This window comes from Paenibacillus sp. CAU 1782 (genome assembly GCF_054551715.1).
In genome coordinates this window covers 1,800,845-1,916,187 of sequence record NZ_JBTOLL010000001.1, presented here as the reverse complement: position 1 = coordinate 1,916,187, position 115,343 = coordinate 1,800,845, and the positions used below count along the sequence as shown (strand labels likewise).

99 protein-coding genes, 2 pseudogenes and 1 riboswitch (2 of these 102 running past the window's edge) are annotated in these 115,343 nt (G+C 51.2%); of the genes and pseudogenes, 81 read left to right on the top strand and 20 right to left on the bottom strand.

Features of this window, described 5'->3' with window-relative positions:
• A protein-coding gene (locus ACX93W_RS09005) for a TetR/AcrR family transcriptional regulator (RefSeq protein ID WP_459391958.1) crosses the window boundary here: on the top strand, positions 1-159 show its 3' portion. The gene continues 429 nt to the left of window position 1, outside the view; the window shows 159 of its 588 coding nt (coding positions 430-588); the start codon falls outside the window, past its left edge; it ends in the stop codon at positions 157-159.
• Between the two features lie 141 nt (positions 160-300).
• Here the strand turns inward: ACX93W_RS09005 and ACX93W_RS09000 are convergent, their stop codons facing one another.
• On the bottom strand, positions 301-1,200 hold the full coding sequence (locus tag ACX93W_RS09000; RefSeq protein WP_459391957.1) for a LysR family transcriptional regulator: 900 nt from the start codon (positions 1,198-1,200) through the stop codon (positions 301-303).
• A 122-nt stretch (positions 1,201-1,322) separates the two neighbouring features.
• Here ACX93W_RS09000 and ACX93W_RS08995 point away from each other — a divergent pair, with 122 nt between their 5' ends.
• The 23 genes from ACX93W_RS08995 (at position 1,323) to ACX93W_RS08885 (ending at position 25,954) form a co-directional block, all read left to right on the top strand.
• Entirely contained in the window at positions 1,323-2,477 is a 1,155-nt protein-coding gene (locus ACX93W_RS08995; RefSeq protein ID WP_459391956.1) for an MFS transporter, read from the top strand.
• A 534-nt stretch (positions 2,478-3,011) separates the two neighbouring features.
• Positions 3,012-4,196 (top strand): IS110 family RNA-guided transposase, encoded by a 1,185-nt coding sequence (locus ACX93W_RS08990; RefSeq protein WP_459391955.1) that lies wholly within the window; start codon positions 3,012-3,014, stop codon positions 4,194-4,196.
• Positions 4,197-4,434: 238 nt separating this feature from the next.
• Positions 4,435-5,436 carry a beta-ketoacyl-ACP synthase III gene (locus ACX93W_RS08985; RefSeq protein ID WP_459391954.1) on the top strand — a complete coding sequence of 334 codons (1,002 nt, stop codon included), beginning with the start codon at positions 4,435-4,437 and terminating at the stop codon, positions 5,434-5,436.
• Positions 5,426-6,649 carry an ATP-grasp domain-containing protein gene (locus ACX93W_RS08980; RefSeq protein WP_459391953.1) on the top strand — a complete coding sequence of 408 codons (1,224 nt, stop codon included), beginning with the start codon at positions 5,426-5,428 and terminating at the stop codon, positions 6,647-6,649. Before ACX93W_RS08985 ends, ACX93W_RS08980 begins: the two co-directional genes overlap by 11 nt.
• Positions 6,646-7,680 carry an NAD-dependent epimerase/dehydratase family protein gene (locus ACX93W_RS08975; protein WP_459391952.1) on the top strand — a complete coding sequence of 345 codons (1,035 nt, stop codon included), beginning with the start codon at positions 6,646-6,648 and terminating at the stop codon, positions 7,678-7,680. Before ACX93W_RS08980 ends, ACX93W_RS08975 begins: the two co-directional genes overlap by 4 nt.
• Position 7,681: 1 nt before the next feature.
• Positions 7,682-8,647 (top strand): MBL fold metallo-hydrolase, encoded by a 966-nt coding sequence (locus tag ACX93W_RS08970; protein ID WP_459391951.1) that lies wholly within the window; start codon positions 7,682-7,684, stop codon positions 8,645-8,647.
• Entirely contained in the window at positions 8,644-10,008 is a 1,365-nt protein-coding gene (locus ACX93W_RS08965; RefSeq protein WP_459391950.1) for a F390 synthetase-related protein, read from the top strand. Before ACX93W_RS08970 ends, ACX93W_RS08965 begins: the two co-directional genes overlap by 4 nt.
• Positions 9,998-11,152 carry a GNAT family N-acetyltransferase gene (locus ACX93W_RS08960; protein ID WP_459391949.1) on the top strand — a complete coding sequence of 385 codons (1,155 nt, stop codon included), beginning with the start codon at positions 9,998-10,000 and terminating at the stop codon, positions 11,150-11,152. Before ACX93W_RS08965 ends, ACX93W_RS08960 begins: the two co-directional genes overlap by 11 nt.
• Positions 11,153-11,170: 18 nt before the next feature.
• Complete coding sequence (locus tag ACX93W_RS08955; protein ID WP_459391948.1) at positions 11,171-12,061, top strand: SDR family oxidoreductase; 891 nt, start codon at positions 11,171-11,173, stop codon at positions 12,059-12,061.
• 28 nt (positions 12,062-12,089) lie between these two features.
• Positions 12,090-13,034, top strand: a complete 945-nt coding sequence (locus tag ACX93W_RS08950; protein WP_459391947.1) for a DUF368 domain-containing protein — start codon at positions 12,090-12,092, stop codon at positions 13,032-13,034.
• Between the two features lie 284 nt (positions 13,035-13,318).
• A riboswitch (cyclic di-GMP riboswitch) is annotated at positions 13,319-13,403 on the top strand.
• 168 nt (positions 13,404-13,571) lie between these two features.
• Positions 13,572-15,308: a methyl-accepting chemotaxis protein gene (locus ACX93W_RS08945; protein ID WP_459391946.1), complete on the top strand. Its 1,737-nt coding sequence runs from the start codon at positions 13,572-13,574 to the stop codon at positions 15,306-15,308.
• A gap of 333 nt (positions 15,309-15,641) precedes the next feature.
• Entirely contained in the window at positions 15,642-16,541 is a 900-nt protein-coding gene (locus tag ACX93W_RS08940; RefSeq protein ID WP_459391945.1) for a LysR family transcriptional regulator, read from the top strand.
• 142 nt (positions 16,542-16,683) lie between these two features.
• The gene (locus tag ACX93W_RS08935) at positions 16,684-17,511 is read left to right on the top strand and encodes a transporter substrate-binding domain-containing protein (RefSeq protein ID WP_459391944.1); all 828 of its coding nucleotides are present in this window, start codon (positions 16,684-16,686) and stop codon (positions 17,509-17,511) included.
• A gap of 27 nt (positions 17,512-17,538) precedes the next feature.
• On the top strand, positions 17,539-18,234 hold the full coding sequence (locus ACX93W_RS08930; RefSeq protein ID WP_459391943.1) for an amino acid ABC transporter permease: 696 nt from the start codon (positions 17,539-17,541) through the stop codon (positions 18,232-18,234).
• Positions 18,231-18,941 (top strand): amino acid ABC transporter permease, encoded by a 711-nt coding sequence (locus tag ACX93W_RS08925; protein ID WP_459391942.1) that lies wholly within the window; start codon positions 18,231-18,233, stop codon positions 18,939-18,941. The genes ACX93W_RS08930 and ACX93W_RS08925 overlap by 4 nt, the downstream gene beginning before the upstream one ends.
• The gene (locus ACX93W_RS08920) at positions 18,938-19,690 is read left to right on the top strand and encodes an amino acid ABC transporter ATP-binding protein (protein ID WP_459391941.1); all 753 of its coding nucleotides are present in this window, start codon (positions 18,938-18,940) and stop codon (positions 19,688-19,690) included. Before ACX93W_RS08925 ends, ACX93W_RS08920 begins: the two co-directional genes overlap by 4 nt.
• Before the next feature lie 102 nt (positions 19,691-19,792).
• Entirely contained in the window at positions 19,793-20,803 is a 1,011-nt protein-coding gene (locus ACX93W_RS08915) for an LLM class flavin-dependent oxidoreductase (RefSeq protein WP_459391940.1), read from the top strand.
• Positions 20,800-22,077 (top strand): amidohydrolase, encoded by a 1,278-nt coding sequence (locus tag ACX93W_RS08910; RefSeq protein ID WP_459391939.1) that lies wholly within the window; start codon positions 20,800-20,802, stop codon positions 22,075-22,077. The genes ACX93W_RS08915 and ACX93W_RS08910 overlap by 4 nt, the downstream gene beginning before the upstream one ends.
• A 64-nt stretch (positions 22,078-22,141) precedes the next feature.
• Positions 22,142-22,636 (top strand): DinB family protein, encoded by a 495-nt coding sequence (locus ACX93W_RS08905; RefSeq protein WP_459391938.1) that lies wholly within the window; start codon positions 22,142-22,144, stop codon positions 22,634-22,636.
• 2 nt (positions 22,637-22,638) lie between these two features.
• On the top strand, positions 22,639-23,214 hold the full coding sequence (locus ACX93W_RS08900; RefSeq protein WP_459391937.1) for a GNAT family N-acetyltransferase: 576 nt from the start codon (positions 22,639-22,641) through the stop codon (positions 23,212-23,214).
• Between the two features lie 33 nt (positions 23,215-23,247).
• Positions 23,248-24,594, top strand: coding sequence for an LLM class flavin-dependent oxidoreductase (locus tag ACX93W_RS08895; protein WP_459391936.1), 1,347 nt, complete (start codon positions 23,248-23,250; stop codon positions 24,592-24,594).
• A gap of 151 nt (positions 24,595-24,745) precedes the next feature.
• Positions 24,746-25,465, top strand: a complete 720-nt coding sequence (locus ACX93W_RS08890) for an SDR family NAD(P)-dependent oxidoreductase (protein WP_459391935.1) — start codon at positions 24,746-24,748, stop codon at positions 25,463-25,465.
• Between the two features lie 108 nt (positions 25,466-25,573).
• On the top strand, positions 25,574-25,954 hold the full coding sequence (locus tag ACX93W_RS08885; RefSeq protein ID WP_459391934.1) for a VOC family protein: 381 nt from the start codon (positions 25,574-25,576) through the stop codon (positions 25,952-25,954).
• 107 nt (positions 25,955-26,061) lie between these two features.
• Here ACX93W_RS08885 and ACX93W_RS08880 read toward each other — a convergent pair whose 3' ends face one another.
• Positions 26,062-26,643, bottom strand: a complete 582-nt coding sequence (locus ACX93W_RS08880; RefSeq protein ID WP_459391933.1) for an LOG family protein — start codon at positions 26,641-26,643, stop codon at positions 26,062-26,064.
• Between the two features lie 19 nt (positions 26,644-26,662).
• Positions 26,663-26,983 carry a MazG nucleotide pyrophosphohydrolase domain-containing protein gene (locus ACX93W_RS08875; protein WP_459391932.1) on the bottom strand — a complete coding sequence of 107 codons (321 nt, stop codon included), beginning with the start codon at positions 26,981-26,983 and terminating at the stop codon, positions 26,663-26,665.
• Between the two features lie 536 nt (positions 26,984-27,519).
• Here ACX93W_RS08875 and ACX93W_RS08870 point away from each other — a divergent pair.
• From ACX93W_RS08870 to ACX93W_RS08855, 4 genes are all read left to right on the top strand, one after another.
• Positions 27,520-28,305 (top strand): nucleotidyltransferase domain-containing protein, encoded by a 786-nt coding sequence (locus ACX93W_RS08870; RefSeq protein ID WP_459391931.1) that lies wholly within the window; start codon positions 27,520-27,522, stop codon positions 28,303-28,305.
• 147 nt (positions 28,306-28,452) lie between these two features.
• Entirely contained in the window at positions 28,453-28,836 is a 384-nt protein-coding gene (locus ACX93W_RS08865) for a GntR family transcriptional regulator (RefSeq protein WP_459391930.1), read from the top strand.
• 3 nt (positions 28,837-28,839) lie between these two features.
• Entirely contained in the window at positions 28,840-29,562 is a 723-nt protein-coding gene (locus tag ACX93W_RS08860) for an ATP-binding cassette domain-containing protein (RefSeq protein ID WP_459391929.1), read from the top strand.
• On the top strand, positions 29,559-31,085 hold the full coding sequence (locus ACX93W_RS08855) for a hypothetical protein (RefSeq protein ID WP_459391928.1): 1,527 nt from the start codon (positions 29,559-29,561) through the stop codon (positions 31,083-31,085). The genes ACX93W_RS08860 and ACX93W_RS08855 overlap by 4 nt, the downstream gene beginning before the upstream one ends.
• Positions 31,086-31,141: 56 nt before the next feature.
• Here ACX93W_RS08855 and glf read toward each other — a convergent pair whose 3' ends face one another.
• Positions 31,142-32,245, bottom strand: coding sequence for a UDP-galactopyranose mutase (glf, locus tag ACX93W_RS08850; RefSeq protein ID WP_459391927.1), 1,104 nt, complete (start codon positions 32,243-32,245; stop codon positions 31,142-31,144).
• A gap of 251 nt (positions 32,246-32,496) precedes the next feature.
• Here glf and ACX93W_RS08845 point away from each other — a divergent pair, with 251 nt between their 5' ends.
• The 9 genes from ACX93W_RS08845 to ACX93W_RS08805 all read left to right on the top strand — a co-directional run bounded on the left by ACX93W_RS08845 (position 32,497) and on the right by ACX93W_RS08805 (position 45,536).
• On the top strand, positions 32,497-33,378 hold the full coding sequence (locus ACX93W_RS08845; protein ID WP_459391926.1) for a LysR family transcriptional regulator: 882 nt from the start codon (positions 32,497-32,499) through the stop codon (positions 33,376-33,378).
• Positions 33,379-33,628: 250 nt separating this feature from the next.
• Complete coding sequence (locus tag ACX93W_RS08840; protein ID WP_459391925.1) at positions 33,629-36,052, top strand: glycoside hydrolase family 3 C-terminal domain-containing protein; 2,424 nt, start codon at positions 33,629-33,631, stop codon at positions 36,050-36,052.
• A 69-nt stretch (positions 36,053-36,121) separates the two neighbouring features.
• Complete coding sequence (locus ACX93W_RS08835) at positions 36,122-36,739, top strand: hypothetical protein (protein ID WP_459391924.1); 618 nt, start codon at positions 36,122-36,124, stop codon at positions 36,737-36,739.
• Between the two features lie 2 nt (positions 36,740-36,741).
• Entirely contained in the window at positions 36,742-37,758 is a 1,017-nt protein-coding gene (locus ACX93W_RS08830; protein WP_459391923.1) for a glycosyltransferase family 2 protein, read from the top strand.
• Between the two features lie 143 nt (positions 37,759-37,901).
• Positions 37,902-40,313 (top strand): beta-glucosidase family protein, encoded by a 2,412-nt coding sequence (locus ACX93W_RS08825; protein ID WP_459391922.1) that lies wholly within the window; start codon positions 37,902-37,904, stop codon positions 40,311-40,313.
• 259 nt (positions 40,314-40,572) lie between these two features.
• Positions 40,573-42,930 (top strand): serine hydrolase domain-containing protein, encoded by a 2,358-nt coding sequence (locus ACX93W_RS08820; RefSeq protein ID WP_459391921.1) that lies wholly within the window; start codon positions 40,573-40,575, stop codon positions 42,928-42,930.
• A complete protein-coding gene (locus ACX93W_RS08815) occupies positions 42,927-43,736 on the top strand; it encodes an ABC transporter permease (RefSeq protein ID WP_459391920.1) in 810 nt (269 codons plus the stop codon). The genes ACX93W_RS08820 and ACX93W_RS08815 overlap by 4 nt, the downstream gene beginning before the upstream one ends.
• Entirely contained in the window at positions 43,733-44,515 is a 783-nt protein-coding gene (locus ACX93W_RS08810; RefSeq protein WP_459391919.1) for an ABC transporter permease, read from the top strand. The genes ACX93W_RS08815 and ACX93W_RS08810 overlap by 4 nt, the downstream gene beginning before the upstream one ends.
• A gap of 46 nt (positions 44,516-44,561) precedes the next feature.
• Positions 44,562-45,536 (top strand): ABC transporter ATP-binding protein, encoded by a 975-nt coding sequence (locus ACX93W_RS08805; RefSeq protein ID WP_459391918.1) that lies wholly within the window; start codon positions 44,562-44,564, stop codon positions 45,534-45,536.
• 206 nt (positions 45,537-45,742) lie between these two features.
• Here ACX93W_RS08805 and ACX93W_RS08800 read toward each other — a convergent pair whose 3' ends face one another.
• Complete coding sequence (locus ACX93W_RS08800) at positions 45,743-46,375, bottom strand: hypothetical protein (protein ID WP_459391917.1); 633 nt, start codon at positions 46,373-46,375, stop codon at positions 45,743-45,745.
• Positions 46,376-47,197: 822 nt separating this feature from the next.
• Here ACX93W_RS08800 and bioB point away from each other — a divergent pair.
• Complete coding sequence (gene bioB, locus ACX93W_RS08795) at positions 47,198-48,223, top strand: biotin synthase BioB (protein WP_459392039.1); 1,026 nt, start codon at positions 47,198-47,200, stop codon at positions 48,221-48,223.
• A gap of 251 nt (positions 48,224-48,474) precedes the next feature.
• Here bioB and ACX93W_RS08790 read toward each other — a convergent pair whose 3' ends face one another.
• Complete coding sequence (locus ACX93W_RS08790) at positions 48,475-49,050, bottom strand: hypothetical protein (RefSeq protein ID WP_459391916.1); 576 nt, start codon at positions 49,048-49,050, stop codon at positions 48,475-48,477.
• Between the two features lie 17 nt (positions 49,051-49,067).
• Between ACX93W_RS08790 and ACX93W_RS08785 the strand changes: the two genes are divergently transcribed.
• The 5 genes from ACX93W_RS08785 to ACX93W_RS08765 all read left to right on the top strand — a co-directional run bounded on the left by ACX93W_RS08785 (position 49,068) and on the right by ACX93W_RS08765 (position 52,890).
• Positions 49,068-49,196, top strand: a complete 129-nt coding sequence (locus tag ACX93W_RS08785) for a hypothetical protein (protein ID WP_459391915.1) — start codon at positions 49,068-49,070, stop codon at positions 49,194-49,196.
• Positions 49,197-49,214: 18 nt separating this feature from the next.
• Positions 49,215-49,466, top strand: coding sequence for a helix-turn-helix domain-containing protein (locus tag ACX93W_RS08780; RefSeq protein WP_459391914.1), 252 nt, complete (start codon positions 49,215-49,217; stop codon positions 49,464-49,466).
• Positions 49,467-49,669: 203 nt separating this feature from the next.
• On the top strand, positions 49,670-51,019 hold the full coding sequence (locus ACX93W_RS08775) for an ABC transporter substrate-binding protein (protein WP_459391913.1): 1,350 nt from the start codon (positions 49,670-49,672) through the stop codon (positions 51,017-51,019).
• Between the two features lie 124 nt (positions 51,020-51,143).
• Positions 51,144-52,049 carry a carbohydrate ABC transporter permease gene (locus ACX93W_RS08770; protein WP_459391912.1) on the top strand — a complete coding sequence of 302 codons (906 nt, stop codon included), beginning with the start codon at positions 51,144-51,146 and terminating at the stop codon, positions 52,047-52,049.
• A 1-nt stretch (position 52,050) separates the two neighbouring features.
• Positions 52,051-52,890, top strand: coding sequence for a carbohydrate ABC transporter permease (locus ACX93W_RS08765; RefSeq protein ID WP_459391911.1), 840 nt, complete (start codon positions 52,051-52,053; stop codon positions 52,888-52,890).
• Between the two features lie 397 nt (positions 52,891-53,287).
• On the opposite strand, the gene ACX93W_RS08760 is transcribed toward ACX93W_RS08765, so the two are convergent.
• Positions 53,288-54,175 (bottom strand): helix-turn-helix domain-containing protein, encoded by an 888-nt coding sequence (locus tag ACX93W_RS08760; protein ID WP_459391910.1) that lies wholly within the window; start codon positions 54,173-54,175, stop codon positions 53,288-53,290.
• Positions 54,176-54,323: 148 nt separating this feature from the next.
• On the opposite strand from ACX93W_RS08760, the gene ACX93W_RS08755 reads away from it, so the two are divergent.
• From ACX93W_RS08755 to ACX93W_RS08740, 4 genes are all read left to right on the top strand, one after another.
• On the top strand, positions 54,324-56,228 hold the full coding sequence (locus ACX93W_RS08755) for a beta-L-arabinofuranosidase domain-containing protein (protein ID WP_459391909.1): 1,905 nt from the start codon (positions 54,324-54,326) through the stop codon (positions 56,226-56,228).
• Between the two features lie 11 nt (positions 56,229-56,239).
• Entirely contained in the window at positions 56,240-56,473 is a 234-nt protein-coding gene (locus ACX93W_RS08750; protein WP_459391908.1) for a hypothetical protein, read from the top strand.
• A 34-nt stretch (positions 56,474-56,507) separates the two neighbouring features.
• Positions 56,508-57,065: a DUF3502 domain-containing protein gene (locus tag ACX93W_RS08745; protein ID WP_459391907.1), complete on the top strand. Its 558-nt coding sequence runs from the start codon at positions 56,508-56,510 to the stop codon at positions 57,063-57,065.
• Positions 57,066-57,136: 71 nt separating this feature from the next.
• Positions 57,137-58,165 (top strand): alpha/beta hydrolase family protein, encoded by a 1,029-nt coding sequence (locus tag ACX93W_RS08740; RefSeq protein ID WP_459391906.1) that lies wholly within the window; start codon positions 57,137-57,139, stop codon positions 58,163-58,165.
• A gap of 137 nt (positions 58,166-58,302) precedes the next feature.
• Here ACX93W_RS08740 and ACX93W_RS08735 read toward each other — a convergent pair whose 3' ends face one another.
• Genes ACX93W_RS08735 through ACX93W_RS08725 form a run of 3 tightly spaced genes read right to left on the bottom strand, consistent with a single transcriptional unit; the run spans position 58,303 to position 61,335 of the window.
• Positions 58,303-59,829: a methyl-accepting chemotaxis protein gene (locus ACX93W_RS08735; protein ID WP_459391905.1), complete on the bottom strand. Its 1,527-nt coding sequence runs from the start codon at positions 59,827-59,829 to the stop codon at positions 58,303-58,305.
• Positions 59,830-59,847: 18 nt separating this feature from the next.
• Positions 59,848-60,621, bottom strand: coding sequence for an SDR family NAD(P)-dependent oxidoreductase (locus ACX93W_RS08730; protein WP_459391904.1), 774 nt, complete (start codon positions 60,619-60,621; stop codon positions 59,848-59,850).
• A gap of 60 nt (positions 60,622-60,681) precedes the next feature.
• Positions 60,682-61,335, bottom strand: coding sequence for an acetoacetate decarboxylase family protein (locus tag ACX93W_RS08725; RefSeq protein ID WP_459391903.1), 654 nt, complete (start codon positions 61,333-61,335; stop codon positions 60,682-60,684).
• Between the two features lie 196 nt (positions 61,336-61,531).
• On the opposite strand from ACX93W_RS08725, the gene ACX93W_RS08720 reads away from it, so the two are divergent.
• Positions 61,532-61,963, top strand: a complete 432-nt coding sequence (locus ACX93W_RS08720; RefSeq protein WP_459391902.1) for a DUF4362 domain-containing protein — start codon at positions 61,532-61,534, stop codon at positions 61,961-61,963.
• 143 nt (positions 61,964-62,106) lie between these two features.
• Positions 62,107-62,712: a pentapeptide repeat-containing protein gene (locus ACX93W_RS08715; RefSeq protein WP_459391901.1), complete on the top strand. Its 606-nt coding sequence runs from the start codon at positions 62,107-62,109 to the stop codon at positions 62,710-62,712.
• 3 nt (positions 62,713-62,715) lie between these two features.
• Here the strand turns inward: ACX93W_RS08715 and ACX93W_RS08710 are convergent, their stop codons facing one another.
• Positions 62,716-64,680, bottom strand: coding sequence for a glycoside hydrolase family 127 protein (locus tag ACX93W_RS08710; RefSeq protein ID WP_459391900.1), 1,965 nt, complete (start codon positions 64,678-64,680; stop codon positions 62,716-62,718).
• 157 nt (positions 64,681-64,837) lie between these two features.
• Here ACX93W_RS08710 and ACX93W_RS08705 point away from each other — a divergent pair, with 157 nt between their 5' ends.
• The 14 genes and pseudogenes from ACX93W_RS08705 to rpmG all read left to right on the top strand — a co-directional run.
• Positions 64,838-65,662 (top strand): helix-turn-helix domain-containing protein, encoded by an 825-nt coding sequence (locus tag ACX93W_RS08705; protein ID WP_459391899.1) that lies wholly within the window; start codon positions 64,838-64,840, stop codon positions 65,660-65,662.
• A gap of 73 nt (positions 65,663-65,735) precedes the next feature.
• Complete coding sequence (locus tag ACX93W_RS08700) at positions 65,736-67,490, top strand: sensor histidine kinase (protein WP_459391898.1); 1,755 nt, start codon at positions 65,736-65,738, stop codon at positions 67,488-67,490.
• Entirely contained in the window at positions 67,487-69,052 is a 1,566-nt protein-coding gene (locus tag ACX93W_RS08695) for a response regulator (RefSeq protein ID WP_459391897.1), read from the top strand. The genes ACX93W_RS08700 and ACX93W_RS08695 overlap by 4 nt, the downstream gene beginning before the upstream one ends.
• A 1,012-nt stretch (positions 69,053-70,064) precedes the next feature.
• Positions 70,065-70,985 (top strand): ABC transporter permease, encoded by a 921-nt coding sequence (locus ACX93W_RS08690; protein WP_459391896.1) that lies wholly within the window; start codon positions 70,065-70,067, stop codon positions 70,983-70,985.
• A gap of 21 nt (positions 70,986-71,006) precedes the next feature.
• Positions 71,007-71,915, top strand: coding sequence for a carbohydrate ABC transporter permease (locus ACX93W_RS08685; RefSeq protein WP_459391895.1), 909 nt, complete (start codon positions 71,007-71,009; stop codon positions 71,913-71,915).
• A gap of 52 nt (positions 71,916-71,967) precedes the next feature.
• Positions 71,968-73,506, top strand: a complete 1,539-nt coding sequence (locus ACX93W_RS08680; protein ID WP_459391894.1) for an ABC transporter substrate-binding protein — start codon at positions 71,968-71,970, stop codon at positions 73,504-73,506.
• A gap of 79 nt (positions 73,507-73,585) precedes the next feature.
• Positions 73,586-75,946, top strand: a complete 2,361-nt coding sequence (locus tag ACX93W_RS08675; RefSeq protein WP_459391893.1) for a beta-galactosidase — start codon at positions 73,586-73,588, stop codon at positions 75,944-75,946.
• A gap of 234 nt (positions 75,947-76,180) precedes the next feature.
• Positions 76,181-76,603 (top strand): BlaI/MecI/CopY family transcriptional regulator, encoded by a 423-nt coding sequence (locus ACX93W_RS08670; protein WP_459391892.1) that lies wholly within the window; start codon positions 76,181-76,183, stop codon positions 76,601-76,603.
• A complete protein-coding gene (locus ACX93W_RS08665; RefSeq protein WP_459391891.1) occupies positions 76,600-77,466 on the top strand; it encodes a M56 family metallopeptidase in 867 nt (288 codons plus the stop codon). Before ACX93W_RS08670 ends, ACX93W_RS08665 begins: the two co-directional genes overlap by 4 nt.
• 212 nt (positions 77,467-77,678) lie before the next feature.
• A complete protein-coding gene (locus tag ACX93W_RS08660; RefSeq protein ID WP_459391890.1) occupies positions 77,679-78,065 on the top strand; it encodes a hypothetical protein in 387 nt (128 codons plus the stop codon).
• A gap of 94 nt (positions 78,066-78,159) precedes the next feature.
• Complete coding sequence (locus ACX93W_RS08655; RefSeq protein ID WP_459391889.1) at positions 78,160-79,563, top strand: LysM peptidoglycan-binding domain-containing M23 family metallopeptidase; 1,404 nt, start codon at positions 78,160-78,162, stop codon at positions 79,561-79,563.
• Positions 79,564-79,590: 27 nt separating this feature from the next.
• Positions 79,591-80,127, top strand: a complete 537-nt coding sequence (locus ACX93W_RS08650) for a CueP family metal-binding protein (protein WP_459391888.1) — start codon at positions 79,591-79,593, stop codon at positions 80,125-80,127.
• 212 nt (positions 80,128-80,339) lie between these two features.
• The gene (locus ACX93W_RS08645) at positions 80,340-81,557 is read left to right on the top strand and encodes a GTP-binding protein (protein WP_459391887.1); all 1,218 of its coding nucleotides are present in this window, start codon (positions 80,340-80,342) and stop codon (positions 81,555-81,557) included.
• A 10-nt stretch (positions 81,558-81,567) separates the two neighbouring features.
• Positions 81,568-81,651 (top strand): annotated as a pseudogene (rpmG, locus tag ACX93W_RS08640) (50S ribosomal protein L33); the annotation flags it as partial.
• 211 nt (positions 81,652-81,862) lie between these two features.
• Here rpmG and ACX93W_RS08635 read toward each other — a convergent pair.
• Entirely contained in the window at positions 81,863-82,828 is a 966-nt protein-coding gene (locus ACX93W_RS08635) for a phosphotransferase family protein (protein WP_459391886.1), read from the bottom strand.
• Between the two features lie 333 nt (positions 82,829-83,161).
• Here ACX93W_RS08635 and ACX93W_RS08630 point away from each other — a divergent pair, with 333 nt between their 5' ends.
• Positions 83,162-87,682, top strand: coding sequence for an endo-1,4-beta-xylanase (locus tag ACX93W_RS08630; RefSeq protein WP_459391885.1), 4,521 nt, complete (start codon positions 83,162-83,164; stop codon positions 87,680-87,682).
• A gap of 844 nt (positions 87,683-88,526) precedes the next feature.
• Here ACX93W_RS08630 and ACX93W_RS08625 read toward each other — a convergent pair.
• Entirely contained in the window at positions 88,527-88,661 is a 135-nt protein-coding gene (locus ACX93W_RS08625; protein WP_459391884.1) for a hypothetical protein, read from the bottom strand.
• Positions 88,662-88,969: 308 nt separating this feature from the next.
• Between ACX93W_RS08625 and ACX93W_RS08620 the strand changes: the two genes are divergently transcribed.
• Positions 88,970-89,740: a TspO/MBR family protein gene (locus ACX93W_RS08620; protein ID WP_459391883.1), complete on the top strand. Its 771-nt coding sequence runs from the start codon at positions 88,970-88,972 to the stop codon at positions 89,738-89,740.
• Here the strand turns inward: ACX93W_RS08620 and ACX93W_RS08615 are convergent.
• From ACX93W_RS08615 to ACX93W_RS08590, 6 genes are all read right to left on the bottom strand, one after another.
• Positions 89,692-90,303 (bottom strand): RNA polymerase sigma factor, encoded by a 612-nt coding sequence (locus ACX93W_RS08615; RefSeq protein ID WP_459391882.1) that lies wholly within the window; start codon positions 90,301-90,303, stop codon positions 89,692-89,694. The genes ACX93W_RS08620 and ACX93W_RS08615 overlap by 49 nt on opposite strands.
• A gap of 22 nt (positions 90,304-90,325) precedes the next feature.
• On the bottom strand, positions 90,326-91,498 hold the full coding sequence (locus tag ACX93W_RS08610; RefSeq protein ID WP_459391881.1) for an ABC transporter permease: 1,173 nt from the start codon (positions 91,496-91,498) through the stop codon (positions 90,326-90,328).
• 4 nt (positions 91,499-91,502) lie between these two features.
• On the bottom strand, positions 91,503-92,210 hold the full coding sequence (locus ACX93W_RS08605; protein WP_459391880.1) for an ABC transporter ATP-binding protein: 708 nt from the start codon (positions 92,208-92,210) through the stop codon (positions 91,503-91,505).
• Positions 92,207-93,940 (bottom strand): efflux RND transporter periplasmic adaptor subunit, encoded by a 1,734-nt coding sequence (locus tag ACX93W_RS08600; protein WP_459391879.1) that lies wholly within the window; start codon positions 93,938-93,940, stop codon positions 92,207-92,209. Before ACX93W_RS08600 ends, ACX93W_RS08605 begins: the two co-directional genes overlap by 4 nt.
• A 126-nt stretch (positions 93,941-94,066) precedes the next feature.
• Entirely contained in the window at positions 94,067-95,611 is a 1,545-nt protein-coding gene (locus ACX93W_RS08595; protein WP_459391878.1) for a sensor histidine kinase, read from the bottom strand.
• Complete coding sequence (locus tag ACX93W_RS08590; RefSeq protein ID WP_459391877.1) at positions 95,595-96,296, bottom strand: response regulator transcription factor; 702 nt, start codon at positions 96,294-96,296, stop codon at positions 95,595-95,597. The genes ACX93W_RS08595 and ACX93W_RS08590 overlap by 17 nt, the downstream gene beginning before the upstream one ends.
• A 300-nt stretch (positions 96,297-96,596) precedes the next feature.
• Here ACX93W_RS08590 and ACX93W_RS08585 point away from each other — a divergent pair, with 300 nt between their 5' ends.
• From ACX93W_RS08585 to ACX93W_RS08570, 4 genes are all read left to right on the top strand, one after another.
• Complete coding sequence (locus ACX93W_RS08585) at positions 96,597-97,274, top strand: response regulator transcription factor (RefSeq protein ID WP_459391876.1); 678 nt, start codon at positions 96,597-96,599, stop codon at positions 97,272-97,274.
• A complete protein-coding gene (locus ACX93W_RS08580; RefSeq protein WP_459391875.1) occupies positions 97,271-98,662 on the top strand; it encodes a sensor histidine kinase in 1,392 nt (463 codons plus the stop codon). The genes ACX93W_RS08585 and ACX93W_RS08580 overlap by 4 nt, the downstream gene beginning before the upstream one ends.
• A gap of 87 nt (positions 98,663-98,749) precedes the next feature.
• Positions 98,750-99,862 carry an ABC transporter permease gene (locus ACX93W_RS08575; protein ID WP_459391874.1) on the top strand — a complete coding sequence of 371 codons (1,113 nt, stop codon included), beginning with the start codon at positions 98,750-98,752 and terminating at the stop codon, positions 99,860-99,862.
• Complete coding sequence (locus ACX93W_RS08570; RefSeq protein ID WP_459391873.1) at positions 99,862-100,539, top strand: ABC transporter ATP-binding protein; 678 nt, start codon at positions 99,862-99,864, stop codon at positions 100,537-100,539. Before ACX93W_RS08575 ends, ACX93W_RS08570 begins: the two co-directional genes overlap by 1 nt.
• Positions 100,540-100,575: 36 nt before the next feature.
• Here the strand turns inward: ACX93W_RS08570 and ACX93W_RS08565 are convergent, their stop codons facing one another.
• Positions 100,576-101,646, bottom strand: a complete 1,071-nt coding sequence (locus tag ACX93W_RS08565; RefSeq protein WP_459391872.1) for a helix-turn-helix domain-containing protein — start codon at positions 101,644-101,646, stop codon at positions 100,576-100,578.
• 156 nt (positions 101,647-101,802) lie between these two features.
• Between ACX93W_RS08565 and ACX93W_RS08560 the strand changes: the two genes are divergently transcribed.
• From ACX93W_RS08560 to ACX93W_RS08505, 12 genes and pseudogenes are all read left to right on the top strand, one after another.
• Complete coding sequence (locus tag ACX93W_RS08560; RefSeq protein WP_459391871.1) at positions 101,803-104,793, top strand: family 78 glycoside hydrolase catalytic domain; 2,991 nt, start codon at positions 101,803-101,805, stop codon at positions 104,791-104,793.
• A gap of 160 nt (positions 104,794-104,953) precedes the next feature.
• The gene (locus ACX93W_RS08555) at positions 104,954-105,985 is read left to right on the top strand and encodes an SPFH domain-containing protein (protein ID WP_459391870.1); all 1,032 of its coding nucleotides are present in this window, start codon (positions 104,954-104,956) and stop codon (positions 105,983-105,985) included.
• A 17-nt stretch (positions 105,986-106,002) separates the two neighbouring features.
• On the top strand, positions 106,003-107,052 hold the full coding sequence (locus ACX93W_RS08550) for a diacylglycerol kinase catalytic domain-containing protein (protein WP_459391869.1): 1,050 nt from the start codon (positions 106,003-106,005) through the stop codon (positions 107,050-107,052).
• A 106-nt stretch (positions 107,053-107,158) separates the two neighbouring features.
• Entirely contained in the window at positions 107,159-107,722 is a 564-nt protein-coding gene (locus ACX93W_RS08545) for an NUDIX domain-containing protein (RefSeq protein ID WP_459391868.1), read from the top strand.
• Between the two features lie 76 nt (positions 107,723-107,798).
• Positions 107,799-108,146, top strand: coding sequence for a hypothetical protein (locus ACX93W_RS08540; protein WP_459391867.1), 348 nt, complete (start codon positions 107,799-107,801; stop codon positions 108,144-108,146).
• A 37-nt stretch (positions 108,147-108,183) separates the two neighbouring features.
• Positions 108,184-108,837: pseudogene (locus tag ACX93W_RS08535) on the top strand (DUF2625 family protein).
• A 76-nt stretch (positions 108,838-108,913) separates the two neighbouring features.
• Positions 108,914-109,624, top strand: coding sequence for an SMI1/KNR4 family protein (locus tag ACX93W_RS08530; RefSeq protein WP_459391866.1), 711 nt, complete (start codon positions 108,914-108,916; stop codon positions 109,622-109,624).
• 1,006 nt (positions 109,625-110,630) lie between these two features.
• Positions 110,631-111,521, top strand: a complete 891-nt coding sequence (locus tag ACX93W_RS08525; RefSeq protein ID WP_459391865.1) for a carbohydrate ABC transporter permease — start codon at positions 110,631-110,633, stop codon at positions 111,519-111,521.
• 20 nt (positions 111,522-111,541) lie between these two features.
• Positions 111,542-112,411 carry a carbohydrate ABC transporter permease gene (locus tag ACX93W_RS08520; RefSeq protein ID WP_459391864.1) on the top strand — a complete coding sequence of 290 codons (870 nt, stop codon included), beginning with the start codon at positions 111,542-111,544 and terminating at the stop codon, positions 112,409-112,411.
• A gap of 160 nt (positions 112,412-112,571) precedes the next feature.
• A complete protein-coding gene (locus ACX93W_RS08515; protein WP_459391863.1) occupies positions 112,572-114,371 on the top strand; it encodes a sensor histidine kinase in 1,800 nt (599 codons plus the stop codon).
• Positions 114,364-115,134, top strand: coding sequence for a response regulator transcription factor (locus tag ACX93W_RS08510; protein ID WP_459391862.1), 771 nt, complete (start codon positions 114,364-114,366; stop codon positions 115,132-115,134). Before ACX93W_RS08515 ends, ACX93W_RS08510 begins: the two co-directional genes overlap by 8 nt.
• A 172-nt stretch (positions 115,135-115,306) precedes the next feature.
• Positions 115,307-115,343: the 5' end (the start) of an ABC transporter substrate-binding protein gene (locus tag ACX93W_RS08505; protein WP_459391861.1), read on the top strand. Its footprint extends 1,304 nt past the window's final position; only the first 37 of its 1,341 coding nucleotides appear in the window; it begins with the start codon at positions 115,307-115,309; the stop codon falls past the right edge of the window.

Genomic DNA, 115,343 nt, shown 5'->3' with positions numbered 1-115,343 from the left:
GAGTCAGGGCATATCTCAACTCAGCCTTCGGGCTTGCTTGCCGATATCCTGTTTGGAGCGGTTACGGAAGCGGCTATCGGCATTGCGGAAGCGGATGATCCGGTCGCGGCACGGACGCAAGTCGGAAGCATCCTGGAGACGATGCTGAGATCGTTTTGACGCGGTGCAACATGAAGCGAAAGCGACATGTCGCGCTCAAATATGACGCGGTGCAACATGAAGCGGGTTTACGCAGCAAGCCGGCCTGGGCGATACCGAGCCGGCTTTTTTGTCTTTTTGACAAAATGCCATGGCTTGGCATCAGTGTCCGCCAACGATTTTTTCTTTTAAGAAGTGGATCAGCCACTCCGTTAATTGGCGCTGCGAGCTGCCGATAAAACGGTCGGCATGGTACATCAGCTCCAGTTGGCGAACAGGCGCCGGGTCCGCAATCGGGATCGACGTGATTTGGTAGCGTTCCGGATATTGCCTGAGCAATCCTCTTGGCTGTATGGTTTCCCCAACCCCTGCAGAAACTAGTTGCAGCAATGAATTGGCGGAGCTTGTCTCCATGACGGTAGTCAGCTCGACCCCCGCGTTAACGCATACCTCATCGATCAAGTCCCGCCCCAAAAAACCTTTTGGATACATAACCAAAGCATGCCGCTCCAATTCCGTAAGGGAGATTTCCTTTCTGCCGGCAAGTTCGCTGTCGGAATGGACAAAAAGATGATACGGCTCCGAACCAAGCGGCACCTGAACCAATCGTTTATCAAGCGGGCCTTTCAGTCCGATGCCAATATCCACTTTGTGGCCAAGCACCTCGTCCTGAACCTGGATCGTCGATATAACCTTGAGCGCGATGTCGGGATATTTTTGTTTGAATTGAACGAATAGAGGCACCAGTTGAAAATCCAGATCGGAAGGCAAAACGGCAAGTGAAACGGTGCCTCTTTTTCCTGACAGCAGTTCCTTTATCGCGCTATAGGCATCCCGTTCGGCTTGCAGCATTTTTACCGCATAGTGATGCAGGAGCCTTCCGGCCTCCGTAACCGCCACCTTTTTGCCGATGCGGTCAAAAAGAGGCGTGCCCAGCTCCGCTTCAAGCAAGCGGATTTGCTGGCTTAAGGTCGGCTGGGAAATGCCCAGACTTTCGGCTGCTTTTGTAAAATGAAGCTGCTCGTAAACGGCCATAAAGTAGCCTATGTTTCGAGTATCCATGCAACGGCTCCCCTCCAATGAACGATAGTATATTACTATTATAATGATACAAACTATAAGATTGATCAATGGAAAAGGATTGACTATACTTGATAAGACATCTGGAGAAGGAGGCAGCATTCATGAAAAAGTATTATTTATTGCTGGCTATTTTTATCGCGTCACTAAACCTGAGACCCCTAATTACCTCTGTTGCCCCTTTGCTTGAAACGCTCCAGGATCAACTGCACATGAACGGCTTGACGGCTAGCCTGCTCACCACATTGCCCGTCATCTGCATGGGCTTTTTTGCTCCAGTGGCGACGGTTTTGCGCAATCGTATCGGACTTGAACGCACCATTTTTATGGCGTTGCTGTTCATTACAGCGGCAACCGCGCTGCGCGGCATTGTCAGCTCGGTGTTTATATTGATAATCAGCGCTTTGATAGGCGGTATCGGAATCAGCATAGCGGGGCCGTTGTTATCGGGTTTTATTAAAAAGTATTTTCCGACCAAACCCGGCATCGTCAGCATTTATTCCGCGTCCATGATTGTCGGAGCGGCATTGGCCTCCGCCTTTACGATACCCCTTTACCATGCCAGTCAAAACAACATGACCATGGCATTGGCATTTTGGGCCGTATTGGGCGTAGCTGCTTTAATCGTGTGGTCGCTGTTTTTGCGGAACAAGGCGATAAAAGGGGGCCAGGGGCGTTCGCCATTTCCTCTGCGCAATAAAAGGGCCATCCTGCTAACATTGTTTTTTGGATTAATGGCAAGTTTGTTTTATTCCGTAACGGCCTGGATTTCGCCGATCGCGCATAGCTTTGGATATAGCTCGGCAAGCGCGGCCATGCTGCTTACGGTTTTTACCATCATTCAAATTCCCGTATCGTTGACCGTTCCATTCCTAGCGGCAAAATCCGGCAACCGCAGATTTTACCTTGTCCTTTGCAGCGTATTTGAACTGGCGGGCATCGTCATGCTGCTGCTTCATATGCCGATGCTGCCTGCGGTCATCTGCCTGGGCATCGGCGCGGGCGGATTATTCCCGCTGGCGCTTATGCTGCCGATCGTCGAAACCAGCACTTCGGAGGAAGCGGGAACATGGTCCGCCATGTCCCAATGCGGAGGTTATATCATCGGAGCGATGGGCCCGCTGCTTATCGGCGTCATTTACGACAACAGCGGCAGCTTTTTTGCCGCGCTGCTTGCCATGCTGGTCCTTGCGGTTGTGATGATTGTTGTTCAGCTGCTCATAACGGGCACCAAAAACGAAGTTCAGGGAAATGGCTGAAGCAGGACACATTTGTATGGTTTTTCGTACAACGCGAATTTTTTTCCGTAGCCAAACTCCGCTCCATTTTAAAGGGGCTGTCCAAAAAGTCAAACGCTCTAACGGACACGGAAGTCCGTTAGACGCGTAAAACGCAGATTTTGAAATTCTAACGGACATCCTTGTCCGTTAGAGCCCCAAAATGGGTAATTATTGGATAATTTTCACTGTAACGGACATCAATGTCCGTTACAAACGCAAAAAGTTAAAAAATAAGCGCTAACGGACACGGATGTCCATTAGCGTTTTTAATTGAATCAGATACGCGGATCGGCTTTTTGGACAGCCCCATTCTTTATGGTCATTCTATGATGGCGGTAGCCGGGAGAACGTGACAGCCCCTGGGGACAACCCCGTACACAAAAACGGTTCTCCCCCTACCACCGACCATCACGATTGAGCTGGTTGAGGCGTTGACCTCGTATCACAAGCGAAGCTGTGAAGTTGGAACCATTGTGGGGAGTAGACCGGTCATTTTTTTGAAGGGAGAACGGAATGAAACCTGTTATTGGCATTGATGTTGCAAAGGGAAAGTCGGTTATCCAGTGTTTTCTTAAACGTAACTGTCCTTTGGGACAAGCGGAAACCATTCTTCATACCCGGAAAGGCTTTGATCGGCTGAAGGCGTTGCTTGTCGATCTGGAGCAGCAGACAGGGGAAAAACCACCGATTATTTTAGAGCCTACAGGACACTATCATCGTGTGCTTGTCCCGTTTTTACAGCAGGAAGAATTTCAAGTGATCTTGGTTAACCCCTTGCAAGCACAAAGGGCAAGAAGAGTAGGCTTACGCAAGGTGAAAACGGATGAATCCGATGCTTGGCACCTGGGCGATTTGTATTATCAGAATGAAGATTGGCTGGCTCATCCCATACGGAAGGAGGCTTTTACAGACCTTCAGTTCTTAACTCGCCAACAGGAGTTCGTGACAAGCTTGTATGTGCAAGCCCGGCTTCATATGCGCGCCTTACTTGATCAATTCCTTCCAGGATACGATTTTACGGATTTGTTCTCAAAGACATCTTTAAACCTACTAGAAGTTTGTCTGGTGTCTGATGATCCACAGGAAGAGAACGGGTATGAGTCGATAAAAAAGGCATCCAGAGCTTGCCGCTCAGATGCATGGGTGAAGCGGAAGGCTCAGTCGATGCATACCGTAAGTCAGATGAATCCGGTGACCGCTATTGGTTTTGGGTTGAGACAATCCCTTCTGACGATGCTGAAGGTGATCCGTGAGCTTCAGGAGCAGCTTGCCCATGTAGAACAAGTCATTTATGAAGTGTCCCAAACGATCCCACAGGAGCAATTGCTTGAATCCATTCCAGGAGTCAGCACGAAACTAGCCACTGCAATCGTAGCGGAGATAGGGGATGGATCGCAGTTCAGTCATCCCAAGCAAGTCGTGGCCATGGCGGGACTAGATCCAAGTGTATTTAGCTCAGGAAAGTTTACGGCTAGTGAGAACCGAATCACAAAACGTGGTTCTAAACGCTTGAGACGAGCCGCGTATCTGGCGGTTATATGCGGATTAAGGAAGGATTATAATCCACGCCTACGAGTGTACTATGACAAGAAAAGAAGCGAAGGGAAGCCCCATAAAGTAGCCGTGATCGCTTGCGCCAACAAGGTATTACATCACGTCTACGCCATGCTTAAAAAAGGGCAACCATTCGCTACTTAAATCTCTTTATTCCATAAACTTCCATGTATTGGAGGTTTATTTGTCATACGCAAAATTCAGTATACCAAAACCCGCTGTCCAATAAAACAGCCTATTGACAAAGTATTAGCTGTTTTTTTTGCGCTGCCAGAAATTTGCCCCGGTAAAAGGGGGAAACGCGGTCTTTGTCGAATTTAGGGAGAGTGCAGTTATAGCACGCCAACTAAGACTTACGGATAAAATGCGGAGGTATTTATAGATGAAGACGAGGCGCGTCAAAATTATGGGAACCGGAAAATATATGCCGAGTCGAATAGTGACTAATGAAGAAATGGACGGGCTGTTAAACACGCCAAAGGGTTGGGTCCTCAAAACAACGGATGTAACTGTCCGCCATTTTGCAAGTCAGCACGAAACTGCGTCCTATATGGGCGCACGAGCAGCCGAGGATGCCTTGAAGGCGGCAGGCCTAACCCTTGCGGACATCGATTGTTTGGTTTGCGCAAGCGGGACGCGGGAGCAGGTATTGCCAAGTACGGCCTCGCTGATTCAGCTGCAGCTGGGGGAAGCCATGTCCGGCGTTCCGGCATTTGATATCGATGCGACCTGCATCAGCTTTCTTGCGGGGCTCGACATGATGTCTTATTTGGTCGACGCGGGACGTTATCGGCATGTGCTGCTGGTCTCAAGCGAAATTGCTTCGGTCGGCTTGAACTGGAAGGAAAGGGAAAGCGCCGCTTTGTTTGGAGACGGAGCGGCCGCGGTTATTATCGGCCCATCCCGCGAGGACGAAAACTCTGTCATCGTTGGTTCATCCATAAAAACATACAGCCAAGGCGCAAAGCTATCGGAGGTGCGCGGCGGCGGCACAAAGATGCATCCCCGCGAGCATAACGCCGAAACAGCGGATAATTACCTTTTTCACATGAACGGACAGGCTATTTTCAAAATGGCTTCCAAGCTGCTTCCCGGTTTTGTGGATGAGCTGCTGGCCGTCAGCGGATGGCGGATGGAGGACTTTGCCGCGGTAGTTCCGCATCAGGGCAGCGCCATGGCGATGCGGCTTATGCGGAAGAAGCTGGGCATATCCCGCGAGCAGTTAATCTACATTACGCCAAATCACGGCAACACGATAGCCGCTTCGATTCCGATGGGACTGCACGAAGGCATCCGGCAAGGGAAGATCAAACGGGGAGACCGGGTGTTATTGATTGGAACGGCGGCAGGATTGTCGCTGGGAGGGATCACTTTTGTCTATTGAGGATTATCCGGATAGCCGGGGTTTGACGATTTTGCTCACGGGAGGCAGGGCGCCTTGTACGCTGGAGCTGGCGCGTTCCTTCCATAGCGGGGGCCATCGGGTGCTTGTGGCGGAAAGCGCGCGGTACCATTTATGCCGCGTGTCGCGGGCCGTGGAGCGTTCCTTTTTCGTTCCGGCTCCCAATGCCGATCGCCAGCGTTTTCTGCAAGCGATCGAAGACATTGTGACGGAGCAGCGGGTAGACGTTCTGATCCCGACCTGCGAGGAGATCTTTTTTGTCGCACAAGGATTGGAGAGCCTTTCCCGCCATTGCAACGTGTGGTGTCCGCCGCTGGAGCAGCTGAGAGAGCTGCATGACAAGTGGGAATTTGTGCGGCTGGCGAGCTGTCTTCGTTTGGCGGTTCCGGAATCCCGGCTGATTGGGACGCCGCAGGAAATGCTTGCCTTTGGCAAGGAAGCTCTGGACCGCCATATGGTGCTCAAACCGGTCTATTCCCGGTTTGCGTCGCGGGTAATCTTTTTGGATATGGGGGATTCCGAGGCTAAAAGAGTTGCTTTGTTGCGCAAGGCGGCAGCTTCCGTATCCCCTGAAACGCCGTGGATCGCCCAGCGCCAAGTGGACGGGCGACATATCAGCACGTACAGCATCGCCCATGAAGGGGTGTTGCTTGCGCATGCCGCTTATCCCGGCCGCTACCGGATCGGGGCCGGGGCAACGGTTTATTTTGAACCGCTGGAGCACGCGCCATCTCTGGAGTGGGTATCCCGTCTGGTTTGCGCTATCGGGTTTTCGGGGCAAATCGCCTTTGACTTTATTGAAGAAGAAGGCGGGGAGTTATATGCTCTGGAATGCAATCCCCGGGCAACAAGCGGCATCCATCTGTTTGGCACGGACGGGAGGTTGCGGGAAGCATTTCTTTCTCCAAATGAGCTTAAGGCTTCAGGGTCGTTGATTAGCCCGGAGCGCTCCGTCAGCATGTTGGCTGCTGGCATGCTTGCAGCTGCTCCGGGGAATATCTCAAGCTGGAGCGGCCTGCGGAGCTGGTTTGGAGATTGGCGGTCTGCCCGCGATGTTGTTTTCCGGCGAGGGGACATAAAGCCGTCCATTGAGCAGCTGGGCGTATTGCTGGAGTCTTGGCGGGTCAGCCGCAAGGAAGGTTTAACGCTGAGTCAGGCCACAACAAGGGATATCGAATGGAATGGTGAAGCATGAAAAAGGCATTGGTAACAGGCGCTACCGGATTTTTGGGCCAGCATGCCTGTACGACGCTCCAGTCCCGAGGCTGGGAGGTAACTGGCCTTGGAAGAAATACGGCGGCAGGGTCAAGGCTGGAAGCAAAAGGTATTACGTTTGTCCATGGCGATTTGAGGGATGAGACAGCTGTGGCTTTGGCGTGCGCCGGGCAAGATGCCGTTTTTCACTGCGGCGCTTTGTCGTCCCCATGGGGACGCTACCGGGATTTCCACTCCGTAAATGTGGACGGAACCAAACATGTCGTGCAGGGCTGTCGCAAACACGGCGTACATCGGCTGATCCATATCTCCACGCCCAGCATTTATTTTGACAATAAGAGAGACCGCCTTGACGTTGCCGAAAATGCCGCGTTTCCCCCGAAGCAGGCAAACGCTTATGCGGCGACGAAGCTGCTTGCGGAGAGAGTTGTGTTTGACTCTTTTCAAAGCGGACTGGAGGGAATAATTCTTCGGCCTCGCGCTATCTTCGGGCCGCTTGACAACGCTTTGCTTCCCCGGCTGATGCGTGCCAACGAAACGGGCGGAGTGCCGCTTTTCCGAAATGGAGACGTCCTGCTGGATCTGACCTACGTCGACAATGCGGTGGAAGCCATGCTGCTTGGCTGGGAAGCGCCGCCTGAGGCGTTAGGCCAGGCTTATAATATAACAAACGGCGAACCTGCCAAGCTGGGCGACGTGCTTGCGGAATTGTTCGGCATGCTGGGAGTGACATTGCATACGAGGGATATTCCCTATCCAATCGTTCATGGAGCGGCGGCTCTAATGGAATGGACTCACCGTCTGCTTCCTTTTTTGGGCGAGCCAAAGCTCACCCGCTACTCCGTAGGCGTATTGGCCAAAAGCCAGACGCTGAATATTAAGCGGGCTCGCGAGCAGCTTGGCTATGCCCCCAACGTAAGCCTGTACGAAGGACTGAGGCGTTTTGCACAGTGGTGGAGCGACGGCGGATATACGGACCTGTATGAAAATATAAACAATGGTGGCGTTTAAGATGAAGGCGATAACTGAACAAACCTTATCGGGAGAGCAGTCACAGTGTTTGGATGCAACATCGGGCCGGCAAGCGGCCGGTGCTTACATGCCGGGCGGCGCTTCGGGTCAGACGGTCAACTCAAACATACGTGTGGAACTGGAGCTGTTTGCGGCGGGTTATTGCCGGCATCCCGAATTTTTGACCCTGGCCGGGGGGACGTTCAAGCCGGTTTCGTTTCCTGCCGGCTTTGCTTTGATTACACATCCCGAACGGGGATACATTTTGTTTGACACGGGATATTCGGAGCGCTTTTTTCAAGAGACCAGCAAGCTGCCTGCCCTGTTGTACCGGTGGATTACTCCCGTCATTTTTAAAGAAGAGGACAGCGCGTTGAATCAACTGAAGCGACTCGGCATTGAGGCAGAGGAAATTCGCTATGTCGTATTGTCCCATTTCCATGGCGACCATATAGCGGGGCTGCGGGATTTTCCTAACGCCTCTATCCTGTATAAGGGAGAAGCGTATGATGCGGTAAAGGGGCTCCCGGCGTTTGCCGCGGTAAAAGCCGCTTATTTGCCGGGTTTGCTGCCGGATAATCTTGAGGAACGTTCCTTGCTGATGGAGGATACGGCCCGAATTCCGCTGGGGGAGGATTTTCCTTTTGAATATGGCTATGATTGGTTTGGCGACGGTAGCTTGATTGCGGTGGACGTGCCGGGACATGCAGCGGGGCAAATCGGCCTTTTTCTGGTGACGGAATCCGGTCCATATTTTCTATGCGCCGATGCCGTATGGTCAAGCCGCGCTTTCCGCGAGCGTCGCAAGCCCCATGCTGCCGCCCGGATTATTATGTCGAGTCGGACTCAATATGAAGATTCCTTCCAGCGGCTTTGCTCCCTGCATGAGCGGTTTCCGCAAATTGAAATTGTTCCAAGCCACTGCGCCGAAGCATTGTGGCGGGGGAAATGGAGGGACGGCTCGTGAGTTCTGGCGGCCAAAGGGAAAAACGCGGACTGAAGTGGCTAGCCATCTTTCTTCAGCATTACTTCTTAACCCGCTACAGGCGAAGGTGGCGGGACCGGAAAAGCTTCGAGGCATGGCAGGAGCGCCAGGTGCTGAAACAGCTTGCTTTTGTCAGGGAGCATTCGCCCTTTTACAGGGAGCTGTGGAGCGATACGCCGCTTGCCGAATGGAAGCAATTTCCGGTCATTAACAAAACGATGATGATGGAGCATTTCGACGCGCTGAACACGGCGGGTATTTCCAGGGAAGGCGCGATGGAGGTTGCTCTGGAGGCGGAGCGAACGCGTAATTTTCAACCTGTGATAGGAGAAACAACGGTTGGGTTGTCTTCGGGCACGTCGGGCAATCGGGGGTTGTTTCTGGTGGGCCAAAACGAGCAAGCTGCCTGGGCCGGAGTCATGCTGGCGAAGGTGCTGCCAAAGCCGTTTTGGCGGGGTGAAAAAATCGCGTTTTTCCTTCGGGCAAACAGCAACTTATATCAATCTGTTCAAGGCGGGAAGCTGAAATTTCAATATTTTGACCTGCTGGACGACCTGCAAAACCATGTGGAGAGGCTTAACCCTTACAACCCTGGTATTGTGGCTGCACCGCCATCCATGCTTCGATTACTTGCCATGCAAAGGGAAAAAGGGCTGCTTGACGCGCGCCCTCATACGATCATTTCCGTCGCGGAGGTGCTGGATCCCATTGACGCGGCTATGATCCGGGATACGTTCGGGGTACGGATTCATCAGATTTACCAATGCACGGAGGGGTTTCTGGCGAGCACATGCCGCTTTGGCACGCTGCATCTAAACGAAGATATCGTCCATATCGGGAAGGAATACGTGGCGGGGGACAGCTCCGGCCGCAAATTTGTTCCCATCGTCACAGATTTTTCCCGCTCGACCCAGCCCATTATCCGTTATCGGTTAAATGACGTATTGACTGAGGCGGAAGCCCCGTGTCCATGCGGCTCGTTATTTACCGCCATTCAAACAATCGAAGGCCGCTGCGACGATGTTTTTTATTTGGCTTCGGAGGAGGACGGAAGGCTTATTCCCGTTTTCCCCGACTACTGGTCGCGCGCGATCATCTCCGCCTCCCCGTCCATTTCGGAATACCGGGTGATCCAGCATGGAGCGGCCGATGTTGAGCTTCAGCTTCTTATTGCTCCCGGCGCTGCTCAGAGAGACATTGAAGAGCGGACAGCCGCCGCTATCGCAGACCTGGCGCGGAGAATGAACTGCCGCGTACCAAGCTTGACGTTCAGCAGCTATTCCCGGCAGCCCAAGGAGCAAAAGCTGCGCCGCGTAGAGAGGAGATGGGTCGTTGAAATCTGACGTCTTCTTTTACGATCAAACTAATTTTCATACTCTCGTTTGGCCGGATAGTGAGGATGGACGTTACGGGAGAGCTTATCTGGAACCGCTGATGCGGGACGGTGCGAGGCCGTTCATTGCCAATGTTCATACCAAGTTAGAGGTTGCCGTAATCGACGATCTCATTTTGCCTCTTACCGTTAATGAAGGCGAATACGACAATGCTTACGTGGTGTCGCCCTATACGCATTATGTGGCGTATGCCAAGCAGGAGCTGATGCTTCTGAAATCGCCTCTACTGGAAAAGGGATTGTCAGTGCTGCTGGATGTGTTGGGTTACGGGATGAAAAAGAGCCATTTTAACCGGGTTGTGCATATTAACAACTGGCTGCTGTCGACCAATCTGTTTCCTCGTTTGAGGGGAGAGCAGCTGTTGTCTGTCCTGGAGGCCGTGAAGGACCGTTTTCCGAAGCATGCCGTCGTCATTCGTTCCTTGTGCCCCTCGCTTCACGGGGAGCTGTTGGACCACATGCGGGCAGGGGGCTGCAAGCTTGTGCCAAGCCGGCAAGTTTACTTCTACCACGCCAATGACCCCGGCTTTGGAAATGCGAAGTCGCGCTGGCTGCTGAAGCGGGATTTTGAGCTAATAGACAAAAATGGTTACACTTTCGTATCTGCAAACGAGATGACAGACGCGGATATCCCTAGAATCGTTGAGCTGTACAAGCTGTTGTATTTGGACAAATACTCCATGCATAATCCGCAATTTAACGAGGCCTACATTGCTTTGGCCAAAAAAACGGGCATTCTGAATGTGTACGGCTTGCGCAAAAACGGGCGATTGGACGCGGTCATGGGTTATTTTTGCCGGAACGGGGTTATGACGACTCCCTTGTTTGGATATGATACAACGTTGCCGCAGTCGCTGGGGTTGTATCGAATGTTATCCGCTTGCCTGATCAGCCAGGCCCGTGAAAACGGACATTTGCTCCATGAAAGCGCGGGCGCTGCGCAATTCAAGCGAAACCGCGGCGCAATCGCCGATTTTGAATATTCCGCGGTATATGACGGGCATCTGCCGCTTGGCAGGCGTTGGGCCTGGTCGCTGCTGGAGGGGCTGCTGAACAAAGTTGGCGTGCCTCTGATGCAAAAGCTGAAATTGTAGGACATGGGAGGAATAAGTATGGCGTCACAAGGTGAACCGGGGAAAAGGTCTGTGGGGGATAGGGAAGCAGCATCGGAAAGGGCCGCTGCCCTCATCACGGGAGCATCCAGCGGATTTGGCATGTTGACGGCGGTTAAGCTGGCAGAACAGGGGTATCGGGTTATTGCCACGATGAGGGACCCCGATAAGTCGGCGGAGCTGCTGGAGCGGGCCAGGCGCGCCGGGGTTGCGGACTCAATTGAAATCCGCAGACTGGATGTAACGGATTCAAGCGCGATAGAACGTGTTGTTGCCGAAACGATGCAAAACCATAAGAGAATTGACGTTCTGGTCAACAACGCAGGTTTTGCCGTTGGCGGCTTTGTGGAGGATGTTCCGATGGAGGACTGGCGGCGGCAGATGGAAACCAATTTTTTTGGACTTGTGGAGATGGCTAAAGCGGTTATTCCTATCATGAGAAATCAGCATAGCGGCATGATTATCAACATTAGCAGCATTAGCGGACGTGTCGGGTTTCCCGGTTATGCGCCTTATGCCGCCTCCAAGTTTGCGGTAGAGGGGTTTAGCGAAAGCTTGCGGCATGAACTGAGTCCGTTTGGCGTCAAAGTGGTCCTGGTGGAGCCGGGAGCGTACCGGACCCCGATTTGGGACAAAGGTTTGGGACAAATAAACAACCCTGATCATTCGCCTTATCGGAAAAGGCTTCAGGCCATCATGAGTTATTCGCGCCGGTCGGGAGAGGCGGCGCCTGATCCCCAGCAAGTGGCCGATTTTATCGGCAGGCTGGCTGGCAGCCGCTCGCCTAAACTTCGTTATCCGCTTGGACAAGGCGCCGTGCTAGCGTTGTGGAGCAAAGCGCTGCTGCCGTGGAATTGGTTCGAAGGCATCATCCGCCGCGGCACCCGTTAGGGCGCGTACACACACCCTGGGAGGTTAATTGGAAAATCAACAGGGAATGAAGTACAATAAGCAGGATGTGTTAAGCGAGGGCTTAAAGAGTTTAGTTCTAAGCAACCACTTGAAGTCGGATTTTGCAATAATGGAGGATTATATGTTGAATTGGAAGTCGATTGTAAAAGGAATGGCAATGGGAACGGTCGAAACGGTTCCCGGCGTCAGCAGCAGCACGATAGCTATGTTGATGGGAATCTATGAAAATTTGATTGAAGCGATCGGGAATTTGACCTCCAAGCGGTGGAAGGAAGGGGTCGCATATCTGATTCCGATCGGAATCGGAATGATCGGCGGTTTTCTGGTATCGGTATTGCTGATCAGCTATTTGCTGGAGCATTTCATGCAGCCGACGCATTTCCTGTTTATCGGGCTTGTTATCGGAATGCTGCCATCCCTGTGGAAGACCTCGCGGCAAGAAGCCAAAAGCTCTTTCCGGTTTATCCATGTTGTTCTGATCCTGCTGGCTTTTGCCGGAATTGCCGCAACCCGTTTCCTGGATCAGTCCGGGGTAGCGACGATGAGCAATTTGTCGGCGGGAGACTATCTGTTTCTGTTTGCTTCCGGCTGGCTTGCCAGCACGGCGCTGATATTGCCGGGAATCAGCGGCGCTTTGGTGCTGACCATTCTGGGCGTGTATTACACGGCGATATCCGCCATATCGGAGATGGATATTCCGATTCTGCTCGCGATTAGCGCCGGCATATTAGCAGGCGTGCTTCTGACAAGCAAGCTAGTGCGGTTCCTGTTAAAGCGGTATACGCTAATTATGTATTCGTTAATGATCGGCATGGTGGGTGGTTCCATCATCGTGTTGTATCCCGGTTTTCCTAGCGGCGTTTTGTCCATTGCCGTTTGCATCGCCGCATTGGGGGCAGGCTTCGTGATTGCTCTGTTTGCGGGACGAATTAGCCGGAAACAACAAATATAAATAACGAATTTAACAGCTCTCTCTTGTAAGCCAAGTGTGGCGGTTAGGTGCTTCGGGTCAGAACAGTCGTGTGACTCAAGTCCAACCGACCGATCTTGCTGCTGCCAGGCGGAGGGCTGTTTATTTTTGCTTTCCTTTTTTGGGGAGACAATATGTGTTCACATCACTTTGAAGTTAAATTATGTTAAACGATATTGCCACATCAGAGAAAAACTACTATAATTAGTTCATTGTGCCTATCTAATGTATGTTATTATTTACCTTAGTGCCGCTGAACCGATAATTGAATAGCCCGGCAAACCTATCGAAAGGTAGGGACGCAAAGCTAAAGGGACTAAATCCGCGGGGATAAGTCAGCCAGTTGCATAATCGTAATTGGTGAATGATGGAGGAGTATCCATATTCGCCTTTTTTGTAGTGGCGGATTTGCGGGTAATTTTGGAATAGCAGCCGGGTGAACAGGCAGGTGCTGGCATTAATTTAGAAGAGTTGCAGAAGTAGGAGCAAGGCATCTAAGACTAACGGGAGGGCAATACATTGAGACAACATGAGCAGGCAAACAAGAGAAAGAGATTTTTTGGCCGTATATCCGTAAAAATGACAAGCAGTATTCTAACTCTGGTCCTACTGATATGCGCGGTATTTGCAGGTATGGAAGTTGTAATCAGCCAAAAGCTTGCGAAACAGCTGGAGGATCAGTTTGTGATCCGGCTGGAAACGAATATTTTGGAGCTTCAAAATTATCTGCACTCGATTCCCGAAAACGCCAGTGAGATCGACAGTGTTAATCACCCCGCCTATATCAAAATAAAAGAACGGCTAGAGCAAATTAAACATGACAATTATCTCGAAAACGTCTTTATTCTGGGACGGCTCCAGGGACGGGAACAAATTATTGTTTTGACCGGGGACGAGGATTATTACGGCCAAGATTTCGAGTTTAGCTCAGAGATCAATCATACGATGGAAACCGGGCAATCGACCATCAGCTCGATATACGAAGATGGATTTGGTACCCATAAGTCGATCTTTATTCCACTGTCGGACAGCAACGGTCAAACCTTCGGGATAGCTGGCATCGACATTAATGCATCCGTTGTGCCGCAGGTTAAAAAGGATATTTTCTGGACAACAACCACCATTATGATTGCCGTGGCAGTCATTGGCTCGCTGGTAGCCTATTTGATTAGCCGCAGCATCACAAAGCCGGTTATCGCTCTTATGCACGGCGCGGAAAAAGTGGCGGCAGGCGATTTAACGCAGCAGGTGGAGATCAAACGGAATGATGAGCTTGGCAAGCTGGGCGAAGCTTTTGGCGATATGCGCCGGAATCTGGAGAAATTGATTACGCAAATTTCCCAGTCGTCCACTACCGTGTCAGGGACCAGCGAACAGCTGTATCATGCGGCAAACGACATGAGCGCAAGCTCGCAGCAGGTGGCTACCTCCATGAACAGCATGAACGAAGGAGTTGCCGAAGTTGCAACGTCCATCGCAGACAGCACCGCATCCATTGTGGAAGTCAATTCGGATCTGACGAGAGTGACAGCGGAGGTTAAGATGATGCAGGAGATGGCTAATGCAGTGGCCGGCCAATCCGAGGACGGGCAACAGCTGGTTGAAAAAACGCTTAGCCAGATGAATACGATCCAGCAGGAAATGCAGCAGTCGCAGGAAGCGGCTGCGCAGCTTGGCTCCCGTTCGAAGGAAATCGGCGAAATTATTCATATCATTACCGAAATCGCGGCGCAAACAAATTTGCTTGCGTTGAATGCCTCCATTGAAGCGGCGCGGGTCGGCGAGCAAGGAAGAGGATTTGCCGTTGTAGCGGGCGAGGTGAAGAAGCTGGCGGAGCAATCTTCCGAAGCGGCCAGCTCCATTACGGAGCTGATCTCCAGTACACAGCATGAGAGCGAGCGGGTGCTGCAAAGCATTGCCCAAGGCAATCAGGCCATCGAAACGGGCCAAACCTGGATTCATGAAATGTATGAAAATTTCAAAGTCATTTTCAACGGCGTTTCTTCCTTTTCGGGTCAGATGGAGGGTTTGAAGCAGGCGCTCGAAAAAGCCGACAGTTCCTTTGAGATGATCTCCAACGCCATGCAAAAAATATCCGGTGTTACAGAAGAGCAAACCGCCGGATATGAAGAGGTTGCCGCGGCGGTTGAGGAGCAAAGCGCTACGATGCAGCAAATGACGGCTTCTTTCCGCAATTTATCCCAGATGGCTTCGGAGTTGCAGCAATCCGTTCAATTTTTTACGATCAAGCAATAAGATGAAACGGACAAGGCACCGGCTGGAATCCGGAGGAGTGGAAGGAAGCTCAGCGGACCTTTGTGAAGGAAATGCCGAACAGGGAAATCATTGATGTGGATAGCTCCCACTACGTGCATGATATTCAGTATGAAGCTATTGCTGAGAGGATTAAGGTTTATTTTGAAAAAACGCAAGTTCTCGGGATCGAATAACCCGGAACTTGCGTTTTTTTCTAAAGTTTTAAGAATGGATGAAGCGATGGTGAAAAAAGGAGCGTTGACAGGACTCAGGCAGCATGATTATATTAAATATTATAATTCCAATTGAAATACTATGAATAAAGTGGTGGAGGTGTTTCTGCTGAATATTGAAAACATAGAAGCGTTTGTGTATGTGATTCATTGCGGGAGCTTCAATAAGGCGGCGGAAGCGTTGTTCCTTTCCCAACCGTCGGTTACGGCCAGAATAAAAACGCTGGAGCAGGAATTAAACTGCAAGCTGTTTGATCGAGATGGCAAGCAGGTCAATATTTCAGAGGACGGTAAGCGGTTTTTGCCTTTTGCCCAGCAAATGCTGCATGTGTACAATACCGGGAAGCTGTATCTCAATCAGAAAAAATCGCTGCCTAACGAATACCGGATCGGGTGTACCATTTCAGCAGCAAACTATATTATTTCCGACTTAATCCCTTATTTGAAAGAGCGTTTTCCGGCGGCCAGCTTCAAGGTTGCGACGGGGACCACCGATTATATTGTAAGCAAAACGCTGAATAAGGAAGTGGATATCGGACTTATTCGCAAGTCCCATCATCCCGCGCTGCAGTCGCATCGTCTATATGTCGATCCCATCAGGCTTTATGTATACCGCAACCATCCGTTTTTATTGGAGGAGGACCATATATCCGTCGAAGATGTCGCCAAGGGGCCGCTCGTATTTTTTGAATGCGGGTCGCTGGATTGGCTCCGTATTCATCGCATCTTCGAAAATCTGGAGCAGCCGCCGAACATTGAAATTCAGACGGATAACTCAGAAGCTGCCAGGAAATTGATACTTCGAGGGGCCGGTATCGGCTTTTTGCCCAGTTTGAGCGTGCGCCAGGAAGTGGCGGATGGGCTCCTGTATCCCATTTTGCTGCCGGAAACGGAAGGCATTGCGCTTCAAACCAACGTGGTTGCTTGCCCGGGAGAGCATGCGGAGCTGTTCGAGGCGGTTGTCCAATTCAGCAAGAAAATAGGCGGATTGGATTATTGAATTGCCATATAGAAGTTATCTATAAGGAAACCCATTGACGTCACTCATGCCGGAGTGATACTTTTTATACAACAAATAATTCACACTTATCGGGTATGAATTATATGATTAAACTATCAACGCTTAGCGGGGGGAAATCATTATGAAAAAATGGTCCATTTTAACGGTTACTGCAGTATTGACACTGGCGTTGACGGGGTGCGGAGCCGGAAGCGAAACAAAGTCGACATCAGGATCTGGCGGAGAAGCGGCGCCAATTAAAATTATTGTTGGCACAGGCACGCAGTTTCCCAATGTATGCTTTATTGACGAAAACGGAAATTTGACCGGGTATGACGTTGAGCTGGTGAGAGAAATCGACAAACGTCTGGATGATTATGAGTTTGAATTCCAAACGCTGGAATTTACCAACTTGCTGCTAAGCCTGGAAACGAAAAAAATCGATATGGTTGCCCATGAAATGGAGAAAAATCCGGAACGCGAAGAGAAATACCTGTTTAACAAAGAGCCTTATTCGCACTGGAAAAATAAAGTCGCAGTTGCAAAATCCAATAACGCTGTTCAATCCATTGATGACTTGAAGGGCAAAAAAGTGCTGACAACGGCTACAAGCGCGCAGGCGATCCTGCTTGAAAACTATAACAAAGCCAATAACAACGCGCTGGAAATCGTGTATCAAAACGGCGCCGCAAACGATTCCGTAGCTCAAGTCGTATCCGGTCGCGCAGAAGCATTCCTGGCGGCGGACTTTACTCTTCCGCTCATTGATCCAAACGGCGAATTAAAGCTGGTTGGTTCTCCGCTCAGCGAGTCCAACACCTTGTTTATGTTCCGCAAGGATGATGCCGATCAGCAAAAACTCGCGGACCGCGTAGACGAAGCGCTGAAGGAAATCAAAGCGGACGGCACATTGAAGCAGTTGAGCGAACAATGGCTTGGCGCGGACTACACAACTTCGGAAATCAAATAATACCGTCAGGAAAGGCAGGCCGCAACAATGGGAGCAACTTTTGACTTTAGCTTCGTCATTCAGTACTTCATCAAGCTGCTTCCGACCGTTCAGCTTACGCTGTTAATCGTGGCTAGCGCAATCGTGATCGGACTTGTCGTCGGCTTTCTTGTAGCCCTTCCGCAAATGTACAACATTCCGGTGCTGAAGCGAGTATCCCAGGTATATATCTCCTTTTTTCGCGGCACGCCGATATTGATTCAGTTATTCCTGTTTTATTACGGATTGCCGGAAATGCTGAAGCTGATTGCCGTGGATACCGCCAGGGTGCCCTCCTTGTATTTCGTTATCCTGACCTATGGTTTGCACAGCGGAGCTTTTATGTCGGAAATGATTCGGGCATCCGTTGCCGCTGTGGACCGGGGACAGGTGGAGGCTGCTTATGCGGTTGGCATGACGGGGCCGCAAGCCTTCCTGCGAATCGTGCTGCCCCAGGCGATTGCGACCGCGCTGCCGGTTTTCTCCAATCTGGTCATTGCCAGCTTGAAGGATACATCGCTAGCCTTCAGCGTAGGCGTCATGGAGCTGACGGGCAAAGCGTCTACGCTTGCGGTTGTATCCAGACATCTGATCGAAGCCTATATTTCACTTGCTATCATCTATTTTATCGTAAGCTTTGTGTTGGAAAGGCTGCTCCGGCTGCTTGAGCGGAGAGTGCAGAAGAGGGGGATGGCGCCGATATGAAACTGGATGTTTCCTTTATCTGGACTGCGTTTGTTGAGCTGTTAGGCGCCATTCCGGTTACGCTCGCCATTACGGCTGTATCCGTCATATGCGGTTTTTTGATCGGAACAGTCGTTGCACTTTCCCGGCAGTTCCGGGTGCCGGTGTTAAGCCAACTGGGTTCGGCTTATGTCACCTTCATCCGCGGCACACCGATGATTACCCATCTGCTGTTGATCTACTTCGGCGTACCGATGCTGCTGGACGCTATCGCGGAAGCGCTTGGTCTTGGTTTTCGATCTGCTTCCATCCCGATGATCGGATTTGCTTTTCTATCGTTTTCGATAACGGCAGGGGCTTATGCGTCGGAGGTGGTCAGATCGGGATTGCTTGCCGTGGATCGAGGACAGCTCGAAGCGGCCTATTCCATCGGAATGACGCCTCTGCAGGGACTGCGAAGAATCGTGCTGCCGCAAGCTTTTGCTGCCAGCCTGCCCAATATCTCCAACATGCTGATCGGCATGCTGCATGGTTCATCGCTGGCGTTTACGGTATCGGTGGTCGAAATAAATGCCAAAGCGCAAATTGTGGCAACGACTAACTGGAAGTTTTTTGAGGCTTATCTGGCTGCGGCTCTTATTTATTGGGGCCTGACATTTTTGATTGAAAGGCTGAGCGCGCTGGCGGAAAAGCGGTTCAAAGCGTATAGCCGGGGAGGCGTGTCATGATCGCATTAAAAAAAGTTCGCAAAAGCTTTGGCAAAAACGAGGTGTTGTCGGGAATCGACCTGAAAGTGAAGCGGGGCGAGGTAGTCGCCATTTTGGGTCCAAGCGGCTCCGGCAAAACGACGCTGCTGCGCTGCATCAATTATTTGGAGAAACCGGATTCCGGAGTAATTTCGATAGGAGATTTTGCGCTGGATTGCAAGCATCACGGCAAAAAGGACGTACATGCGCTGAGGCAAAAATCGGCGATGGTGTTCCAGCAATATAATTTGTTCCGCCACAAAACAGCGCTGCAAAATGTGATGGAAGGACTGGTCGTCGTCCGCAAGGTGTCAAAAGCCGAAGCGCGAGAACGCAGCATCGCCCTTCTGGAGAAAGTGGGGCTCGGAAGCAAGCTGAACTCTTACCCCAGCGAGCTTTCGGGCGGACAGCAGCAGCGCGTCGGTATCGCGCGGGCGCTTGCGATCAATCCGGAAGTGATTCTGTTCGACGAACCAACGTCGGCTCTGGACCCCGAACTCGTGGGCGAGGTGCTGTCCGTTATTCGCCAAATCGCGGAGGAAGGCATCACGATGATCATCGTGACCCATGAGATGGGTTTTGCGCAGGAGGTTGCGAATCACGTTGTTTTTATGGATGGCGGCGTAATCGTGGAGGAGGGAGAACCCAAGCAATTGTTCCGATTCCCCAAAGAGGAGCGCACAAAACAGTTTTTAAAGCGAATTACTCCGGAAGCGGGTTATTCCATTTAGACCGCTTTTCAGTATCGAGAAGATGGGAAGAAGCTAGAAATCGAGTAGCGGAGCTTAGTGGGAGCTAAGTGAGAACTACCTATCAAAGGAGGCGATGGTGGGATGTCGTTTACATTGGGAATATTGGATCAAAGCATTGTTTTTCCCGGCTACACGGCCGCGGAAGCGCTGCGCAACACGGTAAAGCTGGCGAAGCTTGCGGAATCGCTGGGATATGAACGCTTCTGGGTTTCGGAGCATCATGACTCCGAAGGTGCCGCCGGTTCCTCGCCGGAGGTACTGGTGTCCTATTTGCTGGCTCAGACAAAAAACATCCGAATTGGTTCGGGCGGCGTCATGCTCCAGCATTATAGCCCGTATAAGGTTGCGGAAAACTTCAACGTATTGGCATCGCTGGCTCCCGGACGGGTTGAGTTGGGCGTCGGCCGTGCGCCAGGCGGACTTCCGCGTTCCACAAAGGCTCTGCAGAAAGGAATCGCGGAACCGGAATCGCTGGAGGATAAGCTGGCTGAGTTGAACGTTTTGCTTCACTCGGCGACAGATGAAACTCACCCGCAGCCAGGCTTGACCGCACATCCTCTGCCCCAGAAGCCGGCGGATGTTTACGTGCTGGGCACAAGCGTCTCCAGCGCGGAGTTGGCGGCAAAGCATGGTCTGCCCTATGCGTTCGCCTTGTTTATTAACAATGATCCCGAGACAGCAAGCACTGCGTTGAAGCTGTACCGCGATCAGTTTAACCGGGGAGCGGGAAGGGAGCCGCAGCCGATTCTGGCTTTGTCCGTCATAGCGGCGGATACGGTGGAGGAGGCCAATGAATTGGCAGGCCAGCACAAAAGCGTACGTGTAACGCTTGACAGCGGAAAGACGATTAATGTACAAACGCTGGAGCAAGCGCAAGAGTTTGCGAGGCAAGCCGGCGAAACCTATACGGCGGTGGAGCGCGAAGCGGATATTACACGCGGCACCAAAGAAACCGTGCGTAAGCGGCTGCTGGAATTGGCGGAGGAATATGCCGTAGACAGCTTTATCTTCACAACGATCGTACCTGACTTCGATAAACGCGTCCGTTCGTTCCAACTGCTCAAAGAAGTCTTTGCGGAGGAATTGGTATGACCCGGGAAAATGGAGCTCAGGCACAGCGGGGAGCTGTACTGGAGCAGAATCATACATCGTCGGACGAGCGGGCGTTTGCCGAAAGGCTGGTCGCGATCAGGCGGCAGCTGCATGAAAGACCGGAGCTTTCCTTTGAGGAATTCGAAACGACCGAAGTCATAAAAAACTGGCTGACGGAAGCCGGAATCACCATAGTAGATTACGGATTGCGAACAGGCGTAATCGCGGAGCTGGGAGGCAAAAACGATGGCGGCGCGAGCGGAAATGACGGCGTGGACGGTAAAGGGAGCTCGAAAGTCCAGGCTGCTTCAAGCCGCGCGCCAATCGTAGCGCTCCGAGCAGATATCGATGCTCTGCCGATCCGGGAGGAAACGGGATTGCCGTATGCTTCCACAATCGACGGCCGGATGCATGCCTGCGGCCATGATTACCATACCGCCGCTTTGCTGGGAGCCGCTTTTTTGCTGAAAGAGCGGGAGAGCGAGCTGCCGGGCGTTGTAAGGCTGCTGTTTCAGCCGGCGGAGGAAAAAGCGAAGGGCGCCCAGCAGCTCATTGCAAAAGGAGTGCTTGACGGAGTGGACGCCGTCTTCGGCATCCACAACAAACCGGATTTGCCGGTAGGCACAATCGGCATTCGCAGCGGTCCGCTCATGGCAGCCGCCGACGGTTTTGTTGTGGAGGTGGACGGAGTTGGCACTCATGCCGCGGTTCCGGAAGCCGGAATCGATCCCATCGTTACGGCTTCGCATATCATTACCGCGCTGCAGTCCATCGTTAGCCGCAATGTCAGCGCTTTGGACAGCGCAGTGATTAGCGTAACCAGGCTGAATGCCGGAAGCTCATGGAATGTCATTTCGGAAAAGGCCGTGTTTGACGGAACCATTCGTACGTTTACAAGCGAGGTTCGGCAAGCGGTTAAAGGAAGATTTGAAGGCGTTGTGGCAGGCGTAGCGTCTGCGTTTGGCACAACGGCCAGAGTGGAATGGCTGGACGGTCCGCCAGCCGTTCATAATGACGAGCGTTGGGCTTCCGTTGCGGCCGAAGCCGCAAGAGGCGAAGGGCTGACGGTAGTGGAGCCGCAAGTGTCTCCTGCCGGTGAAGATTTTTCCTTTTATCTGCAGCAGACGGAAGGGGCTTTCCTCTTTGTCGGCACAAACGGCCCGCATCAGTGGCATCATCCCGCCTTTGATCTGGATGAGTCCGCATTGCCGGGTACCGCCGGTTTGCTTGCGGCAATTGCCGATAAGGCTTTGAAGCAGCTTGCCGGGTTTTGAAAATGACCTCCTTCAGGGAGGTTTTACTAAATAGTTGTCTGAATATTGAGAAAAAGGCGGGGTTATGATGGGAAACACGACAGTGAATGCGGAATCTGCGATTTTAACTTATCTGCATGCCTATAGCGATATTGAAGAGGAAATTGAAGGATTATCGGAAGATCAGCTGAAATGGAAGGCATCTCCTCAATCATGGAGCATTACCGAGGTGTTAGCCCATCTGGTCGATCATAGCATTGTCGTTTCTTTTCGGATTCGCGAAATTTTGGCGGGTTCAAGCGTTCGTCTTCCCGCTTTTGAGCAGGATGCCTGGGTCGCAGGACAAAAGGCGAATGAGGAATCCATCGGAGAATTGCTCGCCGCCGCCCATGCCTTGGTTCGCTACAACACCGGTTTGCTGGGTCGTTTAAACGATGCAGACTGGAAAAAAAGCGGAATCAATGCCAAGGGAGAGCCGGTACAGATTGAAGCTATCATTCCGGCTTTTGTAGCCCATGTTCAAAATCATTTGAACCAGATTCGGAGAGTCAAACAACAATATGCCGGAAAGCAGGTGTAAGGATGGGAGAAGCGCAAGCTGCGGGAAATGATACGGCGGAGCCGGAAAGAGTGAACCGGCGTCTTTCCATTCGGGAAGCGGTACCTGGAGATCGCCAGATACTCCAGATTGTGCTGGTTGACGCGTATAGCGAATATGAGCGGACTTTGCCGGCAGCGCGATGGCTGGAATACAAGGACAGCATCATTCATGCCATTGATTCAGCGCCAACCATTGCGAGACTTGTAGCGGAACTGGATGGCGAAGTGGTGGGAAGCGTATTTATCTTTGATTCCTCCGAGAAGGCGTATGGCAATCCGGTGCTTGGCATCCAATCCCCGATCATCCGGCTGCTGGGAGTGTCCCGTAAGGCGCGCGGAGCTGGCGTCGCCACCGAACTGATTCGGGCAAGCGCAAAAATCGCCAGCGAAAGCGGCGCCTCGACTCTGCATCTCCATACCTCGGACATGATGGATTCTGCCGTTCGCCTCTACGAGCGGCTGGGCTTTGAGCGAGCCTACGATAAAGAATTTATGGCGGGTGAAGTGCTGGTCAAAAGCTATCGGCTGCATCTGGCCGACACCTCGCTCCTGCAATAACGATGCCATTCAACCATATGGGAGGTTTTTGAAATGGGAAAAAGAAAACAGCTTAAACTGGGAACGATTATTCATGGCGTAGGCGGCAACATTTCCGGCTGGCGGCATCCTGAAGTGCCTGCGGATGCCAGCGTAAGCTTCGATTTCTACAAACGCCAGGCGCAAACGGCGGAGCGGGGAAAGTTCGACCTTGCTTTTATCGCGGACGGCCTGTTTATCAATGAAAAATCGATTCCGCATTTTTTGAACCGCTTTGAGCCATTGACGATCTTGTCCGCGCTTGCCGCGGTCACATCCCGTATCGGTCTGGTCGGCACGTTGTCCAGCTCGTATAGCGAACCGTTTAACGTTGCGCGCCAATTCTCTTCGCTGGACCATATCAGCGGCGGGCGCGGCGGCTGGAATTTGGTGACGTCGCCGCTGGAGGGTTCGGCGGGCAATTTTAGCCGAAAAAGCCATCCGACGCACGAAGAGCGTTACGAAATCGCGGAGGAATATCTGGATGTTGTGCGCGGGTTATGGGATTCCTGGGAGGATGACGCATTTGTACGGGACAAAGAATCCGGCGTTTTCTTCGATCCTGAAAAGCTGCATCGCCTTAACCATGAAGGCAAGCATTTTTCCGTCACCGGCCCGTTAAATATCGCGCGCTCCAAGCAGGGCCAGCCGGTTGTATTCCAGGCGGGTTCGTCGGAGGCGGGCAAGCAGCTTGCCGCCAAAGCCGCCGATGCCGTGTTCACCGGCCAAGAAACGATAGAGGAAGCCAGAGCTTTTTACCAGGATGTGAAGGAACGGGCCGTCAGGGAAGGCCGCTCGCCGGATGATATCGCCATTTTGCCCGGAATCGCTCCTATTATCGGAAAAACCGAGGAAGAGGCGGAACGCAAATATCAGGAGCTGGCTGGTCTCGATTCCATTGAAAACGCGCTGAACTTTCTGGGACGATTTTTTGAGCATCATGATTTTAGCCAATACGATCTTGATGCGCCGTTCCCGGAGCTTGGCGATTTAGGCAAAAACTCGTTCCGCAGCGGCACGGACAAAATCAAGAGCAGAGCCAAGGAGCTTGGGCAGACTCTTCGCCAGGTTGCGTTGGAGACAGCAACTCCGCGCAGCGCGTTCAGCGGCACGCCAGAGCAAATAGCGGATACGATTCAGCAGTGGTACGATGCGGAAGCGATCGACGGATTTATCGTCCATACCCATATTCCGAGCGATTTGAATGAGTTTGTGGATCATGTCATTCCGATTCTGCAGGAGCGCGGGATTTTCCGTACGGAGTACGAGTCCGACACGCTTCGCGGCAATTTGGGGTTGTCTTTCCCCGTTAACCGTTATGTGCAAAAATCTTTCCAACAGGAAACCCGATCTGTCCTTTGAGAAACCATTAGACAACCAAGTGAAAACAAAGCGTCAGGGAACAAGCCGCGATAAGGCGGTTATGTTCCCCGGCGCTTTTTTGCCTCCAGAAGGATGGAGTATACTGGTATAGTGTTCTACCGCGAATCTTTGAATAACGAAGGAGATCGGGATGAAAAACTATATCGTTTTTGGTGCTAGCAAAGGTTTGGGAGACGCATTCGTAAAGGGTTTGCCGGAGGCAGGGGATACGGTCTGGATCGTCTCCAGAAGCAAACCGGATAGCATGGGGATTGGGGATGGAGTGGAGCGTAAATGGATTCCGGCGGATTTGTCCCAGCTAAACGCGGCAAGCGTGATTGCGTCCGAGCTGCATGGCCGGAAATTAGATGTATTGATCTATAACGTGGGCATTTGGGAGAAGGAAGGTTTTGAGGACCATTATGATTTCGAGAAGGATGATCCGGCCGATATCGCCAACATCATTCATGTCAATATCACTTCAACCATCGCTTGTATCCAAGCGTTATTGCCAAATATCCGCCAATCCCGCAACGGGAAAATCGTTCTGATCGGCTCAACAGCCGGGCTGGAGAATACCAATAACGGGCAAGTTTCGTTTGTTGCTTCGAAGTATGGCTTGAGAGGCGTGGCGAGCGCCCTGCGCGAACATGTTCGGAAGGACGGAATCGCCGTTACTTGCATCAACCCCGGAGAGCTTGCTGCCGAAATTCCGTTTGAAGAAGGAGGGGACAAGGCGATTCAGGAGTACGGGGGCACGAGGATTCCGGTTCAAGATATCGTTTCCATCGTCAAATGCCTGGTGTCTTTATCTCCCGCAGCTTGCGTCAAAGAAATCCATGTGCCTGCGATGACGGATTCCAATGCTTGATCACGCCTTTTTACGCATCGCGTACAAGCTATTATTGAATGAGAATCCGGTGTGATATACTAACACTTGCAAGCGGTGCAATCCATTCTGACTAAGGGGCTGGCTAACATGATTCAAAAATTGGGACAAGTAATGGTTTACGTCAACGATCAGGATAAGGCTGCTCAGTTTTGGACAGACATGATGGGCTTCCGCATTATAGCGGATATGGACAAGGACAAGGAGTCCAGAGGCATACAAATCGGTCCGGCAGGCGGCGCAGAAACCAGCATTATTCTTTACAACAAGGATTTTGTGGCCAAAATGTCCCCTGGAATCACACTCGGCGCCCCTTCGCTGATGTTTATTAGCGATCAGTTTGACCAGCTTTACAGCAGCTTGAAGGACAAAAATATGAAAGTCGGCGATATTGTTCAATTGCCCGGAGGAAGAGTATTTAACTTTGCGGATTATGAAGACAATTATTTTGCTGTAATGGAGAACAATTAAACCCGCTTTTCAGTAAGGAAAGACGGGATGAATGTAGCTGAAACAAAGGAGCCGTCACCCCCGCGAAAACGCGTGGAAGAAAGGCTCCTTTTTAAGTTGCTGTAATGTTATGTGCGCTGCTCCGTGAGGTAGGTTTTGACCGCAGGAGGCGTATAAGTAGCGAATTGCTCCAAGAGGCCGCTCGCGGAGTTGTCCGCAAGCACCATTGAGCGGTATTTGGACTGCATAAATCCTTCGCGCTCAATCGTATCGAACATAGCAATTAGTGAGTCGAAATAGTGATTGACGTTTAATAGTCCAGACGGTTTTGTATGCAGACCCAATTGTCCCCATGTGAAAATTTCAAAATATTCTTCAAGAGTCCCTGGACCGCCTGGCAATGCAATAAAGGCATCGGCAAGCTCTGCCATTTTGCTCTTCCGTTCATGCATGGATTCTACAAGAATAAGCTCGGTCAATCCTTGATGCGCGATTTCACGATGCTGCAAAAAATGCGGCAAAACGCCGATGACCTTCCCGCCTGCTCCAAGCACGGCATCCGCCACCGCCCCCATTAGACCTACGTTGGCGCCGCCATATATGAGCGTTAAGCCGCGTTTGCCCAGTTCTGTCCCTAGCGCGATGGCGTTTTCCTTATAAACCGGCGATACGCCTTCGCTCGACCCGCAAAAAACCGCTATGCTGTTCATGCTGCGCTCTCCCTTTCCATCATGCTTTAGCATATCGCTTGGCCAGCTTTTCCTGATGGGCCAAAAAGATTTGTTGAAGCGATATATCATACTTATTGGCGATGACAATCAGATTGCCCAAGACATCGCCTAATTCCTCTGTTAGCTGGTTCCGGTTCTCTTCCGTGCTGCCCGCAACTTCGTCCGGCCGGTCTCTGCCAATTTCCAGCGCCCGGATAGCTCGTGCTACTTCTCCGGTTTCTTCTGCAAGAAACCCGATGCGAACAAAGATGTCAAGCTCGGCCCAACCACGCTCTCGATAGTATTGTTTAACCCAGTTCTGAAACTCGTTAATATCCATTTTACTCCTCCGAAAGTTTGATGTACAGAACGAATGTTTGCCAAACAAACTTTAACATATCCTTTAGTAATCTGGTAGTGGAGGTTGAAAGAGATGGTGGAATGGTCGGAATCCCCTCTTCCTGCAGCATGACAAAGCATCCATTGCAGGGGGCTGTCCAAAAAGCCGATCCGCGTATCTGATTCAAATAAAAACGCTAATGGACATCCGTGTCCGTTAGCGCTTATTTTTTAACTTTTTGCGTTTGTAACGGACATTGATGTCCGTTACAGTGAAAATTATCCAATAATTACCCATTTTGGGGCTCTAACGGACAAGGATGTCCGTTAGAATTTCAAAATCTGCGTTTTACGCGTCTAACGGACTTCCGTGTCCGTTAGAGCGTTTGACTTTTTGGACAGCCCCTTTGCCGTGTCGCAAATAGTGAAACATGTAACCAACTATTCCAATTTATTTCAAAATCCAGGCAGGTAATTGCCAGGCGGGAACGAATCCAAATGGTATTGTCAAAATACCTTGATTAAGGGGGAATCAATTTGTTTGCTCACCATCAACAAGCGATAGAAACCGTTACGTTTAAGCTCAAAGAAAGAGAGGAAGTGTTAGGCGTTATCGCCGGAGGTTCGGTAGCTCATGGCTTTGCCAATGAAAGCTCCGATATTGACCTGATGATCGTTGTGTCCAACGATAAATACAAGGAGTTGGTCAATAAAGGCGATCTGCATTACTACGAAAGGGATTCGACTCCCTATGAGGGAGGATATGTCGACGGGAAATACACCTGTGAGTCCTTGATTCGGGAGGTTGCGGAACGTGGAAGCGAGCCGGCCCGTTTTGCGTACAAGGACGGAATCGTTACGTATAGCGAAATTGACGGCCTGCAAGAGTTGGTTCGCAAGGCGGCGTTATATCCCGTGCATGAAAAAGGTGAAAAGCTGGAGAAGTTTTACGCGCAGCTCGAGGCTTGGAAATGGATGTTTGACGAGGGATTAAAACGAAACGAAATTTACTTGATGGACCATGCCGCCGCCCATGTGGTGTTGTTTGCTGGAAGACTGATTTTGGCCCATAACGAGGCGCTGTATCCTTTTCACAAATGGTTTATGCGCGTTCTGGACGGCGTGGAGGGGAAGCCTGACGGCCTGATTCCGCTTATGGAGCAGACCTTGAGGCACAAAACCAAAGAGAACATTGACGCGTTGTTTGATAGCGTTGCCAGCTATCGCGAATGGCCCAAGCCGGAGAAGGGCTGGCCTGTCCGCTTTATGCTGGACAGCGAATTAATGTGGCGGACCGGACACGTGCCGGTTGCTGATATGTAAATCATAAATGCCGAAAGGACTGCTGTGACATGCAGTCCTTTTTTTGTTGCAAGTGTATGGCGGCATGTGGTACACTTCTTTCAACGGTGTATGGTGTGTGGTCATACACTCATTACAATTAAGCCGTTTTTATAGCGAGGTGAAGATATGGATGAAGGATTGCCGCTGCTTTTTGAAGAGTTTGCATTAAATCCCGCGCGTCCGATCTACGAGCAATTTGTTGAACAGATTCGCGCCAGAATTGTTAGCGGCATTATTCAATCTGGCCAGCGCCTGCCCTCTGTAAGGGAGTTTGCCGCAGACAAAAGAGTGAATCCTACAACGGCGGCCAGAACCTATCAGGAGCTGGAGAGGTCGGGACTTATTGTCACTTATAGAGGCCAGGGGACCTTTGTTACCAGCGAACCTGAGGTTATTGAGAACGCTCGCGCCGAGCTGGCAAGAGCGGCGGTGCAGGAGCTGAAGAGGACGGCAAAGGCTTTGGGATTGTCGTTGGAGGAAATGCTTGCGCTTGGAGAAGAGGAGGAGTAAATCATGGAGAGCAACAACGAAGTGAAAGACAGAGAGGTTGCGGTCAGCTGCAGGGGAGCTTCGCTTACCGCTAGAAAAAAGACCATTTTGAATAACATCAGCTTTGAGGTTCCAAAAGGATCGATTACCGGATTGCTTGGGCCTAACGGAGCTGGCAAATCATCGCTGCTGCGGATTATTGCCGGATTGGCGTCTGCCGATAGCGGGACAGTCACTATTTTTGGGGAGCCGGCGGGAGAGGCTGCTTTAGGCAAGCTATCCCTGCTGCCTGACCGGGGAGGACTGCCGGGCTGGCAAACGGCCGCTCAGTGGCTTTCCTTCGCAAAAGGGATTTATCCCGATTGGGATCAGGAGCAATGCGAGCTGCTGGCAGAGGAATTAAAGATTGCGAGCAATACACGTATTTCCTCCATGTCCCGAGGCGAGGAAGCCAGACTTCAATTGCTTACCTGTTTGTCCAGAACCGCGCCGCTTGTTATTCTTGACGAGCCGTTCACCGGAGTCGACATGATATCCCGTGAGCAAATCGCTTCAACCGTCGTTGGCGCTCTTGCGGACGGCAAAAGGACGTTTCTAATTGCAACGCATGACATACGGGAAATGGAGCTGTTATTTGACCATCTAATCCTGATCGGCAGCGGAGAGATTAAAGCTGCCCGGATGGTGGATCAGCTCCGCCAGCAAGGGAAATCGGTAGAAGCTTTTTACAGGGAAGTGTTCTCATGACGACGATGAAGCAGTTGATTGCAATGGAATATCGCTCGATCGGCAAGCCGCTCCATTTGCTAATTGCTTTTTATGCCATAGGTCTGGCCATGATGGGGTATTTCTTTTTTGAACAAACTATTCCGGAATATCTGTTTCTGCTTGGCCCCGTTATCGTCCTGGTGACGATGCTGTTGGCATCGGCAGTACAAGTGATATCGATTCCGGTTTCGCCGTTCAGAGATTGGTGGCTGACGCTTCCTCATTCAAGGCGGCTGCTGGTTTCGGCAAAAATGAGGGCGTTAGTTCGTTTGGGGATAATGGCAGCGCTCGTCATGCTGTTAGTTTGTCTAACCGTATACGCTCTACTGACACAGTTCGGAGCGATGAATGTACTGCCAGGCAACCAACTACTGTTACTGTCTTTTTCCAGTCTGGTGCTTGGAGTAGCGGTTGTTCCACTGTCTGTAAGCTATGGCATGTCGATTGCTTTTATGTATACCGGATGGGTGCGGTTCATCACCCTTGTTCCTTATGCTTGCGGCTTTATTGCTGCTATTGGAAGCATTGGCGTTATTTCGATTTTGGATGGGGATGCTGCGCATTTGTTTACCGGAGTCAGGCTGCTGCTGTATGCAGGAGTTGCTCTATTAGCGGGTATTCCTGCAGCGTTTGGACTGTCGCGCCTGCTTGCAAGCAAAGGAATTCCAATGCTTACAGGTTCGGCTGCCTCCACAAATAGAGGCGGAACCAGAGCAGGCAGACGTACGGACAAGAAGGAGAAAACAGTTGAACTGAAAAGCAAAAGCGCCTTCTCCGCGGTGTTTCAGCTTGAGCTGTCCCGTTTCCGCTATTTTGAAAAAAAGCTGCCATTCGTCCTTATAGCATCCGCGCTTCTTGTCGCATGGTCGTTAACTGCGTTTTTTGCGGGCAAACCTCTGGATGGGGTTGATAATAGCTCCCGATTGTTAATGCTTCCCGTCATGATTACGGTTCTTCAGATGTTATTCTGGGATTTGTTCAACCGGAAAACATTGGTTTGGAAGCTTGGTTTTCCGATCAAGCGAAGCCTTTTTTTAACGGCAAATGTCGCCGCTCATGCGGTATTGGCGATCAAGTGGATGCTTTACCTGACGCTCAGTTACTATATAGGGCTGGGAGCAGCGGTGCTGACAGGCCGGGCGGAGCTGGAGGCATTCGACGCGATTCCATGGACTGCCTATTCCATTTTGCTTCGAGCCGTTGGGTTGATTCTTGTTTTGTCACTGCTGCAGCTAAGATTTGTTCTTCATCGTTTCAGCTTTTTATATATTTTGGCACTTCCCCTGTACTGGTTTGCAAGCACGCACAGCGGCATTCTGGATCGTTACTTCTATCCGGAAGCTGCGTTTGGCGGAGTTGCGCCTGCATGGGGGTTGCTGGGACTGCTGACGCTTGCCGCCCTCCCGATTTCGGCGGTTTGCTTGTGGCTTGGCGGCAAATACGTTCAACATGCTTTGACTCAATTAAGCTACTGGGATGCAGGGAAAAAAGCCGCCAAATAATGCGCTGCAACACAAAAAAACGCCTATTCCTGTAGAAGGAAAGGCGATTTTTTGGTTTAAGAGCCAAATTCCTTGCGTACGGCATGCAGGGACGCCGCGATGACTTGATGCATGTCATAGTAGACATAAGTTGCCAGCCTGCCGCCAAAAATTACATTGGTTTCCTGATCGGCAAGCGCCTTGTATTGACGGTAGATGACGCTGTTTTTGTCATCGTTGATGGGATAATACGGCTCGTCGCCAGGCTGCCACTCCGTGGGATATTCTTCGGTAATGACCGTTTTTTCCTGGGTTCCGAATTCAAAATGCTTGTGCTCGATTATGCGGGTATAAGGTGTTTCCGCATCCGTATAGTTGACTACGGCATTGCCCTGATAGTTGGAGGTGTGGTCCAGCGTTTTGGTCTCGAAGCGCAAGCTTCTGTATTCCAGCACGCCGTGACGGTAATCGAAATATTGGTCGATCATGCCGGTGTATACGACTTTGGCGGCAAGCCCGTCAAAGTCACTGCGGTTGCCAAAATAGTCCACATTCAGCCTGACCTCGACGCCCTCCAGCATCCGCTCGATCATGCCGGTATATCCACCGATGGGAATCCCTTGATAGCGGTCGTTAAAATAGTTGTTGTCATATGTAAAACGAACCGGCAGCCGTTTGATAATAAAGGGAGGCAGCGTGCTTGCCGGACGGCCCCACTGTTTTTCGGTATATCCTTTGATCAGCTTTTCGTAGATGTCCGTGCCAACCAGCGAGATAGCCTGCTCCTCCAGGTTTTGCGGATCGATAATCCCCGATGCTTGCCTCTGTTCTTCAATTTTCAGCCGCGCTTCCTCCGGGGTGATAACGCCCCATAATTGATGAAAGGTATTCATGTTAAACGGGAGGTTGTAGAGCTCCCCTTTGTAGTTGGCGATTGGCGAATTGGTATAGCGGTTGAACTCCGCAAATTGATGTACATAGTCCCAAATGCTTTTATCGTTGGTATGAAAAATGTGCGCGCCGTAGGAATGGATGTTGATGTCTTCCCGTTTTTCGGTATACACGTTGCCGCCGATATGATTTCTGCGGTCGATAACCAGGCATCGTTTGCCCCGTTTGGTTGCTTCATGAGCAAAAACGGCACCGAACAAACCTGCGCCTACAATCAAATAGTCATACATGGCAAATCTCCTTAGTCGGTCGCCGTGTCTGGCCCGATGCTGATTTCTTTTTGGCGATAAAACCTGCCGCTAACCGCGGTTGTTCATCTTCGAGAGGGCTCGATAGAGGTTTTCTCGGGTTCAACTTACATTTTTCCACATCATTAACGTTTTAGCAATATGATTCCGTCGTTGAATGGGAGGGGATTGCACTTTTTGGATTTGTGCTATACTGTTATCATCAGTTGGTCCGACTAGCGAAAGGAAGCCATATGAACACAGAGGCCCTGGAATATTTCCTGAAGGTATACGAGAAAAAAAGCGTAACGGCGGCAGCCAAGGAGCTATATATTACACCGCAAGGCATAAGCAAAACGATCAAGCATCTGGAGCTGGAGCTGGAATCGGAGCTGTTCTCGCGGGGGCCGCGCGGTATGGAGGCAACCCAGGCCGGAGAGCTTTTGTATGCGCGAGCCAAGCATATCCTGTACCTGATGGAGGATATCAAGAAGGAAATCAGCATTATCGGCGGCAAAAAGGGGATTTTGAACGTTGTCCTCACTTATTCAACGTCTGCTCTGCTTCCCGTCGATTATCTATACCGGTTTTCCGAGCTTCATTCCGATATTGGGATAAAATTGCGGGAATTCCCGGATGATTATCCCATGGGCAAGCTGTTCGACGACGATGTCGACGTCGGGTTAGTGATGCAGCCGGACGATCTGGACAGCTGCGATTACGAGCTGATTGCAACGGGCGAGCTGGTTGCGATTGTGCGGAGGAGTCATCCTCTTGCAGACCGGAATGAAATTTCGGTTAACGATCTGGAAAACGAGCCGCTGGTGCTCCATTCCATCGGCAATGACAAGGAAAACAGCTTTTTGGTCAAATGCCTGGAGCATGGCTTTACTCCCAATGTCATCCATGAATTCGGCAATATGATATCGGCCCAGCGCCTGTGCAAATTAAACGGTTCCGTCATCGTTTCCATCGATATCGTGGAGGAAGCGTTCAGGGACGATGAGCTCACAATGATTCGTTTCAACGAAAAGATGGCTCAAAGTTTTTATTTGGCCGTTCGCAAAAGAGGCTCTCAATCCAGAGCCATCGCATTGTTTCAAAGCTATGTAAAGGAAGGACTAAAGCCGGTTTGATGCGCATGTCGATGCGCGTCAGAGCGGCTTTTTGCATGAGTAAACTAAAAGTTACCTCCCCTAACTATTGGTTGATGGTTATTTTGACAGCGATGGTTTAGTCTAAATTTACGATCATGAAAGCACATACAATTTCATGGTTGTTTCTTGCGGCTTATCGGCATACATTTTTGATTTCCCAATTCAATCAGAAGTGCTTTTGGCAATGTCATCAATGCGCATGTTCAAAGGCTGAAAATGAGGTATGAAGATGAAATACAATGACATCATTAAAAAAATGACTTTGGAAGAAAAAGCATCTCTTATGTCGGGCAAAGATTTTTGGCAAACCCAGGATATACAGCGATTGGGTATTCCGAATATATTTCTGGCGGACGGACCTCACGGCATTCGCAAGCAAACGGCGGCCGCGGACCATCTTGGCCTTAATCCCAGCGACCCTGCTACCTGTTTTCCCACAGCGGCAACGATTGCGAACAGCTGGAACGTCGAGCTGGGCGAGCGCATAGGCGAAATGCTGGGCGAAGAAGCTGTTGCCCAGAAGGTAAATGTGCTGCTGGGACCGGGCGTTAACATGAAGCGGAATCCGCTATGCGGCCGCAACTTTGAATATTTTAGCGAAGATCCCTATTTGGCCGGAAAGCTCTCCGCCGCTTATATCAGGGGCATTCAGAGCAAAGGCATATCGGCTTGCGTCAAACACTTTGCGGTCAACAACCAGGAAGAAAAACGGATGTCTGTTGATACGATCGTGGATGAACGCACGCTTAGAGAAATCTATTTAACCGCTTTTGAAATGGCCGTGAAAGAAGGCCAAACCCAATCCGTCATGTCCTCCTATAACATGCTGAACGGCACATACACCAATGAAAACATCCATTTGCTAAGAGAAATTTTGCGTGACGAATGGGGCTTTGACGGAGTTGTCGTAACGGACTGGGGCGGCTGCAACGACCGGGTTGCGGGTCTGATAGCCGGAAACGAACTGGAAATGCCAACAACGGGCGGAGAAACCAACCGCGAAATTATAGCGGCTATTCAAGGCGGCAAGCTGGACGAAGCTGTGCTGGACGAATGCGTGGACCGTTTGCTGCATCTCATTTTTACGACCGAAGCCGTTTATCAGAAGCCGTATAAAAAAGAGTTTAATAAAGAGCTTCATCATCGTGAAGCCCAAAAAGCGGCAGAGGAATCCATCGTGCTGTTGAAAAATGAAGGCAATCTTCTTCCGCTTCGCAAAGGAACAAAAATGGCCGTAATCGGCGACTTTGCCGCAGACTCACGTTATCAGGGAGCGGGTTCCTCCATCGTAAATCCTACGAAGCTGGAGCATGCCCTGGGCGCACTTGAGCAATCCGGGCTGACCGTTGCCGGTTATGAACCGGGCTTCGAGCGTTACGGCAAAAATAACGCCTCCAAAGTAGCGCAAGCCTGTGAGCTTGCCAAAAAAGGCGATGCCGTGTTGCTGTTTTTGGGACTGGACGAGGTGACGGAAGCAGAAGGACTGGATAGACACAGCATGAGCATACCCGAAAACCAGATCCAGCTGCTGCATGCCGTATATGAAAGCAATCCCAATATCATTGTTGTCCTTTCCTGCGGCGCTGCCGTCGACATGCCTTGGATCGGCAAGGTTAAAGGTTTGCTCCACGGCTATTTGAGCGGACAAGCCGGCGCCCCTGCCATCGTTAAGGTTTTGACCGGTGAGGTGAATCCATCCGGCAAGCTGGCGGAAACCTATCCGCTGCGTTACGAGGATACGCCGTCCTTCCGCCATTTTCCGGGCAAAGAGGTCAGCGTGGAATACCGCGAAGGCTTGTATATCGGTTACCGCTACTACGATACGGCGGATGTGAAGGTTCTGTTCCCGTTTGGTTTTGGTCTGAGCTATACGTCTTTCGACTATTCCGATATCGAGGTCCAGGGAGATAAAGTATCCTTTACGCTCACCAACAGCGGGACCGTAGACGGCATGGAAGTGGCCCAATTATATGTAGGGAACGCTGCGGGGCAGGTGTTCAGGCCGAAGAAGGAGCTTAAGGGCTTCATCAAGGTAGCTCTGCAGCCTGGCGAATCCAAACGCGTCAGCATCCCGTTTGACGATAAAACGTTCCGTTATTTCAATGTTGTTACAAATAAATGGGAAGTCGAAGAAGGAACGTATCAAATTATGATCGGAGCTTCCAGCGCGGACATCAAGCTGGAGGGCGAGCATTTTGCAGCGGGCACGGGCGCTCCACTGCCATACAGCCGTGAGAAGCTGACATCGTATTATTCCGGAAAAGCAAGCGCGGTTAGCGATGCCGAGTTTCAACAGCTGCTGGGCAGAAAACCGCCGGTTTCCAAATGGGACCGGAGCCGTCCGCTTGGCTACAATGACACCATTGAGCAGTGTCAATACGCACGCGGCTGGTTTGCCCGCTTTGCGTACAAGCTTCTAACCTTCGCTCATTGGTTCCTGCGGAAAACCGGCAAACGCAGCACGGCCAACCTGATTACGATGTCGGTCTACAATATGCCGTTCAGAGGCGTTGCCAGAATGACCGGGGGCATCATCAATATGCCGATGCTAGACGGACTTCTTATGATCGTCAACGGCCAATTTTTCAAAGGTTTGCGCCACTTCCTCAAGGAAAGAAACATGTTGCAAAAAAGCGCCAAAGCCAACGGGTAACTTTCCGTTACCCAAAGTTGCAGAAGATCCATTTTATAACAGTGGCAAAGTCAACAGGAGAGTGAGAAAATGAGCAGTAAGAGCAGCAAAAAGGGGATATGGGCCAATTTTCAGAAAAAATATCCCGTTGTCGCCCAATTCCTGATATTCTTTATATTAAGCAACGGCATTACAGTGCTTCAGTTTGTGCTGATGCCCTTATTCAAAAGCTGGTTTGGCAAAACATCGCTGGTGGATACCAGCTTTCAAATCCTTCAAATGGGCCAAAACTTCGACGGCAGCTCTTATTATGTGTTTGATTACGCGGCTGGCGCGCTTGCAGCGGGCGGCGGAGGCGGCTTGGCTTATTTCCTGGCCGTGCAGCTTACCATTGCCATCGCCCAGATCATTAACTTTTTTGCCCAGAGAAGCATTACCTTCAAGTCCAACAGCAATATCTGGAAAGCGGCATTCTGGTATGTGATCGCTTATATCCTGATCACGATCGGCGCCGCAGCAGCTCAAGGATTCTATAAAGCCCCTATTTATAACCTTTTGATGAATACATGGGAAATGGGGGCAACAGGGGAAACCTTGGCGGACATTATTACGATGATCATAAACAGCGCCATTTCGTTCTGGGTATTTTTCCCTATCTTCAAGGTTATTTTCAAACAAGAACCTGAAAAACAGGAACAGGTTGGGTGAACATGAAACTGTTAACCGTTGTGATCCCTTGCTACAATTCGCAGGATTATATGCGCTATTGCATCGAATCCCTTCTGCCGGGCGGCGAGGATGTTGAACTGCTGATTGTCAATGACGGCTCCTCCGACGGGACCGCAGCCATTGCAGACGAATACGCAGACAAATACCCCACGATCGTTAAAGCTATCCATCAGGAGAACGGCGGCCATGGCGAGGCTGTTAATACAGGAATTCGCAACGCGTCGGGGACTTATTTCAAAGTTGTGGACAGCGACGATTGGGTCGATATCAGAGCCTATATGAAGGTGCTGGGCGCTTTGCGCGGCTTGACGGAGCAGCGCAAATGCACGGATATGCTGATCAGCAATTTTGTCTACGAAAAAGAAGGCGCAAGCTACAAAAAGGTCATGAAGTACAATAATGTGCTGCCGGAGGATGTGTTGTTTTCCTGGGATGACATCCGGCTTTTCCGCAAGGGACAATATTTGCTGATGCATTCCATTACCTATCGGACCGGGCTGCTCAGGGATTGCGGACTCGTGCTGCCCAAGCATACCTTTTACGTTGACAACCTGTTTGTGTACATTCCGCTCCGGTTTGTCAAAACGATGTATTATGTCAATGCGGACTTTTACAGATACTTTATCGGGCGCGAGGACCAATCCGTTCAGGAGCGCATTATGATTAAAAGAATCGACCAGCAAATCAAGGTGAACAAGCTGATGCTGGATCAGGTGGATCTTAGCCTGATCGACAATGACCAACTGAGGCATTACTTATTCAGGCATCTTGAAATTGTGACGGTGGTTTCGACCATTTTGCTGATCCGTTCGGGGTCCGCGGAAAATTTGCTCAAGAAAAAAGAATTGTGGAGATATATTCGAAATAAAGACGCAAAGCTGTACCGCCATTTGAAATTCGGCTTTTTGGGCGGCTTGACCAGCTTGCCGGGACGCGCCGGACGGAGCATTTCCGTTGGCGCCTATAAATTGTCGCAGCGATTGGTTGGTTTTAACTGACGAGAAGAAGCGGTGGCCTTATACGGCTTCTGCTTCTTTTCTTTTGTTCAACATATATAGTAATATTAATGAATACAATGAGGAGCACTTCCTACCACATAAAAATTAAACCAACTTCTTAAAATGCAGAATGAGGAATCAGAATGAAGTATAAACAGTTGATACAGCAGATGACGTTGGAGGAGAAAGCTTCTCTGATGTCGGGCAAAGACTTCTGGCAAACGCAGGACATCCAGCGTTTGGGGATTCCCAGCATGTTTCTGGCGGACGGGCCTCATGGCATCCGCAGACAGGCGGTTGCTGCAGACAAGCTGGGCTTAAACGCCGGCGTTCCCGCAACCTGTTATCCCACGGTAGCTACCGTGGCCAACAGCTGGAACACGGATCTTGGAGAACGGGTCGGCGAATATTTGGGCGAAGAAGCCGTTTTTCAGAATGTTAACGTGCTGCTTGGTCCCGGCATTAATATGAAGCGTAATCCGCTATGCGGCCGGAACTTTGAATATTTCAGCGAAGATCCCTATTTAGCCGGAAAGATGGCAGCCGGCTATGTTAGAGGCATCCAGTCGCAAGGCGTGTCTGCTTGCATCAAGCATTTTGCGGTGAACAATCAGGAAGAAAGACGGATGTCCATTGATACCGTCCTGGATGAACGGACGCTCAGGGAAATCTACTTGACCGCTTTTGAGATTGCCGTAAAAGAAGGCCATACCAAAGCGCTTATGTCTTCCTACAATAAATTGAATGGAACCTACGCCAACGAAAACATGCATTTAATGCAGGATATTTTACGCGGCGAATGGGGTTATGGCGGTACGGTTATTACGGATTGGGGCGGCAGCAATGACCGGTTGTCCGGCCTTCTCGCCGGCAATGAACTGGAAATGCCAACAACGGCCGGGGAAACGGATAAGGAAATCGTAGAGGCCATCCTGAGCGGCAAACTGGACGAGGCCGTATTGGATGAATGCGTCGACAGGCTGCTTGATTTGATTTATACAACGGGCGAGGCTTATCGCGGCAGCGTCGCCAATTTTAATGTGGAGCGGCATCACCGGGTTTCGCAGAAGGTAGCCGAGGAATCCATCGTGATGCTGAAGAACGAAGGAAACATTTTGCCGCTGAAATTCGGGAAAAAGGTTGCGGTTATTGGCGATTTTGCCAAGGACGCGCGTTATCAGGGAGCGGGCTCCTCCATCGTTAACCCGACCATTCTGGATCATACCTTGAATTGTTTTGAGGAATCCGGCATTATCAGTATCGGTTATGAACAGGGCTTTGAACGTTATGGCAAAAAAAATAGCCAGATGATTCAGAACGCTTGCGCTTTGGCGGGACAAGCGGATGTTGTGCTGCTGTATATGGGACTGGATGAGGTAACGGAAGTGGATGGCGTGGACAGGCAAAGCATGGCCATCCCGGAAAATCAGGTGGATTTGCTAAACGCGTTGTTTGAGGTTAACTCTAATATCGTCGTTATCCTCTCCTGCGGCTCGGCAGTGGAGATGCCCTGGATTGACAAGGTAAAGGGCCTCCTGCACGGTTACCTGGGCGGTCAGGCAGGCGCGCGCGCTATTTTGCGAGTGCTGTCGGGAGACGTTAATCCATCCGGCAAGCTGGCGGAAACGTATCCGCTGCGCTATGAGGATTCGCCGTCGCATCGCTATTTTCCGGGCAAAGAGGTGACCGCGGAATATCGCGAGGGGCTTTATATCGGCTATCGGTATTATGATACGGCCGGGGTTGATGTGTTGTTTCCGTTTGGCTTTGGCCTGAGCTATACAACCTTTGACTATTCCGATATCATGGTTGAGCCGCACCGGGTAACCTTTACAATCACCAATTCGGGCCGAGTGGCGGGCATGGAAATCGCCCAGCTATATGTGGGCTGTGATTCGGGTGAAGTCTTTCGGCCTAAAAAGGAACTGAAGGGCTTTACCAAAGTGTTTATCAATGCGGGCGAGTCCAAAGTCGTAAGCATTCCTTTTGACGATAAAACGTTTCGTTATTTTAATATCATCACCAATAAGTGGGAAGTGGAAGAAGGAAATTACCGGATCATGATCGGAGCCTCCAGTGCGGATATCAGGTTGGAAAACCTGCTGTTTGTGAAGGGGACTGGCGCTCCGGTTCCCTATGATAGGGCAAAGCTGCCAACCTATTATTCCGGCAAGGTAAACGATGTGGACGATATGGAGTTTCAGCAGCTTCTGGGCCGGAGTCTTCCGGTTTCCAGCTGGGATCGCAGCCAGCCGCTAGGCTACAACGATACGATCGCCCAGTGCCAATATGCGCGGGGATGGTTTGGGAGACTGGCGTATTACCTCCTTTTATTCGCGCATTGGTTCCTGCGGAAAACCGGCAGGGGAAGCACGGCCAACCTGCTTATGATGTCCGTTTACCATATGCCGTTCCGGGGCGTATCCAGAATGACCGGTGGCATCGTCAATATGCCGATGCTGGACGGCTTGCTGATGATCGTTAACGGCCGTTTCTTCAAGGGCCTTCGCCACTTCTTCAAGGAAAGAAACAAAATGCTGAAGCAGCGCGCTTAGCTGTCTTATATCAATATTCAAGCTGCCGATCTTGCGCCTGGCAGCTTTTTTTATACAATTAAACAAAACTTAGCGGAAGAACCCTCTGGCCTGCGGCGACTCCTCTGGTTGTCAGTCAGCCAGGCGCTGATTTCGGTATAGTTTCTTCGGCAAAATTGATTATAATGAAAAAATACATTTACGGATTGGGATATTTTTCATAAAATCAGAAAGTAACCCAAAAAACCTTAAAATTGAATGCCGAGGGAGGTCGACAACGATGATTTCCACCCATGAAGGGAGAACAGACGGATTAGCCGGGGAGTTGGGCTATGACAGTCAGGCTCTGGAGGCTTTGCAGACTCATTATGAAGCATTGATCGCAAGCGGAACGTTGCAGGGCGCGAGCTACCTCATTGCCAGAAAAGGACAGGTGATTGCCCGCCGTTCATTAGGCAGCTTGAATCATAGCCCGGACAGCCCGGGGCTTAAGCCGGATTCCATCCGCAAGACGTACTCCATCACTAAAGCGTTTACATCGGTTGCGATCGGACAGCTGATCGACCGTGGATTACTGCATTTGCATCAATCGGCCGGAACCATTTTGCCGGAGATGGATACAAGCAAGCATCGCGAAATTACGATTTTTCAATTGCTGACCCATACTTCGGGATTAAGGGGCGACCCCGGCTTTCATAATGAGCCATATCCATATCCCTGGTTTGAACGTGTCATAAGAGAATATTGCAATGATAAATATGGCGTTAGCTGGATTCAAAGTATTCTGGCGGGGCCGCTTCAAGTGATGCCGGGCAAGGAATGGATTTACTCCACAAGCGCGTATGCTTTGCTTGGAGCCATTATTAGCAAGGTATCGGGCAAAACGTACGAAGCTTATATTCGGGAAGAAATTTTGGAGCCGCTGGGCATGGACAGAAGTTTTTTTGCCGTGCCCGAGGAATTGTGGAGCGACGTTTGCGTTACCTCGGATTGGGAGATAGAGGCGCTGCAATTTTCCATTAAACCAAGGGAAGAAGCGCCGCCTAAATCCGGGAATGGCCTCTATTCCACCTTGGACGACTTGTGGAAGTTTGGGCAGATGATGCTGAACGGCGGCCATCTGGATGGCAAGCGGATTTTGTCCGCAAGAGCGGTTGAAGTGATGACAAGCAACCATTTGACGAGCACTGCTCACAAGGGCTGGGGAAGCCGGCATTCTGACTATCCTTTTGGACTGGGTTGGTCGCTGGAGCATTACGATTTGTGCAGCGAAGGCACATTTTCTCATGAAGGCTTCGGACACTGCGGACTGTTTGTAGATCCCGCCGAGGAAATGGTATTTGCGTTTTTTGTGCCTTCGGTCAAAGGATTCAGCAATGAATCCGTGCTGATGCCACGCGCCATCGTATGGTCGGGGCTGCAGGCAAAAAGTGAAGTTTCGTTGCATGATCCCGATGCGCCGCATCGCGTTACCCCGGAGGATGCCGGCTACGAGGCGGAAAGCATCGTCAGGCTGGAGGCACACTTCGAACGGCTGATTCAGGGTAATCAGGTGCAATGCGCTTCATATTTGCTGTCCCGGGACGGCGAAGTTTTTGCGGCCGGAGCAAACGGGTCGCTGCGGCACGATGACCCGGCGGGTAAACTGGAGTTGAATTCCATTCGCCGCATCGCTTCCATCACAAAACTGTTTACGGCGGTAGCGATTTTTCAATTGGTCGAGCAGGGAAAGTTGTTTCTTCGCCAGCCGGTTACGGAATGGATAGAGGAATTCAAACATCCCATGTACGAAAAAATTAACGTCATGCAGCTGCTCAACCATACGTCCGGCTTGCCGGCGGACGGGGGATATTACCTGGAACCTTATCCGGCCAGCTGGTGGGCAGTATTGTTCTCATACCAGCCGGAAACGGAAGGCCCGTGGGCGGTAACCGATCCCGAGGAGCTGGAGAAGCAGCGCCGTTCGGCATGGATTCGCGCCGTGCTTGGAGGCAAGCCCGTGTCCGAACCTGGAGCGGAGTGGAGCTATTCCACGGCGGGTTACGCCATATTGGGCGAAATCATTGCCCGTGCAAGCGGCAAGACGTACGAGCAATACATGATGGAGCATATTGTAGAACCTCTCGGCATGACCCGGACTTTTTTCGACGTTCCGGAAGGGCTCCGGCATGAGGTTTGCCTCGTAGCCGACTACGAGAAAGAACGATTGACGGAGCAGCGCAGCGACAATGACAAAAAGTATTTCCCGCCGCCTAGCGGAGGGGGCTTGTACTCTACGCTGCCGGACCTGTTTCGTTTTGGGCAGATGCTGTTGAACGGAGGTTCGCTTGGCGGAGTGAAGATTTTGTCCCGCAAATCGGTGGAGAAGATGTCGGCGAATAGTCTGGAGCCGGGTGTGTTCGCCTTTGATTGGGGCGGAAAGTGCGGCAGCAAAAAGTACGGTATCGGCCCAAGCCTTATCGGAGCGGGAGAGTGGCAGCCGGAGGGCTCTTATGGACATGAGGGAGCTGGACGAAGCAAGCTGGTGCTTGACCCTGCCCGAAACTCCGTTATGGCCTATTTCGTTCCTTCAACGAGCGATTGGTCGCCCGAATCCGTCATTGGCACATTAAACATTATGGGAGCGGGTTGGCGTTGAGAAGATATTTGGCGATGATTCGCGCCATCGGCTTTGTTACGTACAAGGAGTGGGCTGCTTTTCGCACGCATATGCTGGCTTCGCTCCTTGTCGGGCCTGTGCTTTTTCTGGTGCAAGTGTTTATCTGGCAGGCTATGTTTGAAGGGAAGGAAATCATTAACGGATTAACCTTTCAGCAAATGCTGACGTATTTCGGAGTGGTAACGCTCATTCATTATATCGCTTTTGATTTTGCGGACTGGAATTTGCAGATGCTTGTCCGCTCCGGCAAATTTGTGACCTTTGCGCTTAGGCCGCTGCCGCATTGGCTGTTTGCGCTGGCCCAGAAAATCGGCCACCGTTCCCTCGCGCTAGGGGTGGAGGTGCTGCCGGTCATGCTTTTGTTTGTTTTTCTGTTTGGGGTGGATTTGAAGCCCGCCTCTCCGGGGTGGGCGGCAATCTCTATTTTGCTCAGCTTCCTTATGAATTTTTTTATTAATTATTGCGTGGGACTGACTGCTTTTTGGTTAGTGAGAGCGGAAGGCATTCGCCGGGTGTTTCTCCTGCTAAAGGATATTAGCGCGGGCGTGTTTCTTCCCTTGTCCTTTTTTCCGGATGTCCTGCAAAAGATATTGTTTTTTCTGCCGTTTCAGTTCATCACGTATTTGCCGACGCGGGTTTACATTGGCGAATATGAGCTTGCGGGCATTTCGTTGACGATGGCAGAAGCGGTTGCATTGCAAGCTGTTGCGGTTGCCGTTACCGCAGGTTTGGCGCTGTGGCTGTACCATCTGGCGATGAGACGATTTACGGGGGTTGGCGTATGAAGGGAATATTTCTATGCTGGGCTGCCGTTTTTCGGGTCAAGTTAGCGGAGCTGATGGCTTATCGGAGTCATTTTGCCCTGAGCGTGCTCCTGTTGATTGCAGGAGACCTTGTCGTGCCGCTTGTTACCCTGCTTGTGTACCGGTCGGGGGCGGCTTTTCCAGGCTGGAGCCTTTATGAGGCTTTGCTGGTGCAGGCTGTTTTTGTATTGGCGAAAGGAATTGCGTTCCCGTTTTTTTTCGGCATGGTAGGAACAACGTTGTCGCAGGTGAGAGAAGGCACTTTCGATTTGCTTTTGTTAAAACCAAGGCCGGTGATGATGATGGCGATGCTGAACGGCTTTGACCCCGACGACTTTGGCCGCCTGGTTAGCGGAAGCGTATTGTTCGGGTATGCCCTTAGCGGCATTGCAGCTCCGGGCGGGGGAGATTGGCTTCGATTTATGCTGCTTTTTTTGGCCTCGATCGCTATTTTGTTCGCGATGTCGCTATTTCTATCCGGCCTGTTGTTCCGTTGGGTCGGCAGCAGCAGGGTTTTTGACATTTTTGACGCAGTTACATCCTTTGGCATGTATCCGGGGAGTATTTATTCCAAAGCTTTGAGCAATTTGCTCACGTACGTGCTTCCCGTAGGTTTGATCGCATTTGTCCCCGCTGCGGCGCTGCTGGGCAGAGAAGGCTGGGGGTCCTTGTGGGCGCTGGCTTCTGCTGCCGGGATCGTTGGCGTGAGCATGCTGTATTGGAATGCCATGCTGAAAAACTATTCAAGCGCGGGCGGCTAGGGTGTGTCTTAAAAGCTCGCTATCCGGGAAGGCGCGGTGTTTTGTTATGATTGAAGTAAAAGAATTAACGCGGACATTTACGATTTATGAACGAGGCCACACGCTGAGGGAAGTAGCCAAATCGCTGGTGCGGCGACCCATGAAGGAGGTCCGGGCCGTTGACAGCATCTCGTTTAACATCTCGCAAGGCGAGCTGGTTGCTTTTCTTGGTCCTAATGGCGCGGGCAAATCTACGACGCTAAAAATGCTTTCCGGCGTGCTTCATCCCACATCCGGCGATATTCGCTGCATGGGGCTTGTTCCGTGGAAGCAGCGACGTGAATATGTAAAGCGAATCGGAGCGGTTTTCGGGCAAAAATCGCAGCTGTTATGGGATATTCCGCCCTCTGACGCCTTTTACATGAACAAGGCGATATACGGGGTGCCGGACAAGGAATACAAGGAAACGCTGGATGAACTGGTGGAGTTACTCCAGGTCGGGGACATTATTAGAAAACCGACACGCCAGCTGTCGCTGGGAGAGCGGATGAGGTGCGAGTTTATTATGGCGATGCTGCACCGCCCCGATCTTGTTTTTCTGGATGAACCAACGATTGGGCTGGATTTGATCGCCAAAGAAAACATTCGCAATTTTATTCGCAGCATGAATCGGAGGAAGGTCACTTTTATTCTGACAACGCATGATTTGGAGGAAGTCGAGCTTCTGGCGGAACGGGTTATGGTCATTAATCATGGCCGGATCATTGTGGACGATGCGTTGAGCGGTTTGCGCAAGAGGCTTGGTGACAAAAAATCGGTGCGCGTCATTACCGAGCTGCCGGTGCCTGATGAATTGCCCGTTGGTTTGCGGATTATGGAGCGCATTCGGCCGTTTGAAGTCGAGTTGGAGGTGGATACTGCGATTCTGCCGCTAAGGCCGTTTATTTCACAGTTCAACGAGCAGTTCGGCATATTGGACATGGCAATCGATGCGCTGCCGATCGAAGCGGTTATGAAAGAGCTGTATGCGGCACAAGCATAATGCAGATAATGCCGACTAGTGCAGATAATGCGGCAGTCTACTGAGTAAATAGCTTTTGATATAATGGCTGGCATGGCAGACGTTTAAAAGCAAAGGAGCATTCAACACCACTGGATAAGTGGATTGAATTGCTCCTTTTGTTCATCCGTCCATTCAAAGAATCCAACATCAATTTCCGGGGCGCGCTCGATAACTCCGGGTCTAGCCTATTCCAATCCGTGTTCTTTGCGTATTTTGTAAAGACCGTTAATAATCGGATCCGCCGGATCGCGGTTAAGCAGATGCATGGTCAGCAGCAGGTGGAATGGCATAGCGCAAACGTTATTGCCTTCCTTGATCGCCGGGAAACCGGCTTCAAGGACAGGGCCGGCTTGTTCATGCATGCTGAGATTCACATAAACCTGCTCCATCGGAAATTCATCACGTGCCGATTTGGCGCAATGCGGAACGATAACTTCGTCAAACAGCTTTTTGCTTTCTTCATTGGTTTTGGGGGGCGCGGGCAGCGGTTTGCCTGCGGGCTCGTTAATCAGATCGATGTAGAAGGAAGCCAGCCACTGCTTGGCCAGTTCGGGATCTCTGTGCTTTTCTAGCAATTCATTTATGAAAAAACCGCAAGCATATTCCTTTCCGGTATCGTTGCTTTTCAGCCGGTATGCAATCATGGGGCCAAGTGTCGCATTGTTCATCATTTGCCCCTCTACCTTGTAAGCGGCAAACTCTGCTTGCAGCATCTGCTGTGTCACCGTATAAATCGCTGTCACCAGCTTTTTCGCTTCTTCCTCCCGGTCCTTCTTGGCCTGCAATTCCTCTTCGGTCTCCTTATTGACTGTTGTCATATAGGACCTCCTTCCCTTTTATCATTTTACCATTTTATGAAGCAAAGGCATAACCTGTTTGTCCGGGAAAAATGCAGCTTGTTCAGAGGGAATGGGCCGCTTGCATTAAAGTCAGCAGAAGTTGGGGACGGGATCACCCAGCCAACTCTGGTTTTATAGCTATGGAGCCGGTATCAGCAGTCAACTCTGGTATAAAAGCGATGGAGCCGGTATTAGCAGCCAACTGAGCCGGTATCACGCGCAGTCAGATTTAATGTTACGGTCATCGATGACCATTAGCCCAGCTTTTTCGAGGAATTTAATTCTCCAATGGACATGCATGGCTCTTAAAATGTGTTTTCCTCCCTATTTGGGCGATTTACTATCGCTAATGGACACCGATGGCCGTTATTATGGTTATTTTGTCGATTTTGATCAGCTAATGGACACCGATGACCGATAGCGAAATAAAAGACAGGAGTTGATTGCTGCTTTAGCTGTACGTTGTTGTTCAATGTTTATTGAGAGGTTACGGGCGGGTATTTTCCTGTATTTACTCTGTTTTCTGAATCTGTTACACTAGTTTTGGTTTATTGTTAACCGATTAATAGTTTTTAATGGTTAACAATTATTCGATGCCAAAGTAATACAACTAGGGATGCGATAGCTGCGCAATAAAACATGGAGGAGACGGAGGATATGATGGATAGAGAAATCGCCACGTACATACAAGTCGCCGAAGACACACAAGGCACGCAACGCACAGAAAGCACAGAAAGCACAGAAAGCACTGAAAGCAAAGAAAGCAAAGAAAGCAAAGAAAGCAAAGAAAGCAAAGAAAGCATGAAAGGCGCACAAACTACGCAAGACAACGTAGACCTGCAAAAAACAATCCGTTGGCATGAGCTGGCTCAAAAAAGCCTTACGGGAGAGATTTTGACGATGGAGGAAGGATTGGCGGTATTGGAGGCTGAGGATAATGAAGTGCTGCCGCTATTGCAAGCAGCCTTTCAAGTGAGGAGTCACTATTATGGGAAAAAAGTGAAGCTGAATATGATCATCAACGCTAAAAGCGGTCTATGTCCGGAGGACTGCGGATATTGCTCCCAATCCATTGTATCGACAGCGCCAGTGAGCAAATATTCGCTGCTCGACAAAGAAACGCTTTTGGCAGGGGCGCGAGAGGCTATGGCGCGAAAAGCTGGCACCTATTGCATCGTTGCTTCCGGCAAAGGGCCAAGCGAGAGGGAGTTGGGCCAAGTGGTTGATGCAGTCAAGGAAATTACAGCAACCATGCCGTTAAAGATATGCGCGTGTCTGGGTATTCTGAAGGAAGGTCAAGCTGAGCGTTTGGCTGAAGCGGGAGTCCATCGTTATAATCATAACCTCAATACCAGCAAAACCAATTACCGCTCCATCACGACCACGCATACCTACGACCAGCGCGTCCAAACCGTGGAAGCGGCCAAAGTCGGGGGCATGTCGCCTTGCTCTGGCGTTATTATCGGTATGGGCGAAGATAATCGCGACATTGTCGAAATGGCATTTGCCTTGAAAAGGCTTGATGCGGATTCGATCCCGATTAACTTTCTCCATGCAATTCCGGGCACTCCGCTTGAAGGCATGGCGAGGACATCGGCCATGAAGGCATTAAAGGTGCTTGCATTGTTCCGTTTTGTTTGTCCATCCAAGGAAATTCGGGTTGCGGGCGGACGCGAGGTGAATCTCCGGCATTTGCAGCCTCTGTCCTTGTATGCGGCAAACTCTATTTTTGTCGGCGATTATTTGACGACATCGGGCCAGGATATAACCGCTGATCACGAGATGATCGAGGATTTGGGGTTCGAAATCGAACAAATTTGTGTCTGATTGTTCCTGAGACATGGTACAAGCATTTTGAAAAACACTGCTAGTCCAAAAATGTCGAAAAGTAGTGTCAACCCTGTTTACATTGCAGGAGGATTATGGAAGCGTGCCGAATAAATTACCGACTGCAAAATAGACATGCTGGGGGGTTGGCGTTGCAATGTATCTCTTTGAGCCAACGCCCCAAATCAATCATTACCGTATAGGGGATTCATTACATTAGTTTGTGCGGGTATGTTCTAAAACACTCCCGGTTACCAGAGTAGTCCCGTATTGAGGAATAGCTTCGATCCGGTGGAACGTTGCAATCTCCACGCCTTCAAACACTTCAATTGATTATAGGAAGATTTCAATCCAATGCTCCAGCTTTGTCCAAAATGGATATTATCCGTAAGCAGCTTGTCACCAAGGAAAGCTTGAGCGACATCGCCATCATAATCAATTTCCAGCCATACATCATCAACATGTGTCGGCCATGCGGAGGAAACCTCCAAAACAGCTGCTTTTTGTTTGGTTTTGGAATAGTCATATCCGGTTTGTACTCGGGAAGCTGTATCGAATATGTGCTGAAAATGCCCTCGCTTAATGCAGCTCCCAGCTGTCCTGCTGTTGCTTTCAGATCCCCCGAAGGAGCAGGGAACATTGAAACGTTGATAGTTTGAACCCCCGGCGAAGTGCAGACCAGTTGATCGTTGCAGGCAGTCAACGAGCAATCGCGGCAATTCCGTTATTTTTCCCGGCTTCAGGCTGAATAATATAAACCTGATCTCCATCACTAACTTGACCGTTTGTTGCTTCAAGACCAGAGACTGACGATTTTTCCACAACATTCTGGAGCCAAGCCTAGATGGGCGTAGAAAAAGACGACATGCTAGTCTTTGGTTTGTACTTCCGTCAACAGTTGAGCCGTGGCGCTGACCAAAGAGACGCCGTGCAAATTAAGATGGAATGGGAAAACAGCGCCTGTACCATTTGACAATAGTGCTTCACCCGCATGCGGAAAGGAAATATGGTTTTCCCATTTGTTCAAGGAGCAGGTTGGAGATACTGTTCTAAATACATTGAACAAATTCAGATTGGAGAGGGCCGCCCAACTGCTTGCGGGCACGCAGCGCAGGTTGCGGAAATTGCCGCGGACGTAGGATTTGACTGTGCTATTCATTTTACGAGAAAGTTCCGGGACATCTTTGGCGAAACGCCTTCCGCATATAGAAAAAGGAAGATGGCGGGGATGCACGTCGAATAAAGCGTAGGCCTATAAAAACGAGTATTGTTTTCACCGGCATTCAGTGGGAACAATACTCGTTATTTTGATTGTTAGATGCAGTTTCTTAAATTCGCCCCACACGAAGCTTAAAAAACTTCATCCAACAATTCAAACGTCAATGGTAATCTTAAATCAAGAAAAAGAGTAAAACGTTTTCAAAACAAAGGGAGGCATAAAAACAGATGGCAAAAAAATCATTTATGCAATTATTCTCCATCCTGCTGGCGGTATCGCTGGTGTTGACGGCATGCGGCGGGAAAAACAACAACTCGCCTGGGGGAACAGCTACCACTGTACCTTCATCGGAAGCTGCCGAATCACCTGGAGATACGCCTAAACCGGTGAACATTTCCATCGGCTACGCGACGGGCGATCCTTCCGGCAAAAAAGCAATTGAAGACATCATCGATGCTTTTACAAAAGTGAATCCTCATATCACCATTAAAAACTTGAGCGAAACAACAAGCGATTCCTATCTGGACTGGCTAAAAACAAAAGATGCGGTAGGCGAATTCCCGGATGTCATTGAAATGCGCGATACGAAAGTGTTTGCAGACGCAGGCAAGCTGGCGGAACTGCCGCAGGAGTTGCACAGCCTGTTCACGCACCTTCCGTCCTATGAAGGAAAATATTATAATGCTCCGATTGCAGGCAATGCGCCAAACGGCATCCTGTACAGCAAAAAGGCATATGCCGACGCAGGCATAACGGAATTGCCGAAAACATACGACGAGTTTCTTGCCATTCAGGAAAAACTTCAGGCATCCGGGATTTCTCCAATCGTGGTAGGCGGCAAGGACCTGTTTCATATGGGATTTTGGGTTAACTACTTCCTGATTACCCAAGTCTATGCCGATGACGCGGATTGGAACTCCAAACGTACGGCTCAAACGGCAAGCTTTACCGACCCGCAGGTGGTTCAAGCCATTACGGATTACAAGGAGTTGTTCGGCAAATACGTAGACAAAGGCTGGCTGAGTACCGCCGACAACCAGACGGCTTCCATCCTTGTGTCAGGCAAAGCGGCTCAATTGTTCTCCGGCCCTTGGATGATCGGCCAAATTAAAGAGGCTGATCCCAGCTTTGAATTCGGATTCTACGCCATCCCGGACCGGAACGGCAAAGTGACGGTTAACGGCTTGCCGACGCTGGCAGGCTGGGCTTTATCCGCTGAAGCGGCAAAGGATGCCGACAAGGTTGCCGCATTTACGTCCTTTATCCAATTTTTCTTTGATGCGGCTCAATATGGCCCGTTCATCGAAACAACCAACAGTATCCCGGCTATCGCAGAAAAGCTGAATATCCAAACAAACGAGCAAATGCAGCAAGTGCTTGATATTGTATCCGACAACGATATTCAAAAATCGATGATGATTAACCAATGGTATGGCGAAAATGCCATTCCGCCGCAATTCCGCAACTGGTTCTACAAGCTGCTGCAGGAGCTTGTCGCCAATAACGGCGATGTTGCAGCTTATATGAAGCAAGCGGATGCCGAATACGACAGCAATGTAAAAGCAAACGCTCAATAAAAGCCATTGATTCGGTCAGGCGGGCCGAAGCGGCAGTACAGCAGCCCCCGTCATTCACGGGGGCTGCTCTGTTATCAGCTCGCAACAGATTGCAACAGTATACATTGGAAGGCAGGAGAAAGCCATGAATGCCACACTGGTAAAGAAAAACAAGAAGAAGTGGTGGCGCAATTACGCAATATGGTTCATATTGCCCTCGTTTGTGCTTTACACCGCATTTGTGATGTGGCCAACCTTCAGCAGTATTAATCTAAGCTTTACTTCTTGGGATGGCATTAATCCTGAGGTCAGATACATTGGCTTGGATAATTTCAAGGAAATTTGGGAAAGCCCGCGGGTGCATAACGCTCTGAAAAATTCGATTATTCTGGCAATTGCGCTTGTTATTTTGGAAAACGTCGTTGCGCTCGGATTAGCCGTATTGGTTGATAAGGTTCGCTGGATGCGCAATATTTTCCGCAGCATCTTCTATTTCCCGGTGCTTATGAGCGGCATCATTATGGGCTTTATCTGGATGATCATCCTGAATTACAATTTTGGCGTTGTCAATCAGCTACTCGACATGATTGGGCTTTCGTCCTGGAAGGTAGACTGGCTGGGCAATCCCAACTTTGCTTTGGCTTCGATTATATTGTCGACGGTATGGAAGGCTTCCGGCTATTATATGATCATTTATTTGGCCGGCTTGCAGGGCATTCCGCAGGAGCTGCTGGAGGCGGCGAGCATCGACGGAGCGGGCAGATGGAAGCAATTTATCCACGTCACGTTTCCGTTGCTGGCAGGCGCAACCACGGTATGCGTCATGTTGTCCATGATCGGTTCGCTTAAGCTATTTGACCAAATTGCCGTCATGACCAACGGCGGTCCCGGCTTTGCGACCGAAACGTTGACTTACATTATATACAGGGTAGCCTTTGGAGAGGGGAGACAAGGCTTCGGCACCGCGCTGGCTATTGTGCTGTTTCTGGTCATTCTCATCATCTCGCTGATCCAAATCAAGCTGCTTCGCAAGAGAGAGGTGCAAATGTAGCATGCGCAAAGCCAAAAAACCGATTAAAACAAGCGATGTTGTCCTGTTTGCCGTCACTCTGGTCATTGCCATTATCTATGCGTTTCCGATCTACTTCAATATAATGTCCGCTTTTAAAACAAACGGCGAAATCTTGCGGGACGCCATTGCGTTCCCCAGCAAATTCTACATGGAAAGCTTCAAGTATTTACTGACGGAAACGGATTATCCAAAAGCGATTTTGAACAGCGCCATTCTGACGGTGGGCTCCATTGTTGCGATGATTTTTATCATCCCGATGGCCGCTTACGCCATCGAGCGCACCAACAGCAAATGGACCAATGGCGTCTACATTTATTTTCTGTTCGGCATGATGGTTCCATTCCAGGTTTATATGATTCCGTTGTTCAGACAGTTGAAAGCGATGGGGCTGTTCGGCAATCCCGCCGGACCGATTATGATTTACATTGCCGGCTCCGTCGGCTTTGGGGTTTTGCTGTATACCAGCTTTCTAAAAGGCATTCCGCGCGAAATCGAGGAATCCGCCGAGATCGACGGTTGTTCAAGAATGGGCATATTCTGGAAAATCGTTTTCCCGCTGCTGGGACCCGTCACGGCCAGCATGGTCGTGCTCCAAGGATTGGGTATCTGGAACGACTTCCTGATGCCGATGCTGGTGCTGCCTTCGGGCCAGCCCAAAACGATGATTGTTGAGTTGTTCTATTACGTCGGCGAGTTTTCGTCCCGCTGGGATATGATTTTTGCCGGCACCACCATGTCTTTAGTACCCGTCCTGATTGCCTTCTTGACGCTTCAGAAATATTTCGTTAAGGGCGTATCTTCGGGAGCGATAAAGGGGTAGCTTCAATAAAGCTGCTTGTATCGTTCAGCTCTCTTTTTATTGGGGCTGTCCAAAAAGTCAAACGCTCTAACGGACACGGAAGTCCGTTAGACGCGTAAAACGCAGATTTTGAAATTCTAACGGACATCCTTGTCCGTTAGAGCCCCAAAATGGGTAATTATTGGATAATTTTCACTGTAACGGACATCAATGTCCGTTACAAACGCAAAAAGCTAAAAAATAAGCGCTAACGGACACGGATGTCCATTAGCGTTTTTAATTGAATCAGATACGCGGATCGGCTTTTTGGACAGCCCCGTTTTTGTCAGCTCATTTCCTAGAAAAGCATACAAGGCAGAGGGGAATTATGCTGCCATTAGGCTTGACATTTATTCAGCAGAGCCCAAACGGCAGGTGTCTACTTGTACAAATGCCTCCAATAAGACGAAGGCGGCTCGCCCATAATTTTTTTGAAAACGCGGCTGAAATAATAGGGATTCTTGTACCCCAGCCGCTCGCTGATCTCGGCCACGTTGAGAGAGGTATGGCGCATGAGGTCAATGGCCTTGTTGATCCTCAGCTTTGCATGCGCCTCGATAATCGTCCCTCCTGTAAGCCGACGGAAGGCGGTCGATATATAGTTGTAGTTCATCTCCAAATGGCGGGCAAGCGCCGCGGCTTGATATTCTCCGTCGGCATGATCGGCCAAATAAGTCATCACCTTGCCGACAAGGGATGCGCCTTTGCCGTATGCCTCGGCTGCTGCGCCAACGGAGACCGAGGCTTCGTGCAAATCCAGAAACAGCTTGCAAACCTCGAGACTTGTCCGGGACATGCCATGCAGCTGAAGGCGTTGATAATCATCGAGCAGTGCGATCAGCCTGTTATCCAAGGAAGGATGAAGCGCGATGCGGCCATGCTTGGGAAGCTCCATTCGGTAGTGATAGCAGCTTGTCGTATAGAAGCCTGCTTCCAGCATCGGCAGCCGCTCGCTGTAGCCTGACAGTCCGCTGCTGCCGGGCTGACCGTCATCCGGAGTGTTAAAGTGAATCCAGTACCAGGAGGTGCCCGCATCGCTTGGCTGCGATCCCCAATGATGCAGCCCTTTTTTCAGAAACAAATGCTCCCCCTGATGCACAGAAAATTCCGTGCCATCTTCCATAACCCGCATACAGCCTTTTAACACATAAAGAAATACATCATACTCCAGCACGCGGTCGGGATGCATATAGGCGGAATCTGTCCGGTTCCACCCTATATCGCGAACCAGAGTCATCCGGTCGGCAGTTAGCCAAACCTTGTTCACGGCGTTCTACTCCCCTTTCCGTACAACGAATGTCATTTTAATTGTATAAGCTGAAAAAAGGATATGCAATCCATGGTTTTAGCCATTTTTATCCCGATTGCAAGCGTTTAGAATGGTGATATATCCTGAAAAAAGTGAGGTTGCTGCTATGAAGGCATGGTTTGATGAATTTGCTCCCGGCGGAGCGAAACTGAGCGAAGGTCCATTAGTAAGCCGGTTTCAGCTAAATAAAAACTATGTAATGAGCTTGACCAACGACAATTTGCTCCGTAGCTTTCGGATGGAAGCGGGATTGTGGAGCTATAGCGGAAACGGCGGCACAACGACCGCTTCCACAACGAACTTGGAAGGGCCGGAGCATTGGCATTGGGGATGGGAATCGGTGACCTGCGAGCTGCGCGGCCATATGATGGGGCACTGGCTCTCGGCCGCTGCCCGCATCTATGCGCAAACCAAGGATATTATGGTGAAAGCAAAGGCTGACACAATCGTGGCGGAGCTGGCCCAATGCCAGGAGGCGCATGGCGGTGAATGGCTGGCAGCTTTTCCGGAGACGTTTATGCATCGGCTGATCGTTGGCAAATGGGTCTGGGCGCCGCATTACACCATCCGCAAGCTGCTGATGGGGCTGCTGGAGATGCATAAGCTGGCCGGGAATGAACAGGCGCTCCACATTCTTAAAGGCATGGCGTCCTGGTTCCACCGGTGGACGGCTGGTTTCTCCCGGGAAGAGATGGACGATCTGCTGGATATGGAAACGGGCGGCATGCTGGAAGCATGGGCGGATTTGTACGGCATAACCGGGGATGAAACCCATCGGGTGCTGATGATGCGTTATGTGAGGCACCGCCTGTTCGACAGGCTTCTGGCAAGCGAGGATGTGCTGACAAACAAACATGCCAATACGCAAATTCCGGAAGCGCTCGGGGCGGCTCGCGTATACGAGGTGACCGGTGACGAAACGTTCCGCCGCATAACGGAGGCATTCTGGGAGTGCGCCGTAGCCAAGCGGGGATTTGTAGCCACCGGCGCGGGCGATGACGGCGAGCTGTGGATGCCGCCGGGAGGCATGGCCGCCAGGCTTGGCGCGGGACAGGAGCATTGCTGCAATTATAACATGATGAGGCTGGCCCATGTTTTGTTGCGCTGGACGGGGGATTGCGCCTACGCGGACTATTGGGAAAGGAGATTTGTCAACGGCGTGTTGTCCCATCAGCATGGCGAAACCGGCATGATTTCTTACTTTCTCGGCGTTGGTCCCGGCAGCCGCAAAACATGGGGATCCGAGACGGGGCATTTCTGGTGCTGCCACGGAACGCTCATTCAAGCGAATTCGGCTTATGAAAGCCAGATTTTTATGAAGGACGATCAAGGCGTTGCCATTATGCAATGGATTCCGTCCAGCCTGAAATTCCAGCATGAGGGTACCGAGATTGGCCTTTCGATAGAGCAGGACGGTCAACATGGCTTGTATCCCCTGAACAAATGGTCGGTGACGGGCATGAGGGCTATTACCGAGGTGGATAAACCGCCGCTTCCCGCCGGGCGGCCGGAGGCTTTCCGCTATAAGGTTAGTGTAACCTGCGGCGGGGAAGCGGAGTTTGAGTTGAAGCTGCGTTTGCCATGGTGGGTAAACGGAAAAGCTGTCATTGCCGTCAACGGCGTGATACGAGAAGATGCGCCGGAAGGAGCGGGTTTTTACGTGCTGCGCCGTCTGTGGAGCAGCGGCGATGTGGTGAGCGTGGAGCTGCCGAAGAAGCTTGTGGCTGAACCCCTTCAAGGAGCGCCTGGCACCTTCGCCTTTGCGGATGGCCCTGTCGTGCTTGCGGGATTAACGGAGGAGGAACGTATTCTGAGCGGTGATGCCGATCGGCCTGAAAGCTTGCTGTCCGTGGACCGCGAACGCAACCATAGCTGGTGGAACGCGGGTTATTACAAGACGCGCGGCCAAGCCTCAGCGATCCGATTTATCCCTCTGTACGAGATCAAGGACGAGCCGTACACGGTATATTTTCCGATAGCTCCGGCTGAATTCCATATTCGACGCCGCTGATGCCGCTAGGCATGCTGCGTAATGGAAAAAACGCGTTTCATTATGCCGCAAGATCCTGGATGTATCTCATCATCATTTTGTTTGCGCTGTTCTGCCTCGTTCCGTTTCTGCTGGTGCTGAGCAGCTCGTTTAGCAATGAGTCCTACATTATAGCGAATGGCTATCAGCTGTTTCCGCGCGCTTTTGATCTGGCGGCCTACAAGGACGATTCTGCAGGAGCTCTACTACTATTATGTAGACAATAATATGTTGTCCTCCGCCTCCGTGAACGGTAAAATTATGGCAGTGCCTTGGACGGAAATCAAATCCTCCAAACCGGTATTCCAGTACCGGAGCGATATTGCCAAAAGTCTTGGCGTCGAACCGGGCGATTTGACGACCATTGAAGGCATTGACGCATTCCTTACCGAAATCGCTTCCAAAAATCCGGGCATGACACCGTACGACATGGCGATGAAGGGCGATGCCGGCGATATTATTACGCTGCTGATGCCTAAATACGGCCTCATTACGCTGGGCGTCAATAATTTGGTCTACGATATCAATGATCCGGACGTCAAAATCAAGGCGCTGAAGACGAAGCAGGACGTCTTGCGACCTAACATTATCGAATCGCCGATTGTTGGTTTTGTTCCTTCCACGGAAATGATCAAAACGGAGCTGGCGCTGCATACGCAGTTGTCGACGGAGCAAGGCAAGCTGCTGCTGTCCGGCGTCGTTAAGAACAGCGTAGATGGCGATATCGCTGATTATGTGAAGAAACAGCAGGAGGCGGGAACCGAAAAAATCATTGCCAATATTCAAGCTCAAATCGACGCGTTCCTGGCGAGCAAATAAACAAAGCGTTGTTAGCGGCAGAACGACGACGGGACGGCTTGCCTGACGGCTGGATGAAAGGATGTCATGATATGGATTGGACGACGGATGCGCTGCTGGATGATCTGCGCAGGCAAGCCGAAGCGGGCAGAATGCGCTTGCCCGGCGCTGGTACGCCGCAACAGCGAAAGCTGGCGCTGCAAGACAAGCTGAAGCGGGCGCTTGGGGAATTCCCCGAGCGCGACCGCCCTCTGAATGCTGAACTGCTGGATCAACGGGATTTGGGCGACGTAACGCTGGAACGGTATGTTTATTCCACGATGGAATACGTGCAGGTTCCGGTTTGGGTGCTGGCGCCGAAGAAAAGGCAGGGCCGGCTTCCCGCTGTATTGGCTTGCCACGGCCACGGTAATGGTCAACGGGATGCGGTTGGATTGGATGCCGAGGGCAAGGAGCTGACGGATGCGGGTATTCATAACCGGTTTGCCCTTTCGCTGGCTCGTCAGGGCATGATTGTAGCTATCCCCGAAATTATGGGGTTTGGCGTACGGCGAATGGCGGGTGAACTAAAGGCCAATCAAACGGGAAGCTCTTGCGGAACGTTATCCTCCCAATTGCTCCTGCATGGGCGCACTTTGGCTGGAATGAGAGTGTTTGAAGCGCTGCGGGGAATCGACTATCTCGGATCGCGTCCAGATGTCGATCCCGAAAAAATCGGTGTTTTCGGATTTTCGGGAGGCGGCCTGATTGCTGCCTATGCCTCCGCGTTGGACGAACGAATCAAGGCAACGGCGTTGTGCGGCTGGACCAATACGTTTGCCGGCAGTATTCTGGCTATGCATCATTGCATCGACAATTATTTGCCCGGCATTCTGCGGGAGGCGGAGCAGCCCGAGCTGATCGGCCTCATTGCGCCTAGAGCGCTTTTTGTGGAATCCGGAGAGAAAGACCGCATTTTCCCTGTGGAGCATGTTCATGGAGCTATCGCGGCGCTTGGGCTGAACTATGCCGACTGGGAAGCGCGAGGCCGCTTCAGCTGGGACATCCATCCCGGCGCTCACGAAATTTGCGGCAGGGAATCGTTTGGCTGGCTTTATCGTACGCTGACGGAAGGACCATAATTTTTCCGCCGTTCCCTACGGCAGAGGGCTTGCCGGAGGACCCGGATGTTTGAGGATGGCGAGCACCAACAGAAAAAGCTTCCAAACCGCGGCTTATGCGGTATTTTGGAAGCTTATCTGTCGTTTTACAACGCAAGTCAGGCTTTTTGCCCGCTTTCCTGATTCAGCGCAACGGCCAGCTGTTCGATTTTGTGAATTTCGCTATCGATGCCTTTCATAACCTCCAGCTGATTTTCAGAGTTTTGATTGATAGCCCCGATTTCTTCATGATTGCTTTTTACGGTGTCCGTCAATACGACGGAAATGTGCCTGATCTGCTGAATGGCCTTCAGCAGATCTTCCGCCTTCACGATTCTTGCATCCAGCGTTTCGTTAATTTGAGCGGTTTCCGTCAAAATATGCTGGAAGGCGGACATGGTGTTTTCCAGCGCTTGTACAGCCTTGGCGATGGCAGCTGCGGTTCCCTGCATATTTTCCTTTGCTTCTCCCGACGACTCTCCGATCCGGCTCATAATATCTCCGATGTAGTGCGCGTTCTCCATGCTTTGACCGGCAAGCTTGCTGACCTCGCCTGCAATGACGGAAAAACCGCCCGAGCCCCCCTCCGAACGGGCCGCCTCGATTTTGGCGTTTAAGCTGAGCAGGCTGGTATTTGAGGCAATATCATTTATCCGCTTCAGCATATCTCCGATCGTTTCGGTATGATCATAAAGCTCTTTGATGACGGAGCCGCTGGATTCAAAGGTAGCTCCAAGCTGATGGATCGCAGTCGAAACCTGATGCAGCGAATCCCGGCAATTGTGAATCATATCGGTTATGGAGCGCGACGTGTTGCGCGTAAATTCATCAAATTTGACGGTTTCTTCAAATATGTTATGTATGACAACCGCGTATTCTCTCGTTTCCTCCGCCGATCCCATTGTTTCTGTAAAGGTTGCGGCAATCTGGTTGGTGCTTGCCGTTATATGCTCGTTCAATTGGAGCGATTCTCTGGATACCCGCGTCAAAGCATCCAATGTATCCACCAGCCGAACGGCTGCCTGGCCATTTTTCTCAAAGGCCTGATTGAGTGATAGGAAAGAGGCTTCCTTTTCTCTGGCGGATTCCTCCATTTGGGATAACAGCTTTTTGGCCCGTAGCGAGAGGAAAATACCGATGAGCACCATGCCGACCAGCTGAATGTTGCGGGCAGCTAGAGTATACATCAAATCGGCCGAAGCGTTTGCCTCCGTCATAGGGAACCATTCAACGCCGGCGACAATAGCTCCGTTAATCAACACAAGGGTTAACGCAGAAGCGAAGATGGCCAACCTCATATTGAAAAAAAGGCAAGCCGCAAACAAAATAAACATCGCGATAATATTGACTTGCGAAACCTCAACAAACTGAATGAGCGAAATATTAACGGACATGATGACAATGTTGACGTATTTTACCCATGCGCCGTATTGCTTGAATACAAGGACAAGCAAACCTCCGCCGGTTGCCAGGACGGCGCCGGTGACGAGCACAATCGTTGCCGCTTGTACATTGCTTTCGTAGATGCCAAGATGGACCAGCGCCAACGCGGCAAGCATCAGGAGCGCGGAACCGGCCAGTGCAAACGCCGTGTACCTGTTGGCTTCGTTTTCATTTTGCTTGAATAAATTGGTGGATGTTGACATGCGCTTCTCCTTAACCTGTTATTTTTTGGCGTCTAGCCACTTCTGGAACTTGGTATTCATATAGGAGGCGTAGATTGTTTTAATAAAAGGAAACACCGATCCAAACACAAGCAGCAAAATAAAGATGAAGGAGGGATAAATGACCTTTTTATCCCGATAGACGCCTTTAATGATGCTATCTGTCACCGCTTCAGCCGTTTGAGCCGGGAAAGGGACGGGCGTTTTATCGCCTGCGTTTTTGAAAAAGGATGTTTTGGTTGCAATGGGGCAAACAATGCTGATTTTTTTGCTGGAATTCAGCTCATACGGATAAGCCTCCGAGAAGGACACCACAGCGGCTTTAGTGGCTGAATAAAGAGAATAACCCGGTAGGGCCAGCTTGCCCATAGCCGAAGCCGTCATCACAACCTTGTAGTCCCGATCCCCGTTTAATTCCTTCATTTTTTCCGCGATATAGATTGGAGCAAACACGTTGATTTTGAAAATCGATTCAATATGAGCATAATCCGGAGCGCCGATCTTCTCATAATAGGCAAACCCGGCATTGGCAAAAAACAGATCGATGCCGTTCATACGCGATAAAGCGAATTGAAACAGCTCGTCAATGCCTTCCGGCCCGGATAAATCGCATGACATGATGTGCAGATTGGGATAGTTGCCGTTTACTTCAATATTGTTGCGGTCGGCGGCAACGACGGTGACGCCTTTAATCTTGAGCAGCCGCTCCAGCAGACATTTTCCTATGCCCGAAGCGGCACCGGTAAGAACGATCTTTTTTCCTTCAATATTCATGGGGCAGGCCTCCAATAATGTTGTTTATTCATGGGGTAAGATAGTCGGAATGCGGCAAGCTTATGGACGAGGAGCGTCCGTTATTACGGCTTCCTTAAATTCAAGGTTAAAGCCGGTTACTTTAATTGCGGCGATCGGCTTTATACCGGTCAGGTCGGGAAAGTAGCGCTCGTCGACGGAGTCGATGCTGATACGCGCTAAGCGCGCGCGCCCCTTGCCTCCCAATTTCGTATAAAAGAGCCGGTTGTCGTAGGATTGGCAGAGCATGAAGTTGATCAGTGAGGTTGAAACCGGAAAGCTTGGGCCAAACGGTTTGGCATTGGCTTTAAAAAAGACATTTTCTCCTGAGGAAATGGAGATGTGTTCGCCTGAAGCGCCTTGATCGGTGAAGGTGAATTGGGCTAATTCTTTGGGGATTCCCCAGTTCCGGCGTCCGTTGTCGACGCTGTCCTGAGAGGAAACGTAAATTTTGGAGATGGAATAGTAGTTTTTGCCGTCCGCTTCAAATTTTCCCGGAGTAAGCAGCAGCTCGCCGTACGGTCCAACATCTGAGCTGTTGTAATCCACAATCATGACGCAGCCGAAGCCGCCTTTGTAGGGGAGACCGGCTGCAAAGTGGCCGTTTTTGTCGCTTGCCGCCAATCCCTTGAATTTGTACAACAGAATATAGCCGTCGCCTGTCAGCAGCCAAGGTGCAGGTGCGTTAATAGTCATATCCATACCCTCCGTATCGTGGTCCTTTTGATCTAGAAACTCTATATCTATATATCGGAAAACCTATACCAATAATGAAATCTATTGGAGCATGTAGTTCGCAGCAATATGCAGCCATAGACTCATAAAACGAAGCATCACAAATGAAAAAAACTTCATCTAATATAGTAAAATACAAACAAAAGGGAGTGTGGTAATGAAGATTAGGTGGTTTCTTTTAATGGGCTTTTGCTTAGTAATCGTAATTGTTCTTTTTTCTAGCGAAAACTATTCTTCAAAGGAGGCAATAAAAAATGGAGATGTTGTTCTTACTCATAAAGGTTCGTATAATGTAGACCATTTTTTTGACTTTTTAGAAAGGAAAAGAAATGCACTGAGAGTAGTGATATATACTGACGAAGGAGACCCAATAATTACTGAACTTACGTACGACCAAAGAGATAAAATATTGTTTGAAATTGACAACTCCAAGGATAAATTTTCAGGAAATAAGAATCGTCAACAAGGTGTATGTAATAATATCATACAACAATCCGTTTTAAATGGTGTAAGATACCAATTGAATGGTTGCTCAGGAAGTGAAGATAGTATTTTTTTATTTACTTTAGAAAGTGAATTCATTACATAAGGTAGTGAAAATATGTGATAAGCTACTTCTATAGAAATGGTGAAAAGGCCGCATGAAAGGAATGGGACAGAAAGCAACTCAACTCCCTTTGTTTTTTGCGGCGGGATAATAACAAATAGTGGGATCGGCGGGAGAGGTCATACATGTACGAATACAAAAATCAGGAATACCAGAAGGTTAGCTTTGACGGGAAGGACTTGCGTTATGGAGAGCTGAAGCAATGTACATTTGTCGACTGCACGTTTGAGCATGCCTCCATGGAGGAAGTGACAACAAGCGGCTGCAGATTCGTGAAGTGCAGCTTCCGGGGAGCCGCCTTAAACGGCTCCGTCCATACCGAAAGCGCTTTTGAAAACTGTTCATTTATCGAGGCGAATTTGTTCGTTTCCCGGTTTGCGGGCTGTAAAATGACAGGCTCCGATTTTGCCGGGGCGCAGTTGGATGGCATAACCATCGCGGAAGGCGATTGGGCGTATACGAACCTGCGCAATGTTCGCCTTGCCAAGCAAAATTTGCGCGGTGTCCGTTTTACGGAAGCCGATTTGACAAACGCCAATCTGGAAAAGGCGGATTTGCGAAAAGCCGATTTAACGATGGCAGCCATGAGCAACGTCAATTTGCTTGGCGCCGACCTGCGTGGCGCAATTCTGGACGGCGTTCCGTTGCGAAGTCTGGATCTAAAAGGCGTCCGCATGGATAGCTTGCAGGCCGTTGCGTTCCTGAAATCATTTGGCGCCATCGTTGATTAAAGCTTATTCCCGGATCCAGACGGTCATTTCGCCGGGATTTCGGTTCCCCCATAACGTGTAAGGTGCGGCGACAAGTTTGACGCTTTCTCGCCTGAATGGGGAGGTCCGGTATAATTGGTCTGGCTTTTCATCATCCAGCAGTACCCGTTGTCCCCGGGCTTCCAGCAGCACTGCGCCGTCCTCCTGACGCCGAACCGGGACGATTTCGGAATCCGGCGGCAGCGACAGGGAAGCAAGGGGAGCTCCGTTGTCCGTTTCCTCCAGGCAATAGACAAGCGGTCCGCGTTGCAGGGAGACTCGCCCCGCATTGGCGCGCAGCAATGGATTGGCGTAGATACGCTGAGGCGTCATATCCAGCGAGATGCCAATTTCATCGCCGGCGCGCCAGTCTCGGGAGATATAGGCATAGCCGCCCGAAACCTCCGGCGAAATGACTTCGCCATTAAGCGTAAAGACGGTTTTCCGCGACCACGCGGGAAACCGCAGCGCGATTGTAAAGACCCCGGAGCCTTCCGCCGCAGAGACTGACAGAATGACGTTTCCGTCCCAAGGCAAATCGCTTTGCAGCTTCAATGTCGTTTTGCGCCCGCCTATCTCTAACGAAGTTTCATTGCCGATATACAAATGCGTATATACGGTGTCGCTGCTGGCCGTGAAGATATAGTGTCCCAGCGAAGAAAGGATGCGCGCCACATTGGGCGGACAGCAGGCGCAGCCATACCACTTCTGGCGCACAGCCTTGACATGATGGCGGCTTGGATTGCGGCGGCTCGCCTCAGGCCATACCTCCATCGGGTTGACGTAGAAATAATGCTTGCCGTCTCCAGCAATGCCTGCGGTGACCGTATTGTACAAAGCGCGTTCCATAACGTCGCCGTATTCGCCAAGCGGCTCCAGTTGAAGCATTCGGCGAGCAAAAAAGATCAGCCCAATCGATGCGCAGGTTTCGGAATAATTGGTATCGTTGGGCAGGTCGTAATCAAAGGTAAACGCTTCGCCGTGATTGGTGGAGCCGATGCCGCCCGTAATATACATCTGCTTATTCACCATGTTGCTCCATAAACGCTTACAAGCATCCAGGAGTTCCCGATCTCCGTTATGCATGGCCAGGTCGGCCATCGCCGTATACATATAGACCGCTCTGACAGAATGGCCGACGGCTTCGCTCTGCTCCCTGACGGGAACTAGCGCCTGCTGATACTCCAGCGCCGGTTTTTTTGTCTGCACAACGCCAGGCGACCAGTAGCTGATTCGCCCGCGTTTCTCCCATTCCTGAAGGAAAAAGCTTGGCTCCTGTCCGCGCTCGTCAATCAAGAAGGAAGCCAGCTTGCGGTATTTGTCTTCGCCTGTGACCTCATACAGCTTGACCAGCGCCAGCTCAATTTCCTGATGGCCGTCATATCCCCGGATTTTGCCCGGCTCTGTCCCAAAACGGCTATCGATATGGTCGGCGAAGCGTTTGGCAACCTCCAGCAGCTTGCTTTTTCCCGTACTCTGGTAATAGGCCACAGCGGCTTCGATTAGATGGCCGGCGGTATACATTTCATGGCAATCCATGAGATTGGTCCATTGCTGTCCAGGCGCCGCAACCGTAAAATACGTGTTCAGGTAGCCGTCGGCTTGTTGGGCGGAAGCGATCAGGTCAATGGCGCCGTCGGCAATCTTCTCCAGCTCTTCATCACGCTTTGCGGCAAGCGCAAAACCTACCGCCTCCAGCCATTTATACAAATCCGTATCCTGAAAAACAAATCCCGAAAACTCGCCTTCCTTGCGTCCGGCAGCGATTTCAAAATTTGAAATGGCCCTGCTTGGCTCCGCATCCGGTATTCTGTCGTTAAGCGCTTCCCATTGATAGGGAATGACGGTGTCCCGAATAAGAGAGATATGCCGAGACCAGTAGCTGTCCGTTACCGTTACGTGCTTCAGGCCGAGCTGGCGGGAATAGGATGACTCTGCTTTGTTGTGCATTAATGACTCACTCCGATCGATTGAGTATGTTGAATTAATGGACACTGCTTTGAATAAATGCCGCTATATATCTATGATAAAACAAAAAAACTTACCTGTCGGCGTCCCATCCTGTATAATAGTTGTCAAAAAATGACCTTATAAATGAGGTGTCAATATGAGCGCCGCAAGCCTCCCGCTTTATTGGAGGGAGCCATATCTGCTGCAAATGGGCGGACGGTTTCAATCCGACTGCCATTGGTCCCATACGGACCGCACAATTAACGATTACGAGCTGATTATCGGTGTTTCGGGCACTGTATTTCTGGAAGCCAATGGACTGATGTACGAGGTGAAGGCCGGCGATGTGCTCATTCTGATGCCTGGAGAGCGCCACCGAGGCTACAGGCTTTCATCGCCAGGGGTATCGTTTTATTGGTTTCATTTTCTGATGCCGGAGACAGAAGGGTTAACGCCCGAAAGTTGTATTCCGCGCTATGCTTCATGCTCTGAGCCAAGCCGGGTTAACATTTTGGCGCGGCAGCTGCTCCATGCGGCGAATGGAGGTTATCGTTTCCGGCGCGCGCCGGATTATTTCCTGACCTGCCTGCTTCTTGAGCTTGCGGAGCAATTGCAGGATTCCGCATCGATGGAGGCAATGGACCCCAGGCTGGCGGAATTGCTGGAGTGGACCCGCCTGCATGCGCTGGAGCCCGATATATCGGTGGAGCGGATTGCGATGGTAATGGGCTACAATAAGGATTATCTTTCGCGGATGTTCAAAAGCCGGTTTGGTTCGGGGCTGTTGTCCTATATTCATCGGATCAGGCTTGATGCGGCCAAGGAAATGCTGGCGACAACGAGCCTTCCCGTCAAGGAGGTTGCGCTCCGCGTTGGTATCCTGGACGAGAAGCAGTTTTCCAAATGGTTCAAACGAATGAACGGCGTAGCGCCAACATCCTATCGCCATGCTTTCTCCCGGACAAGGCTGAACAACGGGTAGAACGATTTATTTCTGGGACGGAACAGGGTATGATAGAGGAAGCATGTCAGGCCTCGGGGGAAAAACAACGATTATGACCGGATCGAAACGTTATATGCCTTTTACGTACAAAATGATGATTCCATACCTTGCGCTTGTGCTGCTGACGGATATTCTGATCGGCTATATTTCCTATGCCATGCTAATCCAATCGCGGACGGAAATGGCTGAAACCAGCGTCCAGACCAGTATGGAGCAAGCCGGCAACAGCATCCGCTACCAGATGGACGAGATGCAGCGGATGACGGAAACGCTGTTTGGCAGCATTTCTTTTCAGAGAGCGCTTCAGAGGGAAGGAAGCCCGCTGGAAATGTATTTGACGATGCTGGACGAAATTGATCCGCAGCTGACCGCGCCGCTGCAATTTTTCGGCAACAACATCCGGATTGTCCTTTTTACGGTTAATGAAAACCAGCAGGTCGTGGAGGACTACGGAATGGTCGGCAAGGTCATCGGCAAAAATTATTATGTTAGACCTCTGCCGGAAATCGCCGGTCAGGAATGGTTCGACCGGATCGATCACAGCCGCGAAAAAAACATTTGGATGCAAGCCGGGGAAGATGCCGAGTTCGGCAATTTGTCGCATTTCAGACGCCTGGTTTCCTATAGCGATTACCGGACCACGATCGGTTATTTGCAGGTGACCGCGTCACTGGAGGAGATGCTGGGCGTGCTGTACAGCTTCCCGGTACAGGAAGGAATTACGCTTCGATTGATCGACCGTGAAACCGGACACATCATGTACCAATACGGATCTGCTATAGGCGATGCGAGAAATGGCGATTTCCTTGTTTTGCAGGAGAGTATTCAGGATACCGGCTTATTTATTGAAACCTTGGTGCCGAACGCTTACTTGACCAAGGATGCGGGAGTGCTGCGCCTCAACATTATTATGATCTGTACGGCCAGCTTTGTCGTCATGGCGATTATCGGCCTGATCGTTGCCAGAGTTTCGGGACGGAAAATGAGCAAAATCGTAGTTATGCTTCGCTCCATCCAGGAGGGCAATTTTCAGAAGCGGATCAGGATTAATGGCAGTGACGAGTTTGTGCAAATCGCCGACGCCTTTAATGAAATGGCCAGGGGCATGCAAAGCTTGATCGACAGCGTATATGAGCAAGGCAAGCAGAAAAAGCAGGCGGAGCTGGAGGCGCTGCAGGCTCAAATTAACCCCCATTTCCTGTATAATACATTGTCCACCATTAGCAGTCTGGCCAATCTCGGCGAAATCGGGAAGGTCACGCATATGGTGCAGGGCTTGTCCCGTTTTTACCGGCTTACCTTGAATGAAGGCAATGTCAATATTCCGCTGGAGCAGGAGCTTGAGCAGGTATCTACTTATCTGGATATCCAGCGTGTGCGCTATGCGGATGCCTTTAAGGTATATCTGGAGATTGAGCCGGAGATTCGGCAGGTGGAGATCATTAAGCTCATTGTTCAACCCTTTGTCGAAAATATATTCAAGCATGCCTGGTTTGGCGAAACGATAGCCATCCGGATTACCGCCCGCAAGGTGGACGACCGCATCGAGCTGAAAATTATCGACAATGGAATCGGGATGAAGCCGGAGAAGGTGCAGGAACTCATGAGCGGCCCTACAAGCTCTGGCGGATATGGAGTCAAAAACGTCTACGAGCGGATCCGGCTCCGATACGGCGACCGGTATGGCGGAGAAATCGCCAGCATTTATGGCGGGGGAACAACCGTCAGGCTTTGGCTCCCGGCGGAGACAACGGGGGGAATTCAAAGTGAACAAAACCGCGCCAACAACAAGGGAGGTACGATGTGAGCATTCCAATTCTACTGGTGGACGACGAAGCAATTGATCTGGAGTGGCTGCGCAGAAGGGTAGTTGGCTGCGGACTGGATCTGGAAGTGGCCGGCACCGCAGGTAGCGGCTTTGCTGCGCTGGACATCATGCGGGAAAAAACGGTGGACATCATTTTGTCGGATATCCGAATGCCCATTATGACCGGTACTGAGTTTGCGCGGAAAGCGCGCGAACTGAACCCGGGGGTCAAAATTGTATTTATTAGCGGACATGAAGACTTCGGTTATGCCAAGGAGGCTATCGAGGTCCATGCGTACAAATATTTGCTCAAGCCCGTTGCAGACGATGATTTGTACCAAACCCTGAAGGAGTTATGCGATGTCATCGGCAGCGAGAGGCAGCAGGAGCAGACAAATTCGGAAACGTTGACGCTGGCTAGCGCGGAGCTGGTCGTAAGATGGGTGGAAGGCGGGGAGGTGCTGCCCGCAGAATCGCCGGTCGTTGGCATGCTGGATCAACTGGTGAAAAACGGCGTGGCCGCATCCGTCATCGAGCTGGATGATCTGGAGTGGAAGCTGAAGGGGATTGGCGAGGAAAAAAGAGGAGAAGTGCTGCGGAACGCCTTCCGTGAAATTCAACGCTATCTGGAATCTCATTCGGCTGGCAAGCTCTTTTATTTGAAGGACAATCGGCTTCTTCTGCTATCGCCTGCAGGGCAAAGGGATAGGCTGCTTGAAAATCTGCTGGATGAAATCAGAACCAATACCGATTTTACGGCTACGATTGGAGCAGGCAATCCCGTGAACAGGATTGAGGATCTCAAGAAGACGTATTGGGAAGCAAAGGCGGCGCTTCAAGCCAAGTGGATTCTGGGCAAAAACCGCTTGATTCCCTATTCGCCCCATCAGACCGGCGGTTTGCGTTCGGCGGACAATATCGAAGAAGTTTTGGAGAAGCTGCTGGAAGAAATAATGGCTTATGATCTCGTAGCAATCGATGATAGCTTGCTGAAGCTGTTTAATGAGCCGGTCCCTTGCTCCGGCAAGCAGGAAGTGTACGACCTTATTATTCGAATTACATCGGGACTTCATGCCCGGTTGCAGAAGCAAAACGAAAATTTGTACGAGGTGCTGAACTGGGAGTCGCAGCAGCCGGAAATGCTGTTCCATTTTGAGACGGTGCACGATATTATGTCCTGGATTCGCCGCCGCTTTTTCGAGCTGTCGGAGCTGTTATATATGAAGCGGCAGCGCCAGAAGCGCAAGCTGATCCAAGAGCTGATGGAATACGTGGAGCAAAATCTGGACAAAAAAATTACGCTGAAGGAAACGGCTTCGCACTTCGGCTTTACGCCGAACTATTTGGGCTTTGTGTTCAAGGAGGACACGGGCGAAGCGTTCAGCGACTACTTGACCAGAGTGAAGCTGGAGCGTGTATGCGAGCTGCTGAAGGACCCGACCCTGAAAATATACGAGATTGCCGACCGTATGGGCTATATCAACATTATTTATTTTAACCGCCAGTTTAAGCAGGCGAAGGGGATTACGCCCGGAGAATACCGAAAAAAACATAAAATTTAGAGGAAGTTCAAAAAGTCCGCTTCCCATTACGGGTCATGCCTGGCGTCATGGCCGGCGGCGAATATGGCATTCAGCCGAAACTTCCGTTGCTCACTTAGCTTCCACTAAGCTCCGCTACTCAGTTTCTAGCTTCTTGCCATCTTCTTGGTACTGGAAAGCGAACTTGTTGAACCCTCATTTGAATGGAAGTTCAAAAAGTCCGCTTCCCATTACGGTGCATGACTAGCGTCATGGCCGGCGGCGAATATGGCATTCAGCCGAAACTTCCGTTGCTCACTTAGCTTCCACTAAGCTCCGCTACTCAGTTTCTAGCTTCTTGCCATCTTCTTGGTACTGGAAAGCGAACTTTTTGAACCTGATTGTATTGGGTCGTTCAAAAGTCCGCTTTTCTCGCAGCGCTCTGAAAAGGGGCGCTTTTTTGACGCGTTTTTTCGTTATAAGCTTTTAGCTCAACTTTATCATCAGTGCTTGATTTCACTGAGCAAGTGCTAAACACGGAAGACGATAACCTTTGTTCAAATTGGACATCGACAGCTGCCTTTTGCCTGTCTAACAGTCACCGATGGCCGCTAGAGCCCCAAATGGAACCATTGGCTTCAGCTAACGGTCACAACTGTCCTTTAGATGTTCAAAAGTCACGTTTTGGGGGTGGTTTTAGGTTTTTACGGTCATGTATGACCTTTAAAAGTGGAAATGGCAACAAAACAAGGCTTTAAAGGTCATGGATGTCCGTTGCATGCAAGGATATCCGTAGCGTGCTGCTAGCCGGCTTCCGGCCCTGGACTTCCACTAAGACGCAGCACAAGCCGAATTCAGTAATTAGAAGCCTGTATTCCCGCGATGCTTGACCTCAGTCGAAGACAAACGCTAATTTTTGTTTTGAGCTGAACTTTATAAACTTTATTACTGTTGTATCGGTGAATTAGTATTATTTTTTGTTGATCCCCTGAATGCCGCCCGTCCATTTGAAAAACTATAATAAAAACAAATAGAGAACGAGGAGTGATGGGAGATGAGCAAAAGCGGGTTTTGGCATGACGTCAAAAAATATCGCGCACTGCTGCTTATGCTGGCTCCGGCAGTATTTTTTTTCCTGCTGTTTGCCTATGTGCCCATGGCCGGCATCGTGCTGGCATTTAAGCAATACAACTACAGCGGCGGCATTTTCGGAAGCCCCTGGAACGGATTGGACAATTTCCGGTTTTTCTTTGAATCCGGAGACGCCTGGCGCGTAACTCGAAATACGGCGCTGTACAATCTGGCCTTCATTATTGTCAATAACCTGCTGCAAATCGTAGCGGCCATCCTGTTGTTTGAGGTGGCGGGCAAGTGGTTCCGCAAAATTACGCAGTCCATTCTGTTTCTGCCTTACTTCATTTCCTGGGTTGTTGTCGGCGCGATTGCATATAACATGTTCAACTACAATGTTGGTACGTTGAACGTAGCTCTGGAATGGCTGGGCTTTGCAAAAGTGGATATTTACAACACGGCTGCCTATTGGCCGTTTATCCTGGTAGCCGTTACCGCTTGGAAAGCGCTTGGTTACGGAACGATCATGTATCTGGCGGCCATTACAAGCATTGATACGGAAATGTACGAAGCCGCTGAAATCGACGGCGCAAACATCTTCCAGCGTATTTTCAAAATTACGATTCCTAACCTGATGCCAACGCTGATCATTCTCGTGCTTTTGGCAATCGGCAATATTTTCCGCGGCGATTTCGGCATGTTCTACAACATGATCGGCAACAACAGTATGTTGTTCTCCGCTACGGATGTTATTGATACCTTCGTATTCCGTTCCTTGACGACAAACAATGAAATCGGCATGTCCGCTGCGGCAGGCTTCTACCAATCCATACTCGGTTTCGCGACCATCCTGCTAGCGAACTACGCGGTACGAAAATACGACAAGGATCGGGCATTGTTTTAGCCTGGAAGGAGGGACAAGGATATGGCTTCACCAACTGCAACAAAAGGCAAGTTCAAGTTTACTGACAAAACGGTTCTTTCCATTATCGGCTACACGATCATGACGCTGCTTGCCATCTTATGCATATTTCCTTTTATTCTCATCATTTCATCGTCACTGACGGATGAAACCGCCATTACGCTTAACGGATATCAAATTATTCCGACGGTATTTTCGACAGAAGCCTACAGCGTTTTGTTCAAATATCCGAAAGATATGATTATGGCATACGCAGTTACGATTGGCGTAACTGCAGCGGGAACGGCGCTTGGCCTGTTCCTGACCGCAATGACAGCTTATGTGCTTTCTCGCCGCGACTTTAAATGGCGCAATAAATTTTCGTTCTTCTTCTTTTTCACGACGCTGTTTAATGGCGGACTGGTGCCATGGTACCTGATGATGAACTCGCTTGGCATGAAGGACAACTATTTGGCGCTTGTGCTGCCGCTTCTGCTGAACGTCTTTTATATCATCGTCATGAAATCCTTTATGAGCAGCATTCCGGATGCTATTACGGAATCCGCAAAAATTGATGGCGCGACGGACTTCGGCATTTTCCTGAAGCTGATTCTTCCGCTGTCCAAACCCGCCTTGGCAACGATTGGTTTGTTCCTGGCGCTGGGTTACTGGAATGACTGGTACAATGCGCTGCTGTTTATAGCAAAGTCCGATATGATGCCGCTTCAGTATTACCTGTACCGGATGTTGGCCAATATGGACGGCTTGCGCAAGGCGATGATGGCCTCCGGGGTTGCGGTTAACTTCGCGATGCCTACGGAAAGCCTCAAGATGGCCATGACGATTGTTGCGACTGGCCCGATTTTCCTGGTATATCCGTTTATCCAGCGTTACTTTGTTAAAGGCCTGACCATTGGCGCAGTAAAAGGGTGACCTCAGGATTAATCCTGGTTATCATAAAAAAATTGATTTGGGGGATGTAAACATGAAGGGATCACGCAAGCTTGCTTCCATGACGTTGGTTCTGGTTCTGGCTCTTACCATGATTTTGTCTGCATGCGGCAGCAAAAACGATAACGCCGGAACTGGCAGCACAGCTGCTCCTGGCGAAACTGCAGGCAGCACGGACAAGGAAGTTACTTTGAAGATGATTATGCTAGGCGGCAAACCGATTGATTACGATCAAGTATTCGGCGAGCTGAACACCAAGCTGAAAGAAAAAGTAAACGCGACTCTTGACGTTGAGTTTCTGGACTGGTCCGACTGGGCTCAGAAATATCCGCTTAAATTTGCGGCACAAGAAAACTTTGATCTGATCTACGCGGCTAACTGGGCGAACTATAACGACCAGGCATCCAAAGGCGGTTTTCTGGAGCTGACGGAAGAATTGCTGAAGGAGCATGCTCCAAAAACATTTGAAGTAATGCCTCAAGCTGCTTGGGATCAAGCCAAAGTAAACGGCAAAGTTTACATGGTTCCGCAAAACAGCGACGAAACAATCGACAAAGTTGTTCTGATTCGTCAAGACCTGCTGGAAAAATACAATCTTGAGCCAGTAACAAGCCCTGAAACGTTTGCAACTTACCTGAAAACAGTTGCAGCCAACGAGCCGGGCGTTACAGCTTACGGCGCTCGCCCTGGCGACGGCTGGAAATGGCATGAGATGGACGACATGCTGCTTGAGCAAAACAATAACTGGACAGTAGCCGACATCAGCGTTCCGCTGGCGTTCAAAACAGACGACCCTAACGGCGAGCTGTTCACTGTATACGAAACTCCTGAGTTCCTGGAACTTTTGAAATACTACAAAGATCTGGCTGACAACGGCGTATGGACGAAAAACGTACTGAGCGAAAAAAGCGACGTATGGCAAGACATGCTGGCTGGCAAAGTTGGCGCTCGCAGCCACAACGTCGGCACGCTTGGTCTGAACATGGTAGAAGGCAACAAAGCCGGCCAATTCAAGTTTGAAGTAGCCGACATCACGCCTGACCGTTACAAGCTGAACGCTTTGTCGACGCAAAACGGCATGGCTGTATCCGCAACAAGCAAAAACGTTGAGCGTTCCCTGATGGTGATCGACTTGCTGCAAAGCGACAAGGAGCTTCATGACCTGATCATGTACGGTATCGAAGGCAAGCATTACACAGCTGTAGGCGACGACAAATATTCACCGGGCGATGCTGCGCCTAACTATACAGGCTTCTCCAACTGGGGCTTCAACTCGCTGCTGAACCGTAAAGACGATTCCATTCCTGATTCCGTTAACGCCATTACGGATGCTTGGAAAGAAAAAGTATACCACTTCCCGCTTGAAACGTTTGTATTCGACAACACCAACGTGAAAAACGAAGTGGCAAACGTAGGCAACGTCATGCTGCGTTACGGTATTCCTTTGGAATACGGTTTGATTGATGACATCGAAAAAGGCCGCGATGAGCTGGTTAAACAGCTGAAAGCTGCCGGCATCGAAAAAATCAAAGAAGAAATGCAAAAACAAATCAACGCTGCTCTTGGCAAATAAGCAATAAACAGTGAGGTGCTCCCGGCTTTTGCGGGGGGCACCTTGCATTGTATTTAACCCATTATCGAGGAGGGCCAACATGGAATATGCCATTTCAGTTCGCAATGCCGCGAAATCCATCTATCCGTCATCTCTCAAAATGAATGGCTCAAACCCGCAAGGAGACAAGATCAGCTTTACGAACTACTACATGGAGTGGAACGGGAAACCGTTTATCGCCATTTGCGGCGAATACCACTATGCCCGATACGATGAAAAAGCCTGGGATCTGGAAATCGGGAAAATGAAAATGTCGGGTATTAATGTTGTCGCGACTTATATATTCTGGAACCATCATGAAGAGACAGAAGGAAACTTCAACTGGTCCGGCAATCGTGATCTGCGGAAGTTCGTGGAATTGTGCGCGCGGCGCGGCCTGCATGTCATTCTTCGCGTTGGACCGTTTTGCCATGGCGAGGTTCGCAACGGAGGTTTGCCGGATTGGTTGTTCGGCCAAACCTTCGAGGTTCGTTCCAATGATGAAGGTTACTTGAACTATGTGCGCCGGCTGTACGGAGAAATCGGCGGGCAGGTGGAAGGCCTGATGTTTAAGGATGGAGGCCCCGTCATCGGCATCCAGCTCGAAAATGAGCTGAACGCTGCATCCGCTCCGTGGGAAATGACTACAAAGCAAGGCGACGAGTACCTTGGCGGAGGAGCAAGCGGCGAAGAGGGCATCCGCCATATGCGGAATCTGAAGACGATGGCCGAGGAAGCGGGACTTGTTACGCCGATCTATACGAGCACGGGCTGGGATAATGCGCCGCTGCTTGAGGATGAGGTGCTTCCGCTATATGGCGGTTATGCCTACACGCCTTGGAGCGTAACGGCCGAGCAGCCGGATCAGCAGCCAACGGGAGAATATGTGTTCCAGGATTATCATAACGACGACGAGAGCAAAAACCGTTTTTCTCCGCCGTATCCACGTGAGAAATATCCTTTTGCTTGCTGCGAGATGGGCGGAGGCATGCAAACCTGGTATTTGGCCCGTTTCCAGGTCGAGCCTGAAAGCGTATCCGCAATGACGATGATGAAGCTGGCCGGCGGCTGTAATTTTGTCGGCTATTATATGTTCCATGGCGGCACAAACCCGATGGGTGAAACGGGTTATCTCAATGAAAATACGACGCCAAGATTTTCATACGATTTTCAAGCGCCGATTGGCGAATTCGGGCAAATACGGCCATCCAACGATCTGCTGCGCCCGCTGCATTATTTTCTGCAAAGCTTTGGCGAACGGCTGGCGCCGCTTGCTACCGTCTTGCCGGATAATGCGCTGGATATCAAGCCGGAAAATGGCGAAGATCTGCGTTATGCCGTAAGATCTGACGGCAATACCGGATTCCTGTTTGTAAACAACTATCAGGATCATGTAGAGATGTCGCGGCATGAAAACATTAGATTTGCTCTTGAGACCGCGAATGGCGGTATCGTATTCCCGCGGCGGAGGCCTCTGACCATCGAGCCGGGAGCGTCGCTGATGCTGCCCTTCCGTTTTGATCTGGGCGGAGCTTTGCTGATTGCGGCAACCTGTCAGCCGGTTACGCAAGTGAAGGGCGAAGATGGCGACACCTACTTCTTCCGCGCGCCGGGCGGTCAAGCTGCCGAACTTCTGCTGGATACGGCGACTTTTAGCGAACTCGCCGTTGAAAACGGCAAAGCGGAGCAGGACAGCGATGGCGTTACTGTCGTCTCTACCGTTCCTGGCAAATCCGCGCTTATTCAATTTAAAGCGCCGAACGGGCGCGTCATCCGTCTTTATGTAATGACAGAGCGTGAAGCAGCAACTATGTGGCAGTCGGAGCTGGGCGGCGAGCGCCGCATTTTCTTCTCCGATGCGGCATGTATTGTGGATGAAGAAGGCATTTCTTTCGTCAGCGAAGGCAAAAGCGAAATCAAGTGCCGGGTTTACGATGCCCCGGGACAACCAAGCCTTAACCTCGCTGCGAAATCCGAAGTAGCTGCGGCGGATGTGGCGAAGCAAGGCTGGTTCAGCGAATACACCTTTAAATTGTCTCCTTGCGGCGTTGAAGTCGAGCTTGAACGTCTCCAAGAGCATAAAGTGGCGCTGCGTTTTCCAAACGGCCTGCCGCAGGAGGCTTATGACGTGCTGCTCCATATCCGCTATACCGGCAACGTAGGTTATGCCTTCTCGGGCGGACAGCTGCTGCATGACCACTTCTACAATGGAAAGTCGTGGGAGCTTGGTTTGTCGCATATCCGCGAAAATGTCCGTGACAATACCATCGTGCTTCAAACGACGCCGCTGCGCAAGGGGAAAGTGACGATTGCGAAGGATGCCGCCATGGCTGTGTCGCGCCAGTTCGAAGGCGAAGCGGTGGCCGCTATTCATGGCGTTAAGGTTGAACCGATTTACCGCCTGGATTGCTCAACGAATTAAGCTTTTTAAGTATCCTCCGGTTGCGGTCGTTCATAAATGAGCGGCTACGCCGGAGGTTTTTTGGCGTAATCAGGTCATGCAATCTAAGATATCGAGTTCCGTGTTTCCATGTGCGGCTGTACTTTGTTATAATAAGCCTATGGGTTTTTAGACTACAGGGGATAGTATAATGGTTTTCCGTTACGGAGAAAGCGACTGCCTTTATGCCATACAGCAAGGGAGAGAACGAAAATCATGAAAATTAAAAAGTTGAATGTTAACGAAGAAGGGTTGCATCGCTTCTTCGGGTCTCTTGAAGCTAAAGTCATGCAAGCGATATGGGAGCATGAGAAATTGACGATCAAGCAAACGCATGAAAAGCTGAATCAGGAGTCGGCGATTTCGTTAAACGCGGTAATGACGGTTATGATTCGTCTTGCGGACAAAGGCGTATTGGTTAAGGAAACGACGGGCGGCGGACGCAACCGCTTAACCTATTTTTACTCGACAAGGACGATGGAGCAATTTATCTCGGAGCAGACCAAGGTGATCGCCGATGGGTTGATTGAAGACTTTGGACCGCTTGTCGTCAACCATTTTATCGACAGGTTGGATGAGTTGGACTCCGAGCTGCTGGATAGGCTGGAAAATCGACTTAATGAGTTGAAAAATAAATGAATACGGGGACAGTGATGCCGAAAAAAGCCAGATATGCGTTGGGGCTGATCATTGTGCTGGCAGCGTGGATATTGCTTCAAATGGTGCAGCAAATCCGCCATCAGCTTGGCGATTTTCCGGAATGGAGGGGTGTGCAGGGGCTGTTGCATGCCATTCTGCTGGATTTAACGGTTAACCATTACCTGGTGAGTTTGCTGTTTAACGGATTGATGATTTATTTGGCATGCGTCGCTTTATGGCATCTGATTGTGCAAGGATATCTTGCGTTCAAGCTGCAGCGGATGCTGGATGCGAAACGCAATATGGAATTGTCGAAGCAATGGAGCAATCGGCTTGGCGGAGGCATTCCGATTGTAGTCATCGACGAGCCGTCATTTGTAGCTTTTGCCTGCGGCCTATTCAAAAGACGCGTCATCTTGTCAAGCGGAGCGCTGGGCCGATTTGGCGACAAGGAAGCCGAAGCCATCGCGCTGCATGAAATATATCATTGCAAAAAGCATCATCCTTTATTGCTCACAATGCTGGTACTGCTCGGAAAAGGCTTTGCTTTTGTTCCCGTCATTGCCGATCTTGGACGGTATTGCGCCGTTTGGATGGAACTGTTGGCCGACCGTTATGCTATCAAGCAAACAGGAAGCCCTTATCCGATCGGGCAGGTGCTGCTGTCATTGGCTAGAAACCGCGAATTCAAGCCGGCAGCGATTTGGCCCCGTTTTGCCGACTCCTCCGTCCCGCATCGGATCAATCAAATTCTGTATCCTTCGGCCGAGCCTAAGTTAGAAATCACAACCCCGGCATCCATTATAATCTCCGGGCTGGTGTTGTTATTTATGTCCCTCTTTCTCTTTGGTTTCTGTTTATAAAGGTTGTTCAAAAAGCCCGCTTTCCATTACGGAGTATGCCTTGCGGCATTACCGGCGTCGAATATGGGATTCAGCCGAAATATCCGGTCCTCACGTAGCTACCACTACGCTCCGGTCCTCTATTTCTAGCTTCATTCCATCTTCTTGGTACTGAAAACCGGTCTTTTTGAACTTACATTTGTAGAAAAATATTTTGAGCAGGCGAGGTGAAAATGTTGAAGGGGAAAATAGGGGGGGTTCAGCGCAAAATCGCAATTGTGGCCATTGCATTGATTTCCAGCGTGCTGCTGCTTACGGCTTGCGGAGGCAATGTGGGCGTATTTGATATGGATATAACGCTATCTTCTTCTGACGGGGAGAAAACGGTTATTTCTGCAGCCGTTAACGAATCTGTAATCGGCAAAGAGTCGTGGGTGCTGTTCGAGCTGCGTACCAGTGAAAACAATGGACCGATTTGGATTAAAACAACCTATAAGGGGAATGGAGTATTTTCCGGGGCAACAACGGAGATGCCAACCAGGAAATATGAGCTTTATGGTCATTATTATGCTGGCGGCGGCATGCATGTTTCGAAGCCCTTCAACAATGAGAAAAATTAATTATCGTCAAACCGTGTTGCATTTTATTCATGAATACTTGATCATATGTTAAGGTAGAATGAGTGTTTACTGAAATGGCTTTAAGGAGGCATACATGCGTTATAAATCAAAAATAGTGTTATACTCGGCCCTTGTTCTGATGGTTGTTTTCTGCAGCGGATTTGTAGTGGCATCGCAAATAAAGACGGTTTATCCCGTCTCTTTTAATGGCGAGTTGATCGGTGAAATATCAAATCCCGAATTATTGGGACAATGGCTTGAGCAGAAGGAAGCTGAATTTGCGGAGCAAAATCCTGGCTTGCGGTTCCAAACGAACAGCGCTAGCTTTTCTTTTGGGGAAACCAGCCGATTAAATGCCATGGCGCAGGATTATAAAGTTCAATCGGAGCTTAATCAGCTTTTTGAAGTAAAAAGCTTTGGCGTCCAGGTGACTGTTGATGGAGAAATTGCAGGCATTGTGAAAAACAAGGACATTGCCGAGCAAATTTTGGACAAGCTGAAGGAGCCTTATATCGTTAATGGCAAGGATGCCAAGGTGGAAACGATGGGCAATGGCAACGTTGAAACTGTCGAGCTGGAGAAAACCAAAACGCCTATCGAGCTTAAATCCGTTGATTTTGTGGAGCAAATCAGCATTTCATCCGTTGAAGCAAGCCCGGCAGAGCTTGACGATGGGGAGGTTTTGCTGCAGAAGCTTCAAGGAAGGGACAAAAATCCGACCACTTACGTTGTTCAGGAGGGTGATTGCATCTCCTGCATTGCCCAAAAGTTTAATGTTTCGCAAAATTCCATTTATGAAAATAACGAATGGATACAAAACGATTTTTTATCGATAGGCGATGAACTGGATTTGACCGTTATGCAGCCCAAAATTTCGGTTAAAACGGAGGAGCTCTATTCCGAAACAGTCAGCATACCGCGCGGAATCGAGGTCGTTTATGATGACTCACTGCGGGTCGGCGTATCGAAGGTGGAGAACCCCGGCAAGGACGGGAAAAAGAAGCTGACCTATCTCGTTACCAAAATAAACGGGGAGCTGGTTGATCAGGCCGTCGTGGAAGAAGAGACGTTAGAGAAGGCGGAGCCTCAAAAGGTGATTCAAGGCTCAAAGGTAATTAAAGGCGTTGGAAGCGGCTCCTTTAAGTGGCCGATTACCGGAGCGCAAATTACAAGCAAATTCGGGCAGCGCTGGGGCAGGCTGCATGCCGGTACGGATGCGGTTTCCTCCGATTTGACGATTTACGCCGCCGATAGCGGAAAGGTGATTACGGCCGAGTATGACTCTAGTTACGGCAATCATATTATAGTCGATCATCAAAATGGCTATAAAACATTATACGCCCATCTCAGCGAGTTGAATGTCAACAATGGCGATCTTGTTGAAAAAGGCGATGGTATGGGTATAATGGGAACAACAGGAAGATCGACAGGCGTACATCTTCATTTTGAAATTCATAAAGGAGAAACGCGCCTGAATCCGATGGAGTATATTGAATAAAGCACGGATAAGGAGTGTTGGACAAGCATGCGTAGATTAGTTGCCATTGCCGGCGGTCTTGCCGCTGTCGTATTGGGCGTGTTGCTGATTGTTAATCTTGGCGGCAAGGAAGAGGCCCAAGTGCTGGGCACAGAGGAGATCAAACAGCTTGTCAGGGAGTATAGCTCGGGAAAAAGCGATGTGAAAAATGCATCCATTTCGTCATCGGAGCTCATTGTAACGGGGAAAAATAATCAATCCACTTCATACCCGTTGCCGAAGGACGAGTTTTTTGTCTCCATTGCCCCTTTTGTAAACGAAACTCATCCTTGCGCGATCCACAGCTTGACGGGCTGCCAAGGGGAGATGAAGGAGCAGGACATCAAGCTTACGATCAAGGATGCCGAAGGAAACACGGTGATCGACGAAACCGTCAGCACGCTGGGCAACGGCTTTGTTGATTTGTGGCTTCCGCGGGACAAGACTTACTCTGTGAAGATTGAACAAAACGGATTGACCTCGGAGTCGCAGATATCCACCTTTGAAGGGGACAATACCTGTATTACAACGATGCGATTAGCATAAGCAAGCGATGAAGCTGAAGCCGGAGAGAACGCTCTCCGGCTTTTTTTATTGGAATGGAACCAGCCATCACCGCAGATTTATAAAAAGAGTTGACAAGTATAATCGTAACAATTACGATTAGTAAATCGAAATGATTACAATTAAGGTTGAAGCGAGGCTTCGAACATCGGAACATCGGGAAGTCTTTGCGGAACCTATGGAGGGACATTGGTATGGCAATTGATAAAAAACTGCCGGTAACCGTGCTTAGCGGTTATCTCGGGGCAGGGAAAACAACGATTCTAAACCATGTATTAAACAACCGCAGCGGCATGAGAGTGGCGGTGATTGTGAACGATTTGAGCGAGGTTAATATTGATGCGGAATTGATTCAAAATGGAGGCGGGTTGTCCCGTACAGAGGAAAAGCTGGTGGAAATGTCTAACGGCTGCATCTGCTGCACGCTCAGGGAGGATTTGCTGCGCGAGGTGGAACGGCTGGCGATGGAAGGTCGGTTTGATTACATATTGATCGAATCGACCGGGGTTGGCGAGCCGGTTCCGGTAGCCCAAACCTTCTCGTACATCGATCAGGAGCAAGGCATCGATTTGACGCAATTTTGCACACTTGACTGCATGGTGACGGTTGTGGACGCTTACCGTTTCTGGAGCGACTTTTCATCCGGCGAATCCTTGATGGACCGCAAGCAGGATGTTGGCGAAGGAGATGTCCGCGAGGTTGTGGATCTTCTAATCGACCAGATCGAATTTTGCGACGTGCTCATTTTGAACAAATGCGACAGAGTGGCCGAAAAGGATCTGGAGGATTTGGAAAAGGTGCTGAAGGCGCTGCAGCCCAAAGCAAAGCTGATTCGCTCCAGTCATGGCCAAGTGGACCCTGCTGCCATTCTGAATACGGGCTTGTTTAACTTCGAGGAGGCAAGCCGTTCGGCGGGATGGATTCAAGAGATGGAGAAGGAATACCATGTTCCGGAAACCGAGGAATACGGCATTTCTTCCTTTGTGTACGAGCGCACTCGCCCCTTCCATCCCGGCAGGCTGATGAAGTGGATGTCCAACTGGCCGGAGCAGGTCGTTCGCGCCAAAGGCATCGTTTGGCTCGCAAGCCGCAACGATATGGCGCAAAACCTCAGCCAGGCCGGTCCTTCCATCCAGTTTGGTCCCGCAGGCAGATGGGTGGCATCGCTGCCGGAAAGCATGCATGCCGACATATTCAGGGACAATCCCGACATTCAAAAAAACTGGAACGACGCTTGCGGCGACCGTATCAACAAAATTGTATTGATCGGCATGTCGCTTGATCGCCCGGCTTTGTCCGGCGAATTGGACCGCTGTCTGCTGACGGAGGATGAAATGGGCTTGGAATGGTCCGCCTTCAGGGACGAATTCCCGGATCAAAGCGATGTCCAGCTTGAAGAAATGCTTCAGTAAGGAATGCTTCAAACGCAATCATCCCGAGCGACTGGAGCTTCGAAAATACAGCCCCAGATTCAAAAAATATACGATCCACAGGGAAACAAGATAAATTCTGTGCGCCTGCCGCGTTAACTCTGCTGCTCTGTCATGCTCTATCACTGTCATGCGGCTAGTTTGTCGCATAAGAAAAGCCGCCTCAGAACTGGGCTGCGCCGCCAAATGTATCCAACAAGTGACGGCGCTACAGCAAAGGGCGGCTTTTGTCCGATTTGAACAGGACTGCGCATCCGATTTTATCGGTAAACGGCTATTTTCGGCGTCTAGACTTCTTGCCTGTTAAAAAACCGTTCCAGTCCGGCGCGCAAATTGTCATGGGCCCACTGAATATGCCCCTGGTCTTCATAGTGGCGGTAGTAGCATTCAATGACCATCAGAAGATCCCGGAACAAATCGTACAGCTCAAGCCGCTTAAGCTCCGACAGTGTTGCGGGTGATCTGCCGTAGCCCCGTTCAAACGCGGCATGCCGGTCAAAATGGCTGAAATAATATTCGTCCAGCGGATCGCCCCATAATGAACGCTCCAGATCGATAATGGCGCTGATCTCCCCGTCACGGACAAATACGTTGCCGTCCCATAAATCCCACAGCACCAGATTGGCTTCGGTTATTTCCTCCATCACCGGCAGCCGCTTTTGAATTTCCTCCTCCAGCGATTCATAGCTTGCGGGCAATTCGACTCCGGCTTTCTTGCCGTCCTCAAGAACCCCAAAGATCAGATCGGAGAAAGCCTCCATCCAGGTTGAGCGTACGCCGTCCTCCGGAAATAACGGTCCGTATACGCTGCCATTAATGGAGTTGATTCTGCGGTTGTAAACGCCAAGCTGATAACGGATGGCGGCCAGCTGTTCCTGGCTTAAGCTGTCCCGCACTTTATTCAGAGGTTGTCCTTCAACAAACTCCATTATAAAATATTCCGCCGGAATCAGCCTGCAAGTCGGGTCGTACACATAGACGTGGGGGACGGGGACGCCGCCGCGTTCCGCGACAAGCCGGAGCGTTTCCACCTCGGTTTGCATATTGTTTCGCTCGCAGCGCATCACGGTTTTGTCCCTGTGGGGAGCAACTTTGAGCACGACGCGGCGGCCGTCCGCCAGCTTGATGGCATAGGCGGTGTTGGCCCAGCCGTCGGATAATTCCACAGCTTCGCTAAAGCTTTGGCCAAATGCCTTTTCGATAATGCGCCGCAGCTCCTCCTGGCCGAGTTTACTTTTATTTAAGCTTTCCATAGGGAATGATTCACCTTCTGTTTTGAATGAATTAAAAGGATGTGTAATAGATAGTTTGGCTCCTTCAAGTTTTCGATGAACAACAGGCAAAAGCCTGCCCATTATTTCGACAAATTTGCGGCTGGAATGCGTAGGAAAGATGTCATTTTGACGAACGGGCCATAAGCGGGTTGGCAGGGGGGTGAAATGATTGAATTTATGTAATAAGACCTATAGTTTGGCAGGTTCAGAAAATGGGGAAGAGGCGATAGAATAGAGATGGGAGGTGTTTGCTTCAACAAAATGTAAGCGCTTTATAACGGACGGTTAACAAAATGACGATGGAGGAGATTCATGACGATGGTTAAAGGTTATGCAAAAGCAATAGCGGCCGTGCTGGCCGTGCTGCTGATTCTGCCAACGGGCGCCGGTGCCGGGAAGGCATCCGCAAGCGCCGCAGATGCAGCGCGGGAGGTTGTCATTGAGCATCTTTTTGAAGATGGCGCGTTGGGATGGTACAAGCGGGGAAGCGAGACGGTTACGCATTCGCTTCATGCTGCCTACGAAGGAAGCGGCAGCTTGCTGACGGAAGGAAGAACCGCAACATGGAACGGCCCGGGATTTAATTTGGCCGCTACCGGATTGCTTCACAAGGAAGCCGTCTACGAAATTAGCGCCTATGTCAAACTGAAGGAAGGCGCGGAAAGCGAAGAATCCCTGCAGTTTGCCGTGAAGCAGACGGGGGCCGATAACGAATACGTCAATTTGGGGTCCGCTGTATCCGTGGGGGATGAAAACTGGGTTCTGGTGAAGGGGCAATATACATACGACAAAAAGGCAACGGTGCTTGAGGTTTATTTGCAGAGCACCTCCAGCGCCACCGCCGCTTATTATATGGACCAGTTTGTCGTTGAGCAAATTCAGGCTGCGCCTGAAGATCCCGGGGAAGAGCCGCCATCGGGTGAAACTATCATTTACGATTTTGAAGATGGTACAACAATGGGGTGGGCAGCAAGAGGCGAGGAGTCGGTGAGCGTATCCGAGGAGGTCGCGCATAGCGGAAGCCGCAGCCTCAAGGCCTACAACCGGACGGCAACATGGAACGGGCCAAGCAGGGATGTGAAGGAGCTGCTTCAGCCCGACACAACCTACCGCATTTCTGCTTTTGTCCGTCTCGAGTCGGTTCCGACCGCTCCAAGCACAATCAGGCTGACGATGGAAAACAAGGCGGAAGGAGCGTCGCAAACGGCGTATACGTCGCTGGCTTCGGCATCGGTTGGCGCAACGGATTGGGTTGAGCTGAAAGGGACATTCAGTTATGCCGGAGCAAGGGATACGCTGAGGCTGTATATCGAATCTTCGAATGTTGAGGACCAATTGTATATCGATGATGTCGTTATTGCCCCGCCAGGCACTATCCAGACCGACATTCCGTCATTGGGCGATGTCTATAGCGATTATTTCGAGATTGGGGCGGCAGTAGAGCCGGTCCATCTGAATGGCGTGCACAAGCAGCTGCTGGAGTATCACTACAATTCCATTGTTGCGGAAAATGCGATGAAACCTTCGTCGATCAATCCGTCGCCAGGCGTTTTCAATTGGACGGGGGCGGATCAGATCAGGGATTATGCCAGGGACAACGATATGAATCTGCGTTTTCACACGCTGGTTTGGCATGAGCAAGGCGCGGATTGGATGCTGAAGGACGAAAACGGCATTGAGCTTGAGGCGACTCCGGAAAACAAGGAGCTTGTTCTGCAGCGTCTGGAGACGTATTTGCGCGAAGTGGTCGGCAGATATAAGGACGATGTGCGCGACTGGGATGTCGTAAACGAGGTGATTGACGAAAACCGTCCCGACGGGATGAGAAACAGCGCCTGGTACCGTCTGACGGGGCTGGATTTTATCCGGACAGCATTTGAGGTAACCCGGGAGGTTGCCGGCGACGACGCCAAACTGTATATCAATGACTACGGCACGCATCAGCCAAGAAAGCGGGATTTTCTATACGATCTGGCTGTGGGGCTAAGAAATGAAGGGGTGCCGATCGACGGGGTGGGCCATCAAACCCATATAAATATTGCCTCGCCGTCTATTGGACTCATTAGCGACTCCATCCGCAAGTTTGGCGAAGCCGGCTTTGATAATCAGCTGACGGAGCTGGATATATCGGTTTATACAAACAATACGGATGCGTACACTGTTGTTCCGGAGGGGGTGCTTGCAGACCAGGGCTACCGATACAAGGAGCTGTTCCAGGAATTGAGATCGCTGGATCTGGAGGGCAAAGCGGCAGGAGCGGAGAACGGCTGGATCAGCAATGTAACGTTATGGGGCATTGCGGATGATCATACCTGGCTGCATAACCGCCCGATCGCCAGACAGGACGCTCCGTTTCCTTTTGACAAAAATTACAGGGCTAAACCCGCTTATTGGGGGATGGTAAATCCGGCGATGCTGCCTCTTTCCCCGCAAACAGCGAGATCCACACAAGGCACCCCGTCAAGCATAGGGGTAAACGACCCTGCATGGGGACCTGTGCCGTACGTAAAAAGTGAAGACAGCAACGAACTTCAAATCTCGTTCAAAACGTTATGGGACAGCGGCCGCCTATATGTGCAGGCAGAAGTAAATGACGGCACGCTCGCGCAAGGCGATAAGGTAGAGCTGTTTCTCTATGACGGAGGAACCGGCTCGCATCTGGAGCTTTCGCGCGGAGGAGCGGGAAGCACGGAAACGGCGGGCGGCTACCGGGTAGAAGGAGCGCTGCCGTTGGCAACGCCGGGGGCACCCGGAGGGCAGGTGTTGTTCGATATTCGCGCAACGGATACGGGGACAGACGGCAGCCCGGAAAATACCGGCGGCGGAGGAATAGTGTCATGGAGCGATCATCGCAACAACCAGCATGCCGACCGGTTGGGCTACGGCACGTTGACCTTTGTTGATGGCATCACATTGGGTCAAGCGTTCAAAGGAACTCCCGTCATTGACGGCGAACCCGATGCCATCTGGCAAACGGCTCCCGAAATGGAAACCGGGATTTGGGTGCAGGGAACAGAGGGATCGACGGCCAAGTTCCGAGCGCTATGGGATGAAAGCCATTTGTATATATACGCGGTCGTCACCGACAGCCTGCTCACCGACAGAAGCTCCAATCCGTGGGAGCAGGATTCTATTGAAATCTTTGTTGATCAGAATAACGGCAAAACATCGGAGTATGAAGGCGACGACGGCCAATATCGGATCAACTTCAGGAATGCACGTTCTGTAGGCGGGTTTGCAAGTCTGGAAAACCTGGCTTCGGAGGTCAAAATCATTAAGGACGCTTCGGGAGCGGAGATTGGTTACGTGGTGGAGGCGGCGATCAAGCTTCCTGCCATTGCGCCGTCTGAAGGGCTGCATATCGGCTTCGACCTGCAAGTGAACAACGATGTAAATGATGACGGCACGCGCGATAGCGTAGCTATTTGGGCCGATGAGAGCGGACAATCTTATGCGGATACGTCCAGATTGGGCGTGCTGCGCTTAAGCCGGCATCCCGCGTCTCCGCCTTCCGGTGCCGGAAGTTTCTACATCCCGCCTGTGACTGAAATCAAAAACGGCGTAATATTCGCGCCTGTCACATTGCTTCAAGGCACAGCCAAAGCTAACGTAACGGAGCAGCAGCTCCGGGAGGTTTTGCGGCAAGCCCAAAAAGAAGGCAGTGATGTTACAGCGATTGGAATTGAACTGAAGGAAGTCAGCGGCGGCACAGCCTATGAGCTTGGTCTGCCTGCGGTAGCTCTGGAGGGTGCTGAAACCATCGCGTTGGATATTGCGACACCAATAGGAAGACTGAAATTGTCAGGCAAGCTGCTGTCGGACGCTTCGGCCGAAGGTCTGCCAGGCGTGACTGTGCTGCTGTCGGACAATACACTGCGGCAGTCGGCAGGCGTGACTGTGCTGCTGTTGGACAATACACTGCGGCAGTCGACAGGCGGATCGGAGGAGGAGAGCGGAAGCTCACAACAGGCTGACTCCAAGTCTCTTAATGATGCGGCAGAATGGCTAGCATCGGTTGGTAATCGTCCAGTCATCAAGGTGAGCTTGTTGACAGGAGGGGACGTATGGAATTACGCCTTGGTTAACGCCACCGTTGTTATACCTTACAAAGCTGCCCAGGAGGAAGCGGAATCTCTTCACCGACTGGTCGTTTTGCGGGTGAACAATGACGGCACGGCTTCTCCCGTAGTGAACAGCCGTTACATCGAAGAGGAAGGCGGGTTAGTGTTCCAGGCCAGTCTTCCCGGAACTTTTGCAATAGCTAATGCGCAACCTAATGCGGAAATAGAGCCGATTGCCGAATGGGCGCGCGAAGCGGCCGAGGCCTTGTTGGCGAGGGGCATAGCCGGGAGTTTTTCCGGCGATACATTGCATGCCTCCTCCGACATGAATAGAGGCGACTTTACAAGGATGCTGGTTGATGTATTGGAGTTGAGCGGGATAAGCGCCAAAGTAGAAGGCTTCGATGATGTTGCTTCGTCAGACAGCCGCTACGAGGCGCTGCGGATAGCGAAGGAGCTTGGCATCGCAACGGGAGTTGGCGGTAACAGCTTCAATCCCGACAGCAAATTGAGCCGTCAGGATATGTTTGTACTGGCGAGCCGCGCCTTGTCCGCCGCCGGCAAGCTTTCCGGCAATGGGGTACTGGAAGATGCAGCCGAGCTTGAGGCGTATTCGGATCATGTTCAGGTAGCGAAGTATGCCCGAGAAAGTACAGCTTTGCTGCTGTCGCTTGGCGTTCTGAACGGCATGGATGGCAAGTTGGCTCCGCTTCGGCAGGTTTCCGCCGGGCAAGCCGCGGTCCTGCTGTACCGCATTTGGCAAATGTCTTAAAGTGTTTAGGTGACTGCCTTGGCGGAAACTTTCACCGAAAGGTTCCGAAGTGTTTGGGTGACTATCTTGGCGGAAACTTTCACCGAAAGGTTTCAAAGTGTTTGGGTGACTACCTTGGCGGAAACTTTCACCGAAAGGTTTCGAAGTGTTTGGGTGACTACCTTGGCGGAAACTTTCACTGAAAGGTTCCGAAGTGTTTGGGTGACTACCTTGGCGGAAACGTAAACCGAAAGGTTCCGGTATGGGCCGGGTTTATACCGTAACGAACGGTTCCTTTTCACATGTAATGGACAGATCTGTCCATTAGCGGCGATTTTTCGCAAAATCCAGTTTGTAACGGACATTTCTGTCCATTAGCCTCTCAAAAAAGATGTTTTTCCGTTTATTTAAGCTATAATGGACGGTTGTGACCGTTACAGGTACTACTGTTAGCTTAAACGGGCTCTAATGGCCACTTTTGTCCATTAAAAGCTTCTGCGAGCAAGACGGTAACCTTTTTCGTTCTGAAAAATCAAAAAAGCTCCCTTTAGCCCGGCGCTTATGCGTCCAAGCCGAAGGGAGCTTTCCTGTGCGCTGGGACTTGCAATAAACCCAATCCTCAGGCATGCAACAAAACACTAAGAAAAAAGTTTCGCAAGTCCGCAACCAGTCTTATCGTCGGTCCTCCTCGCAAGTCTGCAACCAGACGCATCGTCGGTCCTCATCGCCAGTCTGCAACCAGTCGCATCGTCGGTCCTCCTCGCAAGTCCGCAACCAGTCGCATCGTCGGTCCTCCTCGCAAGTCTGCAACCAGACGCATCGTCGGTCCTCATCGCAAGTCCGCAACCAGTCGCATCGTCAGTCCTCATCGCAAGTCCGCAATCAGTCTCATCGTCGGTCCTCCTCGCAAGTCTGCAACCAGTCTCATCGTCGGTTCTCCTCGCAAGTCTGCAACCAGTCTCATCGTCGGTTCTCCTCGCAAGTCTGCAACCAGACGCATCGTCGGTCCTCATCGCAAGTCCGCAACCAGTCGCATCGTCAGTCCTCATCGCAAGTCCGCAACCAGTCTTATCGTCGGTCCTCATCGCAAGTCTGCAACCAGACGCATCGTCAGTCCTCATCGCAAGTCTGCAACCAGTCCCGATTGCCAGGCTCGTGGAAAGGCTTGGCATCAAGCCGATATTACGCCAAGCCAATCAATTTGGCAGCTTCTTGCGGCAGCTTTGGAAATATTTTTTGAAATAAGTCTCTATTCCGGACAAAGCGGGTATATTCATAGTAAACATTGTCCTAAAGGAGGCATGATCTATGACCGCGCCTAATCCCTATCGTTGGCTAAACCTTTTGTTTTATATCGGCGTCCTAGTCGTTAACGCGTTATCCGTTGCGCTGCCGCTAGGGGGGATTACCACAAAAGAGCTCTCCGATCGTTACTACACGCTGCTTACGCCTGCAGGCTACGCATTTTCCATCTGGTCGCTGATCTACGTTTTGCTTGGAGGTTTTATCGTGTACCAGTTCGGGCGGACTGCCGCCGGTTCCGGCTGGTCCCGCGCCATTGGGCTGCCGTTTATCGTCAGCTGCGTCGGCAATATGGCATGGCTGCTGTTGTGGCATGCCCAGCAAATCGAGCTGTCCCTTGCCGCCATGATTGTATTGCTGATTTCTCTTATTTTTATTTACTGGACGGTTATGCATATTTTGTCCCCGTCAGCGGGGGAACGATTGCTGGTTTGCCTGCCCTTCAGCATTTATTTAGGCTGGATTTCGGTCGCCACCATTGTAAACGTCAGCATTGTGCTGAAAAAAAACAACTGGAGCGGCTGGGGGCTGAGCGAGGCCTCCTGGGCCGTTATTATACTTTGCGTCGGTACGCTGCTTGCTGTATTGGCAAGTTACCGGTACCGAAACGTCTGGTATCCGCTTGTATTTGTATGGGCTTATATCGCAATCGGAGTCGAGCATAAAGACACCGCTCCGGTCTATTATAGCGCCTTGGCTTTAGCAGCCCTGCTGCTTCTGTATTGTCTTTATATCCTGCTGGTGGCGCAACTGCACGCCGGGCGGAAGCGGCGATAGGGACGGCTGTAGAGCAGCAGGCGAGACCAATGCTCCAGTTCGCCCGCTGCATGCTTCCGGCCTCCGGCTGCCCTTTTTTTATCATCCCTGTCGGCGCTGTATAACCTGTGCCTGGCCCGATGCAGGCCAGAACGAATAGAAGGGATGCTTTTTCCCGTCATCACCGCAATATCCGGCACGGCGTAACCATAATGATCGGCAAGCAGAACTAGCTCAACCTGTGGCGATGACAGCCGCTCCGCCATCGTTTCTATGATGGAACGGACATGGATATATTCCAGCTCCCGATAGGGAAGATAGGTCAAATCGTCCTCGGTCAAATCGTAATCGCGGCCGCGCCGCCTTCTATGCTTGTCGATCCAGATGTTGCGCGCCGCCCTTTTCAGAAAAGAGGACATATATTGAGGCGGCTGGTCAGAGCGGGCATTCAAATAAATATATACGCGCAGCAGCACCTCCTGCTGCAGATCCTCCGCGTCCCAGCTCGAGTCCGTCAGGCTCCGGCAATATCGCGAGAGACTGGTCATATGCGGCAGAACAAGGTCTTCAAACCACAATTTCATTCACCACCTTGCCCAAACAGGGTCAGTCAAAACGCAGCGCTTCGATCGGCTTTAAGCGAGCTGCTTTATTCGCAGGAAAAATGCCGAATACGATGCCGATGCCAATAGAGAAACCAACTGCAAGCAGCGTAACGTCCAACGAATAAACGACATCCATGCTCATGGTGCGGGATACCAGCTGGGAAACGCCATAACCAAACGCGACGCCTAGCAGCCCGCCGCTTCCGCTTAATACGATGGCTTCAATGAGAAATTGAAACAAGATGTCTCTCTTTTTTGCCCCGATCGCTTTGCGAATCCCGATTTCGCGGGTTCTTTCCGTCACGGACACAAGCATGATATTCATAATGCCGATGCCGCCGACGATTAAGGAAATGGCTGCAATGCCGCCAAGAGCGACCGTTAGCGTATCCGAAACGGAGGTGACGGTGGCGAGCAAATCCTGCTGGCTGAATAGCCGGTAGCTATTGGTGTTGCCTCGGAAATGGCTCGCCAGCTCCTGCTCCAGCAAGCCGCTTACGGTATCGATTTGCTCCTCGCTGTCTACCTGCACATAAATAGTCCTTACGCCCAGAGAGCGAAACACCCGCTCTGCGGTTGTTAGCGGCACAATGACCAGCTCATCGTTAGAGCCTGTGCTGGAGTCCCCTTTTTCGGCGAGAAGCCCCACGATTTTATGGCGGATTCCGTTGATAAGCAGATATTGCCCCACGGGGTCGTCCAGCCCAAACAATTCTTCCGCAGTGGCGGAGCCGATAACGGCAACCTTCTGCTTCAAGTCCAAATCGATTTGACCGATAAAACGTCCCGAAGCAAGGGCATAGCTCTGAACGTCCAGATAGCTGCTGTTTGTGCCGATGACATTAACAGAGGCGCTGTCCCTCCCGAACTTGACGGTTGCGCTCTGAGTATTGACCGGAGCAGCCGAAGCGATGCCCTCCATATCGGTTAACGCCACGGCATCATTGTAATCCAGCGTTGTAGCGGAGCCGCGGCCCGTAATATTGACCGTTAGCAGCGTAGAGCCCAGCCCCTGAACCTGCTCGGTCACTTGTTTGGTTGTGCCTTTGCCCAGCGCAACTAAAGCGATGACGGCCGTCACCCCGATAATAATGCCAAGCATAGTCAATATGGAGCGCATTTTATTGGCCCAAATGCTGCTGAACGCCATTTTGATTCCTTGTCCAACGTTCATTTGATCAAGCCCCCTGTTCCGAAATCCGGCCGTCCTGAATCGTAACGACCCGTCCGGCTTGCTTCGCCACGGCGGGGTCATGCGTAATGAGAATAATGGTATGGCCCGCATTGTTCAGCGATTTGACCATTTCCATCACCTCGGCTCCGGTTTTTGTATCCAAAGCTCCAGTTGGTTCATCCGCAAGCAGGATGGGGGGATCGCCGGCCAATGCGCGGGCGATGGCGACGCGCTGCTGTTGACCGCCGGATAGCTCGGAGGGACGATGTCCGGAACGGTCCCTTAATCCGACCTTGTCCAGGGCGGCCAGCGCCAGTTCCTTCCGTTTGCCGGAAGATATCCCCCGATAAACAAGCGGAAGCTCCACGTTTTGCAGGGCGGTAAGTTTGGGCAATAAATTAAAGTTTTGAAAAATAAATCCGATTTTGCTGTTGCGGATATGAGCCAGGCGGTTGTCGCCGAGCTTGCTGATTTCTTCGCCATCCAGGCGATAGCTGCCTGCGCTTGGGGAGTCCAGGCAGCCCAGCATATTCATAAGCGTTGACTTGCCCGAGCCGGATGGACCGATGATGCAGAGAAATTCTCCGCGACGGATGCGCAACGAAATATCGTTCAGGGCATAAAGCGTTTCGCCGCCCATCTTATACGTTTTGATCAAGCCTTCGATTACGATCAACGGCTGTCCGGCTTGTTGAGTTAATTGGCTGGTCATGGCCGGCCACCGCCGCTTTGCCCTCCGCCTGCTTGTCCGCCACCGCCGCCGCTAAAGCCTCCACCACTAAAACCGCCACCGCCGCCGAAGCCGCCAGTCGCGCCGCCTTGTCCGCCGTTAGCGCCCGGGAACGAAAAGCCGCCTTCTCCCATGCCGCCTGGGAATTGGTTTTGAGAGCTGTTTGATGTTCCGGTCGTTACGGTTGGCACGATGACGACATCGCCTTCTGCCAGCCCGGACACAATTTCAATGTAATCCTCATTGTTAATGCCTGTTTCGATAAACACCATCCGGCTTCCGGAGCCCGTTGCAGATCCGCTCCTTGCTTGACCGGCAGTTCCCTGCATTCCCTGGCGTGTCTCGCGGAAGCCTGAGGAACCGGCTTCGGCTCCTGCTCCGCTTCCCGTCCAGCCTTCGCCCATCGCGCGGGGGTTGCCGTTTATGCCGCCTTGGCTAGCTGAGCCGTCGGAAGGCGCTTCGCCCATTGCGGGGAAGCTGCCGTTTTGGCCAGTCTCTCCGTTTGCGGGTGCCTGCCCCATTGCAGGACGTTCGCTGTCTTGACCTGCTTCGCTGTCTGTTGGCGCTTGCCCCATTGCGGGACGTCCGCCGCTTTGGCCGGCTTCGCCGTCTGTTTGCGCTTGTCCCATTGCGGGACGTTCTCCGCTTTGGCTAGTCCCGGTGGTATCCGGTGATTCGCCTTGAGCGGAAGGAATGCCGCTAGAATCGGCCTGATTATTGTCGCCGCTGCTTTGCGCGGCTCCGTTGCTCCCCGGTCGGCCTTGCTGCTGCGACTCGGAGGCGGCTGCATCGGCAGATTCCGGCACCAGCACGAAGTAGCGGTTATTCACCGATTGAACCGCATCAATCGGCAGGAGAAGCACATCGCTTTTTTGCTGGACCAGAATGCTGGCTTCAGCGGACATGCCCGCTTTGATGCTGCCGGGTTCGTCCAGCGTAATCGTAACATCGAAGGATGCAACGCCGTTGCTTGCGGTGCCCTGATCGGCTATCGCAGTAACCTTCCCGGCAAAAACATCACCGGAAAAAGCCTCCACCATAATCTCAGCCGTTTGGCCGATTTCCACGCTGGAAATATCCAATTCGTCAATCGCTACCTTTAATTGAAGCTGATCGTAATTGACAATTTCGGTCAAGGCGGTTGCCGGTGTCACCGAACTTCCGGCCTCCACGTTAATGGCGCCGACTTTTCCATCGATGGAGGAAATGATAGAAGTTTCCGCTTGAGACTCGCGGAGCTCCTCCAGCTCCTCAACTGCTGTTTGAATGGCAAGCTGCTGTTTTTTCAAATCAACCGTTATGGAAGAACGGCTGTCGTCCTCGGCTTCCTTGTATTTGAGCTGGAGCTCTTCAAGCGTCAGATTTGCCTTTTGCAGATCCAATTCCTTGCTGCGGATCTGATTTGCCACATCGGCTCCTTCCAACGTGAACAATAGATCCCCCTTATGTATGACAGCGCCTTCCTCTGCATATACCGAAGCGATAACTCCGTTTGCCCCCGCTGTAACGGTTTGCTGCTGGGTTGTGCTGATGCTTCCGGTTCCGCTGATTTTTACGGACAACTCGCCTTTTGTTACCGTTGTGGTGGCCTGGGCGGCCATAATAGGGGCATCTTCGGCCGAATAATAGGCGTACCCGTACCAGCCGCCTATTGTCAATGCGGCCAATATAATTCCCGACAAACCAATTTTCAACCATAAACGCCACTTCATAAAGTCCTGTTCACCCTTTCCGATGGTAACGGCGCGCCCGTCTGTCACGATTGTAGCATCGCTGTATGAACGGATGGTGAACGGATACTTAAAGGCATTTAAAAGTGGGTGGATCGAAGAAGATTATTAGTTGAACGTATCCAGTGTAAAAGTAACCGTGGTGCCTTGGCCGGGGCTGCTGATCACTTGGACTTTGCTGCCGTGTTTGTCCAGAATATGCTTGACGATAGAGAGGCCGATCCCCGTTCCTGCGCGCGCCCGTCTCGCTTTGTCGCCCTTGTAGAAGCGGTCCCACATATGCTGTATCTGTTCCGGGGACATGCCGCTGCCCTGATCACAAACGGAAACAACGGCTTCATTGGATGTGTTCAAAAGGCAAGACACACTGATTTCGCCGTTTGGCGGCGAATGGTAGATGGCGTTATGCAGCAAATTGGTCAATACCTGATCGATCCGGTACGAATCGGCAACAACCCAGATATCCTGCTCGGGACTGTCCACCTGCAGCGGTATTTGATAGTGCAGAAGCAGCGGCTCCAGGTGGGCTGCCGTCTGTCGAATCCTCTCATGCAAGTTGAAGGGAGCGGGTTCTACGGGAAACTGGTTGCCCTCGATCCGCGCTACGTCCAGCAAATCCTCGACCAGCTTCATCATGCGCAGGGAGGATTCCCGGATCATGTTCAAATAATGCGGCTTCCGCGCCTCCGGTATGGTTCCGTCGATTAGCGCGGCGGCAAAGCCGTTAATGGAGGCAAGCGGAGCGCGCATGTCATGGGATACATTGGCGAGAAATTCCTGCCGCATCCGGTCAAGCGACGATAGCTCGTCCGCCATATAATTAAGCGTATGGCCAAGCTGGCCGACCTCATCGCGGCCCGGTACGGCGACCCGATCCTGAAAGTCTCCCTTGGCGAATCGAAGCGCGGTCCGGTTCATGGCTTTTAGCGGCTTGGTCAATCGTCTGGAGAAATAGTAGAACATGATGGCGGCAACCGGGAAGGCGAACAGCAGGCTGAGCATCGAAGGCCCCGTAAACAGCATGATGCTGCGTTGGTATCCTCCAAACAGCGTTACGATCACTTTTTCATCTCCATCACCCCCCAGATTGATTGGCGAAGCATACAGAAGAAGGCGATCGCCTCCGCTGCCCGTAACCTCGACGCTTTGGGCATGGCCTCCCAATGCCTCCTGAATGAGAGATTGCTCGACTAGGCCAATATCCTTGTCCGAAATAACAGCCCTTTCCGGCCTGAGGGGGCGGGGTCTTGCCAAGTTGTCTTTTGCAATAACGGAACTGGCGCCCGAGGATGAAAGCGCCGGTTCGCCGCCTGGCCCCCCGGAACTGCCGATCTGGTACAGCAGCTCGCCCTTGGCGTTGTAAACAAGATGAACGGAATCCCGATGGATGGTGGATAAAGCGATGGAAGCCAAAAGCGTGTCGCGATCCCATCCGTAGGCATGGGCATTGTCGATATAACGGATAATATTGCTCTGCATAAACGCAACGTTTCGATAAACGTCGCCTTGCAGCCGCTGTTGAAACATAAAGCTGGAGATAGCGCTGATCAATAGAAATGAAACCAGCGTAATAGCTATATAGAGCAGGATCAGCTTGACGAAAATAGTCGGTCTATAGACGCCGCTCCGAATGCGGTCAGCTAATGACTTCACCGGAGACCTCCTCCAGCTTGTAGCCGATGCCGCGTTTGGTCGTAATGGACCAGTTGGAGCTGCGGGCGCGCAGCTTTTCGCGAATTCTTTTGATATGGACGTCCACGGTTCGGTGATCTCCTTCATATTCATAGCCCCATACCTGCTCCAGCAGCTGCTGGCGCGTAAACAGGCGGTTTGGATAGCGGCAGAAAAAGTAGAGAAGCTCCAGCTCTTTCGGGGGCAGCGTAATGGTGGCATCGGGAAAAAGCACCAGATATTGATTCATGTCTATCGTCAGATTATTCAATTGGACGATATTGAGGTATGGCACATCCGGCGATGCTCTGCGCAATACGGCCATGATGCGGGCCATCAGCTCCTGCGGGTCAAACGGCTTGACGACATAATCGTCGGCTCCCAGCTCAAACCCTTTCATTTTGTCGTAAGGCTCGGTTTTGGCGCTCAAAATAATAACGGGCGTACCTCCATGCTTGCGAACCTCTCTGCAAAGCGACCAGCCCTCCATTTCGGGCAGCATCAAATCCAGAATAATCAGGTCGGGGCTTTCGTCGTAAAATCGGACCAGTCCTTCAATGCCGTCGTAGGCGGCGATCACCTGATGCCCTGCTTTTTCCGCATATAGGGTCACGATTTCGCTTATGTGGAGATCATCCTCGACAATGAGCAGCTTGGCAGCTTTCATTCTTATCAACCTTTCATTGGGCATAATGATTCCAGTATAAACGCCGAACCTAAAATGAACCTGAAAGCTTGCCCAAAGTTTTGCAAACGAAAACGGCAAGGGATGAACCTGGGATATTTGCGGATTTTGCATGAGGAAGCCCTTAGTGCTGAAACGCTCGCTCCCAAAGCAAGGCAGGCTGTCGCCACTGCTTCCCTTGCGCCAACCTGATCCGGTAGTCCATACTGGGGATAATCATGTATGAACTGGTTAGCAATTGAATGCAACTACGCCGCGCGAGGGGCTGAAGGAGGAAGAAACGTGTCCACGATTTTGATCGCCGATGACGACATCCGGCATTTGCAGCTTGTGGAGACTCATTTGCTGGAGAAGGGCTACGGCGTTGCGACGGCCAGGGATGGCGCGGAGGCGCTGCGCGTCCTGCAGAAGAAAAAATGCGATTTGGCTGTTGTGGATGTGATGATGCCTTTTGTCGACGGCTTTTCCCTGACCAGAGAAATAAGGAAGCAATACGATATCCCCGTGCTTCTGCTGACGGCGAAAGACCAGATTGAAGATAAGGCGCAGGGCTATTCGGCGGGCACGGATGATTACCTGGTGAAGCCTTTTGAGCCTCTGGAGCTGCTGTTTCGGGTACAAGCTTTGCTGCGCCGGTATTATGGAGAAAAAACGATAAATACGGCTAGCTTCGGCAACATGCTGATCAATCGGCAAACGTTCGAGGTGGAAATCGAAGGCAAGCTTTTTTTTCTTCCGCCCAAGGAATATGACCTGCTTTGCTGCCTGGCAGACAATGTCAATCAAGTGCTTAGCCGCGAGCAGTTGATTCAGCAGGTTTGGGGCCTGGAGTTTCAGGGAGATGACAGAACAGTGGACGTACATGTCAAAAGGCTGCGCGAGCACTTTAAAGGACTGCTTCGCAATGCTCAAATACGTACGCTTCGCGGCATCGGCTATATGCTGGAGGTGGAGGAATGAGGACTTTATACGCCAAATTTGCGGTTGTTACTGTCCTGATCATGATGGGCAGCTTTCTGCTGTCTTTTATTGGCTCCAATCTTTATTACCAACAGAAGCTGAAGCCGCTGAATGACGGCAAAAATACAGCTGTGGCGCTAGGCATTGCGCAATTTGCAAAGGATCATCCCGAGCTGACTTTGGAGTCTTATTTTGAAAGCGTAGCAGCGCTTGGTTACCAGCTTTATACGGTTAGCGGCGATGGAAGCGGTGCTTATTACGGCTCGCCGTTCCGCGAAGCGCTTTTGCCGGAGGGAGCGCTGGCAACCGTTTTGCAAGGGGAGATTTACCATGGCATGCGGGATTATCCCGAAAGCACGTTTGTGACCGGCTTTTTTGCCAATGAGCTTCGCAATACGATTGGCGTTCCCGTTGAACGCGATGGCGCAACATACGCGTTGTTTATGCGTCCCGACATCAAAAAGCTGTTTAATGAGATGCATGTATTGTTTGCCGTTCTGTTTGGCTGCACCGTTTTTCTTAGCGTTGTGTTTGTGCTGGCGGGCACCAAATATTTGGTCAAGCCGCTGGGCAGGTTGACGGCCGCAACGGAGCAGGTCGCCTCCGGTCATTACGATGTCAAGCTTGACCGGGGCCGCAAGGACGAAATCGGCAAGCTGGCGTCCAGCTTCTCCCGAATGGCGGAGCGGTTGGGCCACGAGGAGGAAATGCGCAAGGAGTTCATAAGCAATGTGTCGCATGATATCCAGTCGCCCCTGTCGCTGATCAAAGGCTACAGCGGCTTGCTGGGCAAGGAAGAGCTTTCGCAGGAGGATAAGCAGCATTACATCGGCGTGGTCCATGATGAAATCGAGCGGCTGTCCTCATTGACAAAGCAGCTTCTGCTGCTGCAATCCATAAGCGATACCCGCCGCCTGATGAGGCCCGAGCCGTTTGACATTGGCAAGCAAATTCGCACAATTGTCCGCCAGCATCGCTGGAGAATGATGGAGCGGGAAATTACGCTGGGCTGCGCCGTGCCGGATACCGTGATTCAAGGCGATTCCAACCTGCTGTATACCGTTTTTGAAAATTTGCTGACCAATGCAATCAAATACAATAAAAAGGGCGGCAGCATTGATATCGAGCTAAGGGATAGCGGAAGCGAAATAGAGATTTCGGTGAGCGATACCGGCATCGGGATGAGCCAGGAGCAGCTGCCACGCATTTTCGAGCGGTTTTACCGGGGCGACTCTTCCCGTACGCAGTCGGTTCCCGGCAGCGGCTTGGGGTTGTCCATTGTCCAATCGGCCTTAAGCATGCATGGCGGCTCCATACGGGCAACTAGCGAACCCGGCAAAGGCTCCCGCTTTACCGTTGCTCTGCCCAAGGAGTTGGCAAAAGAGTAGCCTTATTTTGGAAAAATACGTTCATGATCCATTCATAAAACCCCTGTATAGTGAGTGCATCAAGCTTAATGCAGGAGGTAAAACGGCATGTTGTCTTTATCCATTAAGGAAATGTCATTTTTTAAGCTGCGGTATTTGTTAATCGGATTTATTTTGTTTTTTCTGGCGTCGCTGGTGTTTATTATAAGCGGACTCGCCCATGGTTTGGCCTCGGATAACTCCTCGGCTATGGTGAACATGAACGCAGAGAGCTTTTATGTCAGCGATGATTCCGAGCAGCGTTTGGATCGTTCCCAGCTTGTAGGGCTAAATGTGGCTGAGCTTCAGCAGAATGGCGGGGAAGTGGTGGGGCTGCAGATGAAGTCGATGGAAATTACCGGCCGCGACGCCAGAGCGGACGTGGCCATCGTTGCGATGAATGCCGGAGGATTTCTGATGCCCAAGGCCATGGAAGGCAGCGGCTTGGTGCCTGCGGTGCTTGACGGCGATGGTCCGGTAGATACTGTCCAGCCATTTGGCGCCCTCGCGGATGTTACTCTGAAGGATGAAGGGGTCGCCATCGGCGATGTGCTGTATGACTCCAAGAGTGATACCCGTTATGTGGTAAACGGATTTGTGCAAGGGTATTCCTACAGCCATGCGCCGGTGCTGTTTATTGATACCGCAGCATGGGAAAGCATGCTGCCCGGCGGTGCTATTTATTATAATGCCGTGGCATGGCAAGGCCAGAGCGGCGACGGCAACGTGGAAGCTCTGATTCCTTCCGGCGTACTTGTCTCCAAAGACGATGTCATCGCCAAAATACCGGGTTATAAGGCCGAGCAAAGCTCGCTGGGCATGATGATCGCTTTTCTGCTCGTTATTGTTGTTTTTGTGTTAGGAGCGTTCTTTTACATTATGACGATTCAAAAAAGCAACCAGTTTGGCATTCTGAAGGCCATCGGAGCAACAAACCGCTTTCTGATACTGTCGACCGTGCTTCAGGTAATTGCGCTGTCGCTCGTGAGCATCGGACTAGCCATCGGCTTTGCGGCCTTGTTGAAGGTGCTGATGCCGGAGGGCATGCCGTTTGTATTGGATGTTGGACTTATTACGCAATACAGCTGCATTATGCTGGGGATTGCGCTTCTTGGAGCCGGTTTATCCGGGGCGGGCATTGTGAAAGCCGATCCGCTGCAAGCAATGGGGAGGGCTGACTGATGAACCGGCCGTTAGAACTGCGCAAGGTAACAAAATTCTTTTTGGACGGCGAAGCGAGAGCAGATATTTTAAGGGAGCTGGATTTCAAGGTAGACCGGGGTGAGTTTGTTGCGATCGTAGGCCCGTCAGGCTCCGGCAAAAGCACGATGCTGTCCATTGCGGGGGCGCTGCTGACACCGGATGAAGGCGACGTTATCGTGAATGGGAAATCCCTTGGCGGGTTAAGCGATTCCGAAAAAGCGCGCGTGCGTTTGACTTCCATCGGCTATATTTTTCAGGCATCTAATCTGGTGCCGTTTCTGAAGGTGAGGGACCAGCTTAAGCTGGTGGCCGAGCTGGCGGGAAGCTGGAACGACAGTGCCCGCCGAAGGGCGGACGAGCTGTTGGAGGCAATGGGCATGTCGCAGCGCCACAATCGCCGCATTCAGCATTTGTCGGGCGGCGAGAAGCAGCGTGTCGCCATAGCGCGCGCATTCATGAATGAGCCGGACCTGATTCTGGCGGATGAGCCAACGGCGGCGCTGGACGCGTCGCGCAGCAATGAAATTATCGCGCTGATCAAACGCGAAGCGCATTCCCGCAATAAAGCCGCAGTGCTTGTTACGCATGACGAAAGCGTGCTTCATCACTGCGACAAGGTTTATGAAGTGTTCCAAGGCAAGCTGCGGCTTCGCTGATTTAGTCCCTTAGTGGGCGCCTTCTGTTTCGCATTGCTAGGCTTGCCGAGTCCGCCTGTATTCGCTCATGGAAATCCCCTTTCTTTTTAGGAAAACGCGGCTTAACGATTTCCATTGCTCATACCCGACGTGTTGGGATAACTCCATAATGGGAAGCTCTGTTTCCGCCAGCAGGCGGCAGCAGGCAGCTACTCTTGTTTCTTCCAGGCAGTCGCGGAAGCTTCGCCCGTCCCAATCGGCAAACAAGCGGCGAAGCTGGCGTTCACCCATTCCGGCTGCGGCTGCGGCATCCGCTATCGTAATGCGCTTTGCATAGTTCGCCCTTATGTAGGCCAGCGCATTTGCCAACGGCCGCCTGAGAGGTCGGCAGTTCAATTGCGGGCCTTCGCTTGGCTGTGCCCCTTCTCCGGATTTTTCCTCTCCGTTCAACGGGTCAGTCGAGTTTTCCCCATGCAAAACCTCCATGTTTGTTTCCCGATACACAGCCGACAAAAGCCCAAGCGCCTCGCTCCATATCGCCAAGGAATCCGAAGCGCCGGGATATTGGGCGTACAAAGCGGACAAGCGGCGGAACCGTTGCCTCAATTCGCTGGTCCGGTCCTTCATGTAAAGCCACCCGCTGTCCTTTGGCGGGCTGTTCGTGCAGTCGCCACTGTCATTTCCCCATAGCCCGATAGCGCCTTCGTCATTGCCGTTGCGTTCCTGCGACGGGCTGTTCGCACAGTCGTCGTTGCGCTTTCCCGTCAGCCGGAGCAGGAAGCTTGCTTCGCCGCCGCTCTCCAGAGCTGCTGCCATTCGGTTCAGGCAAGCTTTTGTCAGCAGCAAATTCCAAACCTTTAAGTTTCCCGGCTCAGCGGATTTCGATGGCGGCCGGAAAATATGCCGGGTTCCGACAGGGATGGCGAACAGATCGCCCGCCTCCGCCAGAACAGGCTCTCCGTTCAAATAATGGGTACCTCTTCCTTCCGCCACAAGCACCAGCTCCACGAATTCATGGTCATGCTCCATTAGCCATAAGCTTTCTTCAGCCTCGGCCACATAAATGTCGGGATGTCTGCCGAAAAAGGTTTGTTCCTCATAATGCTCGATTGTTCGAACGATCGACATGACCGGTCTGCACCGCCTTGGCATTGAATTTGAATGTCCGTTTTTGGGGCAACGAAGACCTGTTTTAGCCTATCGATTGCGCTACATCCATTCTACAATAAGTACGTAAACGGTGTCATTATGAAATGGCTTATTCATAAAAAGGAGCGGATGAAGATGAAGACAGGTATTGATGGGCAGGAATGGGAAGCGAAATGGATATGGGGAGGGGCGGAAGAAAGTCCCCGCAACGAATGGAGATGGTTTCGCGGGTCATTCGTATGCCCGGCTGAATATTCAAGCGGGGAGGAAGCTACGCTGCGCATTGCGGCGGATTCCCGTTACGAAGTTTTTGTGAATGGAAAATGGGTCGGAAGAGGGCCTGTGCGTTATTTTCCAACTGATTTGTTTTATGATTCCTATTCGGTTGGCCATTTGCTCCGAAGAGGCGAGCCGAACACGATTGCGGTTCAAGTTATCCATTATGGCATATCCAACTTTTATTATTTGAGAGGCAGGGGAGGTTTGCTGGCCCAACTCGACGCCGTTTCAGGAGGGGAGCAAACTGTCATTGCGGCGACGGGAAATCATTGGACAACGTCACTTCACAGCGGCCAAGATCCCGCGGTATCCCGCATGTCCTGCCAGCAAGGCTTTGCCGAGCGGATTGATGGAAGGCTCCATCAGGAAGACTGGATGGAGACGAAATTTGACGAAAGCAGCTGGGATCGTTCTTTTGTCATCGGAGAAGCAGGCATGGAGCCTTGGACCAACCTGCAGCCGCGCGACATTCCTTATTTGACGGAGGAGCTTGTACAGCCTGTTAGCGTATTGAATCTGAATCGGGTTCAGCCTTACCCATTGACGGCATTCCTGGATAATTACACTCTTATGAAGCCGCAGGGCGAGGAAAATGCCAACGTGATTTGTTTTGCGGGAGCCTTCGGCACTATGCTGAGGCTGAAAGAAGACGGCATCGTAAGCATCATGCTGCAAGCAAGCGGCTTAGGCATTGCCGGGGAGGTTGGCGGGCTGTTAAGGATAGGCGACAAGCTTGTTTCGGAAACGGAATTGGAGCATGAACCTCCGCTTATGCGTTATCGAATCGCCCTGCCGGCCGGAGACCATCTTCTTCTCTACACCGCTTTTGGTCCCGATCACGGCGTCATGCAGCGTATTGCCGTTGATTGCGACAAGGAGATTGAATGGTTTAATCCGTTAACCGGGAGTTCGGATATCCGCGCTATGGGCGATGCTCCGATTCGCTGGATTCACCATCAAGAAGACGATTCTCCGTTTGTTGCCATCGGTCCCGCGTATGCTTATACAATGGTGGATTTTGAAGACGGCGGGAAGCAGTACAAGCGGTGGAGGAAGGAGGCTTTCTTGTTTGCGGAAGCCTTTGCGGGGGCCGGCAGCCTGCAGTCATTCAAGGAATTGGGCTATTCTGTGCATGCGGTGCCGCGTCTTTTGGCCAACGGTGACGATGCGTTTATGCCGCAGGTAGCCAAGCGATTATCCGATTCCTATGCAGTTCCGACTGGTCTGCAGCAGGCGGCTGTATCTTCGCGCGATCCCGGCATCGTGCCGGTTTTTGAGGATGGAGATACGGAGTTCATGCTGGATTTCGGCAAGGAATGGAGCGGGTATCTCCAATTTGAAGTAGAAGCGGAAGAGGGGGTCGTTATTGATTGGTACGGCGTTGAATACAGAAAAGGCGACTATGTGCAGCATACATTCGGTCTGGACAACACCGTGCGGTACATTGCACGGAACGGAAGGCAGCGCTATTCCTCTCCGGTACGAAGAGGCTTCCGTTATTTGATCGTAACCGTACGTGGAGCGAAAAAGCCGGTGCTGCTCCATCATGTCGGGGTGATGCAGAGCAACTATCCGGCTCCGGAAGTGGGGCAATTCCATTGCTCCGATGCCAGGCTTAATGCGATATGGGAAATTTCCCGGCATACCACGAGGTTATGCATGGAAGACACCTTCGTGGATTGTCCCGCTTACGAGCAAGTATTCTGGGTGGGCGACAGCCGCAATGAAGCATTGGTCAACTATTATTTGTTCGGCGGCACGGACATCGTGAAACGATGTCTCCGGCTGGTGCCGGGCTCTGCGTTTCAGACGCCGCTTTATGGCGATCAGGTGCCGAGCGGCTGGCGCAGCGTTATTCCGAACTGGACGTTTTTCTGGGTTGCGGCTTGCGCGGAATACGCAGAGCATACCGGAGACGCCGAATTCGCGGCCGAAATGCTGCCCCATATTCTTTTTACGTTGCGCCACTATGTTCAGCATATCAACAGCGATGGGTTGCTGGAAATAAACGGATGGAATCTGCTTGACTGGGCGCCGATCGATCAACCGAACAGCGGCGTCGTGACGCATCAGAACATGATGCTTGTCCATGCGTTGCGTCAGACGGCGGATATGGCGCGCTTGGCCGGAGCGGCAGTTGATGACTGGTGTCTGGTGGAAGCCGGCAAGTTGGAAGAAGCCATCAACAGATCGTTATGGAGCCAGGAACGGAAAGCATATTTGGACTGCATTCATAGCGACGGCAAGCGATCGAACAGCTTTAGCATGCAAACTCAGGTGGTAGCGCTGCTGACCGGTGTTGCGAAGATGGAAAGGGAAGGAATGCTTGTCTCGTATCTTGCCGATGTTCCCGAAGGTTTTGTTCCGATCGGCAGCCCGTTTATGTCGTTTTTCTATTACGAGGTTCTTATGAAGCACGGGCGCATTCGTCATATGCTGGACGATATGAGGGAGAACTACGGCTTTATGATCGACAACGGCGCCACTACCTGCTGGGAAATGTACGGACATACCACCATGAACCGCGCCAATGAAAACGACTTGACCCGCAGCCACTGCCATGCCTGGTCGGCAGCTCCCGGCTATTTTCTGGGAGCTTATGTGCTTGGCGTCGCCCCGGCGGCCCCGGGCTGGTCGAAAGTCGCAATCAATCCTCAAGCCGGAGACCTGGATTGGGCCAAAGGCTCCGTGCCGATTCCGGGCGGTGGAAAGATTGATGTCGAATGGAAAGCGGCTGACGGAGCGCTAAACGAAATTTCGATTACCGCACCCGAAGGCGTGGAACTGGATATCGCTGTTCCGGCATCCTGCAAAATCGAAATTTCGAGGGTCAAACAAATAGGTTAACGGCGCATTTCATTCACGGCGGCTGAACACGCCGGGCGTAATTGCCTTGACCATAATGGGTATAAAGGATATTGACATATATTCAATTAGATAATATCATTATGATAATAACAAAAAGATATTATCTACTCCATTCCATTATGAAAGCGAGGCAATGCTTATGTTCGGCATTCGATTTGTAAAGTTTCAGCCAAGCGAATATGTGATGAAGGTCAGAAACGGCAAGGTCGTGCAGGAAGGAATCGGATTGTCTTTCCTGTATTATGCTCCGGTCACTTCCGTCATGGTTCTTCCCGTATCCTCGATCGATGCTCCCTTTATGTTCGAGGAAATGACCGCCGATTACCAGACGGTCACTTTGCAGGGGCAATTGACTTACCGCATCGCGGATTACCATAAAACGTCCCAACATCTGGACTACACCTATCATTTGAACAAAAAAAATTACTTGTCGGATGATCCCGGCAAGCTGTCGCACAGGGTAATGAACGCCGCTAAAGTTTTGGTCAAAAAAGAGCTGTCGCAATTGCCGTTAAGGGGGGCGCTGCAAGCGGGCGAGCGTCTGGCGGACGGCATCAGGGGAGGTCTTCAGGCCAACGAAGAGCTTAGCAGGCTCGGCATCGAAGTGCTAGGCGCGTCCATCCTTGCCATCTTGCCCAGCAAGGAAACATTGCGGGCGCTGGAGGCTGAAGCCCGCGAGGCGATACTCCGAGGAGCCGACGATGCCCTGTACGAGCGCCGCAACGCATCCATTCAGCAGGAGCGAAAAATCAAGGAAAACGAGCTGGGCACGGAGATCGCGATCGAAATGAAGAAAAAGCAAATTCGCGAAACGCAGCTGGATTCCGAACGCCTGGTTATGAAAAAGCGAAATGAGATGCAAGAGGAACAGCTTCAGTTCGATACGCTGCTGGAAAAGGAAAAAGGGGCGCTGATCGAACTTACTGTCGCCAATAAGAAGGCCGAGGCGGACGCCAAAGCGTACGAAATGTCGGCGGTTGTCAAAGCGATGCAAGGGATGGAGCCGCACATGCTTCAGTCGCTTGCCAACCTTGGCATGGAACCCGGCAAGCTGATTGCCATCGCTTTTCAGGAATTGGCGGAAAAAGCCGACAAAATCGGCCAGCTTACCATTACGCCGGATTTGCTGCAAGGCTTGATGAACGAAAACGGCGGCAAAAGGGCTCGCTGATAAAGGAGGACTGCGTTATGCCGGGACATCTGTATGGAAGGGAAAACGGAAATGCCCAGCGGTCGGGGAAAGGATTGCGGGGAACGTCCGACAGCGCAGGCAAGCCCGATAACGGAGACTTCAAGCTGGTGCTGGTCAAGAGACGCACACGGCTGGAGGAGCTGATTGTCCGCTATAACACGGTATCGCAGGCGCAATTTTACATCCGGCAGATGGGAGCGGATTTCGACGATTATTCGAATGAGCACGACACGTACCAATTGGCTCTTCGGCAAAGTATTGCCGAACTGGAATCGTTAGGGAGACTGCAGGTCGTTGACAGAGAACATGTGCCGAACTATATTTTTGGCAAGCACGATACCGTGGTGGCTTTGGGGCAGGACGGCCTGGTGGCGAATACGCTCAAATATTTGCAGGAACAGCCGCTTATCGGGGTTAACCCCGATCCCGGCCGTTGGGACGGAGTGCTGCTTCCATTTGCGGTAGGTGACCTGCGGAAGATCATGCCCGAGGTTTTGCGCGGGCAGCGCGGGACCAAGAGGGTAGCCCTGGCAAAAGCGACGTTGAACGACGGGCAGACGCTGTATGCGGTCAATGATTTGTTTATCGGAAGAAGAACGCATGTATCCGCGAGATACCGGCTCCAAGTGGGCGATGAGGGGGAGCAGCAATCCTCCAGCGGTATCATCGTTTCCACGGGCATGGGGGCAACGGGCTGGTTCAAAAGCGTGCTGGCGGGAGCGGAAGGCATCAGCCGGGCGGCTGGGGGTTATTGCGAGGGGGACGGCTCGGCAGCCTTTTCCCGGGGCGAGCGTCGGATGGAGAAGTTTGGCTGGGATGCGGGCCATCTCTATTTTTCAGTACGAGAACCCTTTCCCAGCCGTTCGACCGGCGCTTCGCTTGTATTCGGGCGAATTTATGACGGATGCCCGTTGCGGGTGGAGTCGCAAATGCCGGAGGACGGGGTTATTTTCAGCGACGGCGTAGAAAGTGATTATCTGGCGTTTAATTCCGGTTTGCGGGCTACAATCGGGCTGGCGGAGAAGCATGGAAATTTGATTATTTGATCCGGTGCGCGGTATCGCTGAACATGCTGAATGGCGGGTGCGAATTGACGGCCAATCATGCTACAATCATAGGGATATTTTTGAATGCAGGCGAAGGAGAGAACTCATGTCCATTGACAAGACAAAATACCCGACTTTAGCCGCCCCTATATTTTGGGAGCCCGTGGAGTCGCGCTTTGCGGCAGGGGCATGCGGGGATGAAAGCATGGTGAGCAATATCAGTCTGGTACCGACGGTTGGCGATAAATATGTCATGATGCAATTGGAGGACGGCCGATGGGAGCTGATCGGGGGGACGCTTGAACCCGGCGAGCTTTACATGGACGGTCTTGAGAGGGAACTGATGGAAGAGATCGGCGCGGAACTGGAGACGTTTTCTCTTGTCGGCCATTTCGCCTGCCATTCCACGGCTGAGTATCCTTATCGTCCCCACATCCCTCATCCCCGTTTTGTGCGTCTGATTGGAACAGGCGAAGTTACGCTGGTTGCACCGCCGTCCAACCCACAAGACGGGGAGGCCGTGGCCAGAGTGGAGCTGATGGAGATCAGCGAAGCTGTGCGTCTGTTCAGGTCGCAAGGCCGCCATGATCTAGCCGAGCTTTATCTTTTTGCTCATGAATGGCGCAGCTCCGGGGAACGGATACGCGAGGCCGAGATTTCGCCGATCTAACTGATCTGACTGATCTAACTGATCTAATGGACGCGCTTTCGGCATACACTTCCGTAAAAGAGGAGCGTGATGCCGAATGGATCAGCCAATCAGGCAATATTACAGACTGAAGCAGAAGCAAAAAGAGCTGGAGGAGCAGCTTGCCGAGCTGCGCGTCCACATTTTGGACCAACTGCGCGAGCAGGATGTGCTTGAAACGTCGCAGGCGGGATACCGGGCCAAAATCGTGGTGCAGGAGCGCAAGGAATACGATGGCGAAAAGCTGTTTGCCGCCTTGCCCGATCTTGAACTATGGAGGCTGCTTTCCAAGCCGGATGCAGGGAAAATCGCCGGTCTTCTCAAATTAAATGTCATCGCGCAGGAGCAGCTGGCAGGGACCTTCGAAACGAAAGAGGTGCTGCTGCTTCAGGTAGAGCGTCAATGATAGGGCATCAATAAAGAGAGGAATGTAAGCAAGCGGGATGGAACGGAATAATGAATGGATCAGCGAGGATAATCATGCATGGGATGAATTAAAAAGCCTGCTTGACGGAGGCAGCAATGCCTGCGTCTGCGTCCCGGCCCGGCGTAATGAAGCAGACTCCGCATTGCGCCGTCTCGGCGTAAGCACGGCATCTTATTTGGGCGCTGTGATCTATGAAACAGGAGGCATTCTGGTAGACTCCAGCTGGGTTTCCCTGCTGGGCTCAGGCGGCGAAGGCATTCAAGGTAGCTTGTTATCCTGGAACGGCATGGATGAACATGGCGGGATGGAACATATTGAACATATTCCAGGTTTGCTTGTAGTCGCCTACGACGCGGCAGGCGGATTTTTTGCCATGGATACGGGGAAGTTTGGCGGCAGCGGCCATATTTACTATTTTGCGCCGGATACGCTAGAGTGGGAAGATACCGAGCTTGCCTATTCCGCCTTCATCAACTGACTGGCGTATGGCGATTTGGAACAGTTCTATGCAACCTTCCGCTGGGAAAGCTGGCGGGAGGACGTGGCTAAGCTTCGTAGCGGACAAGTCTTTGCTTATTATCCGCCGCTTTGGGCAAAAGAAGGAGGGGGCGACATTAGCGACAAATCGCCAATTTCCGTCGCGGAAGCCTGGGATATCGTGTCGAAATGATAATGCGATAATGGAATATTTGTTTTATAATGGGAGTCGGGAGCGGCTATAAGGTCATTCCGCAAGGAGGATTGCCATGATAAAAATATTCGAGGATGAAGACGACCCGGAATATTATGTAGAGGGAAACCCGATCAAGGTAGACTATTCCAGCGAGCATTCGGTTTCGGCATTATGGAGCTCTCTGACGAAAGCTCTGGCTCCCGTTGTTGAACCGTCGCTCTTTGCGCCGCCTGTCTCTCCGGAAGCCTATAATGCTTTTGCCCGCGAGGTTGAAGCGGTGACCGGAAAGTCCCTTCCGGATGAACTTGGGGAACTTTATCGCCAAGCCAACGGACATGCTTCCCTGTTCGAGGGCGTTTTTATGGGTATGAGCCTGTTGTCGATCGAGGATAGCGCGGCTATCTGGAAGGAGCTTCAAAGCCATGACGGAGCTGAATTTGATAGCGAGTGCGAGTCGATTCCCGCAAACGCGATCCGGTTGAAGCATCGCAATCCAGGCTGGATCCCGCTCGCTTCGGATTTCAGCGGAAATTACATAGGCATCGATCTTGATCCGGATGCCAAGGGTGAGGCGGGGCAAATGATTAATTTCGGCCGTGATGAAGAGGTCAAAATGGTGCTCGCCCCAACTCTTAGACATTTGCTTATTTTTGTGCTGCAGCAATTAGAAGCAGGCCGTTACCGAATGGAAGGCGATGATGAATCCGGCGAGATTTATTTGCAATTCCCGGACAATGTTCATCCGTTGGAAGGTTTTAAAGCTTGTCTCTCCACCAATGGCTGAAATGCAAAAATGGAATAATAGAAACGGGGCTGTCCGAAAAGCCTGTTGCGGTGAATAAATATTCAGCAAAACCGGTCCCTCCCGTAAAAGGGTGTCTTGGAAGTTTCAAACATTATTGTCCGCTTTATTTTAATCCTTTTTTAAGTGAAAAAAAGGGCTCAAAACAGAAATTAGTACTTGAATGCGATTGAGATCAAACACTGCGGGACAAGAGGCCTCCCATTGCGAAATTCGGCTTGTAAACGGTTCGCGACATCTTTGTGGAGTGCAAGGACCGGAAGCTAGCCCCACGCAACGGACATCCATGGCCATTAAAGCTTTGTTTTGATGCAATCTCCAATTTTAAAGGTCATGTATGACCATATAAGCTTACATTCACCCCAAAAACGTGACTTTTGAGCGTCTAAAGGACACGCGTGACCGTTAGCTGAAGCCAATGTATTCATTTGGGGCTCTAACGGTCATCGGTGACTGCTAGAGGGACCAAGGTAGCTGTCACTGTCGATGTCCATTTTTGAGAAGAGGTTATCGTCTTCCGCGTTTGACACTCCTGCTCCGTAAAATCTAGCACTGATGATAAGGTTAAGCCGAAAAAAGCGGACAATAAAGCTCGCCCTCAAAACACCATTTCCTGTCCGGTCCTCTGTGCTGAATATTTATTACGTCCACTTGACTTTTCGAACAGTCCCTTGTGAGATGAAGGCTCCCGCAGGGGGCCTTTTTTGCGTTCGCCCAATACAGTGCTATGACAGCACAATAGCGTTCATTACGGGCTGCCGGGGCGTTTGCTACACTTGGGGTGTGAATGAAAACTCGCTCAAGGGCATCTATCACCGCCTTTTCGCCCCTCCAGGGAACGGGAATTCGGCAATTTCTGCTCCCTGCGGAGTTTTCAGACACGCCCTAGTTTGCTCAGAGATAAGGCCTCCACGATGATTGCCGCCAAGACATTGCAGAGCGGCGGACAGCGGGGAGAGCCGGGCAGGAGAAGGAGGAGAATAACGGTATGAGCCGATTGAAAACGGGGTTTTCGGGCAATCATCCCATCGGTTATTTATTTGTCGCCCCAAGCATGATCGGGATTGGCCTGTTTTATCTGGTGCCAGCGATTATGTCCTTTGTCATGATGTTTACCGACTATTCGTTTATGGACAAGGGGGGGCTTCAGTTTACGGGATTGGACAATTTCAAAAGGCTGATGGAGGATGCTTCGTTCCATAACGCTGTCGGCAAAACGTTTATTTTTCTGATGACCGTTCCGGTCTCCATTTTGCTGTCATTCCCCATCGCCTTTGTGCTGAACCAAAGCGTGTATTGGAGCAAGCTGCTCCGGACCTTGTATTTTTTGCCCTACATTATGAACGGCGTTGCTATCGCGTTTGTCTGGATGCTGCTGTTCCATCCCGGCCAAGGACCCATCAACGCGACGCTGCGGCTAATCGGCATCAGCAACCCTCCGGGCTGGATGGCCCAGACGGATACCGCGATTTTTGCCGTCGCCATTATTCATATCTGGATCATGGTTGGCTACAACATGATCATTTATTTGGCGGGTTTGCAGGATGTGCCCAAGGAGCTGCTGGAGGCTTCGCGCATTGACGGAGCCAGGCTCTGGCATACCATCCGGTATGTAACCGTTCCGCTGGTATCGCCCACAACCTTCCTGCTGCTGATTACCGGGTTTATATCCGCGATCAAAACCTTCGGCATCATCCAGGCGACAACAGGCGGAGGACCGGGTGAAAGCACAAGCGTGTTGTCCATTTACATTTACAAAACCGCATTCCGCTATTACGAGATGGGATACGCTTCGGCGATTTCGTGGATGCTGTTCGCTATCGTTATGCTGGTTATGCTGCTGAATTGGATCGGCCAAAAACGCTGGGTCCATTATTAGGTCCTATACAGGAGGTTGCGATGAACACAATAACTGCTGCCGGCCAGACCGGAAGAAGGGGGAAACGGGGCCCTGCTTTGCGCAAATGGCTGCTCACGTTAATCATGACGGCTTTTGGCCTGATCATGCTGCTCCCGTTCGCCTGGATGATTTCGACATCCTTCAAAACGCCGCTCGAGGTGTTCCGTTTTCCGATCCAATGGATTCCCGACGAAATCCTGTGGAAGCATCATGAGAAGGTATGGACGGGACCTGGCAATTTCGTTTCCTATTACGTAAACTCGCTAAAAGTATCCATTATTTCTACCGCAGGCGCGGTCGCATTTGCCGCTCTGGCGGCGTACGGCTTCTCCAGGGTGAAATTTCGCGGACGCGACGCCATGTTTTTTGTCTACCTGTCCATGATGATGGTGCCGCCGCAAATTTTGTTTGTGCCCAAGTTTGTGCTGTTTGACTGGATGGGCATCTACAACACCCATCTTGCGCTGATTCTTCCCGGCATGTTCACCATCTTTGGCGTGTTTTTGCTGAGACAGTTTTTTATGACCGTTCCGCATGAAATAAGCGAAGCGGCGTTTATCGACGGAGCGGGCCATCCCAAAATTTTCTGGCACGTCATTCTGCCGCTTGCCAAAGGGCCGCTTGCCACCTTAACGATACTGGACTTCTCCTGGCACTGGAACGATTACGAAAATGCTCTTATCTTTCTGGTGGACAAAGGTTTGTACACGGTTCCGCTTGGCCTGCAAAATTTCGTGCTGGAAAACTCCGTGGATTACAACGGGATGATGGCCGCTGCGACGGCTGCAATGATTCCCATGATTATTGTATTTTTGCTTGGCCAGCGCTTTATTATTGAAGGCATTGCTAACGGCGCTGTCAAAGGATAGAAGAAGGCGGGCGAAGCTGTGCCCGCAAAAGGCAGGCCTCCCGTTGCGGGCGGCCTGCTTGCCGCTTTCCGGGAGAGGGTTTTTGCCCTCTTTTCGGCGAGAACGCCGTTTGATATACTGGGCAATATTGCAAGCGCGGACAGGGGGACGGATGTTGGACATGTGGAGGAACACGCGGAAAAAATGGTGGCCCGGCAGTCTGAAAAATCGTATGGTTGCCGCTTACGTGCTGCTGGTGCTGATTCCGTTCTCCGGACTTTGCCTGATCGGCTTTAACCAAATCGAGCAGGTACTGAAGCAAAACCAGATTACGCAAAACTCTCGGGAGGTGGAGGGCTTCCGCAGCGATTTGCTGGATTTGACGGGGCTGATGACCCGTTCCCTCATTCTCATTAACCAAAACCCCGCGTTTGAGCAATATTTGAGCGGCGAAAGCGGGGGGTCCTATCATGCCGCGCGAAGGGAAATCATCCGCAATTTGGATTCGCTCGCCAATTCGTTTTTTCTCTCCACTCCTTCGGTATATTTTACGGTCACCGACACGGCGGGCAATGCTTTCTTCAATTATACGCCGCGCCAGGTGGTGGACGGGGGCAGGCTTTATGGGGAAATTCTCGAACATACTGGCGGCGGCGCCACTTACCGCTGGCAAGAGGCTCCAACTTATATCGCCAAGGACATTGTTCCCGGCGATACAATGTTAACGATTGATTCCATACTGCTTAACGAGCAGAGGGAGCCGTTTGGTTCGGTCCGCATCAGCATAGACCATCAGCGTTGGCTGGCGGGGTGGGCGCGCGGCGGAGACCGGCAAGGCAGCTATTTGGTCGCAAGAGCGGATGGAGGAATCGTGTTCCGCAGCGCCAAAGAGGCGAATATGCCGGAAGAGTTGATCCGGCGGCTAACGGCGGAATTGAAAGCGCATCCCGACAAAACGGTTCATTATGTAAGCAATCAGGAGCAAGCCCTCTATTTGGGCAGCTATCTGTCTTCCCTGGACTGGATGCTGGTCAAAAAAATATCGCTCCAGCAGGTTTTTGCGGAAACCAATAGCATTAAGCAGAATGTGTTTATAGGCGTTATATTGCTGACGGCCGTATTTATCGCCGCAACGCTGCTGATCGCTTCCGCAATTACGAAGCCGCTGCACAGGCTGCGCAAAGTAATGACGAAGGCGGCGGATAACGAGCTTAAGGTAACGCTGCCCACGGATGCCTATAGCGGGGAAATTTTGCAGCTGGTCAACAGCTTTAATGTCATGATCGCCGATATTCAAAACCTTATATACCGGCTTAAGGTAGAGGAGAGGCAAAAGGAGTCCAGCCGATTTCAAATACTCGTCTCCCAGATGGACCCCCATTTTCTGCTGAATACGTTAAATATGATCAAAAGCCAGGCGCTCCGGAATAAGGACGAAATTACGTTCGATATTTGCGTCTCGCTGGGCTTGCTGCTGGAAACCAGCCTGAATACGGAAGTGGATCTGGTGCCGCTGGGACAGGAGCTCAGCTTTACGGAAGCCTATATGCATATCCAGAATACCCGCTTCAGCAACCGCTTTAAGCTGGACATTCAATATGACGAATCGCTGTATTATACGCTGGTGCCCAAGTTTACCCTTCAGCCTCTTGTTGAAAATGCGATCATCCATGGTTTTGCGGTGCCAAAGCGGAATGAAACCATTACAATCTCTATCCAGCGGAGCGGAAAACAGCTTCTGCTGCTGGTCACTGACAACGGGCAAGGCGTGGAGGGCGCCAGGAAGGATTCGCCTTCCGTCGCACGGAAACGCAAGGGCATCGGGCTTGCCAATATCCGCGAACGGCTGGAGCTTCTGTACAGGGGAGTTGCGTCTCTGGAATTGGAGGAGCCGCAAAGCAATTCCGGCACAACGGTAAAAATCGTATTGCCCCTTCTTATTTCGGAGCCGTATCAAAAGGAGGAGAAAACTCATGTATAGCGTCTATCTGGTAGAGGACGAACCCTATGCAATGGATATGCTGAAACATATGGTGATGTGGGAAAAATACGGCTTTGCGGTAAAAGGCGAATTTGCAAACGGAGAAGAAGCCTATGCGGCCATGGAGCGGGAGCAGCCGGATTTGGTCATCACGGATATCGTCATGCCGGCCATGGACGGCGTGGAGCTGCTGCGCAGAAGCCGGGAACGCGGCTGGAGCTGTCCGTTTATTATGTTGACCTGCATGTCGGAGTTTCAATATGCCCAGCAGGCGCTGGAGCATGGAGCGATCGGTTATGTGCTCAAGCTGTCGCTGAGGCCCGAACGTCTGGCTTCCTTGCTGGATAAAGCGAGAGTCGAGCTGGAGCAGCGGGACAAGTGGCGGAGGCTTAACGGAATCGAGGGAGCGGAATCGCTTGGCGCGCCCATTGTCGGAGAACGGCTGACGGATCATCCCCAGGTGGATCGGCTTGTGGCCCATATTTCGCAGCATTACGGCGAGGAGCTGTCGCTTGGAGGCTTGGCTAAGCTCGTCAACATGGAGCAGACCTATGTCAGCAATATTTTTAAGAAAAAAACCGGGCATACCATTACCAATTTCACGCAAAAAGTCAGGGTGGAGGCGGCGGTGCGGGAGCTGCTGGGAACAACGTTATCGGTTTCAGCCATCTCACAGCGCTGCGGCTTTGCTAATGACAACTACTTTATTAAGGTATTCAAGCGGTGGACGGGCAAAACGCCAAGCGATTTCCGAAAATCATAAGTCTGGCTCCCTGATGACCCAATCCCCCAAAAATGTCCCATTACAACACAAAAGCGTTCATGGGAGGGCGGATGGCCTGGTGGTACGATAGTTACAAGCCAATGAGAGAGTTGCCGGGCTGCCGGAACCTCGGGGCTGAAACTGCTTAGAGATGAAGGGGAGGTTTGTCATAATGAAAGCGAAATTCAAATGGTGGCTGCCGGGATTGC

What these genes read in the sequence shown, in the direction of transcription:
- ACX93W_RS09000 (WP_459391957.1), bottom strand. Translation starts at nt 1,200, where the DNA reads ATGGATACTCGAAACATAGGCTACTTTATGGCCGTTTACGAGCAGCTT.
- ACX93W_RS08995 (WP_459391956.1), top strand. Translation starts at nt 1,323, where the DNA reads ATGAAAAAGTATTATTTATTGCTGGCTATTTTTATCGCGTCACTAAAC.
- ACX93W_RS08990 (WP_459391955.1), top strand. Translation starts at nt 3,012, where the DNA reads ATGAAACCTGTTATTGGCATTGATGTTGCAAAGGGAAAGTCGGTTATC.
- ACX93W_RS08985 (WP_459391954.1), top strand. Translation starts at nt 4,435, where the DNA reads ATGAAGACGAGGCGCGTCAAAATTATGGGAACCGGAAAATATATGCCG.
- ACX93W_RS08975 (WP_459391952.1), top strand. Translation starts at nt 6,646, where the DNA reads ATGAAAAAGGCATTGGTAACAGGCGCTACCGGATTTTTGGGCCAGCAT.
- ACX93W_RS08970 (WP_459391951.1), top strand. Translation starts at nt 7,682, where the DNA reads ATGAAGGCGATAACTGAACAAACCTTATCGGGAGAGCAGTCACAGTGT.
- ACX93W_RS08955 (WP_459391948.1), top strand. Translation starts at nt 11,171, where the DNA reads ATGGCGTCACAAGGTGAACCGGGGAAAAGGTCTGTGGGGGATAGGGAA.
- ACX93W_RS08935 (WP_459391944.1), top strand. Translation starts at nt 16,684, where the DNA reads ATGAAAAAATGGTCCATTTTAACGGTTACTGCAGTATTGACACTGGCG.
- ACX93W_RS08930 (WP_459391943.1), top strand. Translation starts at nt 17,539, where the DNA reads ATGGGAGCAACTTTTGACTTTAGCTTCGTCATTCAGTACTTCATCAAG.
- ACX93W_RS08925 (WP_459391942.1), top strand. Translation starts at nt 18,231, where the DNA reads ATGAAACTGGATGTTTCCTTTATCTGGACTGCGTTTGTTGAGCTGTTA.
- ACX93W_RS08920 (WP_459391941.1), top strand. Translation starts at nt 18,938, where the DNA reads ATGATCGCATTAAAAAAAGTTCGCAAAAGCTTTGGCAAAAACGAGGTG.
- ACX93W_RS08915 (WP_459391940.1), top strand. Translation starts at nt 19,793, where the DNA reads ATGTCGTTTACATTGGGAATATTGGATCAAAGCATTGTTTTTCCCGGC.
- ACX93W_RS08910 (WP_459391939.1), top strand. Translation starts at nt 20,800, where the DNA reads ATGACCCGGGAAAATGGAGCTCAGGCACAGCGGGGAGCTGTACTGGAG.
- ACX93W_RS08905 (WP_459391938.1), top strand. Translation starts at nt 22,142, where the DNA reads ATGATGGGAAACACGACAGTGAATGCGGAATCTGCGATTTTAACTTAT.
- ACX93W_RS08900 (WP_459391937.1), top strand. Translation starts at nt 22,639, where the DNA reads ATGGGAGAAGCGCAAGCTGCGGGAAATGATACGGCGGAGCCGGAAAGA.
- ACX93W_RS08895 (WP_459391936.1), top strand. Translation starts at nt 23,248, where the DNA reads ATGGGAAAAAGAAAACAGCTTAAACTGGGAACGATTATTCATGGCGTA.
- ACX93W_RS08890 (WP_459391935.1), top strand. Translation starts at nt 24,746, where the DNA reads ATGAAAAACTATATCGTTTTTGGTGCTAGCAAAGGTTTGGGAGACGCA.
- ACX93W_RS08885 (WP_459391934.1), top strand. Translation starts at nt 25,574, where the DNA reads ATGATTCAAAAATTGGGACAAGTAATGGTTTACGTCAACGATCAGGAT.
- ACX93W_RS08880 (WP_459391933.1), bottom strand. Translation starts at nt 26,643, where the DNA reads ATGAACAGCATAGCGGTTTTTTGCGGGTCGAGCGAAGGCGTATCGCCG.
- ACX93W_RS08875 (WP_459391932.1), bottom strand. Translation starts at nt 26,983, where the DNA reads ATGGATATTAACGAGTTTCAGAACTGGGTTAAACAATACTATCGAGAG.
- ACX93W_RS08865 (WP_459391930.1), top strand. Translation starts at nt 28,453, where the DNA reads ATGGATGAAGGATTGCCGCTGCTTTTTGAAGAGTTTGCATTAAATCCC.
- ACX93W_RS08860 (WP_459391929.1), top strand. Translation starts at nt 28,840, where the DNA reads ATGGAGAGCAACAACGAAGTGAAAGACAGAGAGGTTGCGGTCAGCTGC.
- ACX93W_RS08855 (WP_459391928.1), top strand. Translation starts at nt 29,559, where the DNA reads ATGACGACGATGAAGCAGTTGATTGCAATGGAATATCGCTCGATCGGC.
- glf (WP_459391927.1), bottom strand. Translation starts at nt 32,245, where the DNA reads ATGTATGACTATTTGATTGTAGGCGCAGGTTTGTTCGGTGCCGTTTTT.
- ACX93W_RS08845 (WP_459391926.1), top strand. Translation starts at nt 32,497, where the DNA reads ATGAACACAGAGGCCCTGGAATATTTCCTGAAGGTATACGAGAAAAAA.
- ACX93W_RS08840 (WP_459391925.1), top strand. Translation starts at nt 33,629, where the DNA reads ATGAAATACAATGACATCATTAAAAAAATGACTTTGGAAGAAAAAGCA.
- ACX93W_RS08835 (WP_459391924.1), top strand. Translation starts at nt 36,122, where the DNA reads ATGAGCAGTAAGAGCAGCAAAAAGGGGATATGGGCCAATTTTCAGAAA.
- ACX93W_RS08830 (WP_459391923.1), top strand. Translation starts at nt 36,742, where the DNA reads ATGAAACTGTTAACCGTTGTGATCCCTTGCTACAATTCGCAGGATTAT.
- ACX93W_RS08825 (WP_459391922.1), top strand. Translation starts at nt 37,902, where the DNA reads ATGAAGTATAAACAGTTGATACAGCAGATGACGTTGGAGGAGAAAGCT.
- ACX93W_RS08820 (WP_459391921.1), top strand. Translation starts at nt 40,573, where the DNA reads ATGATTTCCACCCATGAAGGGAGAACAGACGGATTAGCCGGGGAGTTG.
- ACX93W_RS08810 (WP_459391919.1), top strand. Translation starts at nt 43,733, where the DNA reads ATGAAGGGAATATTTCTATGCTGGGCTGCCGTTTTTCGGGTCAAGTTA.
- ACX93W_RS08805 (WP_459391918.1), top strand. Translation starts at nt 44,562, where the DNA reads ATGATTGAAGTAAAAGAATTAACGCGGACATTTACGATTTATGAACGA.
- ACX93W_RS08800 (WP_459391917.1), bottom strand. Translation starts at nt 46,375, where the DNA reads ATGACAACAGTCAATAAGGAGACCGAAGAGGAATTGCAGGCCAAGAAG.
- bioB (WP_459392039.1), top strand. Translation starts at nt 47,198, where the DNA reads ATGAAAGGCGCACAAACTACGCAAGACAACGTAGACCTGCAAAAAACA.
- ACX93W_RS08790 (WP_459391916.1), bottom strand. Translation starts at nt 49,050, where the DNA reads ATGTTGTGGAAAAATCGTCAGTCTCTGGTCTTGAAGCAACAAACGGTC.
- ACX93W_RS08785 (WP_459391915.1), top strand. Translation starts at nt 49,068, where the DNA reads ATGGGCGTAGAAAAAGACGACATGCTAGTCTTTGGTTTGTACTTCCGT.
- ACX93W_RS08780 (WP_459391914.1), top strand. Translation starts at nt 49,215, where the DNA reads ATGCGGAAAGGAAATATGGTTTTCCCATTTGTTCAAGGAGCAGGTTGG.
- ACX93W_RS08775 (WP_459391913.1), top strand. Translation starts at nt 49,670, where the DNA reads ATGGCAAAAAAATCATTTATGCAATTATTCTCCATCCTGCTGGCGGTA.
- ACX93W_RS08770 (WP_459391912.1), top strand. Translation starts at nt 51,144, where the DNA reads ATGAATGCCACACTGGTAAAGAAAAACAAGAAGAAGTGGTGGCGCAAT.
- ACX93W_RS08765 (WP_459391911.1), top strand. Translation starts at nt 52,051, where the DNA reads ATGCGCAAAGCCAAAAAACCGATTAAAACAAGCGATGTTGTCCTGTTT.
- ACX93W_RS08755 (WP_459391909.1), top strand. Translation starts at nt 54,324, where the DNA reads ATGAAGGCATGGTTTGATGAATTTGCTCCCGGCGGAGCGAAACTGAGC.
- ACX93W_RS08750 (WP_459391908.1), top strand. Translation starts at nt 56,240, where the DNA reads ATGCTGCGTAATGGAAAAAACGCGTTTCATTATGCCGCAAGATCCTGG.
- ACX93W_RS08745 (WP_459391907.1), top strand. Translation starts at nt 56,508, where the DNA reads ATGGCAGTGCCTTGGACGGAAATCAAATCCTCCAAACCGGTATTCCAG.
- ACX93W_RS08740 (WP_459391906.1), top strand. Translation starts at nt 57,137, where the DNA reads ATGGATTGGACGACGGATGCGCTGCTGGATGATCTGCGCAGGCAAGCC.
- ACX93W_RS08735 (WP_459391905.1), bottom strand. Translation starts at nt 59,829, where the DNA reads ATGTCAACATCCACCAATTTATTCAAGCAAAATGAAAACGAAGCCAAC.
- ACX93W_RS08730 (WP_459391904.1), bottom strand. Translation starts at nt 60,621, where the DNA reads ATGAATATTGAAGGAAAAAAGATCGTTCTTACCGGTGCCGCTTCGGGC.
- ACX93W_RS08725 (WP_459391903.1), bottom strand. Translation starts at nt 61,335, where the DNA reads ATGACTATTAACGCACCTGCACCTTGGCTGCTGACAGGCGACGGCTAT.
- ACX93W_RS08720 (WP_459391902.1), top strand. Translation starts at nt 61,532, where the DNA reads ATGAAGATTAGGTGGTTTCTTTTAATGGGCTTTTGCTTAGTAATCGTA.
- ACX93W_RS08715 (WP_459391901.1), top strand. Translation starts at nt 62,107, where the DNA reads ATGTACGAATACAAAAATCAGGAATACCAGAAGGTTAGCTTTGACGGG.
- ACX93W_RS08710 (WP_459391900.1), bottom strand. Translation starts at nt 64,680, where the DNA reads ATGCACAACAAAGCAGAGTCATCCTATTCCCGCCAGCTCGGCCTGAAG.
- ACX93W_RS08705 (WP_459391899.1), top strand. Translation starts at nt 64,838, where the DNA reads ATGAGCGCCGCAAGCCTCCCGCTTTATTGGAGGGAGCCATATCTGCTG.
- ACX93W_RS08700 (WP_459391898.1), top strand. Translation starts at nt 65,736, where the DNA reads ATGACCGGATCGAAACGTTATATGCCTTTTACGTACAAAATGATGATT.
- ACX93W_RS08690 (WP_459391896.1), top strand. Translation starts at nt 70,065, where the DNA reads ATGAGCAAAAGCGGGTTTTGGCATGACGTCAAAAAATATCGCGCACTG.
- ACX93W_RS08685 (WP_459391895.1), top strand. Translation starts at nt 71,007, where the DNA reads ATGGCTTCACCAACTGCAACAAAAGGCAAGTTCAAGTTTACTGACAAA.
- ACX93W_RS08680 (WP_459391894.1), top strand. Translation starts at nt 71,968, where the DNA reads ATGAAGGGATCACGCAAGCTTGCTTCCATGACGTTGGTTCTGGTTCTG.
- ACX93W_RS08675 (WP_459391893.1), top strand. Translation starts at nt 73,586, where the DNA reads ATGGAATATGCCATTTCAGTTCGCAATGCCGCGAAATCCATCTATCCG.
- ACX93W_RS08670 (WP_459391892.1), top strand. Translation starts at nt 76,181, where the DNA reads ATGAAAATTAAAAAGTTGAATGTTAACGAAGAAGGGTTGCATCGCTTC.
- ACX93W_RS08665 (WP_459391891.1), top strand. Translation starts at nt 76,600, where the DNA reads ATGAATACGGGGACAGTGATGCCGAAAAAAGCCAGATATGCGTTGGGG.
- ACX93W_RS08660 (WP_459391890.1), top strand. Translation starts at nt 77,679, where the DNA reads ATGTTGAAGGGGAAAATAGGGGGGGTTCAGCGCAAAATCGCAATTGTG.
- ACX93W_RS08655 (WP_459391889.1), top strand. Translation starts at nt 78,160, where the DNA reads ATGCGTTATAAATCAAAAATAGTGTTATACTCGGCCCTTGTTCTGATG.
- ACX93W_RS08650 (WP_459391888.1), top strand. Translation starts at nt 79,591, where the DNA reads ATGCGTAGATTAGTTGCCATTGCCGGCGGTCTTGCCGCTGTCGTATTG.
- ACX93W_RS08645 (WP_459391887.1), top strand. Translation starts at nt 80,340, where the DNA reads ATGGCAATTGATAAAAAACTGCCGGTAACCGTGCTTAGCGGTTATCTC.
- ACX93W_RS08635 (WP_459391886.1), bottom strand. Translation starts at nt 82,828, where the DNA reads ATGGAAAGCTTAAATAAAAGTAAACTCGGCCAGGAGGAGCTGCGGCGC.
- ACX93W_RS08630 (WP_459391885.1), top strand. Translation starts at nt 83,162, where the DNA reads ATGACGATGGTTAAAGGTTATGCAAAAGCAATAGCGGCCGTGCTGGCC.
- ACX93W_RS08625 (WP_459391884.1), bottom strand. Translation starts at nt 88,661, where the DNA reads ATGCGTCTGGTTGCAGACTTGCGAGGAGAACCGACGATGAGACTGGTT.
- ACX93W_RS08620 (WP_459391883.1), top strand. Translation starts at nt 88,970, where the DNA reads ATGACCGCGCCTAATCCCTATCGTTGGCTAAACCTTTTGTTTTATATC.
- ACX93W_RS08615 (WP_459391882.1), bottom strand. Translation starts at nt 90,303, where the DNA reads ATGAAATTGTGGTTTGAAGACCTTGTTCTGCCGCATATGACCAGTCTC.
- ACX93W_RS08610 (WP_459391881.1), bottom strand. Translation starts at nt 91,498, where the DNA reads ATGAACGTTGGACAAGGAATCAAAATGGCGTTCAGCAGCATTTGGGCC.
- ACX93W_RS08605 (WP_459391880.1), bottom strand. Translation starts at nt 92,210, where the DNA reads ATGACCAGCCAATTAACTCAACAAGCCGGACAGCCGTTGATCGTAATC.
- ACX93W_RS08600 (WP_459391879.1), bottom strand. Translation starts at nt 93,940, where the DNA reads ATGAAGTGGCGTTTATGGTTGAAAATTGGTTTGTCGGGAATTATATTG.
- ACX93W_RS08590 (WP_459391877.1), bottom strand. Translation starts at nt 96,296, where the DNA reads ATGAAAGCTGCCAAGCTGCTCATTGTCGAGGATGATCTCCACATAAGC.
- ACX93W_RS08580 (WP_459391875.1), top strand. Translation starts at nt 97,271, where the DNA reads ATGAGGACTTTATACGCCAAATTTGCGGTTGTTACTGTCCTGATCATG.
- ACX93W_RS08575 (WP_459391874.1), top strand. Translation starts at nt 98,750, where the DNA reads ATGTTGTCTTTATCCATTAAGGAAATGTCATTTTTTAAGCTGCGGTAT.
- ACX93W_RS08570 (WP_459391873.1), top strand. Translation starts at nt 99,862, where the DNA reads ATGAACCGGCCGTTAGAACTGCGCAAGGTAACAAAATTCTTTTTGGAC.
- ACX93W_RS08565 (WP_459391872.1), bottom strand. Translation starts at nt 101,646, where the DNA reads ATGTCGATCGTTCGAACAATCGAGCATTATGAGGAACAAACCTTTTTC.
- ACX93W_RS08560 (WP_459391871.1), top strand. Translation starts at nt 101,803, where the DNA reads ATGAAGACAGGTATTGATGGGCAGGAATGGGAAGCGAAATGGATATGG.
- ACX93W_RS08555 (WP_459391870.1), top strand. Translation starts at nt 104,954, where the DNA reads ATGTTCGGCATTCGATTTGTAAAGTTTCAGCCAAGCGAATATGTGATG.
- ACX93W_RS08550 (WP_459391869.1), top strand. Translation starts at nt 106,003, where the DNA reads ATGCCGGGACATCTGTATGGAAGGGAAAACGGAAATGCCCAGCGGTCG.
- ACX93W_RS08545 (WP_459391868.1), top strand. Translation starts at nt 107,159, where the DNA reads ATGTCCATTGACAAGACAAAATACCCGACTTTAGCCGCCCCTATATTT.
- ACX93W_RS08540 (WP_459391867.1), top strand. Translation starts at nt 107,799, where the DNA reads ATGGATCAGCCAATCAGGCAATATTACAGACTGAAGCAGAAGCAAAAA.
- ACX93W_RS08530 (WP_459391866.1), top strand. Translation starts at nt 108,914, where the DNA reads ATGATAAAAATATTCGAGGATGAAGACGACCCGGAATATTATGTAGAG.
- ACX93W_RS08525 (WP_459391865.1), top strand. Translation starts at nt 110,631, where the DNA reads ATGAGCCGATTGAAAACGGGGTTTTCGGGCAATCATCCCATCGGTTAT.
- ACX93W_RS08520 (WP_459391864.1), top strand. Translation starts at nt 111,542, where the DNA reads ATGAACACAATAACTGCTGCCGGCCAGACCGGAAGAAGGGGGAAACGG.
- ACX93W_RS08515 (WP_459391863.1), top strand. Translation starts at nt 112,572, where the DNA reads ATGTGGAGGAACACGCGGAAAAAATGGTGGCCCGGCAGTCTGAAAAAT.
- ACX93W_RS08510 (WP_459391862.1), top strand. Translation starts at nt 114,364, where the DNA reads ATGTATAGCGTCTATCTGGTAGAGGACGAACCCTATGCAATGGATATG.